The organism is Sorangium sp. So ce1036, from assembly GCF_051369805.1.
GTDB lineage: Bacteria > Myxococcota_A > Polyangia > Polyangiales > Polyangiaceae > Sorangium > Sorangium cellulosum_F.
This window is the reverse complement of the sequence record NZ_JBBMOX010000001.1, coordinates 5,677,403-5,792,745: the sequence shown is the minus strand read 5'-3', so window position 1 is coordinate 5,792,745 and position 115,343 is coordinate 5,677,403. Positions and strand designations below refer to the sequence as shown.

68 protein-coding genes and 2 pseudogenes (2 of these 70 running past the window's edge) are annotated in these 115,343 nt (G+C 72.7%); 30 read left to right on the top strand and 40 right to left on the bottom strand.

Annotated features, from left to right (window positions below; translation table 11 throughout):
- Positions 1-7,608, top strand: partial view of an amino acid adenylation domain-containing protein gene (locus WMF31_RS21825; protein ID WP_436603802.1) — the 3' portion only. Its footprint begins 2,715 nt before the window's first position; the window shows 7,608 of its 10,323 coding nt (coding positions 2,716-10,323); its start codon lies beyond the left edge, outside the window; it ends in the stop codon at positions 7,606-7,608.
- A 33-nt stretch (positions 7,609-7,641) separates the two neighbouring features.
- Here the strand turns inward: WMF31_RS21825 and WMF31_RS21820 are convergent, their stop codons facing one another.
- The 5 genes from WMF31_RS21820 to WMF31_RS21800 all read right to left on the bottom strand — a co-directional run bounded on the left by WMF31_RS21820 (position 7,642) and on the right by WMF31_RS21800 (position 19,236).
- Complete coding sequence (locus WMF31_RS21820) at positions 7,642-12,705, bottom strand: protein kinase domain-containing protein (protein WP_436603801.1); 5,064 nt, start codon at positions 12,703-12,705, stop codon at positions 7,642-7,644.
- A 156-nt stretch (positions 12,706-12,861) separates the two neighbouring features.
- Positions 12,862-13,965 (bottom strand): hypothetical protein, encoded by a 1,104-nt coding sequence (locus WMF31_RS21815; protein WP_436603800.1) that lies wholly within the window; start codon positions 13,963-13,965, stop codon positions 12,862-12,864.
- Entirely contained in the window at positions 13,965-16,727 is a 2,763-nt protein-coding gene (locus tag WMF31_RS21810) for a TonB-dependent receptor domain-containing protein (protein ID WP_436603799.1), read from the bottom strand. Before WMF31_RS21810 ends, WMF31_RS21815 begins: the two co-directional genes overlap by 1 nt.
- Before the next feature lie 64 nt (positions 16,728-16,791).
- Positions 16,792-17,481, bottom strand: coding sequence for a potassium channel family protein (locus tag WMF31_RS21805; protein ID WP_436603798.1), 690 nt, complete (start codon positions 17,479-17,481; stop codon positions 16,792-16,794).
- A gap of 192 nt (positions 17,482-17,673) precedes the next feature.
- Positions 17,674-19,236: a CotH kinase family protein gene (locus WMF31_RS21800; RefSeq protein WP_436603797.1), complete on the bottom strand. Its 1,563-nt coding sequence runs from the start codon at positions 19,234-19,236 to the stop codon at positions 17,674-17,676.
- Positions 19,237-19,592: 356 nt separating this feature from the next.
- Between WMF31_RS21800 and WMF31_RS21795 the strand changes: the two genes are divergently transcribed.
- Complete coding sequence (locus WMF31_RS21795) at positions 19,593-20,015, top strand: nuclear transport factor 2 family protein (protein ID WP_436603796.1); 423 nt, start codon at positions 19,593-19,595, stop codon at positions 20,013-20,015.
- 223 nt (positions 20,016-20,238) lie between these two features.
- Here the strand turns inward: WMF31_RS21795 and WMF31_RS21790 are convergent, their stop codons facing one another.
- The 9 genes from WMF31_RS21790 to WMF31_RS21750 form a co-directional block, all read right to left on the bottom strand.
- Positions 20,239-24,429 carry an AAA family ATPase gene (locus WMF31_RS21790; protein ID WP_436603795.1) on the bottom strand — a complete coding sequence of 1,397 codons (4,191 nt, stop codon included), beginning with the start codon at positions 24,427-24,429 and terminating at the stop codon, positions 20,239-20,241.
- A gap of 111 nt (positions 24,430-24,540) precedes the next feature.
- A complete protein-coding gene (locus WMF31_RS21785) occupies positions 24,541-24,939 on the bottom strand; it encodes a YybH family protein (protein WP_436603794.1) in 399 nt (132 codons plus the stop codon).
- 133 nt (positions 24,940-25,072) lie between these two features.
- On the bottom strand, positions 25,073-30,508 hold the full coding sequence (locus WMF31_RS21780; RefSeq protein WP_436603793.1) for an SDR family NAD(P)-dependent oxidoreductase: 5,436 nt from the start codon (positions 30,506-30,508) through the stop codon (positions 25,073-25,075).
- Complete coding sequence (locus WMF31_RS21775; RefSeq protein WP_436603792.1) at positions 30,495-34,187, bottom strand: amino acid adenylation domain-containing protein; 3,693 nt, start codon at positions 34,185-34,187, stop codon at positions 30,495-30,497. Before WMF31_RS21775 ends, WMF31_RS21780 begins: the two co-directional genes overlap by 14 nt.
- 1,221 nt (positions 34,188-35,408) lie before the next feature.
- Complete coding sequence (locus tag WMF31_RS21770; RefSeq protein ID WP_436603791.1) at positions 35,409-36,125, bottom strand: enoyl-CoA hydratase/isomerase family protein; 717 nt, start codon at positions 36,123-36,125, stop codon at positions 35,409-35,411.
- A gap of 394 nt (positions 36,126-36,519) precedes the next feature.
- Positions 36,520-38,586 carry a TrkH family potassium uptake protein gene (locus WMF31_RS21765; RefSeq protein ID WP_436603790.1) on the bottom strand — a complete coding sequence of 689 codons (2,067 nt, stop codon included), beginning with the start codon at positions 38,584-38,586 and terminating at the stop codon, positions 36,520-36,522.
- Between the two features lie 79 nt (positions 38,587-38,665).
- Positions 38,666-40,648, bottom strand: coding sequence for a TrkH family potassium uptake protein (locus WMF31_RS21760; RefSeq protein ID WP_436603789.1), 1,983 nt, complete (start codon positions 40,646-40,648; stop codon positions 38,666-38,668).
- A 129-nt stretch (positions 40,649-40,777) separates the two neighbouring features.
- Positions 40,778-41,800 (bottom strand): calcium/sodium antiporter, encoded by a 1,023-nt coding sequence (locus tag WMF31_RS21755; protein ID WP_436603788.1) that lies wholly within the window; start codon positions 41,798-41,800, stop codon positions 40,778-40,780.
- A gap of 63 nt (positions 41,801-41,863) precedes the next feature.
- Positions 41,864-43,327 (bottom strand): ATP-binding protein, encoded by a 1,464-nt coding sequence (locus tag WMF31_RS21750; RefSeq protein WP_436603787.1) that lies wholly within the window; start codon positions 43,325-43,327, stop codon positions 41,864-41,866.
- Between the two features lie 128 nt (positions 43,328-43,455).
- Between WMF31_RS21750 and WMF31_RS21745 the strand changes: the two genes are divergently transcribed.
- Genes WMF31_RS21745 through WMF31_RS21730 form a run of 4 tightly spaced genes read left to right on the top strand, consistent with a single transcriptional unit; the run spans position 43,456 to position 47,714 of the window.
- Complete coding sequence (locus WMF31_RS21745) at positions 43,456-44,859, top strand: NfeD family protein (RefSeq protein WP_436603786.1); 1,404 nt, start codon at positions 43,456-43,458, stop codon at positions 44,857-44,859.
- 6 nt (positions 44,860-44,865) lie between these two features.
- Positions 44,866-45,858 (top strand): flotillin-like protein FloA, encoded by a 993-nt coding sequence (gene floA, locus WMF31_RS21740; protein WP_129347661.1) that lies wholly within the window; start codon positions 44,866-44,868, stop codon positions 45,856-45,858.
- Positions 45,855-46,190 carry a hypothetical protein gene (locus WMF31_RS21735; RefSeq protein ID WP_436603785.1) on the top strand — a complete coding sequence of 112 codons (336 nt, stop codon included), beginning with the start codon at positions 45,855-45,857 and terminating at the stop codon, positions 46,188-46,190. The genes floA and WMF31_RS21735 overlap by 4 nt, the downstream gene beginning before the upstream one ends.
- A 36-nt stretch (positions 46,191-46,226) precedes the next feature.
- Positions 46,227-47,714, top strand: coding sequence for an amino acid permease (locus WMF31_RS21730; RefSeq protein WP_436603784.1), 1,488 nt, complete (start codon positions 46,227-46,229; stop codon positions 47,712-47,714).
- 238 nt (positions 47,715-47,952) lie between these two features.
- Here the strand turns inward: WMF31_RS21730 and WMF31_RS21725 are convergent, their stop codons facing one another.
- On the bottom strand, positions 47,953-48,840 hold the full coding sequence (locus WMF31_RS21725) for an HPF/RaiA family ribosome-associated protein (RefSeq protein ID WP_165373210.1): 888 nt from the start codon (positions 48,838-48,840) through the stop codon (positions 47,953-47,955).
- Positions 48,841-49,271: 431 nt separating this feature from the next.
- Here WMF31_RS21725 and WMF31_RS21720 point away from each other — a divergent pair, with 431 nt between their 5' ends.
- From WMF31_RS21720 to WMF31_RS21705, 4 genes are all read left to right on the top strand, one after another.
- Positions 49,272-51,137, top strand: coding sequence for a glycoside hydrolase family 15 protein (locus WMF31_RS21720; protein ID WP_436603783.1), 1,866 nt, complete (start codon positions 49,272-49,274; stop codon positions 51,135-51,137).
- Positions 51,138-51,347: 210 nt separating this feature from the next.
- Positions 51,348-54,512 carry a response regulator gene (locus WMF31_RS21715; protein ID WP_436603782.1) on the top strand — a complete coding sequence of 1,055 codons (3,165 nt, stop codon included), beginning with the start codon at positions 51,348-51,350 and terminating at the stop codon, positions 54,510-54,512.
- The gene (locus WMF31_RS21710) at positions 54,509-55,360 is read left to right on the top strand and encodes a CheR family methyltransferase (RefSeq protein WP_436603781.1); all 852 of its coding nucleotides are present in this window, start codon (positions 54,509-54,511) and stop codon (positions 55,358-55,360) included. The genes WMF31_RS21715 and WMF31_RS21710 overlap by 4 nt, the downstream gene beginning before the upstream one ends.
- 136 nt (positions 55,361-55,496) lie before the next feature.
- On the top strand, positions 55,497-56,597 hold the full coding sequence (locus WMF31_RS21705; protein ID WP_436603780.1) for a hybrid sensor histidine kinase/response regulator: 1,101 nt from the start codon (positions 55,497-55,499) through the stop codon (positions 56,595-56,597).
- 129 nt (positions 56,598-56,726) lie between these two features.
- Here WMF31_RS21705 and WMF31_RS21700 read toward each other — a convergent pair whose 3' ends face one another.
- The 7 genes from WMF31_RS21700 to WMF31_RS21670 form a co-directional block, all read right to left on the bottom strand.
- On the bottom strand, positions 56,727-57,650 hold the full coding sequence (locus tag WMF31_RS21700; RefSeq protein WP_436603779.1) for a hypothetical protein: 924 nt from the start codon (positions 57,648-57,650) through the stop codon (positions 56,727-56,729).
- 785 nt (positions 57,651-58,435) lie between these two features.
- A complete protein-coding gene (locus tag WMF31_RS21695; protein WP_436606583.1) occupies positions 58,436-59,017 on the bottom strand; it encodes an HNH endonuclease in 582 nt (193 codons plus the stop codon).
- 1,245 nt (positions 59,018-60,262) lie between these two features.
- Complete coding sequence (locus WMF31_RS21690; RefSeq protein WP_436603778.1) at positions 60,263-63,088, bottom strand: UPF0182 family protein; 2,826 nt, start codon at positions 63,086-63,088, stop codon at positions 60,263-60,265.
- 210 nt (positions 63,089-63,298) lie between these two features.
- Complete coding sequence (locus WMF31_RS21685) at positions 63,299-63,844, bottom strand: hypothetical protein (RefSeq protein ID WP_436603777.1); 546 nt, start codon at positions 63,842-63,844, stop codon at positions 63,299-63,301.
- A 259-nt stretch (positions 63,845-64,103) separates the two neighbouring features.
- The gene (locus tag WMF31_RS21680) at positions 64,104-65,474 is read right to left on the bottom strand and encodes a sigma-54-dependent transcriptional regulator (RefSeq protein WP_436603776.1); all 1,371 of its coding nucleotides are present in this window, start codon (positions 65,472-65,474) and stop codon (positions 64,104-64,106) included.
- Positions 65,471-66,979 carry a sensor histidine kinase gene (locus WMF31_RS21675; RefSeq protein ID WP_436603775.1) on the bottom strand — a complete coding sequence of 503 codons (1,509 nt, stop codon included), beginning with the start codon at positions 66,977-66,979 and terminating at the stop codon, positions 65,471-65,473. The genes WMF31_RS21680 and WMF31_RS21675 overlap by 4 nt, the downstream gene beginning before the upstream one ends.
- 37 nt (positions 66,980-67,016) lie before the next feature.
- Positions 67,017-67,331 carry a hypothetical protein gene (locus WMF31_RS21670; protein ID WP_436603774.1) on the bottom strand — a complete coding sequence of 105 codons (315 nt, stop codon included), beginning with the start codon at positions 67,329-67,331 and terminating at the stop codon, positions 67,017-67,019.
- Between the two features lie 174 nt (positions 67,332-67,505).
- On the opposite strand from WMF31_RS21670, the gene gspC reads away from it, so the two are divergent.
- Positions 67,506-68,459 (top strand): type II secretion system protein GspC, encoded by a 954-nt coding sequence (gspC, locus tag WMF31_RS21665; RefSeq protein WP_436603773.1) that lies wholly within the window; start codon positions 67,506-67,508, stop codon positions 68,457-68,459.
- Between the two features lie 201 nt (positions 68,460-68,660).
- On the opposite strand, the gene WMF31_RS21660 is transcribed toward gspC, so the two are convergent.
- On the bottom strand, positions 68,661-68,906 hold the full coding sequence (locus WMF31_RS21660) for a ComEA family DNA-binding protein (protein ID WP_436603772.1): 246 nt from the start codon (positions 68,904-68,906) through the stop codon (positions 68,661-68,663).
- A gap of 381 nt (positions 68,907-69,287) precedes the next feature.
- On the opposite strand from WMF31_RS21660, the gene WMF31_RS21655 reads away from it, so the two are divergent.
- Complete coding sequence (locus WMF31_RS21655; protein WP_436603771.1) at positions 69,288-70,697, top strand: amidase; 1,410 nt, start codon at positions 69,288-69,290, stop codon at positions 70,695-70,697.
- A gap of 22 nt (positions 70,698-70,719) precedes the next feature.
- Here WMF31_RS21655 and WMF31_RS21650 read toward each other — a convergent pair whose 3' ends face one another.
- From WMF31_RS21650 to WMF31_RS21640, 3 genes and pseudogenes are all read right to left on the bottom strand, one after another.
- Complete coding sequence (locus WMF31_RS21650) at positions 70,720-71,442, bottom strand: aminotransferase class III-fold pyridoxal phosphate-dependent enzyme (RefSeq protein ID WP_436606582.1); 723 nt, start codon at positions 71,440-71,442, stop codon at positions 70,720-70,722.
- A 107-nt stretch (positions 71,443-71,549) separates the two neighbouring features.
- Positions 71,550-71,834: pseudogene (locus tag WMF31_RS21645) on the bottom strand (aminotransferase class III-fold pyridoxal phosphate-dependent enzyme); the annotation flags it as partial.
- A gap of 134 nt (positions 71,835-71,968) precedes the next feature.
- A complete protein-coding gene (locus WMF31_RS21640; RefSeq protein WP_436606581.1) occupies positions 71,969-72,508 on the bottom strand; it encodes a GNAT family N-acetyltransferase in 540 nt (179 codons plus the stop codon).
- A 156-nt stretch (positions 72,509-72,664) separates the two neighbouring features.
- Here WMF31_RS21640 and WMF31_RS21635 point away from each other — a divergent pair, with 156 nt between their 5' ends.
- On the top strand, positions 72,665-73,333 hold the full coding sequence (locus WMF31_RS21635; RefSeq protein WP_436603770.1) for a phosphoribosyltransferase: 669 nt from the start codon (positions 72,665-72,667) through the stop codon (positions 73,331-73,333).
- 213 nt (positions 73,334-73,546) lie between these two features.
- Here WMF31_RS21635 and WMF31_RS21630 read toward each other — a convergent pair whose 3' ends face one another.
- Positions 73,547-74,305 carry a BON domain-containing protein gene (locus WMF31_RS21630; protein ID WP_436603769.1) on the bottom strand — a complete coding sequence of 253 codons (759 nt, stop codon included), beginning with the start codon at positions 74,303-74,305 and terminating at the stop codon, positions 73,547-73,549.
- Between the two features lie 565 nt (positions 74,306-74,870).
- Between WMF31_RS21630 and WMF31_RS21625 the strand changes: the two genes are divergently transcribed.
- The 5 genes from WMF31_RS21625 to WMF31_RS21605 all read left to right on the top strand — a co-directional run bounded on the left by WMF31_RS21625 (position 74,871) and on the right by WMF31_RS21605 (position 80,825).
- A complete protein-coding gene (locus WMF31_RS21625; protein WP_436603768.1) occupies positions 74,871-76,217 on the top strand; it encodes an erythromycin esterase family protein in 1,347 nt (448 codons plus the stop codon).
- Between the two features lie 268 nt (positions 76,218-76,485).
- Positions 76,486-77,568 (top strand): fatty acid desaturase family protein, encoded by a 1,083-nt coding sequence (locus WMF31_RS21620; protein WP_436603767.1) that lies wholly within the window; start codon positions 76,486-76,488, stop codon positions 77,566-77,568.
- Between the two features lie 123 nt (positions 77,569-77,691).
- Positions 77,692-78,261, top strand: a complete 570-nt coding sequence (locus WMF31_RS21615) for a hypothetical protein (RefSeq protein WP_436603766.1) — start codon at positions 77,692-77,694, stop codon at positions 78,259-78,261.
- A gap of 194 nt (positions 78,262-78,455) precedes the next feature.
- On the top strand, positions 78,456-79,475 hold the full coding sequence (locus WMF31_RS21610) for a DUF2804 family protein (RefSeq protein WP_436603765.1): 1,020 nt from the start codon (positions 78,456-78,458) through the stop codon (positions 79,473-79,475).
- A 180-nt stretch (positions 79,476-79,655) separates the two neighbouring features.
- The gene (locus tag WMF31_RS21605) at positions 79,656-80,825 is read left to right on the top strand and encodes a CBS domain-containing protein (RefSeq protein WP_436603764.1); all 1,170 of its coding nucleotides are present in this window, start codon (positions 79,656-79,658) and stop codon (positions 80,823-80,825) included.
- Between the two features lie 627 nt (positions 80,826-81,452).
- Here WMF31_RS21605 and WMF31_RS21600 read toward each other — a convergent pair.
- Genes WMF31_RS21600 through WMF31_RS21590 form a run of 3 tightly spaced genes read right to left on the bottom strand, consistent with a single transcriptional unit; the run spans position 81,453 to position 84,992 of the window.
- Complete coding sequence (locus tag WMF31_RS21600) at positions 81,453-82,742, bottom strand: argininosuccinate synthase (protein WP_436603763.1); 1,290 nt, start codon at positions 82,740-82,742, stop codon at positions 81,453-81,455.
- On the bottom strand, positions 82,739-83,710 hold the full coding sequence (locus WMF31_RS21595; protein ID WP_436603762.1) for a methionyl-tRNA formyltransferase: 972 nt from the start codon (positions 83,708-83,710) through the stop codon (positions 82,739-82,741). The genes WMF31_RS21600 and WMF31_RS21595 overlap by 4 nt, the downstream gene beginning before the upstream one ends.
- Positions 83,711-83,723: 13 nt before the next feature.
- Positions 83,724-84,992, bottom strand: a complete 1,269-nt coding sequence (locus WMF31_RS21590) for a diaminopimelate decarboxylase family protein (RefSeq protein ID WP_436603761.1) — start codon at positions 84,990-84,992, stop codon at positions 83,724-83,726.
- A 491-nt stretch (positions 84,993-85,483) separates the two neighbouring features.
- On the opposite strand from WMF31_RS21590, the gene WMF31_RS21585 reads away from it, so the two are divergent.
- The 3 genes from WMF31_RS21585 (at position 85,484) to WMF31_RS21575 (ending at position 89,239) form a co-directional block, all read left to right on the top strand.
- Positions 85,484-85,888 (top strand): hypothetical protein, encoded by a 405-nt coding sequence (locus WMF31_RS21585; protein ID WP_436603760.1) that lies wholly within the window; start codon positions 85,484-85,486, stop codon positions 85,886-85,888.
- A 400-nt stretch (positions 85,889-86,288) separates the two neighbouring features.
- On the top strand, positions 86,289-88,733 hold the full coding sequence (locus tag WMF31_RS21580; RefSeq protein ID WP_436603759.1) for a molybdopterin oxidoreductase family protein: 2,445 nt from the start codon (positions 86,289-86,291) through the stop codon (positions 88,731-88,733).
- Positions 88,734-88,750: 17 nt separating this feature from the next.
- Positions 88,751-89,239: a hypothetical protein gene (locus tag WMF31_RS21575; protein WP_436603758.1), complete on the top strand. Its 489-nt coding sequence runs from the start codon at positions 88,751-88,753 to the stop codon at positions 89,237-89,239.
- A 34-nt stretch (positions 89,240-89,273) separates the two neighbouring features.
- Here WMF31_RS21575 and WMF31_RS21570 read toward each other — a convergent pair whose 3' ends face one another.
- Together WMF31_RS21570 and WMF31_RS21565 are read right to left on the bottom strand one after the other, a co-directional pair.
- Complete coding sequence (locus WMF31_RS21570) at positions 89,274-89,879, bottom strand: hypothetical protein (protein ID WP_436603757.1); 606 nt, start codon at positions 89,877-89,879, stop codon at positions 89,274-89,276.
- 270 nt (positions 89,880-90,149) lie between these two features.
- A complete protein-coding gene (locus WMF31_RS21565) occupies positions 90,150-90,566 on the bottom strand; it encodes a DUF6184 family natural product biosynthesis lipoprotein (protein WP_436603756.1) in 417 nt (138 codons plus the stop codon).
- A gap of 423 nt (positions 90,567-90,989) precedes the next feature.
- On the opposite strand from WMF31_RS21565, the gene WMF31_RS21560 reads away from it, so the two are divergent.
- The 5 genes and pseudogenes from WMF31_RS21560 to WMF31_RS21540 all read left to right on the top strand — a co-directional run bounded on the left by WMF31_RS21560 (position 90,990) and on the right by WMF31_RS21540 (position 98,512).
- Entirely contained in the window at positions 90,990-92,120 is a 1,131-nt protein-coding gene (locus tag WMF31_RS21560; RefSeq protein WP_436603755.1) for an AI-2E family transporter, read from the top strand.
- A gap of 33 nt (positions 92,121-92,153) precedes the next feature.
- A pseudogene (locus tag WMF31_RS21555) lies at positions 92,154-92,700 on the top strand (mechanosensitive ion channel family protein); the annotation flags it as partial.
- A gap of 336 nt (positions 92,701-93,036) precedes the next feature.
- On the top strand, positions 93,037-95,223 hold the full coding sequence (locus WMF31_RS21550; RefSeq protein WP_436603754.1) for a bifunctional alpha,alpha-trehalose-phosphate synthase (UDP-forming)/trehalose-phosphatase: 2,187 nt from the start codon (positions 93,037-93,039) through the stop codon (positions 95,221-95,223).
- A 145-nt stretch (positions 95,224-95,368) separates the two neighbouring features.
- On the top strand, positions 95,369-97,306 hold the full coding sequence (locus WMF31_RS21545; RefSeq protein WP_436603753.1) for a DUF389 domain-containing protein: 1,938 nt from the start codon (positions 95,369-95,371) through the stop codon (positions 97,304-97,306).
- Positions 97,307-97,501: 195 nt separating this feature from the next.
- Positions 97,502-98,512, top strand: a complete 1,011-nt coding sequence (locus WMF31_RS21540; protein ID WP_436603752.1) for a phosphotransferase family protein — start codon at positions 97,502-97,504, stop codon at positions 98,510-98,512.
- Here WMF31_RS21540 and WMF31_RS21535 read toward each other — a convergent pair.
- Positions 98,481-99,128, bottom strand: coding sequence for a histidine phosphatase family protein (locus WMF31_RS21535; RefSeq protein WP_436603751.1), 648 nt, complete (start codon positions 99,126-99,128; stop codon positions 98,481-98,483). The two genes, WMF31_RS21540 and WMF31_RS21535, sit on opposite strands and share 32 nt — an antisense overlap.
- A gap of 277 nt (positions 99,129-99,405) precedes the next feature.
- On the opposite strand from WMF31_RS21535, the gene WMF31_RS21530 reads away from it, so the two are divergent.
- Entirely contained in the window at positions 99,406-99,807 is a 402-nt protein-coding gene (locus tag WMF31_RS21530; protein WP_436603750.1) for a hypothetical protein, read from the top strand.
- A 1,268-nt stretch (positions 99,808-101,075) separates the two neighbouring features.
- Here the strand turns inward: WMF31_RS21530 and WMF31_RS21525 are convergent.
- On the bottom strand, positions 101,076-101,801 hold the full coding sequence (locus tag WMF31_RS21525) for a DUF4339 domain-containing protein (protein WP_436603749.1): 726 nt from the start codon (positions 101,799-101,801) through the stop codon (positions 101,076-101,078).
- A 176-nt stretch (positions 101,802-101,977) separates the two neighbouring features.
- Here WMF31_RS21525 and WMF31_RS21520 point away from each other — a divergent pair, with 176 nt between their 5' ends.
- Positions 101,978-102,778: an OmpA/MotB family protein gene (locus WMF31_RS21520; RefSeq protein ID WP_436603748.1), complete on the top strand. Its 801-nt coding sequence runs from the start codon at positions 101,978-101,980 to the stop codon at positions 102,776-102,778.
- A gap of 86 nt (positions 102,779-102,864) precedes the next feature.
- Here WMF31_RS21520 and norR read toward each other — a convergent pair whose 3' ends face one another.
- The gene (gene norR, locus WMF31_RS21515) at positions 102,865-104,424 is read right to left on the bottom strand and encodes a nitric oxide reductase transcriptional regulator NorR (protein ID WP_436603747.1); all 1,560 of its coding nucleotides are present in this window, start codon (positions 104,422-104,424) and stop codon (positions 102,865-102,867) included.
- Between the two features lie 312 nt (positions 104,425-104,736).
- Between norR and WMF31_RS21510 the strand changes: the two genes are divergently transcribed.
- Positions 104,737-107,055 carry a nitric-oxide reductase large subunit gene (locus WMF31_RS21510; protein WP_436603746.1) on the top strand — a complete coding sequence of 773 codons (2,319 nt, stop codon included), beginning with the start codon at positions 104,737-104,739 and terminating at the stop codon, positions 107,053-107,055.
- A 196-nt stretch (positions 107,056-107,251) separates the two neighbouring features.
- On the opposite strand, the gene WMF31_RS21505 is transcribed toward WMF31_RS21510, so the two are convergent.
- The 5 genes from WMF31_RS21505 to WMF31_RS21485 form a co-directional block, all read right to left on the bottom strand.
- On the bottom strand, positions 107,252-107,485 hold the full coding sequence (locus WMF31_RS21505; RefSeq protein WP_436603745.1) for a hypothetical protein: 234 nt from the start codon (positions 107,483-107,485) through the stop codon (positions 107,252-107,254).
- Between the two features lie 205 nt (positions 107,486-107,690).
- A complete protein-coding gene (locus tag WMF31_RS21500) occupies positions 107,691-111,569 on the bottom strand; it encodes a protein kinase domain-containing protein (RefSeq protein WP_436603744.1) in 3,879 nt (1,292 codons plus the stop codon).
- Between the two features lie 447 nt (positions 111,570-112,016).
- Positions 112,017-113,486: an aminotransferase class V-fold PLP-dependent enzyme gene (locus tag WMF31_RS21495; RefSeq protein ID WP_436603743.1), complete on the bottom strand. Its 1,470-nt coding sequence runs from the start codon at positions 113,484-113,486 to the stop codon at positions 112,017-112,019.
- A gap of 4 nt (positions 113,487-113,490) precedes the next feature.
- On the bottom strand, positions 113,491-113,733 hold the full coding sequence (locus WMF31_RS21490) for a sulfurtransferase TusA family protein (protein ID WP_129347695.1): 243 nt from the start codon (positions 113,731-113,733) through the stop codon (positions 113,491-113,493).
- 8 nt (positions 113,734-113,741) lie between these two features.
- The gene (locus WMF31_RS21485; protein WP_436603742.1) at positions 113,742-115,043 is read right to left on the bottom strand and encodes a phenylacetate--CoA ligase family protein; all 1,302 of its coding nucleotides are present in this window, start codon (positions 115,041-115,043) and stop codon (positions 113,742-113,744) included.
- Positions 115,044-115,318: 275 nt separating this feature from the next.
- Here WMF31_RS21485 and WMF31_RS21480 point away from each other — a divergent pair, with 275 nt between their 5' ends.
- Positions 115,319-115,343 carry the beginning of an acyl-CoA dehydrogenase family protein gene (locus WMF31_RS21480; RefSeq protein ID WP_436603741.1) on the top strand. The gene runs 1,148 nt beyond the window's last position, so the window shows 25 of its 1,173 coding nt (coding positions 1-25); it begins with the start codon at positions 115,319-115,321; its stop codon lies beyond the right edge, outside the window.

Genomic DNA, 115,343 nt, shown 5'->3' with positions numbered 1-115,343 from the left:
GACGCGCCGGGCGACAGGCGGCTCGTGGCGTACGTCGTCCCCCGGCCGGTCCAGGGCGCTCAGGCCAGGGACGAGCGGGCGCTCGTCCCCGCGCTGCGCGCCCTCGCGCAGGGCCGCCTGCCGGCGCACATGGTCCCCTCCGCCTTCGTGCTGCTCGACGCGCTCCCCACCTCGCCGAACGGCAAGGTCGACCGCGGCGCGCTCCCCCTGCCCGGCGGCGCCCGGGACCAGCTCGGGCGCGCGTTCGTGGCGCCGCGCTCCGAGCTGGAAGAGGCGCTCGCCGGCCTCTGGCGCGAGATCCTGCGCGTCGAGCGCGTGGGCGTCCACGACAGCTTCTTCGAGCTGGGCGGCAGCTCGCTGCACGCCGTCCAGCTATGCTCCCGCCTCCGCGGCGCCCTCGGGATCGACATCGGGTTCCAGGAGCTCTTCGATCACCCGACCGTCGCCGCGCTCGCCGCGCTCGGGAGAGAGGGCGGCGGCGCGGCGCCCCGGAAGGAGCGCGCCATTCCGCGGGGCGCCCGGACGGGGCCGGCCCCCCTGTCGTTCGCGCAGGAGCGCCTGTGGTTCCTCCATCGGCTCGCGCCCGAGAGCAGGGCCTACAACTGCCTCTGTCCCTTCCGCCTGACCGGAGAGATCCACGTTCAGGCCCTCGACAGGAGCCTCCGGGAGCTCGTCCGCCGCCACGAGATCCTGCGCACGGTCTACATGGAGATCGAGGGCAGGCCCGCCCAGATCGTCGCCGAGGACGCCGCCTTCCGGCTCGAGGTCGCGGACCTTCAGCACCTCGCCGAGGACGAGCGCGAGGTCGCGGCGCGCCAGCTCCTCGACGCGGAAGCCCGGCGGCTCTTCGACCTGACGCGCGGACCCGTGTTCCGGGCCGGGCTGCTCCGGCTCGGGCCGCGGGATCACCTCTTCTTTCTGCACATCCATCACATCGCCGTCGACGGCTGGTCCCTCGAGGTGGCCTATCGTGAGCTCGCGGCGCTCTACGAGGCGTTCTGCCAGGGCGCTCCCTCGCCGCTCCCGGACGCGCCGCTCCAGTACGCCGATTTCGCGGCGTGGCAGCGCGAGCAGCTCACGGAAGAGGCCCTGTCGGAGCTGCTCGCCGGCTGGAAGCAGCGGCTCCTCGACGCGCCGCCGCTGCTCGAGCTGCCGGGCGATCACGCCCGGCCGAAGATCCAGAGCTTCCGCGGCGCGACGATCCCGTTCCAGCTCGACCCGGAGCTCGCAAGGGCCCTCCGGGACCTCGGCGCGCGAAACGACATGACCGTGAACATGGTCCTCCTGGCCGCGTTCGCCGCGCTGCTCCACCGCGTCACCGGGCGCGAGGACCTCATGATCGGCCTGCCGAGCGCGGGCCGGGATCACCCCGAGATCGAGCAGGCGATCGGCTTCTTCGTCAACGTGATCCCCATCCGGATCGACGCCTCCGGCGCGCCGTCGTTCGAGGAGCTGCTCCGCCGCGTGCGCGCGGTGTGCGTCGACGCCTACGCGCACGACCGGCTCCCGTTCGAGCGGCTCGTGAAGGAGCTCCAGCCGGAGCGCGACCCCAGCTACAGCCCCGTCGTGCAGGTCGTGTTCGCGCCGCAGCCGCCCGCGGAGCGCGAGCTCCACCTCCCCGGGGTCGAGGCGCGCGCCGTCGACATGGACACGAGGAAGACGATCTTCGACGTGTCGCTCTACGCCTGGGAGAGCGCCGGCGGCGTGGCCGGGATGCTCGAGTACAGCACCGACCTGTTCGAGCGGCCGACGATGGAGCGGACGCTGGGACACCTCGTCACGCTCCTCTCCGCCGCGACCTCGGATCCCGCGCGCGCCGTCGCGTCGCTGCCGGTGCTCGCGGAGGCCGAGCGGCGGCAGCTCCTCGTCACGTGGAACGCCACGGGCGCCGAGGTCCCCGGGGACCGCTCCGTCGTCGACCTGTTCGAGGAGCACGCCGCGCGCGCGCCGCACGCCCCCGCGGTCGTGTCGGGCCGCGGCGCCCTGACGTACGGGGAGCTCGATCGCCGGGCCAACCAGCTCGCCCACCGCCTCATCGAGCTCGGCGTCGGCGCGGGCGCCCTGGTCGCGATCCGCGCGGAGCGCTCGCCGGAGCTCGTGATCGGGGCCCTCGGGGTCCTCAAGGCCGGGGCGGCGTACCTCCCCGTGGGCGCCGGGTGCTCCAGCGACCGGCTCGCGTTCCTCCTCGAGGACTCCGGCGCGCCCGTGCTCCTCACGCAGGCGCACCTCCAGGCGCATCGGCAAGCGCGTCTTCAAGCGCAGGATTCCGATCGCGCGCCGGGGTTCGCCGGCGCCGTGATCCGCCTCGACGCCGACGGGCCGGCGCTGGCCGGACGGGACGGGTCGCGCCCCCGGCGGCGCGCGCGCCCGGAGGACCTGGCCTACGCCATCTACACCTCCGGCTCGACCGGCCGCCCCAAGGGCGTGCTGGTCGAGCACCGGAGCCTCATGAACCTCGTCGCGTGGCACCTCGGGCGCTTCTCCCTCGGCCCCGCGGATCGCACGACCCTGCTCGCGAGCCCCGGCTTCGACGCGTCGGTGTGGGAGACGTGGCCGACCCTGTGCGCCGGCGCCTGCCTCCACATCCCCGACGAGGCGCTGCGCCGCTCGCCCGAGGAGCTCCAGGCGTGGCTGCTCGCGCAGGGCATCACGGTGTCGTTCGCGCCCACGCCGCTGGCCGAGGAGCTCCTGCGCCTCGACTGGCCCGCGTCCTCCGCGCTCCGCTGCCTGCTCACGGGCGGCGACCGGCTGCGCGTCTTTCCGGGCGCCGCGGTCCCGTTCGACGTCGTGAACAACTACGGTCCGACCGAGGCCACCGTCGTCGCGACGTCGGGCCCGGTGCCGCGGTCGCGGCCGGACGGCGCCCCGCCGGCCGCCGAGCCGTCGATCGGCCGGCCCATCGACAACCTGCGGGTCCACGTCCTCGATCCGGGCGGCGAGCTCGCCCCCGTGGGCGTCCCCGGCGAGCTGTACATCGCCGGCGCCGGCGTCGCCCGGGGCTACCTGAACCGCCCCGAGCTGACCCGCGAGCGGTTCCTCCCCGACCCGTTCTCGGACGCGCCGGGCGCGCGTATGTACCGCACCGGCGACCGGGCCCGGTGGCGCCCGGACGGGACCCTCGAGTTCCTCGGGCGCGTCGATGATCAGGTGAAGATCCGCGGCCACCGCATTGAGCCCGGCGAGGTGGAGGCCGCGCTGCGCGCGCACCCCGCCGTGGAGGAGGCCGTCGTGGTGGCGCGGGAGGACACCCCGGGCAACCGGCGGCTGATCGCCTATGTCGTGCCTCGCCCCGACGGCGGCGGGCCCGCGGACGAGGCGCCCGTCGCGCAGGCCGAGCACGTCGCGGCGTGGCAGGCGCTGTACGACGACACCTACGGGAAGGACGACGCCGGCGCGGATCCGGGCTTCAACACCGCGGGCTGGAACAGCAGCTACACCGGAGAGCCCATCGAGGCCGCCGCGATGCGCGCGTGGCGGGACCACACGGTCGAGCGGATCCTCGCGTTCCAGCCGAGCCGCGTCTGGGAGATCGGCTGCGGGACGGGCCTCCTGCTCCTGGAGCTCGCCCCGCAGTGCGCGGGCTACCTGGGCACCGACTTCTCCGAGCGGGCCATCGCGCGGCTCAGGCCGCAGCTCGCCCGCGGGACGCTCGCGCACGTGGCCCTGGGCCGCCGCGAGGCGAACGACTTCCGCGGCGTCGCGCCGGGCAGCTTCGACATGGTCGTCCTCAACTCGATCCTCCAGTACTTCCCCACGGCCGACTACCTGCGCGCGGTGATCGCGGGGGCGGTGCGCTCGGTGGCGCCGGGGGGCGTCGTGTTCCTGGGCGACGTCCGGAGCCTGCCCCTGCTCGAGGCGTTCCACGCCTCGGTGCAGCTCCACAGGGCGCCGGCCGACGCCACCGTGGCGGCGCTCTGCGACCGGGTGCGCAAGGCGGTGGTCAACGATCCGGAGCTCGTCCTCGCGCCCGGGTTCTTCCACGCGCTCGGCGGCCAGATCCCCGGGGTGGCCCACGTGGAGGTCTGGCTCAAGCGCGGGTCGGGCGCCGACGAGATGACCCGGTTCCGCTACGACGTGGTCCTGTACGTGGGCGCGGCGCCGGAGCCGGTCGCCGGCGTCCAGTCGATCGCCTGGACGGGCCCGGACACCCTCGAGGCCGTCGAGCGCGCGCTCCGCGAGGAGGGCGCGCCCGCGCTGGAGGTGCTGGGGATCCCGGACGCGCGCGTGCACGCCTTCGTGATCGCGGCGCGCCGGCTGCGCGAGGCGGCCGGCGCCGAGCCGGCCCGCGCCGCGGCGGCGGCGCCGGACGCGGCGGCCGCGATCGCGCCGGAGGCGCTGTGGAGCCTGGGCGCGCGCCTCGGCGCCTCGGTCCGGATCACGGCGTCCGGGACCGCGGGCCCGGGCTGCATGGATGCGCTGTTCGAGCGCGCCGGCGAGGCGCGGCGACCGCGCGCGTGGCGCGCCGCGCGGCCCGGGGAGGACCGGTCGGCCGGGGCGCTCGCGCACGAGCCGATCCGGCGAGACCGGCCGCGCGTCCTGCCGGCGGGGCTGCGCGACGCCGTGGCGGCGAAGCTCCCCGACTACATGGTTCCGGCCGCCTTCGTGAGGCTCGACGCGCTGCCGCTCACCGCGAACGGGAAGATCGACGTCCGGGCGCTGCCAGCCCCCGAGGCGGCGCGGCGGGAGCGCGAAGAGGCCGCAAAGGCCCCGGCGAAGGCGGCCCCGTCGCCGGCGGCCCCGGACGCGCGCGTCGAGGCGATCCTCGGCGAGATCTGGTGCAAGGTGCTCGGCCTCGATCAGGTCGGCCTCGACGAGCCGTTCTTCGAGCTCGGCGGCCACTCCCTGTTGCTCGCCCGGGTCCGGGCCGGCATCCGGGCGCGGCTCGGCCAGGACGTGCCCATCACGGCGCTCTTCCAGCACCCGACGATCCGCAGCCTCGCCGGCCACCTGAGGGCAGCCCTCGATCCGAGGCCAGGTCCCGAGCCGGGGGCAGACCTCGGTTCGATGCCAGGTCCCGGGCCGACCCCGGTCCCCCCCGCGGCCGCCGCGGGCGACCGCCCGGCCAGCCCGCCGGAGCGCGGCGCGCCGGGCCCCGCGACCGAGGCCCCGGCGCGGCGGGCGATCCCGGACGGCGCCATCGCCGTCATCGGGATGGCCGGCCGCTTCCCGAAGGCGCGCGATATCGACGCGCTCTGGTCGGCGCTCCGGGAGGGCGTCGAGGGCATCTCGCTCTACACGCCCGAGGAGCTGAGGGCGCTGGGCGCGGATCCGGCGCTCTACCGGTCGCCGGGGTTCATCCCGGCGGTCGGCGCGCTCGAGGACGCGCTGGGCTTCGACGCGTCGTTCTTCGGCTACGGCCCGGAGGACGCCGCGCTCATGGACCCGCAGCACCGCGTGTTCCTCGAGTGCGCCTGGGAGGCCATGGAGAGCGCCGGCTACAACCCGTTCGCCGTCCCGGGCCCCGTCGGCGTGTTCGCCGGCGGCGACGCCCCGCTCTACTGGGTCGAGCGCGTCGGGCCGCCGCCCGTGGCCCCGAACCTCCTGCACCACCGGATCTACACGGGGAACACGCCGGACTGCCTGACGTCGCGCGTGGCCTACAAGCTGGGGCTCCGGGGGCCCGCCGTCAGCGTCATGACCGCGTGCTCCACGTCGCTCGTCGCGGTGCACCTCGGGCGCCAGAGCCTCCTCGCGCGGGAGTGCGACATGGTCCTGGCCGGGGGCGTCGGCGTCCTCTCGCCGGACCGGGCCGGCTACCTCCACGAGGACGGCGCCGTGACCTCGCCGGACGGCCACTGCCGGCCGTTCGACGCCGAGGCGAGCGGCATCGTGGCGAGCGACGGCGTCGGGGTCGTGGTCCTCAAGCGGCTGGAGGACGCGCTCGCCGACGGCGACACGATCCACGCCGTGATCCGCGGCTCCGCGGTCACCAACGCGGGCGCGGCCAAGGTCGGCTACACGGCCCCGAGCCTCGAGGGGCAGATCCAGACCATCGTCCGCGCCCACGCCGCCGCCGGCGTGCGCCCGGAGAGCATCGGCTACGTCGAGGCGCACGGCGCGGGCACGCGGCTCGGCGACTCGATCGAGGTGGCCGCGCTGTCCCAGGCGTTCCGGAGGGGCACCGAGGAGGTCGGCTTCTGCGCGCTGGGCTCGGTGAAGGGCAACCTCGGCCACCTCCGCGCCGCGGCCGGGGTGGCCGGCCTCATCAAGGCCGCGCTCGCGCTGGAGCACGAGCTCATCCCCGCCACGCTGCACTTCCGCCGCCCCGGCCCCGAGATCGACCTGGCGAGCAGCCCGTTCTTCGTCAACGCCGCGCCGCGCGCGTGGAAGCGGGGCCCGAGCCCGCGCCGCGCCGCCGTGAGCGCCCTCGGCCTCGGCGGGACGTACGCGCACGCCGTCCTCGAGGAGGCGCCGGAGGCGGCGCCGTCCGGGCCGTCGCGGAGCTGCCAGCTCCTCGTGCTCTCGGCGCGGACCGGCGCCGCGCTCGAGAAGAGCACCGACCGCCTGGCCGAGCACCTCCGGCGGTCGCCGGAGCGCGCGCTCGCCGATGTCGCGTTCACCCTGCAGCAGGGCAGGGTGCCCTTCGCCCACCGGCGCGCGGTGGTGTGCTCGAGCCCCGCGCTGGCGGCGGACCGCCTGGCGCGGCGCGATCCGGCCCACGTCGTCAGCCGGGTCGCCGGCAGGCGGCCGCCGGAGGTCGTCTTCGTGTTCCCCGGCGCGGGCGCGGCGCGCGCGGGCATGGGGCGCGCGCTGTACCAGGAGGAGCGCGTCTACCGCGAGCGCCTCGACCGGTGCGCGGAGCGCTTCCGCCGCGCGCTGGCCGTGGATCTCCGGGCGACGCTCTTCCCCGAGGACCCGGCGCGCCGCCGCGCCGAGGTCGAGGAGGAAATGCGCCGTCCCGCGCTCCGCGCGGCCGCGCTCTTCGCGACCGAGGTCGCGCTGGCGCAGCTCCTGATATCGTGGGGGATCCGCCCCGCGGCCGTGATCGGCCAGGGCGTGGGCGAGCTCGCGGCCGCCTGCGTCACCGGCGCGCTGTCGCTCGACGACGCGATCGCGCTCGTCGCGGCGCGCGGGCAGGTGGACGAGGCGCCGTCCGACGCGGGCGCCCTGCAAGGGCGTCCCGATCGGCTGCTGCTCGAGGTCGGGCCCGGGTCCACCCTGGCCGCGCCGGCGTCGCCGGCGTCGCCGGCCGCGGCCGGCGGCGCGGGGCGGCGGATCGTGAGCGCCCTCCCGGCGCCGTCGGCGCCGGGCGAGGAGCGCACCGACATGGCGTCGCTGCTCGTCGCCGTGGCGGAGCTCTGGTGCGCCGGCGTCGACGTGGACTGGGCGGCGTTCTCGCGCGACGAGCGGAGGCGGCGCGTTCCGCTGCCCACCTATCCGTTCGAGCGTGTCCACCACGCCGTGGAGACGACCTGCGCGGTCGGGCCCGCCACGGTGCGGTCCTTCGCGCCGAAGGTCCGGAATCCGCCGGAGCCCGCGCCCCGGGCGCGCGAGCTGGAGAGCGAGGCCGAGCATGGCCCCGCCTCGCGCGGGCCGGCGTCGCGCGGCCCCGCGTCACGCGGCCCCACGTCGCGCGGCCCCGCCTCGCACGGCCCCGCCTCGCACTGATCGACGGCGCCCCGGCCGCGCCCCGCGCGCCCCTCAGCCCGGCCGCGCCCCGAGGAGCGCGCCGGGGCTCCCCGTCCGCTGGAGCGCGTAGGCGATGCCGCTCTGCAGGTTCCCCCGCGTGACGACCGCGCCGAAGTCGATCTGGAGGCCGGTGAGCGTCTGGGCGACGTCGGGGCGGATGCCCGTGATCACCGCCTGCGCCCCGAGCAGCCGGAGGGCCACGGCCGTGTTGATCAGCGTGCTCGCGACGTCGCTGTCGACCGTCCGCACGCCGGTGATGTCGATGATCACCACGTCGGCGCGGCTCGACTCGACCCCGTGGAGCGCCGTGCTCAGGACCTGCTGCGCCCGCTGCGCGTCCATCATCCCGATGAGCGGCATGACCATGATCCGGTCCGTGATCGGGATGATCGGCGTGGACAGCTCCGCCAGGCGAGCGCTCTGCACGCGGATGATCTCTTCCTGGAGCGCGACGCGGGCCTCTTCGCTCCGCTCCCGCTCGGCGAACTCGACCCGGAGCCGCTCCTCCGCGCCGCGCAGCGCCTCCGTGCGCCGGTGCAGGTGCGCGTAGAGCACCGCGTTCTGCACCGCGGTCGCCGCCTGCGCGAGGAGGAGCTTCGAGAGCTCCAGCCGGGCCGGCGTGAACACGTCGCGCGACGCGCTGTTCTCGAGGTAGAGGATGCCGGTCACGTTCCCCTGGTGCACCATCGGGAGGCACAGGATCGAGCGCGGATCGCGCGCGGCGACGTACGGGTCGGCGGCGAAGCGCGCCTCCCGCTTCCCGTCCGCGAGGACCACCGGCTCCCGCGTCCTCGCGACGTACTGCACGATCGACAGCGGCACCTCGTCGCTGCGCTCGACCGGGATGGACTGGCCCACCCGCGCGACGCGCGGATCCTCCGTGATGGAGGCCTCGATCACGAGCCGCTGCTCGCGCTCCAGGATGAGCACCCCCTTCTTGGCGCCGGCGTTCTGGATCGCGATGTCCACGAGCTTCTGCACCACGCTGTCCAGGATGACCTCGCCCGCGATGGCCTCCGCGGCCCGGAGGACCGCCTCGACGTCGAGCACGCCGGTGCTGAGCCGCGTGGTCGAGGTGGTCTGGATCGAGTCGCGGGGGAGCTCCAGCGCGCGGCCCGGGGGGATCCGCAGGAGCTCGGCCCGCGCCACGAGGTGCGGCGCCTCGGACGTCAGCCGGTCGGCCTTGGCCGTCGCGCCCCAGCGCAGGTAGGCGTGGACCGCGTCCGTCATGTAGGCGCGCGCGCACCGGACGCGACCGCTCGCGAGGTAGAGCCGCGCGGCGAGCTCGCTCGCCATCGCCTCGTCGCGCGTGAAGCCGGACGCCTGGGCGCCGTCGATCGCCCGGTCGTAGAGCGCCATCGCCCCCCGCTCGTCGCCCGTGATGCGGGCGACCTCCGCCGCGACGAGCAGGTGCTTGTGCGCGTAGTTGGCCGGGCACAGCTCGGCCCAGTGGGCGAGCTGCGCCTGGTGCGCGGCGATCGCCGACAGGATCCGCTCCCGGCCTCCGCCCTCGGCCTCCTCGTACGACGCGGCGAGGACCAGGCTGGCGTACAGCGCGCGCTCGGTCGCCCAGAAGTTGTTCGCGGCGCCGGCGGGCAGCTTCTCCACGGCGTCGAGGTGCGAGCGCGCGGCGCCGTGGTCGCCGTACAGGAAGGCCAGCTCGACCTTCTGCAGGTGGTACCAGGCGCTCACGAAGACGAGCTCCGGGGCCGAGACGGCGCCGACGAAGGCGGCCTCGTCGAAGGCGTCGTCGCTCAGGGTGTGCGCCCCCGCGGTGCGCCCCGCGAGGTTCGCGACGACCTGCCTCGCGCACGTGAGCACGTGCGTCGTCAGCCGGTCGTTGGTCCTCCGCATGAGCGCGAGGCCCTGCTCGATCTCCTCGGCCACCGCGCCGAGATCGTCGCCGAGGCCCAGGCTCGCCGAGATCATGTGGATGCAGCAGTACGACGCGTACGCCAGATCCCCGGCCTCCAGGCCGGCCTGCCGGGCGCGGGTCAGGAGCTTGATCGTGTCCCGGAGCGGCTCGAAGAAGTGGAGGATGGCCGCGAAGCTCGTGAGGAGCTGGCACGTGATGCGCGCGTCGGGGATCCGCTCGTTCAGCGCGATGCCGACCCTGGCGAACGCGTAGGCCTCCCGGTACCGCTCCTGCGTGGTCCCGTGCGTGAAGACGCCGTCGATCCGGAACATCGCGTACATCACGCAGGCGTACGCGGACGCGCTCGAGGTGCCGCGCGCCCTGGCGAGGTTGAGCTGCTTGATCAGCGCGAGCGCGCCCAGGGCGGGGATGCGCAGCGACGTGGCGGGCAGCGTCAGGTCCGCGAGGAGCTGGAGGACGAGCTGCCCCTCGGGATCGGTGACGACGGGCAGCGCGAGGAGCTCCGTGACCTCGTGGTCCGACAGGTACGCGCGGAGCTCGCCGAGCTCGCGCTCGAGCTGTGCGCCCCGCGCCTCCGCCGCCTCCGGGATGTCGACCCCGAGCAGCGCCAGGGCCCGCAGGCCGCACTGCACGACCTCGGCGAGCTGGCCGAGCGTCAGGTGGAACGACATGCGCGCGCCGTGGATCTGCGCGCGCTCCAGGCGGGTCCTCGCGTGCTCCAGGGCGACGTCGAACAGCCGATCGCCCGCGCGGAACTGCCCGGTGAGGCACCGGCACTCGGCGAGCCCCGTGCAGAGCGCGAGGGAGAGCTCGTAGTCCTCGTCCCAGCTCCCCGGGCCGAGCGCGGCCATCCCGGCCTCGAAGTAGCCCGCGGCCGTCTCGTACGCCGCGCCCGCCCTGGCCCGCTTGCCCGCCTCGCGGTTCAGGCGCGCGAGCGCGCGGCGCTCTTCCTCGTCGGTGATGAGCGGCGCGCCCAGGTTCAAGTGGGTCGCGACCTCGAACACCTCGCCCTCCGGCCCTCCGGGCCCGCGCCCCGCGAGCAGGAGCCGCCCGATCCGGAGGTGCACCGCCTGCTTGCGGGCGTCGTCGAGGAGCAGGTACGCCGCCTGCCGGACCCGATCGTGCAGGAACCTGTAGGACACGTCGAACGCGGGCGCGGGGCCGCTCGGCCGGCCGTTCGCCTCGTCGTCCACGGCCACGTCGAAGAACCTGGACTCGGCGTCGACGGCGACGACGAGGCCCTCGCGGAGCGCCTCGGAGAGCTCCCGGGCCGCGTCGTGGCACGGCGCGCCGTGCAGCTCCGCGAGCGTCTTCAGGTCGAACCGGTGGCCGATGCACGCGGCGAGCGAGAGGATGCGCTGCGCGCCCTCGCCGAGCTCCCGCAGCTTGCCGGCCATGAAGTCGACGACGTTGTCGGTGACGTTCATCTCCTGGATGCGCGGCAGATCCCAGGTCCACGCGCCCGCTGCCCGATCGAGCGCGATGAGCTTCTCGCCGTGCAGCGCCTTCAGGAACTGGCCCACGAAGAACGGGTTCCCGTGGGTCTTCCTCATCACGTGGCGCGCGAGCGGCTCCGCGCGCCCGGGATCGCAGGAGAGCGTGTCGGCGACGAGCCGGGTCACGACGGGCAGATCGAGCGGCTCGAGCCGGATCTCGCGCGCGGCCACGCCCGCCTTGCGCAGCTCCGCGAGCGTGAGCGACAGGAGGTGGCCCCCGTCGACCTCGCTGTCGCGGTAGGCGCCGACGAAGAGCAGGTGCCCGACCCCCGACCCGGCGAGGAGCTGCTCCAGGAGCTTGAGCGAGGCCGGATCCGCCCACTGGAGGTCGTCGAGGAAGAGGACCAGGGGGCGCTCCCGGGTGGGGATGGCGGCGAGGAACCGCTGGAACGTGAGGTAGAACCGGCGCTGCGCCTCGGTCGGCCCGAGCGGCGCCACGCCGGGCTGGGGGCCGAGGATGAGCTCGAGCTCGGGGATGAGGTCGGCGACGAGCCGGCCGTTCAGCCCGAGCGCGGCCCCGAGCCGCTCCTTCCATGCGGCGAGCGCCTCCGTGGGCTCGGCCAGGAACGCCCGGATGAGCTCTCGAAACACGTGCGCCACCGCCCTGTAGGGGGTGGTCCGGTCGATCCGGTCGAACCGGCCCGCGACGAGGTACCCCTTGCCCTGCGCGATCGCCCGGTGGAGCTCGCCGACGAGGAGCGTCTTGCCGATGCCGGCGTGGCCCGACACCAGCACGACCTCGCTCGCGCCCTGGCACGCGCGCCTCCACGCGCCGTCGAGGATCGCGAGCTCCGCCTCGCGGCCGTGGAGCTTCTGCGGGACCCGGAGCACGTCCACGTGATCGCGGCGCCCGAGCGGAAACGGCTCGATCGTCGACGTCGCCTGGAGGCGGTCGAGGCACTCGGCCAGATCGGCCTCGAGGCCGTAAGCGCCCTGGTACCGATCGTCAGGGCTCTTGGCCAGGAGCTTCATCACGATCTCCGAGACGACGCCCGGGATCTCCGGGGAGAGCTGCCGCGGCGGCACGGGGACCCTGGCGACGTGGCAGTGCACGAGCTCCATGAGATCCTGCGTCTGGAACGGGAGCCTGCCGGTCAACATCTCATACAGGGTGACCCCCAGCGAGTAGAGGTCGGTGCGCGCGTCGATGACGCGGTTCACCCGCCCGGTCTGCTCGGGCGACATGTACGCCAGCGTGCCCTCGAACCCGGCCGGGCTCCTCGACCGCTGCTCCTCCTGGGCGAGGCGCGTGGCGCTGCCAAAATCCATGATCTTGGCGTCCCAGGTGGACGTGTCGACGATGACGTTTTGCGGCTTGATATCCATGTGGATCACGCCGCGCTGGTGAATGGAATCGAGCGTGCTCGCGAGGGAATGCGCGACCCGGAGCGCCGCCTGGAGGTCCAGGGCGCTCGAGCCGATGAGCTCATGCAGCGGGCAGCCGCCGGCGTCCTCCATGACGAGCGCGAGGTTCGCCCCGATCTTCTCGAGGGCGAGCACCCGCACGACGCCGGGCAGCGAGAGCTCCCTGGCGATCGCGTGCTCGTACCTGAGCTTCGCGATCTCGGCGGGATCCGGGCGATCGCCCTTGAGCCGCTTCACCGCGACGGGCGCCCCGTCCTCGTTCCGGTACCCCCGGTACACGGTCGACGTGGCGGACTCGTGGATGAGGCGCGTGAGGGTGTAACCGGGCGTGCTCGACATGAGACGCTATTAGAACGGTTCTCTCCATCACATCAAGCGGCACCACGCGCGCCGCATTACATCCGGTGACCCGGCGCGTCGCGTCGCAGGTGATACGTTGTGGATGAACGTGAACCCGATGGGCCGATGTCGTGAGGACGGTCTGATGTCCGACGCTCACTCCACGCGGACTTGCCGCCGCGTCACGCTCGCGCCCCCTCGCGTGTCGTGCACGACGGCCCACAGCGACACGACCCCCGGCTCCGAGGGTGGAGTCCACGTGACCTCGCGCTCTTCCTGGAAGCCCGTGACCGTGTCGCTCACCAGGCGCCGCGATCGGGAGAGCTCACCCCCGTCCGTGTAATAGTCGACCCATATCGCCTCGCGCACCGCCGGCCCGCCGAGCCCCGCCGACTCGTCATCGCGCTCGGCGGAGTCGTCCATCAGCGCCTCGATCTCGAACGTGGTGCACTCGTCGCCCGGCTCCGGCCGGCTGCAGCCCTGGGGCGCGTCTTCCTTCAGGGCACCGCACCGGGGGACGGTCGGGAGCGCGTCCTCGCCCTCCGCGATCGCGACGTCGTCGAGCGCGAGGCCGCGCACCACGGGATTGCCGTTTCTCCGGCCGTTCTTGAACGCATAGACCTGCGTGTAGCCCACGACGAAGTCGTCCGCGCCGAGCACCTCGCCGTCCTCCCCGACGCACTCCAGCGGAAACCCGGCCTCCTCCGGCGCCGAGGCCGGGCGCGTCGCGCCGGCGCAGGCGGCGAAGAGCACATAGGCCGTCGAGAACACCGTCCCGGTCTCGGCGGTCTCCGCCGAAGCGAGGATGTCCGTGGGCACCTTCAGCGTGAACGAGAGCGCGTCGGGCACGCCGTTCTTCTCGGCGCTCTGCTCCGCCGTCACGACCTCCCGGTGAAAGAGCCCCTCGCCGTCGTTCGTCCCCGCGACGACCTTCAGGTAGGTGTCCAGCCACTGCGGGAGGCACCCGAGGTGCTCGTCCACGCCGACCGGCGGGTTCACGCAGCCGCCCAGCCACGTGATCTCGACCGGCCGCGGCCCGCGCCCGGCCTCGTCGCCGGGCGCGTCGGCGTAGGTCATCCGGAGCGTCACGTCCTCGCCCGGGAGCGCGTACGGGAGGTCCGCCGTCACGGAGAGGACGCGGAGCCCGGCCACCTCGGAGGCCGGCGACAGGCCGCCGCCGGCGCAGCACGGCGCGCCCAGGGCCATCATCGAAAGCGCAAAGAGCAGCGCGCGCCGCAGGGGCGATGCCGTCCGTGTCATCAGAAGTCTCCTCGCAGCCCGATCGTGGGCAAGAACGGCAGCCCCGTCACGTACTCCCGCTTCGCGTAGTTGAAGCTGTAGCTGATGCCCTCCGCGGCCATGTGGTTGTAGACGTTCTGCACGTCGACGTAGAACGCGAGCTGCCATGTCTTGAAGCGCCACGTCTTGTCGGCCCGGAGGTCGAGCTGGTGGAAGAGCGGCATCCGCTCGCTGTAGTCGCCCCCGGCGGGGATCGGCACGTACCTCGCCGACGACGCGTGATAGAGCGCGTTCAGCCGGTTCGGATTGCACCCCTCGTTGTCCGGGTTGCAGACATAGGGCGTCACCAGGTTGCCCGAGACCAGGCGGAAGCGCGCGCCCAGCTCCCAGCCCCGGCCGAGCCGCAGGCTCCCGAGCACGGTCAGGACGTGGGTCTGATCGTACGGCGTGAGGTGCTCCTCCTCGCCGGGCCTGTCCGTGCGCACGGAGCGCGAGAGGGTGTAGGCCGCCCAGCCGAAGAAGCGCTCGTCGGGCTTGTACTTGAGGAGCACCTCGCCGCCCACGGCGTACCCCGTGCCCTGGTTCGCATACCCGTCCTCCTCCGGCGCGTAGGTGACCAGCCGATCGAGCTGCTTGTAGAACCCGTCCACCGTCACGTCGATCTGCGGCGTGATCTCCTGCTCGACGCCGAGCCCGTAATGGACGGCGCGGTTCGACTTGAGCCCCGCGGTGCCGAACGGCTCGATGCTCTCCTGGAACTGGGGCGCCTGGTGGTAGAGGCCCACGCCCCCCTTGGCCGTCGTCCGCGGGAAGCCGCTCCGGATGTCGTAGCGCCCGTTGATGCGCGGGCTCACGTCGAGCGTGCGCGTGTCGATCGCGTAGTCGAGCCGCACCCCGGGGACGATCCGCGCGCGCGGTGTGGGGACGACCTCGAATTCGGCGTAGGCGGCGGGCCGTGAGTAGGCGCCGTCGAACGACCGGTCCTGGAACGGGGACAGCGAGAACGGCTGGTTCGACGGGTGGCCGGCGGGCTGCCGCGCGGGCGCGCGGACGTTGACCGTGGCGATGCCGCCCGAGAGATCGGCCCCGACGTTCATCGTCAGGTACCGCGCGAACCGGTGCGAGAGCTCCATCCGGAGATCGAGGGACGTCGAGTCGATGGTGAAGGCGAGGGGGCTTATCTGGAACTCGGCCACGTCCCGGCCGAGGGCCATCGACCACAGGAGCCGATCCCGGCTCCCGAGGCGGTTCTCGTAGCTGAGCTGGAAGCGCTGAAAGGCCGTGTGCAGCCCGATGTCGCCCGTGAGCGCCGGCTCCTCGCCGGGGGGCTCGTCGAGGAGGATCTCGAACGCGTCGTCCGAGCCGTAGAAGCTCGCGCGCACGCGCTCGGTCGGGGAGGGGCGGCCCTCGAGGACGAACTGGTAATCGTAGTAGACCGGCGCCTGCGTCACGCTGGAGCCCGCCTCCTTGAGCACGGGCCCGAGCCACGCGTCGACCCAGCTCCGCCGGCCCGCCGCGATGAACGTCCAGTCCTCGAGGTACGGGACCGGCCCCTCGAGGAGCAGGCGGCCGTCGATGAGATCGAGCTGGGCGACGCCGTGGTATTTCCCGTCCTGCTTCGGCGAGCGGAGCCCGACGTCGACGATGCCGCCCATGGCGCGGCCGTACTCGGCGCCGAAGTTGCCCGGGTAGAAGTCGATCTTCTCGAGCATCTCGGTCGGCACGACCGAGGAGAGGCCGCCGAAGTGGTAGATGAGCGGCACCGGCGTGCGATCGATGAACGTGAGCGTGTCCTCTGGCGCCGACCCGCGCACGATGAGCAGGCCGAAGCCGCTGCGCGCCACGCCGGGCAGGTTCTGCAGCGAGCGCAGCGCGTCGCCGCCGGTCCCGGGGATGCGGTCGATCTCGCGGCGCTCGAGCTTCCTCCGCGTCACCTCGCGCGGCGGGCGCTCCCCCTCCACGGTCACCTCGATCCCCACCGCCTCGCCGTCCGCGGGCGCGGCGAGCGCGATGCGGTAGCGCACCTCGATCGCCTCGCCCTCCGCGATCTCCTCGTCGGCCGCGAACGGCGCGAACCCCGGGGCGGCGATCTCGACCCGGTACCGGCCGGGCGGGAGGTCCTTGAAGTGAAACTTGCCGTTCAGATCGGTCTTCGCGTCGTCGTGGCCGCCGTCGGGGCGGACGAGGCGGACCGGGATGTCCGCGAGCGGCTCGCCGGTGCCCGTCGCCAGGACGGTCCCGACCAGGGTCTCGACCTCCGCCGGCGGCGCCGGCGCGGCGGCGTCCGCGGGCCTCGGCGTCAGGGTGAAGTTGTAGCGGTAAAGAATGCGCGACGGCGCCGGGGTGCCGTCGGCGCGGCGCGCCGGCTCGAAGACGAGGCCCGGCGCGGCGGCGAGCGCGGCCTCGTCGAACCCGTGCCCGCCCGGCGTCTCGACCTCGGCCTTGGTGACGCGCCCGGTCCGGTCGATGTCGAGCTTGAGGATGACGCTCCCCTCGATCCCTGCGCGCTGGGCCGCGGCCGGGTACAGCGGCGGGGCGTACGTGCGGAGCTCGGGCGGGCGCACGCGCGCCGGCGCCGGCGCGGCCTCCGGCTGCTGGGGGACCACGACCGCGCCGGCGCCGCCGCGCGGGACGGAGGCGCCGGAGTCCGGCCCCTCGGCCGGCGGCTCCGGCGGCGGAGCGCCCGTGGGCTGCGCGTGCGCCGCGGTGCCGGCCATCGCGACCGCGAGCAGCAGCGCTTCCGAGGTGATGACGCGCATCGCAGAGGACGCTGTGGAAGCCATGCGCTCGACCCTTCGCACAAGAAGGACGAAATCGAAAGATGCATCCCGGGGACGGGACCGTGCTTCAGCCCCCGACCTCGGCCACGAACCGGCTCACGTCGTCGCCGTCGCCGACGAGCAGCAGCGTGTCGCCGTCCCGGATCACGTAGTCCGGTGTGGGCGCCTCGAGCCGCGGCTTCCCGACGGGCAGCTTGCTCGTGGCCTCGTGCCGCCGGACGCCGAGCACGTTGATCCGGTAGCGCTGGCGGATCTTCGAGCCGGCGAGCGTCTGGCCGACGAGCGGCCCGTGCGCGCTCCAGGGGACCACGCGGTAGTGGCTCGCGAGGTCCAGGAGGTCCTGCGCGAGCGGCATGGTGATGTCGGCGCCGACGCGGTGGCCCATCTCGGACTCGATCTGGATCACGCGGGTCGCGCCCACGGCGCGCAGGATGTCGGCCTGCCGATCGGTGGCGGCGCGCGCGATGATCTCGCGCACCCCCATCCGCATCAGCGAGGCGACGCAGAGCACGGACGGCTCGAAGTGCTCGCCGAAGGTCACGATCGCGGTCTCCACGTCCTGCGCGCCGATCCCCTCGAGCACCTTGGGGACCGTGGCGTCGCCGACGAACGCGGCCGAGGTCTTGTCCTTCACGGCGTCGACGGCCTCGGCGTTGTGGTCGACCGCGATCACCTCCGCCCGGTTCTTCCAGAGGGTCTCGACGATGGATGTGCCGAACCGACCGAGTCCGATGACGAGTACGCTCTTCGACTTCATGGCCTCCGCTCGCGCGCCGCTCCGCGTCGGCGCGGGGCCGTGAACCTCTCACGGATGCGCGCCCAGCGCCACAGATCGGCGCGCGGAGGGCGTCGAGCGCCCGGGGGACCTCGTCCACGCCGCCGGGCACCCGGCCGGGGGGCGGCGATCGTGGGCGGCGCGGCGCGCGCGGGGGAGGGGAGAGATCGGCGCTCAGTAGAGCGCGTCCTGGTGCTCCCACCGCGCCGAGATCCACCCCTTCAGGTACGCGATCTCCTCCGCGTACGTCGTGAAGTCCGTGCGTGAGCTCCAGCCCTCGTAGCTCCGGTACGCCTCGCCCCACCGCGCCTCGTCCCGGCGCGCGCTCGCGTCGATGCGCTCGACATAGCCGTCCACGAGCGCCAGGACGGCGGCCTCGTCGAGCGCGCCGCGCAGGACCTGCCCGTAGCGGGCGCGCAGCGGATCGCCGATCGCGGGCTCCTCCAGGAATCGCTGGAAGAGGAGGTTCGTGTCCGCGTAGTCGACGCGCGTCCAGGCCGGCTCGCGCATCGTCTGCCACGACTGGCCGAAGCTCGCGTTGAAGTCCCACGGCGCAAAGCGGAAGACGTTGCCCGGCGCCGGGTCGTGGTAATGATAGCTGTTCTTCCCGGCGGAGTCGTTGGCCATGATGAACGTGACGAAGATCCACCAGTCCTCGTAGTCGCGCTGGTCGATCCTCGCCCCGATCCCGGCGCGGAACGTCTCCGCGTCGGAGGTGGCCACGAAATCCACGAGCTCCTCCAGGTCCGCGAACGCCCCCGGCTCGCCCTCGGGCGGCTCCCCCTCTTTCTTCTCGAAGCCGTCGTGCAGCGTCGCCTTGGGCTCGCCGTCGTTCTGGTGCGAGATCAGCGAGAAGTTCGCGTCGTGGCTGACCGCCTTGTAGAGGTTGCCGTCCTGCGGGTACCCGTGGTCCTCCATCAGGTAGCCGTCGACGTGGTCGCCGACGGTGTAGAGCCCCGCGTACTCCCCGTCGAGGTACACCACCGCGCTGAACGTCTTGATCTGGATGTGCTCCGGATCGAGGCGGTTCCAGAGATCGTAGGCGAGGCGCTGCCGGACATAGGAGTTGTCGTCGAACGTGCTGATCAGCACGACCTTGCGACGACCGGTGAAGCCGCCTGCCTCGTGGGGCTCGTTGAACTTGTCGCTCTTGGGGAACTTGAGGGTGAAGCTGTTCTTCGGATAACCGAGCGAGCTCTCGCCGCGGAGCTCCGCCTCGGCGGCGTACGTATGGCCGCGGTAGATCACCGTGGCCGGGGCGTACTCCTTGGCCTCGGGGGTGGGCGAGAGGAAGAGCACCGGCAGGCCGTACTCCTCGGGATACCGGGCCGGATCGACGACGGGCACGTTCAACGGAGCGGCCCAGTCATCGGCGACCCCGATCTTGACGCGCCCGACCTCGGACGTTGGCGCGACGCGGATCTCGATCTCGTAGACCGCGGCCTGATCGAGCCCGGGCGTGAACATCACCTCGCGGCCGGCCGGGTCGTAGGAGGCGCCCTCGGGCAGCGGGCCGACCTCGATGGCGTCGTCGGGGAGCGTGAGGCCGGTCGCGCACGTCACGGGGAACCTCAAGATCTCCCCCTCGAGGAGCCAGTGCGGCCCGCCGCCCGACGGCTCGCAGCGCCGCGCCTCGCTGCCCCCCGGAGAGGTCGAGTCGCCGGAGCAGCCAGCGCCGTGGAGCGCTCCCAGCAGGAGGACCGTCGTCAGCGATCGGGAAAGGTGGCAGTGCCGCATGAGGGGGATCCTAACGCGGCGCCGCGCCGATGCGAGCGTCCTGCGCGGGCGCCGCGGCCCCGCGGCATCGACAAGCGATCTCGGCAGTCCGCCCGGCGCGGCTGGCCGCGCGGGAAGGGAGCCCCCTGCGTCCGGGGCGCTCAGGGGGTGATGCTGCGCTGGCGGACCGTACCTGCCGCAGGTCAGCCGACATCGACGCCTCGAAGCCCGCTGGCGCCGCGGCGCGCCGGCCTCGCGCGCGCCCTCCGGGGTGCTGTATGCTCGGCCGGGAACAGGCTCGGATCGACACGGGAGCAGCGCGGCGCATGGCGTCCTTGGAACAACAGCTCACAAGTCCAGAAGATTCGGTTCGTCAGATGCTCATCGCGTTCACGCGGGCCTTCGAGCGAGGCGACGTCGCCGCGCTGAGCGGTATGTTCGCTCACGACGACGCGCTCATCTTTTATGGCACGCACGACAGGCTGCATTTCACGCGCTGGACCGACGTCGAACGCTCGTTCCGGATGCAGAGCGAGCTCCTGAAGGATCTCGTGTGCGAGATCACCGGCGACATCCAGGTACGGCTCCTGGCCGGCGGCGCGGCGGCCTGCGCCGGGACGGCCGGCTTTGGCATTCACGCCACGATGGGCGGAGTGCGCTTCGAGCTGCCCGCGCTCCGGATGAGTTGCACGGTGGAGCGCGACGGCGCGACGTGGCGGTTCGTTCAACTCCACCTCTCCGCGTCGGACAGGCCGTTCCTCGACCGCGTGGGCCACGTCCTGGGGCGACAAACGGGTTGAAACCGCCTGAAAAGTGCAGAAATTCGAACCGCCAAGGCGCCATGGACGCCAAGGAGAGAATCAATTCTTGGCGTCCTTGGCGCCTTGGCGGTTGATCTCTCGCTTGGTCAACGTGATCGGTGCTCTAGAGGGCGCCTGCGCCCTCAAGAGTGCCTGAACTCTCGAGGGCGCCTGAGCGGGGCCATGGCTGCCGCGCGGGGAGGAGCGGGGCCCTGGGCGCGTGTCACGTGGAGGCGTCGGCCAGCTCGGCCAGGTCCCGCAGCGCCTTCTCGCTCCGGCGCAGCGCCTCCTCGGTCCGCTGGCGCTTCTGCGCCTCCTGCTCCAGCTCGCCGCGGAGCACGGTGTTCTGCAGCGCCAGGGCGGCCAGGAACTCCAGGAGGGAGAGCCGCCGCAGGATGAACGCCCCGTGGACCAGCCGGTTCTCCAGGTACAGCAGGCCGCCCACCTCGCCGGGGTTCTTCATGAGCGGCAGGCAGAGCACGGATTTCGGCCGCTCGCGCTCCAGGTACTCGTCCGTGGCGAAGGCGCTGCTCGCCCCCACGTCGCTGAGCAGCACCCGCTCCCGCGTCCGCTCGACATAGTGGATGATCGAGGTCGGCACGCGGGTCGCGAGCGGCGCGTCGCTCCGCTCGAACACCCGGATGCTCGTCCCGTCGCGGTCCACCACGGCCTCGGCCGCGAGCCGCAGGCCGTCCCCGGTGAGCAGCAGACAGCACCGCTCCGCCCCCTCGTGCTCGATGACCAGCCGCATGAGCGACTCCATCATCTCCCTCGGCGTCATGTCGCTGGAGAGCGACCGCGACACCTTCACGGCCGTCTGCGCGTCGATGGCGTCCGCGGCCATCGTCATGACGCCGCTGCTCGTCACGCGGTGCCGCTCCTGGTCCAGCACGAGCGCGTGCCGCTGCTCGAGCTGCCGCACCTTGGCGCTCGCGCCCCAGCGGGCGTACGCCGCCACCGCCTCCCGCAGGTACAGCCCGGGCAGGCCGGTGTAGCCGCGATCCAGGTAGAAGCGGGCGGCGAGCTCGCTCGCGAGGGCCTCCTGGTGGATGAACCGGCTCTCGCGGAAGGCCATGATCGCCCGATCGTAGAGCGCCGCCGCGTCCTCGGGCCTGCCCTCGACGCGCGCGCGCTCCGCCGCCACGAGCGCGTGCTTGCCGGCGAAGTTGTCGGGGCAGCTCTCGGCCCACGCGCGGAGCTGCGCCTCGTGGCCTTCGAGCGACCGCCGGAGCCCGGCCTGCTCCTCCGCCGCCGCGCCGGCGAAGCGCGCCGCCCGGGCGAGGGCACCATAATAATGAACCTCGGCCGCGAACAGGCTCCCGTCGCTCCCCGAGAGGTTGCGCTCCGACGCCTCCGCGGCCCGGGCCGCCCCCTCGTCGTTGCACGAGAGAACGTGCTGTGCGGTCTTCATGACGTGATAGACGAGCCGCACGCTCGGGAAGCTCTCCTTCTCGAGGCGGGCCTCGAACGCATGCTCGTCGAAGTCGTCCCCGCTCATCGTGTCGAGGTGGCGCGTCTGGCCCCGCAGCGCCTGGACGAAGCGCTGCATGCTCGTGATGGCGTCCGCCGCGAACATGATCTTCGCCTTGTTCGCATAATCGAGCCCGCTCACCGCGATCTTGTACGTCTCCTCGAGCGGGTCGCCCCGCACGAGCAGGTTCAGGGTGAGCTGGATGTTGCTGAAGCTCCCCCACGTCAGGTTCCCGACCTCGTTCGCCGCCTGGATGCTCGCGCGCTGGCACGCGATCCCGGTGTCGATATGGTGAGTCCAGATCGAGCACAGGCAGCCGTAGAGGTTGGCCACCTCGGGCTTGTAGGTGAGCGCGTTCAGCCTGTCGGTCAGATCGTAGCCCACCCGGCCGATCCGGTCGCCGTCCCGGTACGCGCCGAGCCGCATGCAGAGCGCCTTGCCGAGGCTCGTGTATCCGATGCCGGTGCTCTCCGCGTTGCCGTGGAGCAGGCTGAGCCGAACCATCTGGCAGACCAGGAGGTCGTTGAGGTTCGGATCCGTGTAGAACGACGAGGCGTACAGCACCGCCATGACGCCCATCGCCGCGACCCTCGGCGGCGACGTCATCCTCGGCTGACCCAGGATCTCGTCGGCCGCCCGGTCGCGGAGCGCGTCGCGGAGCGCCGTGATCTCCGCGACCACCTCGTCGTCGGGCGGCTGCCGCCGGAGCTTGATGCCGAGCAGCTCGAGGCACTCCAGCCCGACGCCGATGCACGCGTCGTGCTCCGAACGCGCCGTGTGGTTCTGCATCAGCACGCGGTAGGCCGCCGCCTTGTCGAGCTGCGTCCGCGCGCGCCCGAGCAGCATCGAGCACAGCGCGATCGACCGGTCGAACTCCCCGTTCACGCACGCGCACTCGGCGAGCTCCAGGTGGAGCGAGAAGGCGAGCAGGTCGTGCTCGCCCGCCCAGTCGTCCTCCCCGATGAGCGCCGCGCCCGCGGAGAAGTAGGCCACCGCGGAGCCGTAGGCCCCGGAGGACTTCGCCTTCCGGCCGGCGCGCAGGTTCAGCTCCGCCGCCCTGCGCCGCTCGCCCGCGTCGGTGATGAGCGCCGCGCCGATGTTGAGCTGGTGCGTGATCTCGAACAGCCGGTCGTCCAGCGCCTCCTCGGGCGTCTGGACCAGGAGCAGGCGCCCGATGCGGAGGTGCGTCTCGGCGTGCTTGCCCTCGCGGATGAGCAGGTAGGCGGCCTGCTGCACGCGGTCGTGGAGGAACTTGTAGGTGCCGCCCCGGCGCGCCACGAGCCCCTCGCGGATGGCCGGGGTGATGGCGGTGTGCGTCGCCTGCGTCGACTCGCCGTACATGGCCGAGAGGACCTCGGCGTCGAAGCGGGCCCCGAGGCACGCGGCGAGGGAGAGGACCCGCTGCGTCTCGCCGTCGAGCCGCCGCATGCGGGTCAGCACCAGATCCACCACGTTGTCGGTCAGGTCCTGCGCGGCGATCGCCTCGATGTCCCAGCACCAGACGGCGCTCGTGGCGTCGACCCAGACCAGCTTCTGGCGGTAGAGCTCCATCAGGAACTGGCCCACGAAGAACGGGTTGCCGCCCGTCCGCTGGACGAGCAGCCGGGTGAGCGGCGCCGCGTGCACCTCGTCGCAGCGGAACGTGTCCATGACGAGCTCGAGGACGTTCTCCTGGGGCAGCGGCTCCAGGCTGAGCGTCGAGACGCGCGCGCCGGTCGTGTGGAGCTGCCGGAGCACCTCCATGAGCGGGTGCGACGGGCTCACCTCGTTGTCGCGGTACGCCCCGATCACGAGCAGGTGCCGCTTCTCGGGCGACGCGACGATGTCGCGGAGCAGCTTCAGGCTCGCCGGATCCGCCCACTGCAGGTCGTCCACGAACAGCACGAGCGGGTGCCGCTTGCGGGCGACCACGCCGAGGAACGCGTGGAACACGCGGACCAGGCGGCGCCGCGCCTCGTTCGGCGCGAGCTCGGGGACCGCGGGCTGCTCGCCGAGGATCAGCGAGAGCTGCGGGACGACGTCGATGATGAGCTGCCCCTCCTGGCCGAGCGCCTCCTGCAGCCGGTGCTTCCACACGGCGAGCGACTGCGGGCTCTCGGTCAGGAGCTGCCGGACGAGCTCCCCGAACGCCTGGGCGATGGTGCGGTAGGGGATGTCGCGCTGGAGCTGCTCGAACTTCCCCGCGATGAACGCCCCGTGCTCGCGGACGATCGGCTCCTGCACCTCCTTCACGAGGGAGGTCTTCCCGACGCCCGAGTAGCCGGCGACGAGCACGAGCTCGGCGGTGCCCGTCACGACCATGCGCTCGAACGCCTCGAGCAGGAGCGCGCGCTCGCGCTTCCTGCCGTAGAGCTTCCTCGGGAGCTGCAGCCGGTCCGGGATGTCCGACGTCCCGAGCGGGAACGAGTCGATCATCCCGAGCTCCTCCAGCTCGGTGAGGCACATCTGGAGGTCCGACCAGAGCCCGAGCGCGGTCTGATACCGCTCCTCCGGCGCCTTCGCGAGGAGCTTCATCACGATCTCGGCCACGATCCTCGGGGCGCTCGTCGCCACGTCCGCGAGCGGCGCCGGGGCCCGCGCGATGTGGGCGTGCGCCCACCCGGGCGCGTCCTCCGCCTCGAGCGGCAGCTTGCCGGAGAGCAGCTCGTACAGCGTGACGCCGAGCGAGTAGAGATCGGCCCGCTCGTCGATCGGCCAGTCGACGCGCCCCGTCCGCTCCGGCGCGATGTAGGGGAGCGACGCCGGGTTGATCTTCGTCTCGTCCGAGAAGCCCAGATCGCCGCGCGCCGCAGCCAGCCCGCCCTCGAGCGTGACCTCCCCCGTCTCCGGGTGCGCGGAGACGTTCGCGGGGCGGATGTCCAGGTGAAGGACGCCTGATTTATGTAGCTTGAGCAGCGCCGATGCGATCTGCACCGCGTGCGACAGAAACGGACGGAGATCCATGGGAGCCCTGGTGATCGCCGACAGGACGATCCTGTCTGGACGGTACTAGAAGCAGGATCCCTGTCAATCTTTCCTCCAGCGGCGCGGCGCGCCGCCCCGCTCGGCGTGCCGTCACGACGCGTCGGGGATCCTTGTCGTGTGGTGCACGAGCGCCCTCCATTGCCCGTCCTGAATTTCCCAGATCGCGGTGAAGGCGATGGTGTTATCGAGCTTGACGCCGCCCTTGAGCTCGGTGTGTGCGCGGTAGATCCCGCTCACGATGGCGACATCTTCCTTGACGATGCGCACGTCACAGTGCCTGATCTCCTGCGTGTAGCTCAGCATGCTGTCGATCAGCTCCAGGTACTCGGCCTTCCCGCGGGGCACCCCGTTGTAATCGATATATCTCCATTCATCGCTCAGGTGGCGATCGAGGAAGCCGTAGTCCTTGACGGCCCCCACCGCCTTCGTCCACGCCTTGAGCAGCGAGACGTGCTCCTCCCTTGCCTGCTCCGCGGTGATCTTCGACATCCTCCACCTCCGCTCCCGGCTCGGCCGGGCCCGGGCTGGGCCCGGACCGGGGTCGAGCCCGCGAGATCGCGCGGGGGCGTCGCCGTCGCCCCGTGAGCCCCATCGTAGAGAGCCCGCCGGCGCCCCGTCAACATCAGCCCTCGCGTCCCAGGGCCCCGAGGGCCGCGCGCACGTGATCCGCCATGACCTGCACGTTCGGCGGCAGATTCATGGTGATGTGATTGCCCGGGACCTCGTGAACGGTGAGCTCGCCCTGGATCAGATCGCGCCACCCCTGCGCCGGGTTGTCCACGGTCATGGGGTCGCGCTCGCTCGCCTGGAAGAAGAGCGCGTCGCCCGGGTAGGGGCGGGCGACATAGCGCAGGAGCGCTTGCAGGTTGGCGGTGACGATCTTGCGGAAGGTGGCGAGCTCCTGGAGCGCGAGCTTCGGAAACATCCTGGAGACGCCCTTCTTGCGCCGGAGCACGTGGAGCAGCCGCTCGTCGGGGGAGAGGTGCCGCAGCTCCTCCTCGGGGACAGGCTCGCTCGGATCGCCGCTGATGAGGTAAGCGAGGCGCTCGGGGCTGTCGAGATCCTCCGGGAACACCGCCGTGGGCGCCGGCGTGTCGATCATCATGAGCAGCGCGACGCGCTCGCCCCCGGAGATGAGCTGGTGCGCCATCTCGAACGCGACGACGCCGCCGAACGACGACCCGCCGAGCATGTACGGGCCCTCCGGCTGGATGTGCCGCCGCACCGCCTCGAGGTAGCGCGCGGCCATCTCCTCGACCCGGGTGAGCGGCGGCGCCTTGCCCTCGATGCCCTGCGCCTGCAGCCCGTACACGGGCTGCGCCGGGTCCAGGCAGGTGGCGAGATCGTGGTAGAAGTACACGTGCCCGCCGACCGGGTGCATCAGGAAGAGCGGCCGCCCGGCGCCGGGCTTGATCTGCACGAGCGAGGCGGGCAAGAGGCGCGCGGGGGAGCGCCGCGACAGCGACGTCGAGGAGGGCGAGTCGGACTGCGCGATGAGCTCGGCCAACGTCGCCACCGTCCGGGCGTTCAGCAGGCTGTGGCCGGGCAGGTCCATGTTCACGACGTTGCGCAGCCGGGAGATGAGCTGCACCGCGAGCAGCGAGTCGCCCCCGAGCGCGAAGAAGTCGTCGTGGACGCCGATCCGCTCGATGCCGAACAGCTTCTCCCACGTCTCGGCGATGACGCGCTCGAGCGGATCGCGCGGCGCCACGTAGGTCGTGTCGAGGTCGGGCCGCGGGTGCACCGACCTCGGGATGCCCTCGGACTCGGCCTCCCTCGAGGGCGGCGCGGCCGAGCTGGGCGTCCTGCGGCTCCTCGGCTGCGCGTCGCGCCGCGTGACCACGACGTGGGGCGTGGGGCTCGTCAGGATGCGCAGGAACGCGTCGAGCGCCTCGTCGCGCGACAGGCCGTCCTCGGTGGACGGCGCGCCGCCCTCCTCGGCCTCGCGCTCGCCCTGCGGTGCGTCCGGCCGCTGCCAGGCGTCCCAGTCGATCGCGATCGTGAGCGGGCCGTCGCCGGCGGCCCGCCGCTGCGCGAAGGCGTCGAGGAAGGCGGTCGCGGCGTGCTGGCCCGAGAGGCCCGCCCCGCGGGCGCCCGCCGTCCGCGCGGCGCACAGCGCCACGAAATCGGGCCGGAGCCCCCGGAGCGCCTCGTCGAGGACGAGCGCGCCCGCGAGCTTCGGGGCGAGGAGCGCCTCGCCCTCGGCCCGCGTCAGGCGCGGGAGCGGCACGTCGCGGCCCGCGCCGGCCGCGTGGATCACGCCGTCGACGCGCCCGAAGCGCTCGATCGCCTGCGCCACCGCGCCCCGCATCTCCTCGAGCTGCGTGACGTCCGCCGTCAGGACCAGGACCTCGGCGCCGAGCCGCTCCATCTCGATCACCGCGCGCATCTTGCGGCGCTGCGCGGCGAGCGACGAGGCCTTGAGCAGGTCGTCCCACGCCTCGCGGGGCGGGAGCGGCGTGCGGCCCGTGAGGACGAGCTTCGCGCGCGCGATCTTCGCGAGGTGCTGCGCGAGCGTGGACCCGACGACGCCGAGCCCGCCGGCGATCAGGTACACGCCGCCCTCGCGGAGGCGCGGCGGCAGGCCCTCCGCGCGGTCCATGCGCGCGGGCTCGAAGACCCGGACCCAGCGCTCCCCGTTGCGGTAGGCGACGACCTGCTCGGTCTGGTCCAGCGTGACCTCGGCGAGGAGCTGGTCGATGAGCCGGCCCTCCTGGAGCGTGCGCGGTTCCGGCAGGTCGATGTCGACGCTGATGCACGAGATGTTCGGGTACGCCCTCGGGATCGCCTCGACCGCGCCGAGCAGCGTGGCCTTCTCGGGGCAGAGCACGGCCGCGTCGGTCACCTTCTGCATGTGGCTCGTCACGACGCCGAGCCGCACCTCGTCGCGGAGCCCCGCGTCGCTGATCCCCTGGGCCAGCGCGATGAGGCCGAAGAACCCGAGCCGCTGGGCCGCCTCGAGGCGGCCCGCGTCGAGCGGCGCGCGCGGGGGCTTCGACACGCCCCACAGGAACATGATCCGGGAGGGGGAGACGCCCGCGGCGCGGAGCGCGCCGAACAGGGCCGCGTGATCCGCGCGGCTCGCGGGGTCGACGGTGAACTCGCCGTCGCCCGCCGCGGCGAAGCCGCCCCCCGGCCGCACCGTGATGACCCGGTAGCCGTCCCGGCGGAGCCGCATCTCCATCCGGGCGCCCAGCCCGTAGTCGTCCGCGAAGACGATGCAGCTCCGGGTGCCGGGCGGCCGCGCCGACGACTTCATCGACCCCGACAGCACCGAGCGCCGCCAGGCGAGCAGGTGGAGCAGGCCGGCCGGCTCGGGCGCGCTGCGCTGCGGCCGCCGCGGGGAGCTCGCGGGGCTCGCGGCGGGGAGCGCCGGCGGATCGATCCAGTACCGCTTCCGCTCGAACGGGTAGGTCGGCAGCGGCACGCGCCGCCGGGGCTCGTGGGTGTAGAAGCCCGACCAGTCGATGCGGACGCCGGAGAGCCAGAGCTGGCCCAGGGTCTCCAGCAGGAACCCGATGTCGGACTGGCGGTGGTGCACGTGCCGGATCGACGAGAGCATCACCCGGCGGGCGCCGCGGGCCGGGTGGTGCTTGGCCAGGGTCGAGAGCACCCGGCCCGGGCCGACCTCGAGGAGCGCGCGCGTCGGATCCGCGAGCACCTCGCCGAGGCCCGCCATGAAGCGCACCGGCTCGCGCACGTGCCTCGCCCAGTACTCGGGGCTCTGCGCGTCGGCCGCGGAGAGCCAGGTGCCGGTGACGTTCGACGCGAGCGGGATCTTCGGGGCGCTCGGCCGGGCGCGCGCGACGACCTCGGTGAACGCGGCGAGCATCGGCTCCATCATCCGCGAGTGGAACGCGTGCGACGTCTGCAGGCGCTGGCACTCCAGCGCGCGCTCGTCGAACAGCCGGTCCGAGAGCGCCTCGATCGCGTCCTCGGGCCCGGCCACCACGCAGGCGGACGGCCCGTTGACGGCCGCGAGCGAGAGCGCGCCGCCCCCCTCGTCGAGCAGCGGCAGCACCTCGTCCTCGGGCAGCGGGACGGCGAGCATCGCGCCCGGCGGCATCTCCTGCATCAGCCTCCCGCGCCGGGCGACGATCCGGAGCGCGTCCTCCAGCGCGAAGACGCCCGCGAGGCAGGCCGCGACGTACTCGCCGAGGCTGTGGCCGATCACCGCCGCCGGCCGGACGCCCCACTCCATCCAGAGCGTGGCCAGCGCGTACTCGATCACGAAGAGCGCCGGCTGCGCGAAGCGGGTCTGCCTGAGCAGCTCCGCGGCCGCGTCCTCGCGCCCCGGGGGCGGGTAGAGCACCTCGCGCAGGTCGAGCCCGAGCTCCGCCTGGAGCATGGCCGCGCAGAGGTCGACGCCGGCGCAGAACGTGGGCTCCCGCTCGTACAGCTCCCGCGCCATGCCGACGTACTGCGTGCCCTGGCCGGGGAACATGAATACGACCGGGCGATCGACGGCCTCCTCGACGTGGGCGAGCACCCGCCGCTCCCCGAGCGTCGACAGGAGGCTCACCGCCTCCTCCGCGTCGTCGCAGACGAGCATGCGCCGGTGCGGGAACGTCCTGCGGCCGACCTGCAGCGTGAACGCGACGTCCGGCAGGCTGACGTCGGGGTTCTCCTTGAGGTGCCCGACGAGGCTCGCGGTGATCGCGTCGAGCGCGGTCCGTGTGCGGGCGGAGAGCAGGAGGAGCTGCCACGACCGCCCGCCGGGCGCGGCCGCCGCGTGGGGCGCCTCCTCGAGGATGGCGTGGGCGTTGGTGCCGCCGATGCCGAACGAGCTCACGCCGGCGCGGCGCGGCCCCTCGCCGGGCTCCCAGTCCGCGAGCGTCGCGTTCACGTAGAACGGGCTGCTCGCGAAGTCGATCTCCGGGTTCGGCGTCCTGAAGTGCAGCGTGGCCGGGATCTGCCGGTGGCGGAGCGCCTGGACGACCTTGATCACGCCGGTGATGCCGGCCGCGGCGTCGAGGTGACCGACGTTCGGCTTGACCGAGCCGAGCGCGCACCAGCCCTTGCGCTGGCTGCGGGACCGGGCGCGGAACGCCCGGGTGAGCGCCGCCACCTCGATGGGATCGCCGAGGCGCGTGCCCGTGCCGTGGGCCTCCACGTAGGAGATCGTCTCAGGGTCTGTGTTCGCCATCGCCAGCGCCTGCGCGATGGCCAGCGCCTGCCCCTCCACGCCCGGCGCGGTGAACCCGATCTTGCCCGAGCCGTCGTTGTTGACGGCCGAGCCCCGGATCACCGCCTCGATGTGATCGCCGCTGTCGAGGGCGTCCTCGAGCCTGCGCAGCACGATGACGCCCGCGCCGTTGCCGACGACGGTCCCTTGCGCCTCGGCGTCGAACGTGCGGCAGCGCCCGTCGGGCGAGAGGATCATGCCGTGCCGGTACAGGTAGCCCGAGCGCGTGGGGACGTGGATGGCCACGCCGCCGGCCAGCGCCATGTCGCACTGGTACGTGAGCAGCGCCTGGCAGGCCATGTGGACGGCCACGAGCGAGGTGGAACAGGCGGTCTGGACCGCGACGCTCGGCCCCCGGAGGTTCAGCTTGTAGGACGTCCGCGTGGCCAGGAAGTCCTTGTCGTTGGCGACGTAGACTTGATAGTCCATCGCCTTCCTGAGCTCGTGGTTCGGGTAGAGGTTGTTGAGGAAGTACGTGTCGTGCCCGCTGGCGCCCGCGTACACGCCGATCGTCCCCTTGAACGCCTCGGGGTTGTACCCGGCGTGCTCGAGCGCCTCCCACGCGCACTCCAGGAAGCAGCGGTGCTGCGGATCCAGGATCTCGGCCTCCCGCGGGGTCATCCCGAAGAACGCCGCGTCGAACCACTCCACGTCGTCGAGCACGGCCCGCGCGCGGACGTAGCTCGAGTCCGAGGCCACCTCCGGGGGCACGCCGGCCCCGGCGAGGTCCTCATCCGAGAGCGCGACGATCGACTCGACGCCGTCGCGCAGGTTCTGCCAGAACGCGTCGACGCTCTTCGCGCCCGGGAAGCGCCCGGCCATCCCGATGATCGCGATCTGGTCCTCCGGGACCGGCTGATCAAGCGGATCCATTCTGCCTGCTCTTCGCCACCTGCTTCTTTCGTTTCAGGATCGCCCGCTGCTTCAGCGCCCGCGCGTCGGCCTCGGAGAGCTCGCTCCCGCCCCCGTCCCCGCCGCCGCTCCCGCCCCCGTCCCCGCCGCCGCTCTCGCCGTCGCGGCTGCTGCTCGCGAGGAACGCGGCGAGGTCGATGACCGTCGGGCGCGCGAAGAGGTCGGTGATGGAGAGATCGCTGCCGAACGACTCGCGGACGCGCTCGTGGAGGCGCGTCAGGAGCAGCGAGTGGCCGCCCAGATCGAAGAAGTTGTCGTGCACGCTCACGCGATCGATGCCGAGGACGTCTTGCCATATCGCGATGAGCCGCTCCTCGAGTGGGCTCCGCGGCGCCACCGCCGGCGCGTCCTCGGATCGGAGCACCTTGATCGGCCTGTCCGGCACCCGGCGGACCCGATCGCCGGCCCGGTCCTGCGGCCCTTCCGACCCGGGGCCGGCCGGGGCGGCGCCCCACGCGCCGAGCGCGCAGCGCTCATCGGGCGTGAGGAGCGGCAGCGCGGAGAGGCGGAGATCGGCGTCGCGCGCCGCGCCCTCGAGCAGGCTCTCGTAATGGCCCGCCATCCGCTCGATGGTGTGCGCGTCGAACAGCGCGGTGCTGTACTCGATGCGCCCGATGATGCCGTCCTCGCGCTCGTCGAGCTCCAGCGTCAGATCGAGCTTCGACGCGCCCGTGTCCACGTCGAGCTGGCTCAGGGTCCAGCCCGGATCGAGCGCCGGCACGGGCGGCTCCAGCACGAACGCGACCTGGAACAGCGGGTTCTGGCCGGGGATCCGCTTCGGCTGGAGCGCCTGCACGACGGCGGCGAACGGCACGTCCTGGTGCGAGAGCGCGGCCTGGCTCACCGCCCGCACGCGGCCGAGGAGCTGCCGGAACGTGGGATCCCCGCGCAGGTCGGTGCGCAGCACGAGCGTGTTCAGGAAGAAGCCGAGGAGGTCCTCGGTCTCCGGCGGGTTCCGGCACGACGCGGACGTGCCCACGACGATCTCGTCCTGGCGCGCGTACCGGTGGAGCATCGCCTTGAACGCCGAGAGCAGGACCACGAAGAGCGTGACACCCTCCTCCCGGGCCAGCGCCTTCAGCCGCAGGGTGAGCTCCCGGGGCAGGGCGAGGCGATGGCGGGCCCCGCCGAGGCTCGGGGCGGCCGGGCGCGGCCTGTCCGTCGGTAGCTCCAGGGTGGGCAGGTCGGCGAGCTGCCGTCGCCAGTACTCGAGCTGCGGCTCCGTCGCGCCGCTCTGCTGCTGCTCTCGCTGCCAGACCGCGTAATCGGCGTAGTGGATCGCGCGGTCGGGCAGCGGCGACGGCCTGCCCGCGGCGAACGCCCGGTAGAGCGCGAGCAGCTCGCGCGGGAGCACGTCGAAGAGGGAGATTCCATCCATCAGGATGTGGTGCACCACCATGAACAGCGCGTGATCGGCCCCGTCGAGGCGGACCAGCGTGGCCCGGAAGAGCGGGCCGCGCGCGAGGTCGAAGGGGCGCCGGGCCTCGTCCGTGGCGAGCGCGACGGCGCGCTCCCACCGCGCCTCGGCCGGCAGCCCCGAGAGGTCGACGACCGGCAGATCGAACGGCGCCGGGGGCAGGATCTGCTGCACGGGCTCGCCGCCGACGACGGCGACGACGCTCCGCAGGATCTCGTGGCGGGCGAGGAGCTCCTCGAGCGCGCGCCCGAGGGCCGCGGCGTCGACGGGCCCGGAGAGGCGGAGGGAGAACGGCTCGTTGTAGAACAGCGCGCCCGGGTGGAGCGACGCGTGGAGCCAGATCTGCCGCTGCCCGTGCGAGAGGGGGATGGGCCGGTCGCGCGGCGCGGGCCGGATGGGCGCGGCGGACGCGCGCTGCTTCTGCCGGGGGAGCGACGCCACGGCGTCGGCCAGCGCGGCGACGGTGGGGGCCTCGAACAGGCTCTGGAGGGGGAGCTCGACGCCGAGCGCCTTGCGCAGCCGGGACAGCACCCGCGCGGCGAGCAGCGAGTGCGCCCCGAGGTCGAAGACGTCCTCGTGGACGCCGAGGTGCGCGACGCCGAGCGCCTCGGCCCACGCCGCGGCGATCGCGGCCTCGATCTGGTTGCGCGGCGCGACGAGGTCGCCGTCGCGATCGGGCCGGGCGGCGTCCGGCGGCGGGAGCGCCGCGCGGTCGACCTTGCCGCTGGGGCTCAGCGGCAGCGCGTCGAGCAGCACGAACGCCGACGGGATCATGGCCTCGGGGAGGCTCTTGCGGAGGAAGCTCCGCAGCGCGGGCACGGCGGCCCCGCGGTGGCCGGCCGGGCCGCCGGCGCGCGCGACGACGTAGGCGACGAGGCGGCCGTCGTGGGCCGCGGCCACGGCCGCGCGGACGTCGGGGTGGCGCCCGAGCGCGGCCTCGACCTCGCCGAGCTCGACGCGGTGGCCGCGGATCTTCACCTGGTGGTCGACGCGCCCGAGGAAGGCGAGGTCGCCGCCGGGCAGGCGGCGCACGAGGTCCCCCGTCCGGTAGAGCCGGGCGTTCGGGGAGGCGCTGAACGGATCCCGGACGAACCGGGCCGCGGTGAGCTCGGGCCGGCCCAGGTAGCCCCGGGCCAGGCCGGGGCCGCCGAGGTAGAGCTCGCCGGGCTCGCCGTCCGGGACCGGGCGCATGGCGTCGTCGAGCACGAGGCAGCGCGCGTTCCGGATCGGCTGGCCGATGGAGGGGGCGTCGCCGGGGTCCCGACCCACGTTGAACCCCTCGGCCATCGTGGCGCACACGGTGAACTCGGTGGGCCCGTAGGCGTTGATGAACCGGCGCCCCTCGGCCCAGCGCAGGGCGAGCTCGGCCGGGCAGGACTCCCCGGCGACGACGAGGGTCCGGAGCGCGGGCAGCGCGCGCTCCGCGCCGTCGGGGAAGGCGGCGAGCGAGGAGGGCGGGAAGGTCGCGATCGCCACCTCCTCGGCGCGCATCCGCTCGAGCAGCGCGGACCCGGGTATCCTCTCGGCCGGCGTCGCCATCACCAGGGTGCCTCCCCGGGCGAGGGCCATCGCGATCTCCCAGACCGACGCGTCGAAGCTGAGCGACGCGAACTGGAGCACCCGGGTGCCCGGCCCCACGTCGAACCGCTCGGCCAGCGCCCGGACGAGGTTGGCGAGGCCGCGGTGGGTGAGCAGCGTGCCCTTGGGCCTGCCCGTGGAGCCCGACGTGTAGATGACGTACGCGAGGTCGCAGGGGCCGGCGATCTCCGGGGGATCCTCGTCGCCGAGGCCCGCTGTGCGGTCGCGATCGTCGTCGAGGAGGACCACGCGCGCCGCGTGGCGCGGCAGCGACGGGAGCAGCCGCGCCTGGGTAAGGAGGAGGGGCGCCCCGGCGTCCTCGAGCATGAAGGCGACCCGCTCGCGCGGATAGGCGGGGTCGATCGGCACATAGGCGCCGCCGGCCTTGAGCACCGCGAGCAGGCCGACGAGGGCCTCCAGGGAGCGCTCCGCGCAGAGGGCGACGAGGACGTCAGGGCCGACACCGAGGCTCCGCAGGTGGTGCGCGAGCCGGTTCGCCCTTCGATTGAGCTCCTGGTACGTGAGCCGCTCGGGGCCGAACGACGCGGCGACGGCGCCTGGCGTTCGCCCGGCCTGGAGCGCGAACGTGCGATGGAAAGATGGGCCTGCAGCGCTTGTATCGTGACTTGTGTCGTGGTGGGTCATGTCGTGTGAGGTGACAGGAGTCTCTCCTGGGGCGGAAACCCGCCGTCGTGTGCGCGCCTGAGAGACGGCGCGGGGGTATCGCGCAATGGTTGCGCGATACCCGTCCCGAGAGCTCCGGAGTGACCTCCAGGCCGACCAAGCCGGTGACACCGTCGCACCCCGATGTCTCATGAGCGCGATCGGCACGGGAGCCGTGCTGGAGCGCATGGATCTCCACGCCTCGACGCGTGAGCCCATCGAGGCCGTGGCAGGGTGGCGGTCTGCGATGCGAGGCTATTCGCAGCGCATCTGATTTCACATATTCAAGGAATGAAGGTCAAGCGGGACGTACGGATTTTTGCGTGAAGGGACATGTGGTCGGGGTGCTGTGCAGGCGCTGCTTCATGGGCGATAGGCCCGAGGCGGGCAGTCCGGAGCCTGGCTCGAGAGGTCGCAAGTCGGCCGAAGGCGCGTCGCGCCCCGAGCAAATTTTGTGGATACGCAGGATCGATGTGGAGGGATGTCTCGATCCGGCCGCGGTTAGAGCACGCCGGCGCCGGGGCACCGCTCGTCTCCCACGGTCGCTCGGCGCGGCACGGATGCGCTCGCTGGTGAGGCGCCTGACGAGCGCGCACGGGCCGCGGGACGCGCGAAGGGCGGTGCGAAGGGCGGTTTGCACCGGGCCCGGCGCGCGTGGAGCGCCGGCGGTCACGTCTCGGGGGGGCGTCGAGCGCGTCAAGCAGCGTCGATGAGGGCGACCGCGCGGGCAAGGAGGACAAGAGGAGAGGACCGCAAGGGAACGAGGGAAATGGCATGAAGGGTGGGGCCTTCATCGTGAACCGAAAGCGCGTTGTCCTGAGCCGTCCACGGTCCGTCGTCGCGGGGGCGGCCACCGCGGCGATGGCCTGGTCAGGTGAGCTCAAAGGATGTGTTCTGTTCCTCGTTGCGTCCCTTGCGTCCCTCGCGGTCTTCTCGCTCATGGACGCAAACCGGGTCCGCGGCGCTCATCGATGTCCGGGGAGCGAGACCGAATCGATCCTCGCCAGGACCCTGGCAGTGTTCTTGTTGCTGAAGGCGATCTCCGGGGGCGACGCCAGGCGGCCAGCCACCGGACGAGCTTGAGGATCACGGCCGCGTCCTTGCGGTCTCCTCGCCCGCGCGCAGGTCAAGTCTTCTCGCCCGCGCAGGTCGAGGGTTCGCAGGGCCCAGGAACGCGGGCGCTCTTGCCGCGAGCGGCGCGGCTCAGCCGTACCTGGCGGAGCGGAGCGCGTCAATCAGGGCCTCCCGCTCGGAGGGGGGCGACGCCGCGATCCGCTCCCACGCCTCCCTGCGGTGGCTCGCCTTGACGGAGCGGAACGCCGCGGAGGGGCGGCCGCACGCCTTGGCGAGGAAGCGGCGCGCGTCGTCGAGCGGATCGGCCGCGAGCGCGTCGCCGATGCCCATCTCGAACACCTCCGCGGGGGAATGGAGCTCCGCCCCGAACATGAGCTTCCGGAAGGCGCGGGGGGGCGAGGCGGCGCGGACGATCTCGAAGGCGACGCGCGGAAACGGGATCCCCACGGCGAGCTCGGGGAGCCCGAGCTTGTAGTCGCCGTCGCCGAGCGCGATGTGATCGGCGCACATCGCGAGGAGCATGCCGCCCGCGATCGCGTGGCCGTGCACGGCGGCGGCGAGCGGCTTCGGGAAGCGGAACGCGGCGCCGAAGGCGGCGTCGAAATCGTCGAGGAAGCCCGAGAGCCGCTCGCGATCGATCGACGCGAGCTCGCGGAGATCGAGCCCCGCGGACAGGCACTGTCCGGCGCCGCGGACGAGGACGCCGCTCACGGCATCGTCCCCCGCGAGCCGCTCGAAGACGCCGGCCATCTCGCGGAGCAGGGCCTGATTCATGGCATTGACCTTGGGTCGGTTCAGCGTGACCTCGGCCATGCCGTCGCGGGTGAGCACCTCGATGCACTGCATGGCGGGAGCATCGCGCAGCGCCGATCACGGCGCAAGATTGCGCGCCGGGCGGCGATCCGACGCCCCGTCCGCGCGGAGCCGGCCGTCGCCAGCCGGGGGGCGAGGGGGCCGCTGCTCCCCGTGGTCGCCCGCTCTCCGGGCCTCTCGTTGTAGACAAGCGCCTTCGCCACGTCGAAGGGGCGGTCTGGCCGATGTGGAGGCTCGTGGCGGCGTTCTACCTGGTCGATCTGCAGCCCTCCGCTGGCGGCGCCATGATCGGGTGTTCGCCACGCGGGGTGGGGGACGGGCCGTGTCTGAATCGGAAGGGCGAACCCCCTCGCCGGGGGCCGGGCAGCCCAGGAATACCTCACCGCAGCGTCTCCTGCCCGGCTCCACCCAGCTCCACCCGGCGCGCTCACCCGATCCCGACGCGCTCCTCGGGCAGCCTGTAGCTCCGCGCGCTGGTCTGGTTCGCGAGCGCCAGCGCCAGGGTCAGCGGCCCGATGCGGCCGATGAACATCGCCAGCGTGACGACCAGCTTCCCCGGCGCGCTCAGCGACGGCGTGACGTTGGCCGACATCCCGGCCGTGCCGAGCGCGCCCACCGTCTCCAGCGCGAGGCCCATCGGGTTCTGCGGCTCCAGCATGAGCATCACGAACAGGAACCCCGCGACGAGCACCACCATGAGAAACGCGACCCCCATCGCGCGGCGCACCGTCCCCGCCGGGAGCGCCCGGCCGAGCAGGTGCGGCGCCTCCTCGCCGCGCAGCTCGGCGCGCAGCGTCGCGAACAGCGTCGCGACCGTCGTGACCTTGAGCCCGCCGGCGGTCGAGCCCGGCGCCCCGCCGATGATGCTCAGCATGCAGACGAACATCCACGTCGCCGGCCCCATCAGGGCGAGGTCGACCGTGTTGAACCCCGCGGTCCGCGTCATCACCGAGTGGAAGAAGCTCGCCAGCACCTTGACCGGCCACGACAGCCCCGCCATCGACCGGCCCGCCTCGAGCACCAGGAAGCCGGCGGTCCCGAGCGCGAGCAGCACCGCGGTCACGACCAGGACGACCCGGCTGTGCAGCGACATCCGCGGCGCCCGCTCCCCGCGCAGCCGGAGGCGGGCCTGGCGCAGGAGCTCATCGTGCACCGGGAAGCCGAGGCCGCCGAGGATCACGAGCGACGCGATGACGAGGCAGATCGCGGGCGAGCCGACCATCGGGACGAGCCCCTCCCGGAACAGCGAGAAGCCCGAGTTGCAGAACGCGCTGACCGCGTGGAACACGGCCGCCCAGAGGTGGTCGCCGGCGCCGGAGAGCGGCACGCCCGCGACGGGCCCGGAGGCGATCTCGTGGTGGGGAACGAAGCTGATCAAGAGGACGAGCGCGCCCACCGCCTCGACGCAGAGCGTGTAGACGACGATGGCGGCGACGTTGCGGCGGAGGCGCGCGAACGACTCGGCGTCGATCATCTCGGCCATCACGGCCGCGTCGCGGAGCCGCAGCCTCCTGCCGGCGAGGATGGCGAAGAACGTCGAGAGCACCATGATCCCGAGCCCGCCGATCTGGACCAGCAGGAGCAGGACCGCCTGGCCGAACGGCGTGTACGTCTCGGCGAGGTTGTGCACGGCGAGCCCGGTGACGCACACCGCGCTGGTGGCCATGAACAGGCCGTCGACGAACGAGGCGTCGGTGATGTCCCGGAGCGCCTGGGGCAGGGTGAGCAGGAAGCTGCCGAGCAGCGCGGCGACCCCGAACGACACCATCATGAGCCGCGCCGGGTGATCGGCGGCGGTGGCGAACAGCCGCTCGACCGGCCGGCGCCCGAGCAGGGCGCCGTTGGCCAGGACGAACGCGAGCACGGTGTACGTGCGGTAGAGCACGACACCCCGGGCCCCGGCGTCCGCGCCCGGCGCGCCCTCATCGGCCAGCGGCCCGAGCTCGGCCGCGTGCCTGAGCAGGAGCCACTTCTCGCCGATGCACGCGAGCAGCAAGCAGGTCGTCAGCAGGAAGACGAGGGGGCGGGCTCGCTTGACCTCGGTCCTGGCGCCGGCGCGCAGGGGGCGCCAGAGGAGCACGATCAGGGCCGTGAGCCACACCGGCACGAGCAGCGTCTCCACCGCGGTCAGCGTGGCCGAGATCCGGGGGTGGATCGCGAAGGCCAGGTCGAACGCCAGGAGCACGGCGCTGCCGGCCAGCAAGGGAACGGGCTTCAGCCACGCGAAGCGCAGCCATCCGGGGTACTTCCGGGCCGCCGCGACGACCGAGGCGGGGTCGACGGCCCCGGCGGTGCCGGCGCTCGACGCGGTGCCGGCGCTCGACGCGGTGCCGGCGCTCGACGCGGGGCCGACGCTCGAGCCGGGGCCGGCGGACGCGGGCGCCTGGGATGCGACCAGCGTGGCGAGCGTCAGCGGGGGCTGCTCGGCCGGGTCGCTGTTCGGATCGGCGCGCGGCGCGCTCGGCCGGGAGGACGGTAGCGGCGAGGGATCCACCCGTGCATTCACGCGCCCGCGCCGGGCGGTGTCAACGTCCACCCTGAGCGCCGCCACCCTCAGCGCCGCGCCAGGACGCTCACCCGATCCCGACGCGCTCCTCGGGTAGCCTGTAGCTCCGCGCGCTGGCCTGGTTCGCGAGCGCCAGCGCCAGGGTCAGCGGCCCGATGCGGCCGATGAACATCGCCAGCGTGACGACCAGCTTCCCCGGCGCGCCCAGCGACGGCGTGACGTTGGCCGACAGCCCGACCGTGGCGAACGCGCTGACCGTCTCCAGGGCGAGGCCCATCGGGTCCAGCGGCTCCAGCACGAGCAGCACGAACAGGAACCCCGCGACGAGCGCCACCATGAGGAACGCGACCCCCATCGCGCGGCGCACCGTCCCCGCCGGGAGCGCCCGGCCGAGCAGGTGCGGCGCCTCCTCGCCGCGCAGCTCCGCGCGCAGCGTCGCGAACAGCGCCGCGACCGTCGTGACCTTGAGCCCGCCGGCGGTCGAGCCCGGCGCCCCGCCGATGAGCATCAGGATGCAGGTGAACATCCACGTCGCCGGCCCCATCAGGGCGAAGTCGATCGTGTTGAACCCCGCGGTCCGCGTCATCGCCGACTGGAAGAGGCTCGCCAGCACCTTGACCGGCCACGACAGCCCCGCCATCGACCGGCCCGCCTCGAGCACGAGGAAGCCGGCGGTCCCGAGCGCGAGCAGCACCGCGGTCGTGATCAGGACGACCCGGCTGTGCAGCGACATCCGCGGCGGGCGCTCCCCGCGCAGCCGGAGGCGGGCCTGGCGCAGGAGCTCGTCGTGCACCGGGAAGCCCAGGCCGCCGAGGACCACGAGCGCCGTGACCACGAGGGAGACCGCGGGCGAGCCGACCATCGGGACGAGCCCCTCCCGGAACAGCGAGAAGCCCGCGTTGCAGAACGCGCTGACCGCGTGGAACACGGCCGCCCAGAGGTGATCGCCGGCGCCGGAGAGCGGCACGCCCGCGACGGGCCCGGAGGCGATCTCGTGGTGGGGAACGAAGCTGATCAGCAGGGCGAGCGCGCCCACCGCCTCGATGCCCAGCGTGAACAGGACGATGGCGGCGACGTTGCGGCGGAGGCGCGCGAACGACTCGGCGTCGATCATCTCGGCCATCACGGCCGCGTCGCGGAGCCGCAGCCTCCTGCCGGCGAGGATGGCGAAGAACGTCGAGAGCACCATGATCCCGAGCCCGCCGATCTGGATCAGCAGGAGCAGGACCGCCTGACCGAACGGCGTGTACGTCTCGGCGAGGTTGTGCACGGCGAGCCCGGTGACGCACACCGCGCTGGTGGCCATGAACAGGCCGTCGACGAACGAGGCGTCGGCGATGTTCCGGAGCGACTGGGGCAGGGTGAGCAGGAAGCTGCCGAGCAGCGCGGCGACCCCGAACGACACCATCATGAGCCGCGCCGGGTGATCGGCGGCGGTGGCGAACAGCCGCTCGACCGGCCGGCGCCCGAGCAGGGCGCCGTTGGCCAGGATGAACGCGAGCACGGTGTACGTGCGGTAGAGCACGACACCCCGGGCCCCGGCGTCCGCGCCCTCGGCCAGCGGCCCGAGCTCGGCCGCGTGCCTGAGCAGGAGCCATTTCTCGCCGATGCACGCGAGCAGCAGGCAGGCCGTGAGCAGGAAGACGACGGGGCCGGCTCGCTTGACCTCGGTCCTGGCGCCGGCGCGCAGGGGGCGCCAGAGGAGCACGATCAGGACCGTGAGCCACACCGGCACGAGCAGCGTCTCCACCGCGGTCAGCGCGGCCGAGATCCGGGGGTGGATCGCGAAGGCCAGGTCGAACGCCAGGAGCACGGCGCTGCCGGCCAGCAAGGGGACAGGCTTCAGCCACGCGAAGCGCAGCCATCCGGGGTACTTCCGGGCCGCCGCGACGACCGAGGCGGGGTCGGCGGCCCCGGCGGGGCCGGCGGGCGCGGGCCTCTGGGACGCGACCAGCGCGGCGAGCGTCAGCGGAGGCCGCTCGGCCGGGCTGTTGTCCGGGCCGTCGCGCGGCGCGCTCGGCCGGGAGGGCGGTAGCGGCGGGGGATCCACCGCTGCATTCACGCGCCCGCGCCGGGCGGTGTCAACGTCCGCCTTGCCCGCGCACGAGGCGCGCAGGGCGCGGACCGAGCCTCCCTCGCGAACGACGGTGGTGATCAGGGGCGCGCGGCGCGCCGGCCGTCAGCCGGCGAGGACCAGCGCGGCGAGGAAGGCCGTGTACATCGTGAGCAGCGCGGCGCCCTCGGCCCGGCGGATCGATCGCTCGGTCCGCATCGCGACCGCCGCGAACGCCGTCACCCCGCCGAGGGCGATGAGGTCGACGGCCATGGCGCCGGGGGAGCCTGCGAGCGGCCGCGCCAGCGCGGCGCCGCCGAGGATGAGCAGCACATTGAAGATGTTCGAGCCGACCACGTTGCCGACCGCGATGTCGGCGTGCCCGCGCGCGGCCGCGATCAGGCTGGTCGCGAGCTCCGGGAGCGAGGTGCCCACCGCGACGATGGTCAGCCCCACCACCCGCTCGCTCATGCCCGCGCGGAGCGCCACGCCCACGGCGCCGTCGACGAACACCTTGCCGCCGACCACCAGGAGGCCGAGGCCCACCGCCGCGATCAGCGCGAGGCGCAGCGTGCCGCGCCCGCCAGGCGCGCCGGCCCGCTCGGCGTCGACCTCCATCTCGCGGGCGGCCTCGAACGCGTCGCGCTCGTCCGGGGACGGCTCGGGCGGGCGCGCCCCGGCCGCGGCGGCGCCGGCCGCGCTCGCCCGGGCGCTCCGGATGACCCACACCGTGTACCCGATCGACGCGGCGCACAGGAGCGCCCCCTCCAGGCGGTCGACGCCGCCGTCGAGGAGCAGGAGCGGCACCAGGGCGGCCGTGCCCACGAGGAACGGGACCTCCCGCCAGATCAGGCCGCCGGCCACGCGCGGCGGGGAGATGAGCGCGGTCACCCCGAGGATGAGCCCGAGGTTGGCGATGTTCGAGCCGACGGCGTTGCCGAGCGCGACGGCGCCCCGGCCCTCGAGCACGGCCGCGAGGCTCACGATCAGCTCCGGGGCCGACGTGCCGTACGCGACCACCGTGAGCCCCACGACGAGCGGCCGCAGGCCGAGCGAGAGCGCCAGGCCCGACGCGCCCTTGACCAGCCACTCGGCGCCGAAATAGAGAGAGACCGCACCCAGGACGAGCTGCGCCGCGTGAAGGAGCACGGGCGCACCCTACCGCGTGCGCGCCGCCGCGCAGCGCCAGAAAACGCGGAGGCGCGCCGCCCGTCAGGGCGAGCGCGGCAGCTCGATCCGGAAGACCGAGCCGGCGCCGGGCCGGCTCTCGACGAGGAGCCGGCCCCCGTGCGCCTCGACGATGCGCTTCGCCACGGCGAGCCCGAGGCCCGCGCCCGGGACGGCGCGCGCCGAGGCCTCGAGGCGCCGGAACGGCTCGAAGATGCGCGCCAGATCCGCGGCCTCGATCCCGATCCCCTCATCGCGGACGGCGATCTCGGCGCAGCCCCCGGCGTCGCGGACCGCCACGTCGACCCGACCGCCTTCGGGGGAGTACTTCAGCGCGTTCGACACGAGGTTGTTCAGCACCTGCTCGATCCGGGTCGCGTCGCAGCGGACGAGCACCGGCGCGCCGGGGAGCGAGAGCTCGATCCTGTGCCCCGATGATGCGGGGCCGTAGAGCTCCACCGCCTCCTGGGCGAGCGCGCACAGGTCGTGCTCGTCGATCCGCAGCTCGAGCTTGCGCGCCTCGAGCTGCGCCGCGTCGACGAGATCCCCGACCATGCGCTCCAGGCGATCGACCTGGCGCCCGACGAGCGCCATCGTCCGGCGCAGGCGCGCCTCCGGGAGGGGCCTCTCGGGGTCGAGGAAGCTCACGGACATCCGGAGCGCCGAGAGGGGGTTCCGGAGGTCGTGGGCCACGCCGCCGAGGAACGCGAAGTGCGCCTCGCGCTGCCGCTCCAGCGACTCCGCCGTCTCGTTGAAGGTCCGCGCGATGTCGCCGAGCTCGCGCGGCCCGACGAGCGGCGCGCGCGCGGCGCGGTCGCCGGCGCCGTACCGCCCGATGGCCCGCTGGAGCGCGACGACGGGGCGGTAGATGAGCCGCCGCGCGCAGAGGAGGACCGTGGACGCGCCCGCGATGAAGAACAGGGCCGCCGCGACGCCGGCGGCGCTCGTGCGCCGGCCGAGGCGCTCCACGAGCGCCCGCGACGCGCGGGCCTGATCGAGGTTGATCTCGACCAGGCGGTCGAGGGCCGCGAACGCGTCGTCGAGGGTGGGATCGACCTCGTCGTGCGCCGGCGGGAGCGCGCGCGGCCCGGCGGACCGGCGCCGCGAGAGGTACGCGCCGACGCGCCGCTCCGCCTCCGCGAGGATCTCGCCTTCTTCCGGGCTGTTCACCTGGCGGCGAGCCTCCGCGAGGCCGCGCCGCAGGCCCTGCTCCCACGCGGCGTGGGAGGGGGCGAGCCCCCCGTGATCGGCGTCGATCACCGCGCGGCCGCGCTTCTGCGCGTCGAGCAGGAGATCGACCTCGAGCCTCTCCACGATGCGGACGCTCTCGATCGCGTCGCCGAGGATCCGGGTGGCCTGTTGCATGGTCGTCGAGGCGCTCATGAGCGCGGCGGCGACCACGACGCCCACGCCCGTGAGGAGGAGCGTGGCCGCCCCGAGGAGCGCGCTCAGGCTCCACGGCCGCGCGCCGAGGAGCCTGCCCGGGCGCTCGCCTTCGGATCGTCCCATGATCCTGCGATTGGCTCCCGGCCACGCCGCGCGCAATGGTCCTCGCCCGGGCGTCGCAGGCGTGTCTCCAGGGCCGCCCTTCCGCCGGGGCGATCGCCGCTCTAGGTCTCCCGGGGAGGAATGGACGCGTGTCGCTGACGGGAGGGCGCCTTCGCGCGCGGCTTTCGCGCTGGATTGCGTACGCGCTCGCGCTCGCCTCCGCGCTCCTCGCCCTGGCCTCGTCGGCGCGCGCCGGGGCCGCGCCGACGGTCCACGTCGCCCCGATCCAGGGCGAGATCAACGCCGGGCTGTCGGCCTTCGTGGAGCGGGCCATCGCCGAGGCCGAGGAGGCCGGGGCGAGCGCGCTCATCCTGCCCATCAACACGCTCGGCGGGCGCGTCGACGCGGCCATCGTCCTCCGGGACGCGCTGCTCGCGACCCCGCTCCGCACCGTCGCCCTCGTCGATCCGCGGGCGATCTCGGCGGGCGCGCTCCTCGCGCTCGCCGCGGAGCGCATCCTGATGGCCGAGGGCGCGACCCTCGGCGCGGCGGCGCCCGTGCTCGCCGGGCCGGAGGGCGCGGAGCCCGCCGGGGAGAAGGCGACCTCCTACGTCCGCAAGGAGTTCCGCGCGACCGCCGAGCGCCGCGGGCGCCCGCCGGAGCTCGCCGAGGCGATGGTGGACGAGGACGTCGTGGTCGAGGGGGTCGTGGGCCCGGGGAAGCTGCTCACGCTCACGACCGCCGAGGCGCTGGAGTTCGGCGTCGCCGACGCCCGGGCGGACGATCTCGGCGCCGCGCTCTCGTGGCTCGGCCTCGAGGGGGCGGAGATCCGCCACGCCTCGCCGAGCTGGGCCGAGCGCGCGCTCCGGTTCCTGACGCAGCCCGTGGTGAGCTCGCTCCTCTTGAGCCTCGGGATCATGGGCCTGCTCGTCGAGCTGCGCACGCCGGGGTTCGGCATCCCGGGCCTCGTGGGCGCCGCCTGCCTGGTCCTGTTCTTCTGGGCGCAGTGGCTGCTCGCGCTCGTCGGCTGGGAGGAGATCGCGCTCGCCGCCCTCGGCGCCGTGCTCCTCGCCCTCGAGGTCCTCGTGATCCCCGGGTTCGGCGTCGCCGGCATCGCCGGCGCGGTCGCGCTGATCGCCGGCCTGAGCCTGAGCCTCGTCGGCGCGGGCGTGACCCCCGAGCGCGTCGTGGAGGCGGTCGCCCAGGTCGCGCTCTCCCTCGCGCTGGCGCTGGCCGGCGCCCTCGTCGCGCTGCGCTTCCTGCCGCGGGTCCCGGCCGCGCGGCGCCTGATCCTGGCCACGAGCCTCGGCCCGGACGTCGCCCCTGGCGGGCCGGCTGGCGGGCCGGCCCGGGCGACGGGGCCGCGCGTGGGCGAGCGCGGCCTGGCCACCACGCCGCTCCGGCCGGCCGGGATCGCCCGCCTCGGGGGAGCGCGGGTCGATGTGGTGTCGGAGGCCGAGTACATCGGGCCCGGTGAGGCGGTCGAGGTGATCCGCATCGAGGGCAACCGCGTCGTCGTGCGCCGCGCGGCGCCGGATGGGGAGGGGGGGTGACGTCACATGGGGGTCGATCTGGGCCTGCTCGGGCTCGTCTTCTTGCTGCTCGCGGCGATGTTCGTCGGGCTGTACCTGATCCCGATCCCGCTCTGGATCGCGGCCTGGGCGTCGGGCGCGTACGTCGGGCTGTTCACGCTCATCGGGATGCGCTTCCGGCGCGTGCCGCCGGGCACGGTGGTCACGGCGCACATCAGCGCCGTCAAGGCGGGGCTCGACATCGCCGTCAACGACCTCGAGGCGCACTACCTCGCGGGCGGCGACGTGGTGCGCGTGGTCAACGCCCTGATCTCGGCGGACAAGGCGAACATCCCGATGCCGTTCAAGCGCGCCGCGGCCATCGATCTGGCCGGCCGCGACGTGCTCGAGGCGGTGAAGATGTCCGTGATCCCGAAGGTCATCGAGACGGCCCGCGTCGCGGCGGTCGCGAAGGACGGCATCCAGCTCATCGCCGTCTCCCGCGTGACGGTCAGGACCAACATCGATCGGCTCGTGGGCGGGGCCGGGGAGCAGACGATCATCGCCCGCGTGGGGGAGGGGATGGTGAGCACCATCGGCTCGGCGGCCTCGCATAAGGAGGTGCTCGAGAACCCCGATCACATCTCGAAGAACATCCTCGAGCGGGGGCTCGACGCCGGGACGGCCTACGAGATCCTCTCCATCGACATCGCGGACGTCGACGTCGGCGCGAACATCGGCGCCAAGCTGCAGATCGACCAGGCGAACGCCGACAAGCAGATCGCCCAGGCCAAGGCGGAGGAGCGGCGCGCGATGGCGGTCGCGCTGGAGCAGGAGATGCGGGCGCGGGTCGTCGAGGCCGAGGCCGAGGTGCCGCGCGCCATGGCCGACGCGTTCCGCCGGGGCAACCTCGGGATCATGGACTATCACCGGCTGAAGAACGTCCAGGCGGACACCGACATGCGCGACGCCATCGCGTCGGACATGGGCGGCGCCGACGGGACCACGGCGGGGCCCCGCCCGCGGGGCGGGCCCCCGTGACCGCGGCGGATCTGCTGCTGCTCGCGCTCTTCCTGCTGTTCGCGCTGATCTCGTGGCTCGGCGCGGCGATCGGCCGGGCGCGCGCGCGGCACGAGGCCTTCGCGGAGGCCCCGCGCGGCGGGCGCGAGCCTCGCGGCGCGCCGCCCGTCGCGCGGCCCCCGCCCGCGGCGCCGCCGCTCCCGGCGCGCCCCCCGGCGTCGCCGGCGGACGGCTCCGCGCCGCGCGCCGCGGAGCTCACGCGGGCGCTCCGCGACCGGGGCAGCCTGCGCCGCGCCGTCGTGCTGGCGGCGATCCTGGACCGCCCGTCGGACCGCGACGTGCCCCTGGCTTGACGCGCCGAGGGCCGGGCCGCAGAGCCTGCACACCGCATGGCGAGCCGGCTATTCGTCCGCAAACCGGTGTCGGTCCTGCACAAGGAGCTGGAGGGGGAGCACCGCCTCCAGCGCGCCCTCGGGCCGCTGCAGCTCACGAGCCTCGGGATAGGCGCCATCGTCGGGACAGGCATCTTCGTACTCACCGGTCAGGCCGCGCACGACAAGGCAGGTCCCGCGCTGATGCTGTCCTTCGTGGTCGCGGGGATGGCCTGCGTGTTCGCGGCCCTCTGTTACGCGGAGTTCGCGGCGATGGTGCCGGTCGCGGGCTCGGCCTACACGTACGCATACGCGACGCTCGGCGAGCTGCCGGCCTGGATCATCGGGTGGGATCTCGTCCTCGAGTACGCCGTCGGCGCCGCCGCCGTGGCGCACGGGTGGTCCCATTATTTCCAGGACTTCATCGGGATCTTCGGGGTGGAGCTGCCGAGAGAGCTCAGGAGCGCGCCGTTCGACTACGACCCGGCGCTCGGCGAGCTCGTGTCCACGGGGTCGATCCTCGATCTCCCCGCCATCCTCGTGACGACCGCGATCACGATCATCCTGCTCAAGGGCATCCGCGAGAGCGCGACCCTCAACGCCGTGATGGTCGCGATCAAGCTCGCGGTCGTGCTCCTCGTCATCGCCGTCGGCGCGTTCCACGTCGACCCGGACAACTGGCGGCCGTTCGCGCCGTTCGGGTACGGGGGGCTCGGCTTCTTCGGCCATCCGATCGTCGGCGAGATCGGCAAAGGAGGAGAGCCGCTCGGGATGCTCGCCGGCGCCGCGACCATCTTCTTCTCCTACATCGGGTTCGATTCGGTCGCGACCCACGCCGAGGAGGCGAGGAACCCGCAGCGCGATCTCCCCATCGGCATCGTGGCCTCGCTCGTCATCTGCACCGTCCTCTACATCGCCGTCACGGCGGTCCTGACGGGCATGGTGCCCTACACCGAGCTGAGCATCGACGCCCCGGTCTCCGACGCCTTCGCGCGCGTCGGCCTCCCGTGGGCGCAGCTCATCATCTCCGTCGGGGCGGTCGCCGGGATCACCTCCGTGCTGCTCGTGCTCATGCTCAGCCAGCCGCGCGTGCTGCTCGCCATCTCCCGCGACGGGCTCCTGCCGAAGCGCTTCTTCGGCGCGGTGCACCCGATCTTCAGGACGCCGTGGAAGTCCACCTTCCTCACCGGGTTCGTGGTCGCCACCCTCTCGGCGCTCCTCCCGCTGCGGATCCTGGCGGAGCTCGTCAACATCGGGACGCTCCTCGCGTTCGCGTTCGTCTGCGCCGCGGTCCTGATCATGCGCCGGACGGCGCCGGACGCGCCGCGCCCGTTCCGGGTGCCGCTCTATCCGCTCACGCCGATCCTCGGGATCGTGGTCTGTCTCGCCCTCATGTTCTCGCTGCCCACCGAGAACTGGCTGCGCCTCGCCGCCTGGCTCCTCCTCGGGTTCGCGATCTACTTCGGCTACAGCCGCAAGCACAGCGTGGTGACGGCGGGCAAGTGACAGACAAGCTCCCTCACTGGCTCATCCCTTCGGTGCTCTGGAGTACCGAACGGGTCGAGCACAGATCAATAACCACAGAGGCACCGAGGACACAGAGGAGAGAGAAATAGAGCTCTTTCTCCTCTTCTTCTCTGTGCCCCCTGTGCCTCTGTGGTTTATCTTCTTCTGTTCCCGGGCTTTCTAGGTTGGCGTTGGAGGCCTCTGGTGAATGCGAGAGGCACCGCGGGGGCGTTTGGCGCTAGGCGCGCGCCGCGGCCCTCGCCGCCCGCGTCTTCGGCGCGCTCGACGCGCGGGTCTGCCGCTGTCGCAGGTTGCCGTCCTGCTTCTGCCGGTTTTCGCTCTTGCGCGTCGACTTGCGCGAGGGGCGGTCCTCGGCGGAGTCCTCGAGGGCGGCGGCCGCGCGCGGGGCGCTCAGCTTCGTGTTCCGCGCCGCCGTCGAGCTGCCCCCGGCGCGGCGGTCGGTCGCGTTCCAGCCGGGCTGTGCCGTATCGACCGTCGCGTCGCGCCGCTCCTTCTCGGGCCGCTCGGCCGCGCGCGCGAGGTTCTCGTCGCGCTGGCCGACGCGCCGGCCGATGAGGCTGCCGTCCTCGGGCGGGGGCAACGGCCGGCGCTTGCGCCGTCGGGACCCGGCCTCGAGCGCTTTGTCTCTCTTCGTCCTCGCGCGCTCCCTGCGGGGGGTCGGGGGCGCGGCGCGCCGCCCCCTGGCGGCCCGCGGCGCGGCCGTCCGCGCGCGGCCGAGGGCGCTGCGCACCGCGCGCTCGGCGACGTGGCCTGCGCGATCGATCGCCTCGTGGGCCTCGGCCGCGACCTCCTCGACGACGACGCTCTCGAGCCCATTCAGGACGACCTTGATGCGGCAGGCGGTGTCCACCCCGCCCTTCGGGCCGTTCACGTCGATCAGACGCACGCTGACGCGCTGGATCTGGAGGGCGAACTTGCCCAGCCGGGAGCCGAGGCGCTTGCGCACGTGGTCGCGCACGGAAGGGCCGATGTCGACGCCCGTCGTGCGCACGGCGAGCGGCGTCCTGTCGATCGGGGTCCGGCCGCTCACGCGCTTGACCGGGCGGGCCACCTCGCCCGGGAACGCCGCGCGCGGCGAGGGCTTCTGCTGCGGGCTCGTCCTCATCCTCATTCTCCTCCTCCGTGGCTCCACGCGGAGCACGGGTCCATTCGGCGGTTTGCCGTGTCGCACGACGATCCATCGTTGCGCGACGCGAGGCGCATCCCCGCGCCGCTCTCGATATCCATCTACGAGGCGTGTGCACATCCGCCACCCCGGACACGGCGGGATCTGCACACGCGAGGCGGATCCGGGCGCAGGGCGCTCGAGCCTCCGCTCGCAAGAGCCTCGCTCCCGGCGGGCCCCTGGTCCTCGCTCGACTTCGCACGACTTAGCACGGCTCGTGCCACCTTGTTGTCTGGCGAGGCGATCACCGCTCGAGCGCGGGAGATCCGTGGCTCGTCTGCACTTCAGCCCCTCCGGCGAGCCCCCGATGCGCTCCACCTCCCGGGCGTCCGGTCCGTTGACATCCCCGCGGCAGCCCTCAAGGAGGCCTCATGGCCCTCGCACCGCTCCGCGCCGAGCGTGGGTACCTGCCGCTCGAGGATCACGGCCTGATCGGCGACGGCACCACGGCCGCGCTCGTCGGACGCGACGGGGCGGTGGTCTGGCTGTGCGCCCCGCGCTTCGACGCGCCGCCCGTCTTCTGCAGGCTCCTCGACGCGGCGCGCGGGGGTGCCTTCACCGTCGCCCCCGACGTCATCGTCGCCTCCGGCCAGCGCTATATCGACGACACCGGCATCCTCGTCACGGAGATGCAGAGCCCGACAGGCCTGCTCCGGGTCACCGACGCGCTGACGTTGCGCTCCGGCGCGGATCTCACGGAGGACGCGCCCGCGGGGCGCGCCGAGCTGCTGCGCCTGGCCGAGGTCGTCGAGGGGAGCGTCGACGTGCGGATCGAGATCGCGCCGTACCGCGGCGCCGCGGCGACCGAGGCGCGGGGCGGCCTGCGCCTCCATTGCCCGGCCCGGCCCGAGCTGGAGCTCTGGCTCACCTCCTCGGTCGATCTGGCCGGGATGCAGCGGACCGTGACGCTCCGCGCCGGCGAGCGGCTGCACGTCGCGCTCCGCTTCCGTTGCGCGCACCGGCACCGCAGGGTCCCCCCGGAGGCGCTGCTCGCGGCCACCGCCGAGGCGTGGCGCCGCTGGGCCTCGCGCATCCGGTACGAGGGGCCCGAGAGGGCGCTCGTGCGCCGCTCGGCGATCACGCTCAAGATGCTCGATTCCTTCGAGTCCGGCGCCGTGCTCGCCGCGCCGACCTCGTCGCTGCCGGAGGTCATCGGCGGGACGCGGAACTGGGACTATCGATACGCCTGGATCCGCGACGCCGCGTTCGCGGTGCACGCGTTCCGCCGCATCGGCCTCGCGGCGGAGGCGTGGGGCTTCCTCGGCTGGGCGCTCGACGCCATCGAGCGCGACGGCCGCCCGAAGGTGCTTTACGATCTCGACGGCGACGTGCCGCCCCCCGAGCGGATCTGCGCGGAGCTCGAGGGGTATCGCGGCTCCCGGCCGGTGCGGTGGGGGAACGCCGCCGTCGATCAGGTGCAGCACGACGTCTTCGGCGAGATCGTCGATTGCGCCTACCAGTGGGCCTCGCACGGCGGGGAGATCCGCCCGTCCCTGTGGGCCCGGCTCACGCCGCTCCTCGACGGCGCGGCCCGCGAGTGGAGACGGCCCGACCACGGCGTCTGGGAGGTCCGCAGCGTGGGGCGCCCGTTCACGTACTCCGCGGCGCTGTGTCAGGTCGCGCTGGATCGGGCGTGGCGGCTCGCCGAGCGGCACGGCTTGCCCGGAGACGTCGCCGGGCTCCGGCAGGAGGCGGAGGAGATCCGCCGGGCGATCCTCGAGGAGGCGTGGGATCCGCGCGCCGGCGCGCTCACCGCGGCGCTCGGCGGCGGCCCGCTCGACGCGAGCGTGCTGGCGCTCCCGCTGCGCCGGGTGGTGCCCGCCGACCACCCGCGCATGATCGCCACGACGGAGGCGATCGCGCGCGGCCTCCGGGCGGGCGACGGGCTCCTGTACCGGTACCTGCCCGGCGACTACGACGACGGCGTCGCGACCTCGGACGAGGGCGCCTTCCTCCTCTGCAGCTTCTGGCTCGTCGACAACCTCACGGGGCAGGGGCGGATCGACGAGGCGCTCGCGCTCTACGGGCAGCTCTGCGCGCGCGCGAGCCCGCTCGGGCTCCTGCCGGAGCAGATCGATCCCGCGACCGGCGCCTTCGTCGGGAATTTCCCCCAGGCGTTCAGCCACGTCGGGCTCATCGCCAGCGGCGTGGCCCTGTCGCGCGCGCTCGGCCGGCGCGCGGAGCGCGGGGGAGGCGAGCAGCGGGCCGCGGGCGAGGGCGCGGCCGGCGCGCGGTGAGCGCCCGGTACCCGCGCGCGGCGCCGGCGTGCACACGCGCGGAGCGGAATGTGCACACCCGGCACTGGACGGGGGCGCACCCTCGCCGCAGATGCGCCCCACCGCAGCGATCTTCGCTGCTTCGGGCCAGTCCGGAAGGAGGGACCCCTGGAATCACGGAGGATTCCGCCGATCCAGCATCATCATGACAGCGAGGAGCTGACCCGGTTCGTGGACGGGCCGGCGTGGCCCGTGGCCACCGTGATCGCGGCGCTCCTCGGGCTCGTGTTCGTCGCCGACCTCGTGACGCCGCTCGGGATCGCGTCGTGGGTGCTCTACCTCGTGCCGTTCGGCCTCTGCCTTTACGCCGGGAGGCCGGGCGCCCCGCTGGCCACCGCCGGGGCGGCCAGCGCCCTGCTCGCGGCCGGCATGCTCGTGTCGATGCCGGGGCACGTCGGGCACGCGGTGGCGCAGGTGAACCGCGTGCTCGGGTTCGTGGCCGTCTGGAGCACCGCGTTCTTCGTGCGCCGGTCGATCCTCGCGCAGCTCGCCCTCCGGCGGGAGGACTGGCTCCAGCAGGGGCGGGCCCTCCTGTCCGAGCGCGTGCAAGGAGACCTCACGGTCAGCGAGATCGGCGAGCGGGCGCTGGGCTTTCTGGCCGAGTACCTCGACGCCCGGGCGGGCGCCCTCTACGCGGAGCAGGCCGGCGGCTCGCTCCGGCGGGTCGCCGCGTGGGCGCTCGGCCCGGACGAGCTGGATCGCCAGCACGTCCTCCGCCGCGGCGAGGGGCTGCTCGGCCAGGCGGCGCGCGACCGGCGGGCGCTCGTGCTCCGGGATCTGCCGGAGCACCACATGAACGTGGTCTCCGCGCTCGGCGCGAGCAGGCCGCGCCACGCCGTGATCGCCCCGAGCACCGCGGACGGCGAGGTGGTCGCCGCGACCGAGCTCGGCTTCCTGCGCCCGGTGCACGGCGTGGATCTCGAGCTGCTCGAGCGGGTGGCCGAGCCGCTCGGCGTCGCGCTCCGCTCGGCGACGTACCGCGCGACGCTCGAGCGGCTCCTCGCGCAGACCCAGGAGCAGACGGAGGAGCTCAAGGTCCAGCAGGAGAAGCTGCGGGCCAGCAACGAGGAGCTCGAGCAGCAGGCCGCGGCGATGCGCGAGGCCCAGGCCCGCCTCGAGAGCCAGCAGGCGGAGCTCGAGCAGACGAACGTGCAGCTCGAGGAGCACGCGCTCGCCCTCGGCAAGCAGCGGGAGGAGCTCCTCGCGGCGCAGCGGGCGATGCTGGAGAGCGTCGAGGCGCTCGGCCGCGCCAACCAGTACAAGAGCGAGTTCCTCGCCAACATGTCGCACGAGCTCAGGACGCCGCTCAACAGCGCCCTCATCCTCGCGCGGCTCCTCGCGGACAACAAGGAAGGCAACCTCTCGCCCGAGCAGGTGCGCTTCGCCGCGACCATCCACGCGGCCGGGAGCGACCTCCTGGAGCTCATCAACGACATCCTCGATCTCTCCAAGATCGAGGCCGGCAGGGTGGATGTCCGGCCGGAGCCCGCCGCCCTCCTCGGGATCACCGGCGCGCTCGAGCAGGCCTTCTCGCCGGTCGCCCGCGACAGGGAGCTCTCGTTCCGCGTCGAGGTGGCGCCCGGCGCGCCCGGGGCGCTGTACACCGACGTGCAGCGGCTCCAGCAGATCCTGAAGAACCTCCTCGCGAACGCCTTCAAGTTCACCGAGCGGGGCGGGGTGGTGCTGGAGGTCGCGCCGGAGCGCGGCGGGCGCGTCGCGTTCGCGGTGCGGGACACCGGCATCGGCATCCCCGAGGACCAGCACGAGGTCATCTTCGAGGGGTTCCGGCAGGCCGACGGGACCACGAACCGGAAGTACGGCGGGACCGGGCTCGGGCTCACGATCTCGCGGGAGCTCGCGCGCCTCCTGGGCGGCGACATCGACCTCGAGAGCGCCCCGGGCGTGGGGAGCTGCTTCCGGGTGGTGATCCCGGCGGCTTACGAGGTCGCCCAGGCCTCGCCGCCGGACCGCGACGCGCCGCCGCAGAAGGGGCCCTCGCAAGGGGGCGCGTCGCAGAGCGAGCCATGGCAGGAGGAGCCGTGGCGAGAGGGGTCGTTCCAGAAGGCGCCGCCGCCCGGCAGCGCCGCGCCCGGGCGGCCCCGCGCGGCCCTGGAGGCCGCGCGGGGCGAGATCGAGGACGACCGGTCGAACAGGACGCGGGACGGCCGCCTCATCCTGGTCGTCGAGGACGACCCGGCGTTCGCGCGCATCCTGTACGACGTGGCGCACGAGCTCGATTTCGATTGCGTCATCACGCCTTCGGCGGAAGAGGGCCTCTCGCTCGCGCGCTCGCTCACGCCGAGCGCCGTTCTCCTCGACATCGGCTTGCCGGACGGCTCGGGGCTCGCGCTGCTCGAGCAGCTCAAGCGCGGCGCCGCGACCCGCCACATCCCCGTCCACGTGATCTCCGTCAGCGACTGCACGCAAACGGCGCTGGAGCTCGGGGCCGTCGGCTACGCGCTGAAGCCGGTCAAGCGGGAGGAGCTCGTCCGCGCCATCCGCAACCTCGAGGACCGGCTCACCCGGAAGGAGCGGCGCGTCCTGGTCGTGGAGGACGACGCGGGCGCGCGGGAGGGGATCTGCGCGCTCCTCCAGGGCGAGGGCGTCGAGATCCTCGCCGTGGGCACCGCGGCGGCCGCGCTCGACCAGCTCGCCGCCGCCACGTTCGACTGCATGATCCTCGATCTCAAGCTCCCGGACGCCTCGGGCTACGATCTCCTCGAGAGGATGGCCGGCGGGGAGCTGTGCTCGTTCCCCCCGGTCATCGTCTACACCGGGCGGGTGCTCGACCCGGACGAGGAGCGGCGGCTCCACCGCTATTCCCGATCGATCATCATCAAGGGCGCGAAATCGCCGGAGCGCCTGCTCGACGAGGTGACGCTCTTCCTCCATCAGGTGGAGTCGAGCCTCCCGCCCGAGCGGCAGCGGATGCTGAGGGAGGCGCGCCACCGCGAGTCGGTGTTCGAGGGGCGCCGCATCCTGCTCGTGGAGGACGACGTGCGGAGCATCTTCGCGCTCTCCAGCGTGTTCGAGCCGCGCGGCGCCCGGCTGGAGGTGGCCAGGAACGGGCGCGAGGCGCTCGAGGCGATGGACCGGCTCGAGGAGGTCGATCTCGTGCTGATGGATGTCATGATGCCCGAGATGGACGGGCTCACGGCGACCCGCGAGCTCCGCAAGCGGCCCGAGCTGGCGCGGCTGCCGATCATCGCGCTCACGGCCAAGGCGATGCCCAAGGATCAGCAGCAATGCCTCCAGGCGGGGGCGAACGACTGCATGGCCAAGCCCATCGACGTCGAGAAGCTCCTGTCCCTCTGCCGGGTGTGGATCCGCAAATGATGCCGGACGTCGCGGTCAGCACGGACAGCGTGGAAGACGCCGATTTCGACCTGGAGCTCCGCCTCCTCCTGGAGGCGATCCACGCGAAATATTGCTACGACTTCAGGGGTTATTCGTTCGCGTCGATGCGCCGGCGCATGAGGCAGGCGCTGACGGCGCTCGGGTGCGACACGCTGTCTCAGGTCCAGGATCGGGTGCTGCGCGATCGGCGGGTGTTCTCCGAGGTGCTCCAGCTCCTGACCGTGCCCTTCAGCGAGATGTTCCGGGATCCTCCGTACTTCCTGTCGATCCGGGAGCAGGTGGCCCCGCACCTCAGGACCTACCCCTCGATCAAGGTCTGGATCGCGGGGTGCAGCACCGGCGAGGAGGTCTACTCGATGGCGATCCTCCTCGCCGAGGAGGGGCTGCTCGATCGGTCGTTGATCTACGCCACCGACGTCAACCCGGAGGCGCTCGTCTCCGCCGAGCGCGGCGTGTACGCCTTCGAGCAGGTGCGGTCGTTCAGCGCGAATTACCAGCGGTCCGGCGGGCGGCGGTCCCTGTCCGACTACTACGCCGCCGCGTACGGCGGGGTGGCGTTCGATCGCTCGCTGCGCTCGCGCGTGGTCTTCGCGGATCACAGCCTCGCGACGGACAGCGTCTTCGCCGAGGTTCACCTGGTCTCGTGCCGGAACGTGCTCATCTATTTCAACCGCGCGCTGCAGTCCCGCGCGGTCGGGCTGTTCCGTGACTCCCTGGTCCACATGGGCTTCCTCGGGCTCGGGATGAGGGAGACGCTCCGCTTCAGCGAGCACGCCGGCGCGTTCCTGGATTTCATGCCCGAGCACCGGGTTTACCGGAGGCGCTGACCTTGGCCGCCCGCGCCGGACGCGCCCGGGGCCCGTCGGCGACCGGAGCAGGTAAGGAGGGGAGCTGGGGGAGTCCGAGCGCCACGCGCCCGCGCGCGCGACGGGAGGAGACCCTCAAGAAAAGGAGTCTTTGCTGGTGATCAAGGTGATCGCGGTCGATGATGTGGCCGAGAACCTCGTCGCGCTGGAGGCGCTGCTCAGGCGCCCCGGGCTTCAGATCCTGACGGCGAGGTCCGGCACGGACGCGCTCGAGCTCCTGCTCGTGCACGAGGTCGCGCTGGCGCTCATCGACGTCCAGATGCCGGGCATGTGCGGGTTCGAGCTGGCCGAGCTCATGCGCGGCGCGCCGCGCACGAGCGCGGTGCCGATCATCTTCGTCACGGCGGCGCCCCACGATCGGACCCGGCTCTTTCGCGGGTACGAGGCCGGCGCGGTCGACTTCCTCCACAAGCCGATCGAGCCGCACGTGCTCCGGAGCAAGGTGGACGTCTTCGTCGATCTGCACCGGCACAAGCAGCGGCTCGACGAGCAGGTCGGGCTGCTCCAGCAGGCGCTCCAGCTCAACGAGACGCTCGCGGCCGTGCTCGGGCACGATCTCCGGAGCCCTCTGTCGGCGATCACCACGGCCGCGTCGATGATCCTGCGCGGCCCTCCGGAGCCCGCGGCGCAGCGGGCGGCCGAGCGGATCCTGCGCTGCAGCGCGCGCATGGCGCGCCTCATCGAGCACCTGCTCTGCTACTCGCGGACGCGCCTCGGCCAGGAGCTCCCGATCGAGCCGCGGCCGGTGGATCTGATGTCGCTGTGCGCGGCGGTCCTCGACGAGCAGGAGCCCGGCGCCGCGGGGAGGTTCCACCTGCGAGGCGAGGGCGATCCGGGCGGGCACTGGGATCCCGATCGCCTGGCGCAGGTCCTGTCGAACCTGATCGGCAATGCGCTGCGACACGGCGCCTCCGGCACCCCCATCGAGGTGCGGGTCGACGGCAGCCGCCGCGAGGAGGTCCGGCTCCGGGTGCGCAACCAGGGCGCGATCCCGCCGGAGATCCTGCCGAGCATCTTCGAGCCGTTCCGGACGACGGCGGGCGGCCGCGCCGCCACCGACGGGCTCGGCCTCGGGCTCTACATCGTGCAGCGGCTCGTGGAGGCGCACGGGGGCAAGGTCGTGGCGGCGTCGTCGCCGGCGGAGGGGACGTCGTTCGAGGTGACGCTGCCCCGGAGGGCGCCCGCGGCCGGCGCCTAGTACGTTGTCAGCTAGTACGTTGTCAGCGAAGTTCATCCCGGGATCGTTGCTCCGGCCCCTCCGCGACGACCCCGGGACGAGCTTCGGTGACGCCCGTGTGATGCCTTGTTGGGCCGCGTCCGCCACCCGTCAGGAGAGCACTTCAGGAGCAGTCTTCGCCCCGAGGACGTTCTCGATCCAGCGGTCGAGGGTCGCGACGTCCGAGCATGCCTGGATGCGCGCGCGCTCGTCCTCGGCGAGCACGATCCCTGCGCGCGCGAGCAGCCGCAGGAGGGTTTCCTTCTTGCCCTTGAGCTCGCCCGCGCGCATGCCCTCGAGCTTTCCCTCGCGCATGCCCTCGAGCTTGCCGCGGTCGATGAGCTTCTGTACGAACGGGGGAAGCTTCGCCTCGCCTTCGATCTGCCGTTCCATGACCAACGCCTCCAGCGCCTGCTGCATGGGTTTACGCAACCCGTCCCAGATGAGCTGAAAATAGACCATCGCGTGTTCCTGGTCGAGCCGGCCCAGGGCCGCGAGCGCCGCCTGGAGCACGGTGAGCCCGTTCGGCCCGTTGCCGTGCGCCACCGCCGACAGCACGGCGAGCTCGGCCTCCATTTCCGCTTCCGCGTCGGCCAGGTCGGTGAGCTCGGGGACGACGGCCGGACCGAGCACCAGCGGCTTGATGGTGCCGAGGCCCAGGCCGAGGTCGATGCTCTCCGCCGCCCAGGCGGCCACGCCGGCGTCCGGCGCGACCACGAGGACGACCGCGCCGCAGCGCCTCCTGGCGCGCACGCCCGTGACGTACGTCGGCCACGAGAACTTCTTGTCCGGGTCCACGTTGCGCTGGACCTCGAGGACGATCGCCAGCACGAGCGCGCCCTTCGCGTCGCGCAGCTCGAGCACGAGGTCCGCGCGGAGCTCCGCCGGGACGAGCTGGTCGAGCGACGACTCGGCCACCGCGACCGAGGCGTGCGGCGGCACCTCGACGTGGAAGAGCGTCGCGAGGACATGGGGCGCGAGCTCCGGGCGCTCACGGAACATCTCGACGAGGGCGTTGTGCTCGAGCGTCGGCATGATGTCGGCCTCGCGCATGCCTCATGCCGATGCGAAACGACGGGAGAACGCGAGGAGAGAGGCTGCTCAGGGGGTGGCGGCGCCATGGCGGCAGCGCGGTGCCGTGCCGCCGGGCCGAACGACCCCATCGTTCTCCTCCGGCTCGTGCGCCATGCCGAGGTCGACTCGGCCCTGCCCCCGCGCGTCGTGGGGGTCAGGGCATCCAAGCGGGGGTGCCCCAAGCCCGGGGAGACCGGCTCCGGTGGCCGGGGGTCTGGCCGTGGGCGCAGACGCTTCGCGAGCGCGGGCAGCGCTGTCCTCGCCCGTGCCGCTGCCCCGCTCCTGTCGCTGCTCGCGGACCTGCTCTCGCAGCCACGGCACCGTGAAATCGCGTCTCGGCTCGCGGCCCCGGTCGCCGCGCGTGGTGCGCTCCCGCTCGATGTGGCCGAGCGCTTCGCTGCCCTTCCGGACGCGCTTGTGCTCGGCGGCGACCTTCCCCGGGTGATGAGCGCCCGGAAGGCGCCGGCGCCGATCGCCTCGGGCTGGATGCCCTCGACATCGCCATCGACGCCTGCTTCCGCTTGGTCCAGGCGCTGGAGCAGCGCGGCTGCCAGAGCGGTCCGCGCGTCGCCTGGCAGGCGTGGCGCAGTCGCCAGCGCGTCTTCCCAAGCATGCCTGGAGCATGGCACACGACATGGCGCTACGGCGAGCCGTGCGCCGACGCGCCGGCCGCCGTCTGAACCGGGGCGAACCAGCCAACCGGGGCTGGGGCTGGCAGGGCGAGCAGCGAGGTTCGTTGGGCCGCATCAGGGAACACGAATGAGCCGAGACACCTGCCGGTAGAGGTGTTCCCGGCGCTCCGAACGATCCTCGGCATGATGAAGCCGACGGTGGCAGTTCGGGCAAAGAGCTACCGCGTTTTCCACTGTGTCGGCGCCGCCATCGGCGAGCGGGAGTACGTGATGAAGCTCAAGATATGGCTCGCCGTCATCCCCGACGAATGGAGCCTCTTGCTGGCACAGCTCGCATCGCCCGCGGGCCTCCTTCAATACCCACGCCTTCACGATCGGGCTTCGCACGTAAAGCGTGCGGGCTCCTAGCGTGGACCTCGCAGGGACCTGTTCTCCCTTCGGGCGCTCGAGGGAGCACAGGTTCCGGAGACGCCCTGCTCGCAGATCGAGCTCATTGGGATCGGTCGTCGGTTCCTCAAGCTCCGCCGGAATCACAGATTCCCGTAGGACGGTGGACTGCTCGCGGCCACCCGGTCCAGGGCTGCCGGCCGAGCTTGCCGCATCTCGCGCAAAGGCCAGGACGGCCTCGAAGCTTGCCTCAGGTACGCGGGAGACGGTCACCGGGGATTGTCGCTTTGTCCCAAATACCGCACACATGACATCTCCGAGCGGCTTGAAGTCGATCCCGAACGTCTCTCGCAAGAAGCAGACCTCGGCGCTGGCTTGCGGGTTTCCTCTTGGGTAGGGGGTGATCGGAGCGGCGAACCGCTCGCCTCCTCCAAGGACGACGTGGTCTGGATGAACGGACTGGACCATCGCCGTACCGAGAAGACCCCACCTGGGTTCGGAGCGCGGGCTCATGTTGTGACCAGTCCAGAGAAGCACGTGGTCCCCCGGTCGCATCTCGCCATACAGCGTCTTCGGCCTGCTGTTCCCGATAGGCCACGAAAAGGTGCTGCTGCCATCGTCGAGGATATGCTGCACGTCCTTCAGCGCGACGTGTCCGGCCGACCCGTTGTTGACTCCAAACCACCAATGCCGCGAGGATCCGTCTCCTTGCGCCTGCGGAGGAGGCGATGGCCTCGGGCGTGCCTCGTCTCGTGTCGCGTTCTCCATGCGGGGCGGCCTCGAAGGGTAGGCTGGCTCCGGCAAGGAGCGATGGAGAAGCGTCCCAAGGCAGATGCCGACGGCTGGCTGGTGTTTGTTCCGGCTCTCCGGCCGGAGTGCGTGCCGCGCCACCCGATCGAGTAGAGCGAAATGCAGGGGTCTGATGCGCGGCCACACGGACGCGGATTCGGCGGTTGGAGTATAGAAAACATTCGTCGTGGGCGGGCGCTTGTAATGTGCCCACTCGCCCAGATCCGGGCTCACGCCAGGGGCATGAAGTAGGCTCGCTGCCGACTCCGACGAGTCGATGGCGGCCTGATCCAAAGCAAGCCAGATTCGACCGCCTCCGATGGTAAGGACGATCAGCCCGCCTCCACGCAATCGCAGGTGAGCGTCCTCGCAGTAGGCTCCCCAGTGTGCAGGGCCTTGCTGATGCAAGCGCTCCGCCGAGTCTGCGAAGATGGACAGGCATGCGGTCCGTCTCGCCTCGTCGGGCAGAATTCGAGCAATGTGCCTTTCCACCTGCTCGGGGGTCGCGAAATCACTGTGTCCGGCCGCTGGCATTGTCCGCTCCTGTTTGGATGAATCCTACGCCAGGTCCATCGGCCCGGCCGCCGCAACTCGCGCTCACCCCGCGCCCACGCTCACCCCGCGCCCAAACGAGGCCACCACCCTCGGCGGCATCCTCCCGTCGAGGAGCGCCAGGGAGGGGCGGGGGCACGCGGCCTCTCACCGCGGGGGAGATGAAGCTCGTCCAGGCTCAACAGCTCGCGCTCGTGCTGGCGAGTTGGCCCGCTATCTCTCGCCGGGGAGGGCGACCGGCCCCGCGAGCTCCTCGAGCGTCCGGCTCAACAGCTCGAGCTCCACGGCGGCCTCCTGGAAGCGCCGCTCGCCGAGGAGGCGCAGGTAGCTCCCGAACGACTCGTTCGCCCGCTCCGCCAGGCCGCTCACCGCGTCCTCCGCCTCGGGCACGCCCGGCAGGCCCGCCGTGGCCGGCGCCGGGGGCGGCCCGCCCTCGACGAGCCCGCGCAGCGCCGCGTCGAGCGAGCTCGCGTAGCTCATCCGGTCGCCGTGCATCACCACCACCACGCGGAGCTCCGGGTACGCCGCCGTGTCCGCCTGGAGGAAGATGGGCTCGACGTAAAGGAGCGTGTCCTCGATGGGGATCACCAGCGCGTTGCCCCGGATGACCCTCTGCCCGCGCTGGCTCCACAGGGAGAGCTGCGCCGACAGCACCGGATCCTGATCGATCTTGGTGTCCATCTGCTGCGTGCCGAGCACCCGCGTGTCCTTGGGGAACCGGTACGCGAGCAGGCGCCCGTAGTTTTCGCCGTCGGACAGGCCCGCGAGCCAGCCGATGAGCACCTGCCGGTTCTTGGGCGTGAACGGCAGGATCAGGGTGAACTCGGGCCGCCCCTCGCCCGGCGGCCTCCACATCACGTGATAGGGCTCCAGCGGCTGGACCTGCTCGTAGTACTTCTCGGTCGCGCGGACCCAGAGGTCCTCCTGGTTGTAGAACACCTCGGGATCCGTCATGTGGTACTTCGCGTAGACGAGCCCCTGCGCGAGGAGGAAGTCCTCCGGATACCGCACGTGCGCGCGGAGCTCGGCCGGCATCTCCTCCCTGGGCAAGAGGAGGCCGGGGAAGATCCGGCTGTAGACCTGGACGATCGGATCCTCCGGCTCGAAGACGTAGAGTCGCACCGAGCCGTCGAAGGCGTCGACCACCGCCTTGACCGCGTTGCGCACGTAGTTCGCGCGGCGGAGGTGGTACGTGAGCCCCGCCCGCCCTCCGGGCTCGTCCGCCATGTCGACCCCGGTGTCCTCGGCGCTGAAGAAGCTCTCGCTGTAAGGGTAGTAGCTGGACGTGGTGTACGCGTCGAGGATCCAGTACAGCCGACCGCCGGCGACGACGACGTACGGATCGCGATCGAGCGCGAGGAACGGGGCGACGGCCCCCACGCGCTCGCGGATCTCGCGGCGGAACATGATGCGGCTCTCGTCCGTGGGGATGCCGGAGACGAGGAGCTTCGTGCCCCCGAGCTTCCACCCGAAGAGGAGCTTGCGGAAGAAGCCGTCGATCTGGATCCCGCCGGTGCCCGCGTAACGCGTGTAGACGTTCTCCGCGCCGCTCGGGTGGTCGAACTCGGGCTCTCTGGAGTTGACCACGACGTAGCCGTGGGTGGTCTCTCCATAATAGATCTCCGGCCGCTCGATCTCGAGCTCGGGGAAGGCGGAGACGGGCGGGATGTCCTTGATGAGGAGGTTCGGCTGCCCGTCGTTCGTGAAGTCGTGCGCCGAGGCCATGGCGACGCCGTAGCCGTGCGTGTACTTGAAATGCCGGTTGACGAACGTCTGGTGCTCGCTCGGCAGGTTCTCCGCGCTGAGCTCGCGCGGGGCGAGCATGACCTGCCGGTAGCGGCCGCCGGCGGTGTAGCGGTCGATGTCGACGCCGGGCATGTCGTAATACAGGCGGATCGCCTGGAACTGGTGCAGCACGGCGTCGAGCGCGCGCGGATCCCAGAGGCGCACCTCGGCGACCAGATCCTGGTTGTTCGCCAGCGTCTCGGCGGTGAGCCGGTCGGAGACGGGGAACTCGGTGGCCTCCACGTCGTGGAGGCGGAAGCCGGCGCGGGTGAACGCGATGCTGTGCGCGAGGTAGGGGCGCTCGAGCGCGAGCTCGTTGGGGACCACCTTGAGCCACTGGACGAGCGCCGGGAGCACGAGCAGGCCGAGGATCCACGGCCCGGCGACGAGGAGCGCCGGCAGCGCGGCGAGCCCCAGGACGGCGCGCCGGTGCGACCGCTGCTCGGCGCCGGTCCGGCGGACGAGGGCGCGCTGCACCGGCGGCAGGAAGAGCGCGAGGCCCACCAGCGCGGCGACGGCGGCGACGATCCGGGTCGCGGGCAGGCGCACGTGGACGTCGGTCCAGCCCGGGCCCACGACGACGCCCCAGGGCGAGTACAGGAGGTGGTAGGCCGCGAGCCAGCGCCCCCAGGCGACGACGAGCGCGAGCGCGCCGAGGGAGAGGAAGAGCGCGCGGAACCGCGCGGCGCCGGCCGGCACGGGCTCGCCGGCGGCCTGCCGCGCGGTCGTGTACTCGGCGTCGCGGACCGCGCCGCCGAGCGCGATCAGCGCGAGGCACCAGAGCAGGAAGTAGAGCGCGTCGTGGAACGGCAGCGAGAACAGGTAAAACGAGGTGCTGCGGCCGAGGATGGGGTCGCGCGCGTCCGTGGGCACGCGCTCGAGGAAGCGCAGGATCAGCTCCCAGCCGGCGAACCCCCAGACGGCGCCCAGCGCGGCCCCGAGCACGGGCGGGAGGCGCCGCGCCCCGCGTGATCGCGCGGGGAGGGTGAGCAAAAAGACGACGAGCCCGCCGAGCGCCGCGGCCGCGAGCGCCGAGAGCAGGCGGGCCAGCACCTCCTTCCAGAAGCGCGCGGTGTAGCCGAGCTCGGCGAACCAGAGGTACTCGCCCCAGAAGCTCAGGAACCCGAGGAGCGCGACCGTGCCGGCGAGGAACAACGCTCCCGCCGCGACGAGCGAGCGCCGCCGCGCCATCAATCCCCGTGCGAGCAGGGCTGCTCCGGCGGCGATCAACACGAGGATGAAGAGAACGTACATTCGATGCCTCTCCGGCCACGGGCCCCGCGGGGCGCGATGGGGTGTGGTGCCCCCGGGGCGCAAGGAGCAGGCCCGATCCAGCGCTGCGGAGATGTGTCGGCGGCGCACGGGCGGGCGAGCCAGGTCGCGGCCGAGCCACCTGCGGAATGCCGGTCGCGTCCGCCTCAACCGCTCTGTCGCGTCCGCCTCAACCGCTCTGTCGCGTCCGCCTCAACCGCTCTTGAGCGCGAGCGTCTGGAGAGCCTCGACGAGCCGTTGATGCGTCTCCCTTTGCTGCGCGATCAACGACTCGAGGAGCTGCGCTACCGACGTTGGGGCGGCGGGGCCCAGGCCACCGCCTTGCGACAACGCCACGAGGAGGCAGGCGACCGTCGCGCCGGCGTCGGGGACGATGACGACGTTCACATTCCTGGCGTCACCGCGGTTGTGCCCCGACGAGTTCCTCTGGGAGGCCGAGGACCGACTGGCTGAATCTCCAGCGTCGGCGTCGGCGTCGGCGTCCGCGTCGGTAGCGGCATCCGCGGCGGCGTCGGTCGCCGCAGCGGCAGACGTGGCCACGGCCGGATTCCTGGATGCGGCCGAGTTCGAGGCCGAGGCGGCGTTCCCCGCCACCTCGGCTTCCGCCTCTGCTTCTGTCTCGGCCTCTGCGCCGCCGCCCTGATCTGGCGAGGGCTGCTCGGTCGCCGCGCCGCCCTCTGCGGCTCGATTCCTCACGTTGTCCGCCGCGTCCGTGGCGGACGGGTCGTCTCCAGGCATGGCCAACCCTCCTTTCAACTCCTGATCGGTTCGTTCAAGCTCGCCCTGGATCACCCCGTCGCGCGAGGAAGAGCGGCTTTCCCCCGGGGCGTCCATGGCGCCAGCGTGCGGCCTGGTCAATGACCGGCGGCGTCCGTGGGGCCCGGGGCCAGGAGGAGCGGAGGACGCCTGTCAGGTGTCCGCGCGGGCGTGAGCGGGAGCGCAGGCGTCGACGTGAACGTGGTCGCTGTCGCCCGCGGAGCGCGATCGCCGCCGCGGGTTACCCGTCCTCGCCCTCGTTCCCCCCGCCGAACCACCGCTGCAGCGTCCGCCGATCCACCCCCAGGAGCGCCGCCGCCCGCTGCTTCTTCCCCCCCATCCTCCGCAGCACGATCTGCGCGTACTCGCGCTGGAGCTCCTCCAAGCTTATCATCCGCTCCGCCGCGATCTCCAGGAAATCCGGCGCCCCCCGCCGGGCGCGCACCCCCTCGGGGAGATCGTCCGGCGAGATCCGCTCCCCGTCGCAGAGCGCCGCCGCCCGCTCGATCGCGTTCTCCAGCTCGCGGACGTTGCCCGGCCAGTCGTACGCGAGCAGCCGCTTGATCGCCGCCCCCGAGAACCCCGCGATCGGCTTGCCCGCATGCGCGGCCGCCCGCGCCAGGAAATGCTCCGCCAGCGGCACGATGTCGTCCGGCCGGTGCTTCAGCGGCGGGATCGCGATCTCGATCACCGCGAGCCGGTAGAAGAGGTCCTCGCGGAACACGCGCTCCGCCACCGCCGCGCGCAGATCGCGGTTCGTCGCCGCGATGACCCGCACGTCCACCCGCTCCGCCGCCACCGCGCCCACCGGGCGGACCTCCCGCTCCTGCAGCGCGCGCAACAGCTTCGCCTGGAGCGGCAGCGCCAGCTCGCTCACCTCGTCGAGGAACAGCGTGCCCCCGTCGGCCTCCTGGAACATCCCGGGCCGGTCGCTGCGCGCGTCCGTGTACGCGCCCTTGCGCACCCCGAAGAGCTCCGCCTCGATGAGCGACTCCGGCAGCGCCGCGCAGTTCACCGCGACGAACTTCCGCGCCCGGCGCCGGCTCTCGCCGTGCAGCGCGCGCGCCACGATCTCCTTGCCGCTCCCGCTCGGGCCGCTCACGAGCACCGTCGCAGGGCTCGAGGCCACGCGCTTCACGAGCGCGATCACCTCCTCGATCGCCCGGCTGCGCCCCACCATCCCCGCGATCGAGAACCGCTGCGCCACCTCCGAGCGGAGCGCCGTCAGCTCGACCGTCATCGCGCGCTGCCCGAGCGCGCGCTCCATCCGGAGCGCCATGTCCGCGGGCTGGAACGGCTTCGGGAGGTAGTCGAACGCCCCCGCGCGCATGGCGCGGACCGCCGTGTCGATCGAGCCGAACGCCGTCATCGCGATGATCGCCGTCCGCGGGTCGAAGCGCGCGATCCGCTCGATGAGCTCGATCCCGTCCATCTCCGGCATGCGCACGTCCGTCACGACCAGGTCGAACTCCCCCTCCTCGAGGAGCGGCAGCGCGAGCAGCGGTGCGGTCAGCGTCACCGCCTCGTGGCCCAGGTCGCGCGCGATGTCCGCCACGAGCTTCGCCATCTCGAGCTCGTCGTCGACCACGAGCACCTTCGCGCGCGCGCTCACGCCCGGACCTCCGCGCGCCCGGTCAGCGGCGCGGCCGCGGCGCGCGGCAGCGTGACCCGGAAGCAGGCGCCGCCCCGGCCCGTGCGGACGAGCTCCACCGCGCCGCCCGCCTCGCGGACGATCCCCTCGACGATCGCCAGGCCGAGCCCGGTGCCGCCGCGATCGCCGCGCGACGTGAAGAACGCGTCGAAGATGTGCTCGGCGAGGTCGGGGGGGACGCCGGGCCCCCGGTCCTCGACCTCGAACGCCGCCCTGCGGGCGTCGCGCTGCTCGATCCGCACCGTGATCTCTCCCCCGCGCGGCTGCGCCTGCGCGGCGTTCAGGCAGAGGTTGAACATCACCTGGAACAGGTGGTCCGCGTCGAGCACCACGTGCACCGGCGCCTCGTCGTGCTCGATCCTCGTCGTGATCCCGCGCTGCCGGCACTCCGGCCCGAGGAACGAGAGCACCTCGCGCGCGACCTGCGCGACGTCGCTCCCGCGGCCGAGGATCCTCGGCGGGCGGGCGACCGAGAGCAGCCGCGCCACCACGCGGGAGATGCGCTCGGACTGCGTGGCGATCGTCTCCAGCTCGCCGCGGACCGGCTCGGGCCACCCGGGCTGGTCCGCGAGGCGGCGGGCGCGCGCCAGGATGACGCCGAGCGGGGAGCCGATCTCGTGCCCGATCGAGGCGACCACCTGCCCGACGGCCGACAGCGCGTGCGCCTGCTGCAGCTTGCGCTCGACCGCCGCCCGGGCCGCCTGCTCCTGCTCCAGGTGTGCGCGCGCCTCGGCGAGCGAGGCCGTCATCGCGTTGAACGCGCGCGCGAGCCGCCGGAGCTCCTCCGCGCCCGCCTCCGGCACCTTCACGCCGAGATCGCCGCGCGCCACGCGCTCGACGCCCGCGACGATCGCGCCCGCCGGGCGGCCGACCGTCGCCCGGCTCGCGAACGCGGCGATCAGGGCGGTGACGGCGAGCAGCGCCGCCCCGGCGAGCGCCAGCCCGCGGTTCGAGCTGCTCGCGAAGGCGTCCAGGTACCGCAGCTCCCGGACGACGACCGCGACGACCGACAGCCCGCGCTGCGAGAACGTCACCGTGCGCACGAGCGCCGGCGCCCCGCCGAGCGTCCGCTCCTCCTCGATCTCCGTGCCCGTCGAGAGCGCCCGCCGCGCGAGCGCCGCGAGCTCGGCCGACGCGCCCACGATCGGATCCGTCACGAGGATCGGGCCGCCGTGCTCGTCGAACGCCGCGATGCCGAGGATGCGATCGGCCTGGGCGAGCCGCTCGATGCGCATCTTGAGCAGCTCCACCTGGCCCCGCTCGACCGCCCCGCCGATCGCCGCCTCGACCAGGCTCGCGTGATGGCGCAGCTCGGCCGACGCCTGCCGGCGGAGGAACTGGTGCCGCGTCGTGTGGATCGCCGCCCCGTAGAGCGTCACGGCCAGGACGATCGGCACGAGGAGCATCAGCCAGAGCTGGAGCGTCAGCCCCATCGTGCCGTGTCCGGTCGGGCGTCGCGCGTTCATGCGATCCATTGTCCCAGGTGCGACACCATGCCGCACTTCATCCGGCCTCGCAGGTGCCCTCGCGACAGATCTGGCCGGAGCCGCAGTCGCGCGTGTCCTGGCAGCCGCCGCTCACGCATCGTCCGTCGACGCACTGGCTGCCGTCGCCGCACATCGCGCTCGAGAGGCACGCGACGCAGCGGGAGCTGAGGCAGTAGCGGAGATCGTCGTCGACGCGTCGGCACTCGCCGTCGTTGCTGCACGGCACGCTGCGCGGCTCCGGAGCGCAGCCCGCGGGCGATGCGCCGGTCAGGACCAGGGCCGCGAGGGTCGCGAGGGAGGTGAAGGAAAGGGGTGGCGGGACAGGCTCCATCCTTTTCATGCGCGGACAGGCAGCAACTCTCAAGCCACCGCTGGGCACGGATGCTGCTCCAGCCCAGACAGGCCGCTCACGCGTGGGCCCGACGGGCACCGGCGCTCGATCCACGGCCGCTGACGGCCCGGGGCGCGAGCGCGCTCAGGTCGGCGTGCCCGCTGGAGAACGAAGGTGATCCCGGAACTCCTCATCAAGCGAATTTTCCCGGCGCTCCTCGGGGGGATGATCCTGACGGCCGCGTACCAGCAGGCGTCGGGGATATCGCACCTCGTCGAGGCCGAGCTGCTCGCGGATCAGCCGCCGCCCAGGCGGCGGCCGCTGCCGCCGCCGCCCGTCCGGGCCCCCGACCCGCACGCGACGAGCGCGGCGGCCATCCTCGCGCGGAACCCGTTCGACTCCGTGACCGGGCCGCTCACGCCGAAGCCCGTGGAGAGCGCGGACGAGCCGGAGGACGCCGCGCGCTTCGGAGATCCGCTCCTGGATCCGATCTGCGAGGGCGCGCGCGTCGTGCTCATCGCCGCGTCGGAGGATCCCTCCTGGTCGTTCGCGACGATCGCGGAGGGGCGGGGAGAGCCGCTGCTCCGCCGGGTGGGCGATCCGGTCGCGAGCCGCTCGGTGCTCGCGATCGGCTGGGACCGGGTGTGGCTCATGGAGCCCGGGGCCCGGTGTCAGCTCCGCATCGGCGACAACCGCCCGGCGCCTCGCGCGTCGAGGCCGGCGGCGCCCCGCCGCGCGGCGCGGCCGCCCAAGCCCAAGCGCGGCGCGCTCCCGCCGGAGATCGCGTCGAAGATCCGGAAGGTGAGCGATCGCGAGTTCATCGTCGACCGGACCGCGGTCGACATGGTCCTGGAGAAGCAGGGCGAGCTCATGCGCTCTGCGCGGATCGTGCCCGTGAGGGAGGGAGATCGGGTGATCGGCGTCCGCCTCGCGCGGGTCGCGTCGGGCTCGCTGCTGACGGCGATCGGCCTGAAGCGGGGCGACACGATCCGATCCATCAACGGCTTCGATCTGACCGACCCGCAGAGCGCGCTCCAGGCCTACGCGCGCCTGCGCTCCGCGAACAACCTCGCGGTCGCCATCCGGCGGGGCGGGCGGGACATGACGATCGATCTCCGGATCCAGTGAGCGCGCCCTCGCCCACGTCCTCCGCCGGCCCCGGCTCCAGCTGGGCCTCGGGCGGCGGACAGAGGTCCGCGGGCGGCGCGACCACCGGCGAGGTGTACGAGCAGGCGCCGAGGCCGAGGCCCGCGCAGAGCATCGCGGCGAGGGATCGAGATCCCGTGGGATGCTCCTTTTCTCCTGCGCCCCTCCGTCGGCCCTGCAGGGCTAGGCGACCTTGCGCCCGCCCGACACGGTCAGCGCGCTCCGCAGATCGTCCGTCAGCGTTGGGCCGAATCCCTCGACGTTCATGAGGTCGTCGACGCTGTCGAACCCGCCGCGCTGCTCGCGATACTCGACGATCTTTCGCGCGCGCTGCGCTCCGATGTCGCTGACCTCGGCCAGCTCGGCCTCGGACGCGGTATTCAGGTCAACCTGATGGGTGACGTGCTCTCGGGCTCCCTTCTCCGGCATGATGCTACCTCCTTCCGGGGGCCCCTCTTGGGAGAGCGCATCGGCAGCGCAAGGGGTCGATGAGCCCGCGGGCCACCACCGGTAGCCCGCCGGCCCGGCAGGACGGCGGTGGGCCTCGTGTGGGGCGCCGCGCCTGCGTGCGCGCGGTCGCCTCGCGTGCGCGCGGGCGCGGTCCGGCACGACGGCGGTCCGGCACGACGGTGAGCGCCGTGGATCCGGCGGGCCCACCGGGGCCCATGCCCCGAACCGGCCGCCGCCATGCGCCGCGCTCGTCCCGGGGATTGCGACCGGCCCGGGTGACACCATGGTTGGAGCTGTCGCCGCATCGCTCTTCAGCCATGCGGCTTTCGCCGTGTACCCGCTGCTGAGCTGGTGGCCCCGATGCGCGACGTCCTCTCCTTCGATGGGGTGAGCCTGCTCGCCGCCTACCGCAATCGCTCCCTCTCGCCTCGCGAGGTGGTCGAGTGGGTGTCGGGTCGGATCGGACAGCTCGATCCGTCCGTCAACGCCTTTGCGCTGGTCGACGCCGAAGGCGCGCTCGCGGCGGCGAGGGCATCGGAGGAGCGCTGGATGAAAGGGACGCCGATGGGGCTCGCCGACGGGCTCCCGGTGACGATCAAGGATGCCATCGCTTGGGCGGGTCACCCGAACCGATCCGGATCGAGAGCGTCGGATCCTGCCCCGGTGAAGGAGAGCGGGCCCTCCGTCGAACGGCTCCTCGCGGCCGGCGCGATCCCGCTGGGCAAGACCACCCTGCCGGAGTTCGGCTGGAAGGGCGTCAGCGACAGCCCGCTCTACGGCCAGACCCGCAATCCGTGGGACACGCGCCTCACCTCCGGCGGCTCCTCGGCGGGGGCCGGCGTGGCGGCGGCGCTCAACCTCGGTGTGATGCACCTGGCCATGGACTCCGCGGGGTCTATCCGCATTCCGGGCGCCTTCTGTGGTGTCTTCGGCCTGAAACCGAGCCACGGGCGCATCCCGTCCGTGCCGCCGACTCCCTTCGCCCTGGTCCTGGACGTCGGACCCATGGCGCGCACCGTCCGGGACGCGGCGCTGCTCTTGACCGTCACCGCCGGCGCCGACCCGCGCGACATCTGGGCCAATCAGATGCCGGCTCAGGACTACCGCGTGGGTCTCGAGGACGGGGTGAGAGGCCTCCGCCTCGCGTGGAGCCCGAGGCTCGGCTATGTGAAGGCGCTGGACCGGGACGTCGAGGAGCTTTCGGCGCGGGCCGCGCGCGTATTCGAGGAGCTGGGGGCCACGGTGGAGGAAGCCGATCCCGGCTTCGAGGATCCGATCGAGATCATTCGCACCCTGTGGCGCACGGGCTCGTGGTCCGAGCTGCGCGCCGTTCCAGAGGAGAGGTGGTCCGAGATGGATCCCGGCTTCGTGGAGACCGCTGCGGCGGGACGCGACATCAGCGCGGCCGACTTCTTCGCGAGCGTGAACCGGCGCACGGCCGTGTTCGCGACCATGGCGCAGTTCCACGCGCGCTACGATCTCCTGCTCACGCCGTCCGTCGCCACCGTCCCTTTCGAGGTCGGGCGCGACACCCCGGCGGATGGTCGTTTCGGTGACGACTGGATGAGCTGGGCGCCTTACAGCTATCCCTTCGATCTGACGCTCCAGCCGGCCGCGACCGTCCCTTGCGGCGTGACGGCCTCGGGGCTGCCCGTGGGGCTGCAGATCGTGGGGCCGCTCCTACGCGATGATCTCGTGCTCCGGGCCGCGCGCGCCTTCGAGGGCATCCGGCCCTGGCCGGCGGTAACGGAGCCGCGCGTGCGGGGTTGAGCGCGCGCGGGGCGGCCGCGCGCTACGGCAGGGACGCGTGGGCGCGCGCGATTGCCATCGCCTCGTCGGCGGCGTCGAGCGTCGCGTCGATGTCCGCCGTGGTGTGGGCGCGCGTGATGTACCAGAGATGGCGAGGGTGGAGGAGCACGCCTCGTCCGAACATCTCGCCATAGAACGTCGTGCGCAACCGATCGGCCACCGCGTCGTCCGGGTGCGTGAACGCGAGGAACGGCATGGGGGGAATCGGCTCGGCGTACGCCCGCGCGGGCAGCCGGTGGCGCGCGGCGAGGGCGTTCAGCCCGTCGATGAGGCGCTCGCCCAGGTGCCAGACATGGTCCTGCGCGCGCTCGCGATCGATGATCTCCAGGGTCATCAGCGCAGCGGCCATCGCCGCGGTCTCCCCGTGATAGGTGGCGGACAGCGGCAGGCCCTCGCCCGCCTGCATCACCTCCCGTTTCCCGATCACCGCGGAGATGGGCCAGCCGTTCCCGAGCGCCTTGCTCAGCGTCGAAAGGTCCGGCTCGATGCCGAGATACTGCTGGACCGAGCCCGCCCGGGTGCGAAACCCCGTCTTGACCTCGTCCAGGATAAAGAGCGCTCCGTGCCGGTGCGCGGCGTCGAGCATCGACGCGACCGCATCGCGCGTGAGCGGTAGTACCATCTCTGGGGCGAGGATGACGGCTGCGATCTCGCCGGCGCGCCGGGTGAGCAACGCAGACAGGCCCTCGGGCGTGACGTCACGCAAGGTGAGCACCTGCTCCGCGAGCCCCGTGGGACCGAATCCTCCTCGGGGACACACCAGTCGTGCCAGCCGTGGTAGCCGCAGCGAACCACCTTGCGCCGTCCGGTGAAGCGCCTGGCGATGCGCAGCGCCGCGGTGGTCGCCTCGGAGCCGGTCCTGGCGAAGATCGCCATGTCGGCGGCGGGGAAGCGGTGCAGGAGCGCCTCGACGAAGCGCAGGTGCAGCGGGTGGTTCATCGACAGGAGGTTGCCCCGAGCGGCCTGATCCATCGCCGCCCGATCGACGGCTTCCTCGGCGTACCCGAGCAGGAAGGCTCCATAAGCCATGATGAAATCGATGTACTCGTGGCCGTCGACGTCCCAGACCCGGCAGCCCTGGCCGCGCTCGAAGTACATGGGGGAGCGCTCGGGATCGAGCAGCGGCGCCCCGGAGCGGTGGACCCCGCCCGGGATCAGGCGGCGCGCGGCGAGGTAGAGGGATCGAGAGCGTTCGTACGGACCGCACCGTGACACGTGTACCTCCTTGAGCCTCACGTCTTCTTCTCGTAGCGAACGACGTGCATGGGACCGCCCATGAACTCGATGGTCTCGGCGAGCGAGCCGCCGAGCTTCTCGGCCACGCGGATCGACGCCGCGTTCCCGGGTCGGACGAGGCTGATGAGGCGTGAGAGGCCGAGCTCGGTCCATGCGAAGCGCAGCACGGCGCGAGCGGCCTCGGTCGCAAGCCCTCGTCCGGCCCGGGAGGGCTTGATCATCCAGTTCAGCTCGGCGTCCGGCCAGCCGTCGGGGTGCAGGAGCCCGGCGCGGCCGATGAGCTCTCCAGTCCCCATCTCCTCCACGGCCCACACCCCGTATCCGCGGAGGTCCCAGTGCCCGATGAGCATCGCCAGGTGCAGCCACGCGGAAGGCCGATCAAGGGGCCTTCCATCGCCGATGTACTTCATCATTTCCAGGTCCGCGTGCATGGCCGCGAACGCTTCGAAGTGACGCCCCTCCGGCGCGACGAGCCGCAGGCGCTCGGTAGGGAGGGTGGGGGTTCGGCCTTTCCGGCTCGGCTCGCCATGAGACATCCTGCCGCCGCCGAGGTTGCAACCGGAGTACCAGGGCCGCGCGGTGCTGCGCAAGCACGGTACGTGATCCGCCCTCGGAGGCTGACGCTTTCGATCCCTCTCCCCTAGGTTCTGGGCAGACAGCCGGGCGACCTTCGTAGCCTGGCAGGAGGACTCATGCTCTTTCGCGACCGTTCGGACGCGGGCCAGCGTCTTTCCACGCGGCTCGAAGGCTACGCGCATCGATCGGACGTCCTGGTGCTGGGGCTGCCCCGTGGAGGCGTCCCCGTGGCATTCGAGGTGGCCCGTCGGTTGAGCGTACCGCTCGACGTCTTCATCGTGCGCAAGCTCGGCGTTCCCGGGCACGAGGAGCTCGCGATGGGGGCCATCGCCTCGGGCGGGGTGTGCGTGCTCAACGAGGAGGTCGTCGACACGCTCGGGTTCTCGGAGAGGGAGATCGCCGGCATCGAGGAGCTGGAGCGCGAGGAGCTTGGGCGCCGCGAGCGCGCGTATCGCGGCGACCGGCCTCCTCTCGACGTCCGCGGCCGGGTGGTCATCCTCGTGGACGACGGCTTGGCGACCGGCGCGAGCATGCGGGCGGCCGTGGCCGCGCTGCGGCGGCTGGTGCCCGCTCGTGTCATCGTAGCGGTCCCCGTCGCGGCTCCGTCGACGTGCGAGGCCTTTCAGGGAGAGGCGGACGAGGTCGTATGTGCTGTCACGCCGGAGCCTTTCATGGCCGTCGGGCTCTGGTATCAGGACTTCTCGCAGACCTCGGACGAGGAGGTTCGGGCGCTGCTGGACCGCGCCGCGAGGCCAGCGTCCGGGGACGCGCAACACGCCGCTTGACGGATCGCGGAGCGGGGGCGGGGGAGCGCGCCGCCAGGTGCCTGCTCGGCATGGAGAGCGTCGAGGACCCGATTCACATCGTGGGGGCCGGCCCGACGCTGGTGAGGGTACGCGCGCCGACGCTGCTGATCGTCAGAGGGCGCGACGGCGTGGTGATCGGGCTGAACCGCCGAGCCGTCGCTGAGCTCGCCCGTGTGCACCCGTGGTTCTGGGCTACGCAGTGCGGGTCTCTCGTGTTGGTGCGGTCGGAGGAACGACCTGGATCTGGCTCACGACGTCGTCGACGCCGAGCGTGCACCACGCGTCGCGCTCGGCGGCTGCCTTCTGCTCCTCACTCGTCGCCGTGCCGTACAGCGTCGCGACCGAGCTCTGGGTCCTGACGCCGATCGCGACGGCGTCCACGAGCGGGTCCCGCTCGTGCGCGGCGCGGATCGCCTCGGTGATCTGGTCGTCGTTGTCCTCCTCCGGGGGAGCGATCTCGAGCGCATTGGCCACGTCGCGGCTGCCCGGGATCCACCACGCGAGCGCTCCGGCGAGGCGCTTGTGGACGAGGCTCGGCACCGAGCCGTCGAGCGTGACCACGCCGTCATCGACCGATACATCGATCGTGCCGCGGACCGTCCCGATCGGGGTGCGCACGCTCTCCAAGGTGCCGCGATCGCGGACGCGCACGGCGCACTCCTGGAACGCGCACTCCGCGATCAGCGCATCCCTCAGGTGATCCCGGATCGCGCCGTCGCCCATGCGCACGGCGGGCTTGACGTGGAGCTGGTCGGCCACCCGGCGGACCTCGGCCACCGCCGCGGCTTCCTTGAGAGCCCGCCTCTTCGCTGCGATATCCGGGACCTCGCCCTGCAAGGTGAGCACGCCGCCTTCTTCCTTGAGGCCGATCGGGAGGCGATCGGGATCGCAGCGCAGCGCTCTGCCGAGGGCGGCGCGGACCAGCGCGCGCACCATCTTGCCGTCGTCCATGCTCCTCCTCTGTAGAACATCGACCGCGCCACCGGAACCGGCCGAAGATCGTGAGGTGCGCGCGCTCGTCGCGCTTGAAATCAGACAGCCGCCCCGGTGCGTTCACCCCGCTTACGCTCCGGACGACATCACCCCGTGCGATCGGCATGTCACCGCCACGAGCCGTGATGCCTTGGTCCAGTTCCTCGACCGGCGAGCCTTCGAACCGGTCCTCCGCGCTTCGTCGGCGACGATGCGAGCGACGCCGACAGGAGGCTGCTGGAAGTCCCCGAAGGGCGGCACCACCCGCGCTCGCCGCGCCAGCGCCCTCCAGCCTGCGCTCGCGCTCAGCGCCGAGGCCGGCGCGCCGGCGAGGGTTTTCGTGCCGAGCCCGGCGCGCCCTCGACGCCTCGCCCCGTTGACATCAGACGATTGGATACCGCAGGCACAACCTCGGGGCGTGCCGTGCTCTGTGGCGAGCTGATGAAGAGTGAGCCCGTTGATGCTGCCCGACACGACCGTGCAGGCGGCGGCGCCTGATGCGTCTACTGACCGACCACCGACCTTTGAGACAGGGAGCCTCATCATGGTTCGATCGCGACGCTTTCCCGAAGCTGCCACGAGCGCGACGCCGGACCTCTTGGCCTCGATCCGCTCGCTGGCCCTCCCCCTGCGCTCGGCGGCCGATCTCGACCCGCTGATGGCGCGCATCGGCCATGCCCGCTGCGTGCTCCTGGGCGAGGCGACGCACGGGACGCACGAATTCTACACCTGGCGGACCGAGCTGAGCAGGCGGCTGATCCTCGAGAAAGGATTCTCGTTCATCGCCGTCGAGGGCGACTGGCCGGACTGCTACCGCGTCAACCGCTACGTGAAGGGCTACGCGGGCGCGGGGAGCGCTGCGCGAGAGGTGTTGCGCGCCTTCGCCCGCTGGCCGACCTGGATGTGGGCCAACGAGGAGGTCGCCGACCTGGCCGAGTGGCTGATGAGGTACAACCGGGACCGGCGCGAGGAGCAGAAGGTCGGCTTCTACGGGCTCGACGTCTACAGCCTCTGGGATTCGCTCTATCAGGTGATGGACTACCTCCGGCGCATCGCCCCCGAGGCCCTCCCGGCGGCGCGGCGCGCGTTGCGCTGCTTCGAGCCGTACGCCGAAGATGCCCAGGAATACGCCCGCGCGACGTTGCTCGTGCCGGAGTCGTGCCAGGAGGAGGCCGTCAAGCTGCTGGGCGAGGTGCGCCAGGCGGCTCCCGAGTACCGCTCCGACGGCCTCGATGCGCACTTCGTGGCCGAGCAGAACGCGCTCGTGGTCAAGAACGCCGAGACGTACTACCGGACGATGGTGTTGAGCAACGCGGCGTCATGGAATGTCCGTGATCGGCACATGGCGGAGACGCTCGATCGGCTGCTCGAGCACCACGGGCCGCACGCGAAGGCGATCGTCTGGGAGCACAATACCCACATCGGAGACGCGCGCTTCACTGACATGCGGGATGCCGGGGAGGTGAACCTCGGCCAGCTCGCGCGCGAGCGCCACGGCGAGCCGCACGTCGTGCTCGTCGGCTTCGGTACCCACCGCGGCACGGTGATCGCTGGCCGGGAGTGGGATGCACCGATGGAAGAGATGTGCGTGGCGGTCGCCCGTCCTTCGAGCTGGGAGGACGTGTTGCATGACGCGGGCGCTGACGACAAGCTGCTCGTCTTCGATCCGGGGCCGCCGCCGGAGGGATTGCTGGACTGGCGTGGCCACCGAGCGATCGGCGTCGTCTACCGCCCCGAGTACGAGTGGTACGGCAACTACGTGCCGACCGTGCTGCCACGCCGCTACGATGCCTTCATGTTCGTGGACGAGTCGCACGCCGTTCGACCCCTGCACGTGCGGCGGCGCGAGGAGGAGGAGGAAGTCCCGGCGACCTTCCCCACCGGCGCGTGACCGCGCGGGCTCGCCTTTTCGATCCACCGGGTGATCTCGCCGTTTCGATTTGCGAGGAGAGCCTGGTCCGGACCCCACCGATCGCGGCCCACCGGATCTGTCCGATCGTGGGCGTGTCTTTCGGGGTCCGGTCGTCCAGGTCGATTATCGATCTATCGTCGGTCTATGCCGCGTGATGGGCGCAAGGACGGGGTGCGAGCCGGCGGCGAGCCGCTACACTAGGCGGGTGAGCGGACCGAAGAGCCCCCCGCCGAGCGAAGTAGACAGAATGGCGAGCGTCGAGGGGGCCTCGATCGCGGGCATCCGCGGGCTCATCCCGGAGGAGTGCTTCGCGATCGAGCCCGCGCGCTCCTGGGGCGGCCTCGCAACGGCGGTCATGCGCCTCGCGATCGGGCTCGCGCTCCTGACGTGGATCGAGCCCAGCTGGGGGGTGGACCTTGTCCTGCAGCTCCCCGCGCTCGCCGCGGCGTGGCTCTTCGTCGGCTGGAGCATCACGGGCCTGTTCGTGATCGGACATGACTGCGGCCACATGGCGTTCTCCGAGCGGAGGTGGGTCAACGAGGCCGTCGGGCACGTATGCCTCGCGCTGGCGTTCACGGGGTTTCACAACTGGCGCATCTGGCACAACCATCACCACGCCAAGACCCAGCTGCGCGGCCAGGACCCGGACTGGCCCGAGCGGATGATGACCCGCGCCGAGTACGAGCGGAGCCCGCTCGCCGATCGGATGCGCGTGCGCCTCGGGTTCGGGACGCCCCTCGGCCTCCTCGCCGGCTTCTGGGTGGGCGTGTTCCGCCGCACGTTCATGGGCACGCTGGCGCCGCAGATCCCCCTCACCCGCGGCGCGCGGCGCGATCTCTTCCTCTCCTCCACGTTCACGATCATCGTCTGCGGCTCGCTCTCGTGGTGGCTCGTCCACGTGGGGGGCGCGTGGGCGCTCGTGAAGTATTACTGGATGCCGGCCTTCATCGCGGCCGTCCACGGGGCGATGCTCACCTATCTGCACCACACCAGCGCCGATTCCCTCGTCTTCGACCGCGACGGCTGGACGCCTTTCCGCGGGCAGGTCGTCTCGACGTTCAATGTCCGGTTTCCCCGCTGGCTCGAAGCGATGTGGTTCGACATCAACATCCACTTGCCTCACCACCTCGCGCCCCGCATCCCCTGGTATCACCTGCTGGAAACGGCGGAGGCGATCCGCGCCGCGCGCGCCGACTGGTATCAGGAGCGGAGATTCAGCCTCTCGTACCTTCGCGACGCCTGGGCCCGGCCGTTGCTCTCGCGCGCGGCGGGCGGCGCGTACTACGAGATGGCCGGGTTCGACGCCGACGAGAGGCGCTCTTCGGGGTAGCAGGGGCATCGGTGAGGAGATCGGGTCCAGGTGGCCCGCCGCCCGTTCGACGCGTCCCGGCGCCGAGGCGCAGCTCGGCGCCGTGGCCGGCGACATGGCATGGATGAAGCATGAGGGCGCAGCATGCCGGTGAAATCGGGCTCGAAGCTCAGCGTGGCGGAGATCGGAGAGCGTTTCAGAGAGCTCACGCTGCTCATGTACACCACCAGCGTCCCGCTCGATGAGCTGAGGGAGCGAGTGTACCCGTACCTCGCGCCGGACGTCGAGTTCATCGACCCCTGGATCCGCGCGCGCGGCGCCGGCAAGTTCAGGGTCGGGCTCCTCGGATTCCACTGCGCCTTCCGCTTCGACTTCGACATCTTCCAGCTCAACGTCAGCATGAACGAGCGGGGCGACGGGGGCCGCGTGCTCGTGGACGGCGTGATGAATCTCAGGCAGCTCCGGGTCTACACCTATCCGCTGCGAACGCTCCTCGTGTATGACTTCGTGATGACCAAGGGGGGTGAGGGCTTCGAGATCACCCGCCAGGAGGAGATGTGGAGCTTTGGAGACATGATCCAGAACGCGCCCCTCATTGGGACATGGTACGAGGGCTTCCGGTTCGTGTCCGGGTACTTCTTTGCGGGCTTTTTCTGGTTGTCTTGCGTCGTGGCCACGCGGATCCCGTGGTCCAAGCAATTCCAGCGCTCCTGACCCATCCGCCCGATCGACGGCGCTCGCATGGCCTGCGAGGTCATGCGCGAGGTTGGACGGCAGCGTCAGCCCGCGCCCCTGAGCGCTCTCGCCCCGCGGGAGTCGAACGGCCCGCCGGCTCGGCCTGCCTGCCAGCCTGCCCAAGGAGGAGCCGTTCTGTCCCGCTCGGGATCAACGCCTGATAGGATGCGCGGATGCGCTCCCTCTTGCCGCCGCCGCGTACGGTCCTCGATCCTGCGACCGGGGCGCCCCGGTTCGGTTCGTACTGCGGAGAGCTACCTCGCGTGGAGCTCGCGCCGCTCCGCGCGGGGAAGGTCCTCTCCTTTGCCCACAGGAAGCGCTGGATCTTCACCGCGATCGCCTCGGGCGATCTCTTCCTGGCCGGCGCGATCGTCCACCTCGGCTACGTCGCGAGCGCCTTCTTTTTCGCCTACGATGGCGGCGCGGGCCGCTTGCTCGTGGACCGCTCTCACCTGACCCTGCCGCTGCTTGCCGCGATCAACGATCGCCCCGGGCCCGGCTGCGCCGGCCGCTTCACCGAGCCCCTCGCGCGCACGTCTTTGCGGGTCGAGCGCCCCGAGGACGCGGCCGCGTACGCCGTCTCGATCCGCGCGCCCGGCGTCGCGCTTCGCGCCCGCCTCGATGCCGCCGCGGCGCCCCCGCCGATCGGTGCGATCGCAGCGCTCGCCGGGCCGCCGGAGGGGCTCGTGCAGATCACCCAGAAGCGCGCGCTCCTGGCCGTCGCCGGGGAGGTGTCGTTCGGCGGCTCCACCCGCGCGCTCGACGGCGGCCTGGCCGGCATCGACACCAGCTACGGCCATGTCCCCCGGCGCACCGCGTGGCGATGGGCCTTCGCGCTCGGGCGCGCGAAGAGCGGCGAGCGCGTCGCGCTGAACCTCGTGGAGGGCTTCGTTGGCGAGGCCGAGTGCGCGCTCTGGATCGACGGCGAGCTGTTCCCGCTTCGCGAGGGACGCTTCGCGTTCGACGCCGCACGTCCACGCTCGCCCTGGCGCGTCCGCACCGCGGACGAGCGCGTCGACCTGCGCTTCGAGCCGGGCGCGCTGCACACCGAGCATCGGGATCTGGGCGTCGTCGCCTCTCATTACGTCCAGCCGGTGGGGAGCTTCGCCGGGACGATCCACGTCGAGGGGCGAGCGCCGATCGAGCTCGAGCGAGTGCTCGGCGTCGTGGAGGATCAGCGGGTGCGCTGGTAACCCCGACTCTCCCCTCGCGGTCCCTCTCCGCGCGGTCCCCTCTCATCGTGCAGCTCCTCGCCCTCCGCGGCTGCTCCGCTGTGCGGAGCGGAAGCGAACGTGCGTGACCATCGCGGGACGGCACCGCGCTTGCTAGCTGTTCGGAGGTGCCTCCTAGTACCCCACGAAAGGAGGAGTCGAATGGTCACCAGAGCGAATACGACGACCGCGGCCGTTCGGTCGATCGATGAGGTATCCGAGCAGATCTTCCGGAGCGTCGAGCAGAGCGGCGCGCTGCCGCCGAACCTGAGGGCGCCCGAGGCCGTCGGGGCGACGCTGTGCACCCTGTCGCGCCGGCTGAGCGGCGGAGAGGCGCGCGACCTCGCCGCGGCCCTGCCGCCGACGATCCAGGCGATCGTGCAGCCATGTGCCACGCACCGCGACGAGCAGCCCGAGGTCTTCAGCCGGCGAGAGTTCCTGGAGACGCTCGCGGAGCACCTGCAGATCGATACCGACCAGGCGCGGGCGGTCTCCCAGGCGATCTTCGCGGCCGTGGAGCGCGAGATCCCGATGAAGGAGGTCACGGACATCGAGAGCCAGCTGCCGGCCGATCTGAAGGAGCTCTGGGGGCGCCACCGCGTCGTGGGCACATCTCACGCGCAGCAGCCGGCGGGCATGCCGATGGAAGAGCCTCCCGCGCGGGCGTCCGTCGACACGCCCGCGCCGGGCGCGCTCGGCGGCGACACGGGCGTGGATCGCACGGCGGCGGCCTCGCCCGGCGAGGTCCCTGCCAAGGGAGAAACGGCGCCGCACGCTGCGGGGCTCGCGCCGAAGGCGGCCCCGCAGCGCGGGGAAGCGGGCGAGGAGGGCGCGGGCGCTCCGGGGATAGCGGGCGCCTCGCGGACGGGAACCGATCGTGAATACGAGAAGGAGGGAAGGACAATGAACTGCTCCGAGCTCATGAAGACCGACGTGGCGTGCTGCAAGGCGAGCGAGCCCGTCGAGCAAGTCGCCGAGCTGATGCAGGCGCGGAACATCGGCTTCGTTCCGGTCTGCAACGATGACGGCTCCGTCATCGGGACCCTCACCGATCGAGACCTGGCGATCCGCGTGCTCGCGGAGCACCGCAGCGCCTCGTCGACGCGGGCAGAGGACGTGATGACCCGGGAGGTCGTCTGCTGCCGGCCGGACGAGGATCTGAGCGTGGCCGAGCGCCTCATGAGCGAGCACAAGAAGTCGCGGATCGTCTGTGTCGACAACCAGAAGCACCCCCTCGGCGTCATCAGCCTGTCGGACATGGCCGACAGGGACGGCGGGGCGAGGTCGTCCCAGCTCCTGAGCTCGATCTCGCAGCGAGAGGCTCGGCCGTAGCGGGTGCGCTGCCGCCCGAGGACGGCGCGGTGAGCTGCTGGGGAAGGAACTGGTACGGCGAGGCCACGTAAGCATGATCGTCGACATAGATCCTCGTCGGTGTTCACCTGCAGTTTCGACAGGTCCGCGCGGACCGCACCGCCGCCATGAGCCGCGAGCCACGGGCAGCACCGCGCGGGTCACCGCCGCCGCGACGAAGGGCCATTGCAGAGATCGTTCCAGGCGTTCGGCGATGGGCTCGCGCCGCAGAGGAGCCGTCGGCGCTCCTCCCGCGTCGCTCCTGCCCGGCGCGCGGACGTGGCCGACTCAGCCGCCCAGAGGCGAGAAAGCAAGGGAACCATTGTCCAGCAGGTGGAGGAGACGCTCCCGCCGCGCCTCGGCGGCCGGTTCACGCGCATGTCACGCCACGGCCGTGACATGTCACGATCGACGTCACGCTGCGCCACGATCGATGTCACGCCGCGGCCGTGACAGCCGGCGCGAGCGGCTGGAGCAGCTCCGAGCGAGCGGCGAGCCGCGCGCGGCGCTCGCTCGACCCGCTGCTCACGTCAGGCTCGACCCCGAGCGCGCCTGCGCCGGCTCGATGGACCGGATCTACGCCGAGTCCCGCGTGCGCTCGCGCGACCTCTATCGACGAGGGGCGCGCTGGCCTGACTCGCCCTTTGAGGCCAGGCCGCGGGCGTCCGCGGTGTGATCGGGGCCGACGCGGGCGGGCGAGTCATCGCCCGCGGGCCCGAAGGTCATGGCGCGGACCCGGAGCGGCATGGACCAGACGTACGAGAAGCCCAGGGCCGCGGGGTGGTCGTACCGGTCCCGAGGGTCATGGCTAGACAACGAATAGCTGAACAGCGCCGACGGCGATCGACGGTCCACCACCGACACGTTTCCCTTGTACAGGCGCAGCGTGACGACGCCGTCGACCTGCCGCTGGGTGTCCGCCATGAACGCGTCGAGGCTCCGCCTGAGCGGGGAGAACCACAGGCCGTTGTAGACGAGCTCGGCATACTTGACCTCGAGCTGGCGCTTGCAATGGAGCGTGTCGCGGTCGAGGACGAGCGACTCGAGCTCGCAGTGGGCGCGATGGAGCAGCGTCCCGGCGGGACACTCGTAGATCGCGCGCGTCTTGATCCCGAGCAGGCTGTTCTCGACGATATCGACGCGACCGATCCCGTGCCGGCCTCCCAGCTCGCCGAGGCGCTCGACCAGCGGCACGGGCTCGACCCGCTCCCCGTCCACGGACACCGGAAGGCCGCGCTCGAAGCCGATGGTGACCTCCTCGGCGCGATCCGGGGCGAGCTCGGGATCCGTGGTGATCTGGAACGCGTCGGGAGGCGGGCGAGCGCCGGGATCCTCGAGGATCCCGCACTCCGTGCTCGTACCCCACAGGCTGCCATCCATGCTGTACGGCCTGTCGCGTGTGACCGGGATCTCGATCCCGCGCGCGTTGGCATAGGCGATCTCGTCGTCGCGTGACTTCAACTCCCACTCTGCAAGGGGGGCGATGACCTTGAGCCCGGGGGCGAACGCGATGACGGTCGTGTAGAAGCGCACCTGGTCGTTGCCCTTCCCGGACGCGCCGTGCGCGACGGCCTGCGCGCCCTCCTCGAGCGCGATCTCGGCGAGCCGACGCGCGATCAGGGGGCGCCCCAGCGGGGCCGCCATCAGGTAGCGCCCCTCGTAGGCGGCGTTGGCCCGAAGCGCGGGAAATACGTGGTCGCGAATGTACGTATCGCGAAGATCCTCGATCCGCACCGCCGCCGCCCCGCTCGCCAGCGCCCGCCGGCGCACCTCCGCCATGTCACCCGGCTGCCCGATGTCCGCACAGTACGCGACGACCTCGGCGTCGTAACGCTCAGTCAGCCATCGCAGCGCGACGGACGTGTCGAGACCCCCCGAATACGCCAGAATGATCTTCATCGCTCTCCCGCGTCGTAGTTGATGTTGTCCGCGTCACCGAGGTATTCGCCGAGTCGCCGGAACCAGCGATGAGCCGGCGTCGGCTCGCCGTCGGCGGGCTGCACCTCCTCGAGCACCAGGCCCTGGTTGATCTGCCCGGGCTGCTGCGCGCACACGACCACCACGCCCGCGGGCTCGCGGGAGTGCAGGCGCCCCGGCGTCCCGCAGTACGCCCGGCTCGGGTACGACACGCGCTTGAGGTACAGCCGTCGGCCGGCGTGGGTGGTCCACGCATTCGGATACGGATCGGATTGAGCGCGGATGAGGTCGAAGATCTGCTTCGGTGTCCGGCTCCAGTCGACGCGGCTCTCCCGCGCCGTTCGCTTGTGGAAGAAGCTGCTGAGGATCGGATCCTGCGGAACCGGCGAGAAATCGGGATCGGCCCTCCGCGCCACGGACTCGAGGGTCACCTCCGGCAGCAGGTCGAAGACGCGCTGCGCGACCATCGTCGCCGTGTCGAGCGGGGCCACGGGGATCCGCCGCTGTACCACGATGTCCCCGAGGTCGAAGAGGTCGGTCATGACATGCGCGGTCAATCCGACCTCGCTCTCGCCGTTGGCGATCGCCCAGTTGATCGGGGCGAACCCCGCGTACCGCGGCAGCAGCCCGTCGTGGATATTGATCCCGCCCAGCCGCGCGAGCCTCAGGACGCGCTCCGGCACCAGTGTGCGCCAGTCCGAGCAGAGGATCAAGTCCGCCCGCGCCTCCCGGATCGCGCGCTCGATCGCGGGCTCATCCGCGCGACGCCCCTCGATCACGGGGATTCGATGCGCCTTGGCCAGCGCCGTGACCGAATCGGCCCAGATCTTCTCGTAGGGATGGTCGCTCGCCGGGTGGGTGACGACGAGCGGGAGGGTGTGCCCAGAGGTCGCCAGCGCTCGGAGCGCGACCACTCCCCAGGTCTGATATCCCATAAGGACGATCCGCATGAGAGTCCTCTCCTCAGTTCCGCCGCTCGAGGGCCACCTGCTCCGCGATCAGCCGGCGCGGGTCGTCGCGGGGTCGCGTGAGCCGTAGGGCGCCCTGGTCCAGCACCACCTCCGCCGCGCTCGCGCGCAGCCCGAAATGGGTCAAGGCGTGGGTGAAGCCATAGGTGCCGGTCCGATGGATTGCGACGATGTCCCCGGGGGCCAGCGGCGGGAGCAGGACATCGTCGGCGAACACGTCGTACGGGAGCGGCAGGGCCCCGGCGAGGACCGTCGGGCGCGCGGGGCCGGGATGCGGAGCGAGCGCCTCGACGAGGCGGTTCGCACGCGTCAACCGAGGGCGATACAGGTGGTGTATGCCGCCGTCGACGATCGCCACCGGGCGACCTCCGCTCGCCTTGACGTCCGTCACCGTCATGACATACGCGCCGCACTCCGCCACCAGGTAACGGCCCGGCTCGATGATGTAACGCCCGTCCGCTCTGGCCGGGAGGATCGCCGTGACCCCGCGGCCGAATGCGTCGAGGTCGAGCGGAGATTCGGAGCGGTCATAGGGTACGTTCAGTCCACCGCCGAAATCCAGCGACGAGTGCAATACCCCCGCGTCGGCGAGGGCCGACGACAGCCGGATGAGCCGCTCCTGGTGCGCCAGCAGCGACGACACATCGCGCGCCCCGCTCACGGCGCACGCGTGGAGGCCGACGAATCGCAGCCCCCTCAGCCCTGCGATCTCCTGCGCGGCGGGGATGAAGGCGGCCTCCTCGACGCCGAACTTGGCGCCGCGAATGAGCTCGATCCCCGCCGTGGCGGCCTCGGCCGGCTCGATGCGGAGCAGGACTGGCTGCACGCGCGCCTCTGCCGCCGCGATCGCTGCCAGGCGCCGCGCCTCACCGACCGACTCCAGCGCCACGAGCCCCACCTCCGCACGCACCGCGGCCTTCAGGTCCTCAACGGTCTTGCCGGGCCCCGTGAGGATGATCTTGTCGGCCGGGAAGCCCGCGACGACCGCCAGCTCCAGCTCGGCCGCCGAGCACACCTCCGCCCCGCTTCCGAGCCCGGCGAGCGCCCGAACGACGCTCAGATTGGCGTTTGCCTTGAAGGCGTAATGGATGGCTACTTCGGGCGGAAGGACGTGCCGCAGCCCCAGATACCGCTGCTTGACGGTCTCCAGGTCGTACACGTACAGCGGCGTCCCCCAGCGCGCTGCGGCCTCGACGAGCACGGCGGCCGATAGCGTCGATGATGAGCATTCTCCGGCAGACGGCGCGGTCGAGTTCACGCTCATAAAGGGATCCAGGGGAGGCATGGTCGATTGAATCGACGATCTTCGCAAGAATGAATTCGATTGAATCGACCGGGCAAGATTGCTCTCCCGCTGGATGGCCGCGGAGGGAATGCGGCCCCTTCGCCGGCTCGGTCTTCATGCGGCTGTTCGTGCAGCGCCGTTCCGTCGACCTCGATCCGATCGCTCACCTGGCCGCCTTCGTCGCCGCGGGCCTCCGGAGGGTCGCCGGCCCTGCCCACACGCCCCGTACCAGGAGGTCATCGCCGCCCATCGCGGGGACTAAGAACGCCGAACAAGGCCGGGACCTCGTCGACCGCGTGTACGCCATGGTAGGAAAGTGCGGCGCGATTTTTCGACTCGTCGCGGGTCGACGCCCTCGAGGGCGGTGCTGGCAACGGAGCGCGCGTCTCCTGCCAGTGGGCGCGAGCCGAGCGTGACCCGCCTAGCGGCTGGGGAGAGACACCTGGGCCCGGTTGCGATATGAACGGATCATGGAGATCCAAGACCTGTCCGACTTCCTGCGCGCCGATCCTCGCTTCACCACCCGTCGCAAGTGGCTGATCCTGAGCGAGCTCGTCTACACCCCCACGGGGGAGAAGGTGGAGGAAGGCTTCCGTTATTTCACCTGCCCCGCCGAAGCCCTCACCGCCGCCCTGGCGAGGCGGGACTTCGCCGCCATCGCGAAGCTCCCCTTCGCCCTGGACGACGAGGGCGAGCCGGACACGTCCGCCGTGCGTCTGGATCTCGCCTACACCGCGTCAGGTGCCCTCGCCGCGTTCCAGCCCGTGGAGTTTCGCGAATACGTGCCCACGCCGCTGGCGGCGTCCGTGGTCCTCGAGGGGGCCGAGGCGCAGGCGCTCCGCGATTCGCTGCGGGAGATCGACCAGTCCACCTAGTACTACACAGCCGCACGTCGCGGGAGCTCCGCGGATTTCGATGAGCGGGGCGGACGGCCGCGACGCTGGGCTCGCCCGCGCCTTGGTGGAGCCCAGCTCGTTCGGTGCTCACCGGCATGCGGCTGCATCGGTAGAGCGCGATCCGGGCAACCCCATGGTGGCTGACAAGATGTTCGCGCGCAGGATGGAGGAAGTGGGCTACATGCGCACATCGATAGAATCGCCTCCCAGGCGACGAGCACGACAGACAGGGCTGGTGGGGCGAGGTCGTTCCCGCTCTTGAGCTCGCTCTCGCGGCGAGATGCTCGCCCGCGACGTGCGCCGTGCGGCGCGCCCCGCCGCGAGATCCAGCATCCTCCGTATTCCCGCCGGGCGCGGGCTTCGCTAGTCGCTATGGCCCATGGTGGATCGCATCGCGGATCCATGGGGCGCTCGCACGCCCCACGGACGGGATACGCGCTGGCCGACACGCGTGGATCAGGTCCTCGACCCCGGCGTCGCCGAGGCGGACGTGGAGCGCTGGGTGCATTCCGCCTGCGTGCTCTGCACGAACGGCTGCGCGCTGGACATCGCGGTCCGGGGCGGGCGCATGGTGGGTGTCCGCGGCCGGGGCGCGGACCACCCGAACCACGGTCGCCTCGGGCCCAAGGGCCTGTTCGGGTGGCAGGCGAACCGCGCGCGCGACCGGCTCACGCGGCCGCTCATCCGCCATGGCGGGCAGCTCGTCGAGACGGACTGGGACACCGCCATGGGCGCGATCGTCGCGCGCTCGAGGGAGCTCCGGGCAATGCACGGCGCCGGGGCCTTTGGCTTCTACAACTCCGGCCAGCTCCTGCTCGAGGAGTACTACACGCTGGCGGTGTTCACCCACGGGGGGCTGGGGACGCCTCACGTCGACGGCAACACCCGCCTCTGCACCGCGACGGCGGCCCAGTCGATGCGCGAGAGCTTCGCCTGCGACGGGCAGCCCGGCTCGATGTCCGACGTCGACCACTGCGACGCGCTGTTCCTCGTCGGCTACAACGTCGCCGAGACGCAGACCGTCTTCTGGATGCGCATGCTCGATCGCCTGGAGGGGCCGGACCCGCCGCGGCTCGTGGTCGTCGACCCGCGCCCGACGGTGCCCGCGCGGCGGGCCGACGTCCACCTGCCGATCCGGGGCGGCACCAACGTCGCGCTGCTCAACGCGCTCCTCCACGAGATCCTGCGGAACGGCTGGGTCGACCGGGCGTTCATCGACGCGCACACGATCGGCTTCGATGCGCTCGCCGAGATCGTGGCCCGCTATCCACCCGAGCGGGCGGCGCTGATCTGCGGCGTGCCGGCCGATCGGATCCGCGAGGCGGCGCGCCTCCTCGGCGCCGCGGAGCGCCTCTTCTCCGTGTGTCTCCAGGGCGTCTATCAGTCGAACCAGGCGACCGCGGCCGCCGTCCAGGTGAACAACATCCACCTCGTCCGGGGCATGATCGGGCGGCCCGGCGCGGGCATCCTCCAGTCGAACGGACAGCCGACCGCGCAGAACACCCGGGAGACCGGCTGCGACGGCGAGATGCCCGGCTTCCGCAACCACAGGAACCCGCGGCACATGGAGGAGCTCGCGCGGATCTGGAACGTGGATCCCCTCGTGATCCCGAGCTGGGGGGCGCCCACGCACGCGATGAAGATCGTCCGCTACGCCGAGGAGGGCTCGATCAAGCTGCTCTGGATCGTCTGCACCAACCCCGCGGTCTCGTTCCCCGAGCTGCGCCGCGTCCGCTCCGTCCTCGATCGGGAGGACCTCTTCGTCGTGGTCCAGGACGCGTTCTTCACCGAGACGGCGCGCCACGCCGACGTCGTGCTGCCCGCGGCGATCTGGGGAGAGAAGACAGGCACCTTCACCAACACGGACCGGACGGTGCACCTCTCCGAGAAGGCCGTCGAGCCGCCGGGAGAGGCGCGGTCGGATCTCGACATCTTCCTCGATTACGCGCGGCGGATGGACTTCCGCGACAGGGATGGCGCGCCGCTCATCAAGTGGCGCACCCCCGAGGAGGCGTTCGAGGCGTGGAAGGTTTGCTCGAAGGGGCGCCCCTGCGATTACACCGGGATCACCTACGACAGGCTCCGGCGCGGCGGGATCCAGTGGCCGTGCACGGAGGAGCGCCCGGAGGGGACGCCGCGGCTCTATGCCGATCACCGCTTCTTCAGCGATCCGGAGTACGCGCAGGACTTCGGCCACGACCTCGACACCGGCGGCGAGCACTCCGAGGTGGAGTACCGGGCGCGGAACCCGGCCGGCCGCGCCTTCCTCCGCGCGTCCGAGTACGTGCCCCCGATCGAGGAGCCGGACGAGGCGTATCCCTTCCTGCTCACCACCGGGCGGACGGTCTACCACTTCCACACGCGGACGAAGACGGCGCGCGCGCCGGAGCTCCAGCAAGCGGCGCCCGACGCCTGGGTCGAGATCGCCGCGGCCGACGCGGGCCGGCTCGCCATCGAGGAGGGCGACTGGGTCCGGGTCGAATCGCCGCGCGGGCACGTCGTGGTGCGCGCGCGGATCACCGAGATCCGCGAGGGCGCCGTCTTCATCCCGTTCCATTATGGCTATTGGGACGAGGACCCCGCGAAGGGCCGGGGGCCGCGCGCCGCGAACGAGCTGACGATCACCGCCTGGGATCCGGTGAGCAAGCAGCCTTATTTCAAGACGGCCAAGGTCAGGCTCGCCCGGGTGGCCGCGGGCGGCGGGCAGCCCGCGCCCGCCCCGACGACGGCGGCCGCGGCGCCCGCGCGGGGCGGCGCGGCGCAAGGGGCGGCCGGCGGGTCGGCTGCCGAGGCCGGCGAGCCCGCGCCGGACGCGGGGCGGTAGGGGTAGGGGGGATCGACGTGCGCCTGGGGACAGCGCTGAGGAGAATGCAGGACGCCGAGGCCGATCTCGGCGAGGCGTTCCGCGCCACGGCCGACCGCCACGCGGACCGGCTGGACGTCGCCCACCTTTGCCGGCGCTTCGCCGCGCAGTGCGAGCGCCGCGCCGAGGCGCTGCGGCCGTTCGGCGACCGGCACGGCACGCGCCCGGGCGGCGCGCTGGAGCGCCGGATCCGCCGGGAGGTGCGCGACGGCGCGCGCCGCCTCCTCGCCAGGGTGCGCTCGCGGGCGGGCGCGCCCGGCGTCGATCTGCTCGCGGACCTCAGGTGGCTCTACCCGATGGCGCACGACTGCGAGATCGGCTGGGTACTCCTCGGCGAGGCGGCGCACGCGGCCCGCGACGGCGAGCTCAAGGCGTTCGCGGAGTCGGCGGGGCCGGAGAAGCTGGTCCAGATCCGGTGGATCAGGACGTCGCTGCGCGAAGCCGCGGTGCAGGTCCTCGTCTTCTGAGCCCTCGCTCCGCTGACCAGACGCCCTCCCTCGCTCAACGCCGCATCGTGGAGGCCAGGCGGCCCGAGGCCGACGTGCCGCTCAGGACCAGGCTCGACCCGAGCGCGAGCAGGCCGACGAGCGTGAGCACCGTGGGATCGATGCCGACGAGCGCGAGGATGCCGAGCACGACGGCGCCGGCGCCGACGAGCGTCTGGAGGCCGGAGGCGGCGAGCGACGCCTGACGGGCGACATCGCCGAGGCGCTCGTGCGCGCCGGGCGCCTCGAGCGAGCCGATGTCGGCGGTCAGGCCGCTGCCGAGCAGGAGCGCGCCGCCGAAGACGATCACCGCGACCGGGAGGAGCACCGCCGGGGCGATGCCGACGAGCGCGAGGATGCCGAGCACCACGCCCGCCGCCCCGCCGACGAGCTCCGCGCCGGTGCCGCCGCTGAGCTCGGCGCGCGTGTCCCATCCGACGGCCGCGGCCGAGAGCGCGCGAAAGCGCGCGGCCACGGCGCCGCCGTGCGCGATCAGCGCGACGCCGAAGACGATCGTGGCGATCGGGACGAGGTAGCCCTGCAAGGTGCCCGTCAGCGCGAGGATCGAGAGGACGACCGTCGCCGCGCCGCACGCCACCTCGGCGAGCGAGCCGCCGAGCAAGACCCTGGGGGTTCTCTCCCGCTCTGATCTCGGACGGACGCTCGAGGCCGTCGGGACCCCGGCCTCCTCTCGCCGTGCGAACCGTTCACGATCCTCGGGCCCTGTCGTTGCCATGTTTCCCCCTTTCATGTCGAGACCGCGTCCGGGCTCGACGCACGCCCACCGCTGCACGCGGTGCGCCACGAGCGTCGTAGGCGGAGTCGCCCGTGGAGGCCTGTCGCCGAGCCACGCGGCCTCTGCCCGCCGCGCATCGAGCAGACGTCCGGTCCGCTACCGGGTCGCTCGGCAGAGATCGCTCGAGCGGCACGCGACGATCCTGCCGAGGGTGTCGAACGGATTACCGCAGTCGTCGTTGCGGATCTCCTGCAGACACTCGTTCAGCTCCTTGGGATCGATGCCGCCCGGGCACTCGGCGAAGTTGAGCTCATCGCGCCACTCGGCCCGGACCCTGCTGTCGCACGCTTCCTTGCTCGCGTACGCGCGGTCGGCGCCGATGTTGTTGCACCGGGCCTCGCGGTCGCACCGCGCCTGGACGATGCTGTCGACCGCGCTGATGGTCGCCACCCTCGGCTCCATCTCGGCCTCGGTGTCGCGCGCCGAGGGGTGCGTCGTCCCGAGCGCCCGCTCTTCTCGATCGCACGCGAAGGCGAGCAGGGGAGCCCCCGCCGCGAGGATAAGCGCCGTCATCGATCTTGTCTTGCTCGTTCGCATCGCTCTCTTCCTCTCTCCCGGAGGCCCGATCGCGCGGATCGGGCGCTGCCGAGCGCGCCGCACGCCGGCGTTCCCGTCGACGTCGCTTCGACGTCCTTGCGAGCGGTGTGCCTTTGCCCTCATCGAGGCGGGGTGTCCTGCGTGACAGGCGACGCGGCTCGATCGACCGGGGAGAAACGGCGGGCACAGCCGCTCGCGCGCGGCGGCGCCGGGCCCGGCCGGGCGCCGTCACCGTGGTGCGCAGTCGCGGGCGGGCTCCGAGCTCACGCGCGCCCGCCGCAGGTGGGCCGGCACGGGCGCGCCCTCGACGGCTTGACGAGCGGCGCGGCCCACCGAATGTACCGCGCGGGCAAGCCCCGGCGCCCGCGGGACCGAGGTGGGAGAGAGAGAGGACCGGCTTTGGACGCCGAGGAGCAAGGGCTGGAGAGGGCGCGCGCGTCATCCAGGGCCATCGTCGCGATCGCGACCGTCCTGGTGGTCGGATTGCTCTTCTGGGTGCTCGGGGCCGTGTTCGACGTCGTCGCCCTGCTCTTCGCAGGGGTCCTCCTGGCCGTCTTTCTCTGTGGCATCGCGGGCTGGCTGAGCCGCCGCACCCGTCTCCGGAGGGGCTGGGCGCTGGGCGCCACCGTGGTCGCGCTCGCGGCCGTCGTCGCGGTGAGCGTCTGGCTCATCGCGCCCTCGCTCGCGGCGCAGGTGGACGAGCTCGCCCAGCGCTTGCCCCAGGCGGCGCGCCGCATCACCGAGCACGTCGAGCGGTACGCCTGGGGCCGCAAGCTCGTCGCGCGTCTCGCCGAGGTTCAGGGCCTCCCGCACGCGCGGGAGGCGCTCCTCGGCGCCACGCGCCTGCTCTCGACCACGCTCGGCGCCGTCACGGGCGCGCTCATCGTCCTCTTCGTGGGCCTGTTCCTCGCGGCCGAGCCGGCGGCCTACCGCAAGGGCCTGCTCCGGCTCACCCCCGTCGCGAGGCGGGCCCGGGCGGCGGCGGTGCTCGACGACCTGGGCCACATCCTCCGCCGATGGCTGCTCGGGCGGTTGCTCTCCATGGCCGTCGTGGGCGTCATGACCTGGATCGGCCTCGCGCTCCTGGGCATCCGCCTGGCGCTGTCGCTCGCCGTGCTGGCGGCCACGCTGGCGTTCGTGCCGTACATCGGGCCGGTGCTCGCGCTCTTGCCCGCCGCCCTGCTCGGCCTGCTGCAGGGCCCGGCCATGGCGGGCTACGTGGTCGCGCTCTACCTCGGCGTCCAGCTCGTCGAGAGCTACCTGATCACGCCGCTCATCCAGCGGAGCACCGTGGCGCTGCCGCCGGGGCTGATCCTCGCGACGCAGGTGCTCATGGGCGCGCTGACCGGCGGCCTCGGCGTGGTCCTCGCCACGCCGATGCTGGCCGCGCTCGTCGTGCTCACCAAACGGGTCTACGTGGAGGGCGTGCTGGGCGACACCTCCGCGCGCCAAGGGGAGGACGCGCCGTTACCCGGGATCCCTGAGCGGCCGTCGAAGGGCGCCATGAACGAGGGCCGCAGCGCGTCATGAACGAGAACGCCGCGCCGCCCGGCGGGAACGTCTCTGCGTGGCCCCAGGCCGTCGAGAAGGTGCATCGCCTTGATCGCGTCGCTGCCCAGCCTCGCGCTCGCGCTCGCGGTCTTCGCGGCCTTCTACGCCGCCGGCAAGCTGCTCAGGACCACGATCCGGCGCTTCACCATGCAGCAGCGGCGGAGCCGCAACCTCGGGCTGGTGCTCGGGCGGCTCAGCCAGGGGGCGATGTTCATCCTGGGCGTCCTTGTCGGCGGCGTCATCGTCTTCCCCAATTTCACCCCGGCCGCGCTCCTCCAGTTCCTCGGCATCGGGTCGGTCGCGATCGGCTTTGCGTTCCGCGACGTGCTGCAGAACTACCTCGCGGGCATCCTCCTCCTCCTGACCGAGCCGTTCCGCATCGGCGACCAGGTGCGCTTCGGCGCCTACGAGGGCACGGTCGAGGAGATCCAGACCCGCGCGATCTTCCCCGACGATGCAGGTGCTCTTCCACGACCAGACCGAGGAGACCGACGGTGGTGATCGCGCCCGCCAGCGCGAGGGGTGGCCCGCCGGCAAGGGACCGGTGCCGCGACCCCGCGGCGCCGCCCGCGGGGACGGGGCGCGCGATGCGCCCCCACCGGGCCCGCGCGCGGGCCGACACGGGCGGGGCGTGACGACGCGCGAGATCGCCCGGCGCGCCGGATCAGCTTGCACGGCGCCGCGCAATATGGTTTGGGTTCAAAGTAAACGTGCGTCAGTGCCGCGTCGCGGCAAGCCCGGGGTGAGCGCTGCGCACAGGGTCCACGGCAGCTCGCGGCCGCCGCCCCACGGCGCGTGGCACTTCTCCTGGCTCAGCGCGCGGAGCGCTCACGAAGGAGGCCTGGTCCGCGTCCGGCGAGCGTCCGGCGAGCCATAACACACCTGGGGGAGTCCCATGCCACGACTGCTCATCGTCTCCAACCGCCTACCGGTCAGCGTGCGCGTCGAGCGCGGCGCCCTCGCGCTGACGCGCTCCTCGGGCGGGCTCGCCGCCGCGATGCGAGGCCCCCACGAGCGCTTCGACGCGCTCTGGGTCGGCTGGCCTGGCAATGTAGCGAACTTCACCCCGGAGCAGCGAGAGGAGGTCGAGTCCGCGCTCGCCCGGATGCGCGCGGTGCCCGTGCACGTCGGCGCCGCCGAGCAGCACCGATTCTACGACGGCTTCTCGAACGGCGTCCTCTGGCCCCTGTTCCACTACCTGCTCGACAAGGTGAACGTGGACGCGCAGCTCGACTGGGAGGCCTACCGGAGCGTCAACGAGCGCTTCGCCGAGGTCGTCGCCGCGCGGTACACGCCCGGCGACGCGATCTGGGTGCACGATTACCAGCTCATGCTCCTCCCGGCGCTGCTCCGGGCGCGCTTCCCGGCGGCGCGGATCGGCTTCTTCCTCCACGTCCCGTTCCCGTCGTCCGAGGTCTTCCGCATCCTGCCGTGGCGGGAGCACATCCTCCGCGGCCTGCTCGGCGCCGATGTCGTCGGCTTCCACACGGCCGCTTACCGCCGGAACTTCGCGTCCTCGGTCGCGCGCGTGCTCGAGCTCGATCTCGATCCGGAGGAGGAGACGATCGAGCACGAGGGGCGCAGGATCGCGCTCGGCGTCCACCCCATCAGCATCGACACCGCCGAGATCGCGCGGCTCGCGAGCCTCCCCAGCGTCCAGGAGGAGGCCGCGCGGATCCGCGCGGACGCGCGCGGCCGCAAGATCGTGCTCGGGATCGACCGCCTCGACTACACGAAGGGCATCCCGCGCCGCCTGCTCGCGATCGAGCGGCTGCTCGAGCGCGAACCCGAGATGCGCGAGAAGGTCCGCTTCATCCAGCTCGCGGTGCCCTCGCGGGAGAAGGCGAGCGCGTACGCCGAGTGCCAGCGGCTCGTGCACGAGATGGTCGGCCGCACCAACGGCCGGTACGGCACCCCGCACGTGATGCCGATCCACTACATTCACCGCTCGCTCCCGATGGAGCAGGTGGTCGCCCTGTACGCGGCCGCCGACGCCATGCTGGTGACCCCGCTGCGCGACGGGATGAACCTCGTCGCGAAGGAGTACGTCGCCGCGCGGACCGGCGACGACGGCGTGCTCATCCTGAGCGAGTTCGCGGGCGCCGCCGCCGAGCTGTCGGAGGCGATCTCGGTCAACCCGTACGACATCGACGCGGTCGCGTCGGCGGTCAAGCACGCCGTCACCATGCCCGCGAGCGAGCAGAAGGTCCGGATGGCGGCGCTGCGCCGCCGCGTGGCCGCGCACGACGTCCACGTCTGGGCGCAGTCGTTCCTGGACGACCTCGACCGCGCCGCGGCGCGGAAGCCCGCGGAGGCCTCGGAGCCGCGGCGCCCGGACGTGCCCGCGAGCGTCCTCGAGCGCGTCCAGCACGCGCCGCGCCGCGTGTGGATCCTCGACTACGACGGCACGCTGGTGCCGTTCGCGTCGATGCCCGAGCTCGCGGCGCCGGACGACGAGCTCCTCTCGCTGCTCGGCGTGCTGTCCGAGCGCGACCGCGTCCACGTGGTGAGCGGCCGCCTGCGCGCCGATCTGGAGCGCTGGTTCGGCGCGCTGCCGCTCGATCTCCACGCGGAGCACGGCTTCTGGTCGCGGAGCCGGGGGAGCCGCGAGTGGATCCCGCTCGAGCCGGGGGCGGCCGCGTGGAAGGGCGAGATCCGGGCCGTCCTCGAGGACATCACGCGGCGCACGCCCGGCAGCTTCGTCGAGGAGAAGGCGGTGAGCCTCGCGTGGCACTACCGCCGGGCCGACGCGGAGCTCGCGGGCGAGCACGCGCGCGAGCTCCGGGCGCGGGTCGCGGAGCGCCTTCCGATGGACGCCCTGGAGATCCTCGGCGGCGCGAAGGTCCTGGAGATCCGGCCCCGGGGCGTCCACAAGGGGCGGGTCGTGCCGGGCATCCTCGCCGACGCGCCGGCCAGCGCGGCGGTCATCGCGATCGGCGACGATCGCACCGACGAGGACATCTTCGCGGCGCTCCCGCCGTCGGCGCACACGATCCACGTGGGGACCCAGACCAGCCGCGCGGCCTACCGGCTGCCCGACCCGCGCGCCGTGCGGCGCCTCCTGCGCTCGATCCACGCCTGACCGGCGGATCCGGCGCCGCCGCCGGGGCGCGGGCGGGGGCGGCGGCGGGCGCCCCCCTCGGGCCGTGACGAGCGTCGGCCGGCGGGCGCCCCCCTCGGGCCGTGACGAGCGATCCGCCGGCGGGCCACGTGGTAAGACCCCGGCCATGAACGACGAGCAGATCGACCGGCCGCTCGCCGCCGAGGTGGGGCGGCGGCACCTCCCGGCGATCCTTCAGGATCGCGTCGCGGCCGCGTTCGGCATCGAGCCCGAGCACCGCGAGGCGATCGTGCGGGGGATGCTGGAGCGGAGCGCCCGCGGGGCGGCGGGCTACTGGCTCCAGCTCCTCCTCGCCATGGGCATCGCCTCGCTCGGGCTCGTGCTCGGCAGCGGGGCGGTGGTCATCGGCGCGATGCTGATCTCGCCGCTCATGGGGCCCATCGTCGAGCTCGGGATGGGCCTCGCGATCGGCTCGCCCTTCCTGGCGCTGCGCTCCTTCACGCGCGTCGCCTTCAGCATCGTCGCCGTGGTCATGGGCGCCGCGCTCCTGACCCTGACGCTGCCGTTCCACGAGGTGACCGCCGAGATCGCGGCGCGCACCTCGCCGACGGCGCTCGACCTGCTCATCGCGATCTTCTGCGCGATCGCCGCGGCCTACACCACCGTCCGGCCCGGCTCGGACACGACCTCGACGGCCGCCGGGACCGCCATCGGCATCGCGCTGGTGCCGCCGCTCTGCGTGGTGGGCTACGGGATCGGGACGCGGGTGGGGAGCATCGCGGGCGGCGCCGCGCTGCTCTTCACGGCGAACCTCTGCGCGATCCTGCTGTTCGCCATCCTGTGCTTCCTGCTGCTCGGCTACGGCACCGTCAGCACCGCGGAGCTGGAGCACGCGGAGCTCGCCAAGCAGAAGCCGGGGCTCATCCGCCGCGTTGCGCGCGCCCTCGAGTTCGTCTTCGGGCTCCGCCACGGCTGGCTGGTCCGCGTGCTGATGCCGCTCGCGCTGCTCGGCGCCGTGTACTTTCCGCTCCGGGAGGCGCTCACGCGGGTCACCTGGGAGGTGCGGGTCCGCACGGCGATCCAGGGGATGCTGGACGCGCTCCCGCAGAGCACGGTGCGCTCGAGTCTGACCGTCGATCACGGCAACGTCGCCGTTCGCCTGGTGACGCTCGGGCGCGCCGACGAGGCGGACCGGATCGAGCACGATCTGCGCGACAAGATCGCCGCGGTCGCGGGCATCGCGCCGCAGGTCGACGTGATCGCCGTCCCCGACGCGAGCGCGCTCCAGGCGGTGGCGGCGTCGGTGAAGCCGACCGCGGCGCCGATCGACATGGTGCGCCGGGAGCCGGAGATCTCGCTCGTGGGGCAGGAGATCGCCGCGTCGCTCGCGGCCGCGTGGCCGGAGCCGGCGGGGCCGCTCATCGCGTGGCGGCTCCGGTTCCCGGACAACGAGCCGGTCGTCCTGGAGGCCGTGCACCTCGGCCCCGAGCTCGGCGCGGCGGCGGTCGACCTGCTCGGGCGTCAGCTGTCGCGGGATCTCAGCGCCGAGATCGCGGTACGCGATCGCGCCATCTCCCCCGAGCCGATCGTCGCCGAGGCGGCCTCGGGGCGCGCCTGGCTGGAGAGGGCGCGGCCCGCGCTCGCCTGGGTGGAGGACGTGGAGGCGCTCCACGCCTGCATCGAGGTGCCCTCGACCGCGGAGCGCTCGGCCCGGGAGCGCTCGACCGCGGAGCGCTCGGCCCTGACGCCCTCGACCGCGGAGCGCTCGACCCCGGAAGAGGAGCCGGACGAGGAGATCGTTGCGGTCGTGGCGGCGCTCCGGTCCCTGCCGGCCTTCCACACGGAGCGGGCGCAGGTCCGCGAGGGCGCGGCGTGGCGGCTCCTGCTCTCGACCTCGCCTTGCGCGCCGGCGCCCGCGCCCGCGCCCGCGCAGGCCGGCGACCGAGCGCTCGCGGACGTGGGCGCTGCGCCGGGCGCGGGCACAGGCCTGAAAGCGGGCGCCGCGCCGGGCGCGGGCGCCGCGCCGGGCGCGGGCCTGAACGCGGGCGCTGCGCCGGGCGCGGGCCTGAACGCGGGCGCTGCGCCGGGCGCGGGCGCTCCCTGAGGACAGGAGGCGCGGACGACCACGCGGCCGCGGCTACTGCTCCGTCGACATCTCGGCCTCCTCCAGCGTCGTCGCCGCGCCGGCGACCGGCGCCTCGGAGCGGAGCTGCCGTCTGCCGGAAGCGCCACGAATTCGGGTGCCGTGTGGATCGTGAGCTGGCCGCGGCCCACCCTGCGCCGTGGGAGGTGATGCCTGATGCTGGATGCCATCGATCGCGCCGCCGTGACCGCCTTTCTCGTCGCGCGGCACGGCGCTCCGGCCAGCGACTCGGCCGTCGATCTACGGCCGCTCGCGGGCGGGCTCTCCTCGTCGGTCGCGCTGGTCACGGCGCGGGTCGGCGACGGCGTCGCGCGGCGGCGCCGCTCGTTCGTGGTCAAGCTCGTGCACGGCGTCACCGCGCGCGAGGCGGCCGTGTACCGGCGGCTCTCGACGTCCGTGGCGCGCCGCTTCTCGCCCGAGCTGCTCGGCGCCCAGCGGCTCGGGTGCCGGCGCTGGCTGCTCTACCTCGAGCGGATCGTGCCGGCGCACCGCTGGCCCTGGACCGACAGCGCGCACACCGCCCGGGTGCTCGAACGGCTGGCGCGGTTCCACGAGGAGGCGTCGCCGGGCGCCCGCCTGCCGGCGTGGGATTACGAGGCGGAGCTCCTGACCTCGGCCGGGCGCACGCTGGAGACGGCCGAGCGCTTGCCCTGCGGCGAGGTCGCCGCGCTCGCCCGGGCGCTGCCGGCCCTGCGGCGGGTCGTGGAGGCGCTGCCCGAGATGCGCCGGCAGCTCCTCGACTTCCAGCCGCTCGGCCGCGCCGTGATCCACGGGGACGTGCACCCGGGCAACGTCGTGGTCCGCCGCCGCGACGGCGCCTTGGAGCCGGTGCTGCTCGACTGGGCGCGCGCGCGGATCGGCTCGCCCCTGGAGGACGTGAGCTCGTGGCTCAAGGCCCTCGGCACCTGGGAGCCAGAGGCGATGCGCCGCCACGACACGCTGCTCTCCGGCTACCTCGCGGCGCGCGGCCTCGCTCCCGTGCTGACCCGGTCGCTGCGCGACGCCGCCTGGCTCGCGGCGGCGTCCAACGCGCTGGCGGGGGCGCTCGCGTACCACCTCTGGAGCGCGACCCGGTCGGGCGCCCCGCCCGAGGCACGCGCGGCGGCGGCCCGCAGCGCGGCGGACTGGCTGCGCGTCATCCGCCGGGCGGACGCGTGCTTTCGCTGAGGTGGTCGCGATCGTCGAAGCGCAGCAGGGCGCCGCGGTCGCCTTGCCAGGAGACGCTGGTCAGGCTCGCGTTGCCCGGCCGGAACGGCTCCCAGCGCGCGGGTGGAACGCCGTGCATCTCGCCGAGGATCTGGCCGATGACGCCCGCGTGCGTGACCACGAGCACGCGCTGTCCCGGGCGCGCGGCGGCGATGGAGCGCACCGCCGCGAGGCAGCGGGCGCGGAGCTCGCGGTAGCTCTCCCCGCCGGGCCAGCGGAAGTCGTCGTCGTCCTGGCGCAGGTTCGCCTCCCAGAGCGCGGCGTGGCGGGCCTTGACCTCGCCGATGGGCGCGCCGTCGACCTCGCCGCAGCCGATCTCGCGCAGGCCGTCGTGCAGGCGCACGGGGCCCCAGGGGCCCGCCGCGATCCGGGCCGTGTCGACCGCGCGGCTCAGGGGGCTCGCGATCACGGCGTCGAGCGGGGGGCCGTCGGCAAGGCGACGGCCGAGCGCCTCGGCCTGCTGCCTGCCCAGCGCGTCGAGCGGCGTGTCGGTCCACCCGCTCATCGGCCTCGCGGCGTTGTCGCCGTTGCCGGAGGTGTGACCGTGTCGCGCGAGGAGGAGGAGGCAAGGCTGCATGGTTGTCCGGGCGAGCATGGGAGGGCAGTCGGGGGCCAGCCTAATACCTCGTGGCACGAGGACGAATCCACCGTGCCGAAACGTCGCGTTCCATCGCGTGCCGTGGAACCTCGGGGATGTGACGACGGAGCGCAGCCAGGGGAGAGCATGGATCCGAGCGAGAGCGCGCGGAGCCGCGAAATCCGGTCGAGGCCGCCTCCTCACGGCCCATCACGGCCGCCGCCGCGCCAGGGGCTCCGTTGTGCCGCGGGACACCGCGGTGTGGCACTTCGACACCATGAACGATCGTCTGCAGACATGGTACTCGGGCAGGGGAGAGTGGACCCGCAGCGTGTACGCAGCTTCGGTCAACTCGGGCGCGACGCCGGTGGTGCGCACGACGCGCAAGACCCCGCTGGGTGGCTGCGTGAACGAGGAGGCGCCGATGGAACGTGTGCCCGCGTGGTCCGTGACCGCTGAGCTCTGCGCCGAGCTCGAGGCGCAGGTGAAGATGGTGGACGGTCAGATCCAGGGGTGTATCACCGCCAGCTCCGCGGAGCCGCTCGCGGTGTTCAAGTGGACCTACTCCGGGTGGGACAGCCAGTTGAATTACAACGTCCTCGAGTACAGCGCGGGCAACGTGATCGGCGAATCGGGGTGGATGCCGCCTACCATGCCGAACGGATGTCCGCAGTGGTGATCCGGGCGTGATCTGCTTGCGTCCGGTGGCCCGCAAGTGATCCGCGGCCGCTCTCCTCCGTCGACTTCCGCAGTGGCGGCACCGAGGGGGACGCCCTGGGGCGCCGCGTCGAGGACCGCCGCTCGCCGCAAGGCGTGATGCCGTGAGGGGAGGGGCCTCCCGCGGACTCACCGCCTCGGACGATCCCTCCCACAAACCGCTTGGCAGGATCCGCACCAGGTGCTAGCGTTCCTGTCGACGCGTAGCCCGCGTCCCCTATGCGCATCTGATCCTGAAGCCAACCGCTCTGTCACGCGGCCGTCGGGTCTGATCGCCTGGCGCCTCCAGGAGGCGCGGCGTCCCCGCGTTGTCGCGCGTGAGCAGCCATGACGGCGCCCGCGGGTCTCCCGCGCGAGCTTGCGCCGTGGCCTGGTGGTCTCATGAAGACGGAGCGGGGCTCACAAGCGAACGGCCCGAGGCCCTGAAGGTCGTTGACCTGCTGGCTGCTGCCTCTCGCTCGCTCGCCGCTCGCTCGAAGCACCGGGCCGCGAGGTCCGTGGCGCGACGGGCTCGACTCGCCCTCTTCACCTGGCCGCGAGGCGCGGATGCGCCCTGGCGGCTGCGAAACGCGTCCGTGTTTCGGCGGGAGAGGGCGAGTCGGGCCGTCCTGTCCGGACCGCGCGCGAAGGTGCTTTGCAGCGCGCCGGTGGAGCGCCCGAAGGGCGGTGATCAGCGCCAGCGCCCCTCGACGCATCGGTCCGTCTTCAACCCGAGATCTCGTGATGAACGGAGGGTGTATGCGAACTGGTTCTTCGAAGGTATCGTTCAACCTGGATGTTGTTCTTGCTGCAGCGGGAGGTTCCATGGAAGAGCCGTCTCGACAACGTGCCTGTCTCCCGGTCGAGGCCCTCGAGCCGGGCGCGGCCAAGAGTCCAGGGCGGCGCCCGCCGCCCCAGGGGCCGGCGCCTGCGCCGAAGCCCGCGCGCCGGGATCCCAGCCCGCCGCGCAGGCCGCCCAACGTGGACCGCTCCCGGCCAACAACGATGATCATCCCGCAGCGGCGCCGCATGGGATAGCGCTGCCGCGGGGGACTGCCCTCTGTTGACGGGAGCATCGTCAGGGCGCCACGGCGCCAGGGGAAGAGACAGGCCCCGACCCGGCCTCGTTCTCTCATCCCCCGGCGCCCTCGGCGCTCTGGCGGTTCACCCCTGCGCGGCAGCGCCCCGCTGCAAGGCTGCAGCGCGGTCCGGGCGCCACGCGCCGCCGCGCGGCGACCGCGCACAGCGAGCTTACGGCGCGTTTGCGGGCGCGACGCCGAGCCTCTCCAGCGAGCGCGGCGTCCCGAACCCGGGCCCGCCGAGCGCGGACTCGAGCCTCAGATACGCGCTCTCCTGCCCCGCGGCGCGCGCCGCGCCGAGGAGCACGTCGTTGCGATAGAGCGTCACCAGGAGCCCTGTCACGACCGACAGCGCGAGCACCCAGCGCTGCGCTCGCCCCATGCCGCGCGCGGGCGGCGCCTCCTCGGCCATCTCGTGCAGCGGCACGGCCGAGAGCGGCTGCGCCGCCGCCGGCGCGGGCCACGCCGACGCCGTGACCGCGGGCGGCGCGAGCGTCGCGGCCTGCTGCTGCGGTGCGTCGCTCATCGCCGCGAGCAGCACGGCGGGCGGCACGGTCGTCACGACCGGCGTCGGCGGCTCGCTGTCCATGTGCCGCGGCGCGGGCGCGGCCGCCGGGGCAAACGGGTGTCTCTGGACCTGCGTCGGCTGGTCCGCCTCGTGCGAGTCCTCGTCGTCGATCCCGGCCACGATGCCGAGCGGCTGCCACTGGGCCATCCCGGGCCGCCAGACCTTGGTGGACTCGTTGATGATGTCGAGGCGGAACAGGTCGTCGAGCTTCTCCAGCGTGATCACCTTGACGTCGTCGGGTGCGATGGCGACATGCCAGAGGCTCTCACCCGGCTCGGGCGTCGGAGCGGGAGGCGCTGCGCGCCTGGCCGGAAGGGGCGGCGGTCTCATAGGGAAGTCCTCCCTGGGAAGCTCGATGATGCCATGGCGCGGGCGCACCTGGGCACACCAACGTGATGCGCAGCGTGTTTTCGAGGTGGTGCGGATCTTTCCATGGATCCGTCGGTGATCCGTGGTGCTGGCGAGTTCCTCGATGGACCGGTATCCTCGCCGCGATGGAGCGCGAGATGCTGGCACTCATGGGCGGGGATGACGAGGCGGCCGCGGCCCGCCAGCGCGCTCGCTCCTCGGGCGCCTCGGGCTGGGTCCGGGTGCTGCTTGCGCTCCTGCTCGTCGCGAGCGCGACGTTCGTCGGGGCGTATTACGTGCCGCTCCGTCGCGCCCACGTGCTCTTGACGGAGGAGCATCAACGGTCGAGCCAGAAGGGCAGGGAGCTCGAGCAGACGCTGACCGAGATGCGCGCGGAGCTCCAGGCGAAGACGGCCGTGGTCGAGAAGATCGAGGCGGAGCGGCGGCAGGCCGAGGCCGCGCAGAAGTCCGGGCGCGAGCGGGTCGAGGAGATCGAGCTCGTGCTCTCCACGACGCTCGAGCGGCACATCAAGAAGGGCGTCGTCGCGGTGTCCGTCGAGCGGGGGCGTGCCCTCGTCGCGCTCGCGGAGAGCGCGGTGTTCGCACCGCAGACGCTCGACGTGAGCCCCCAGGGGCGACAGCTCCTGTGCCAGGCCGCGAGCGCGCTGGCGACGAGCGGCGAGGCGCCGATCCGGGTGGGCGCGGTCAGCGATCCGGCGCACGCCGCGCCGCCCGCCTTGCAGCAGGCCCATCCGACGCCGTGGGCGCTCTCCGCGGCCCGGGCGGCGAGCGTGGCGCAGTTCCTCGAGGAGAAGTGCGCGATCGCGGGCGCTCGGCTCTCCGCGGTCGGGCACGCCGCGCACGACCCCGCCGCCGCCGCGCTCGCGGGGAGCAAGCTGCCGCCGGGGCGCGTCGAGCTCGCCATGGCGCTGCCGGGGGCGTCGCCCGCGAAGGACTGACCGCCGCGCGCAAGGGGGGCTCACCGTCGCGAGCGGAAGCGGAGGGGCCGCCGCGGGCGGGGAGCTCGCCGTCGCGAGCGGGGGGCTCACCGCAGCCCGAGCCGCCGCGCGAGGTGGTGCAGGTTGCTGCGGTGCATGCCGAGCGATCGCGCGGCCGCGGCCCAGTTGCCGTCGGCCTGCGCCACCGCCTTGCGGATGAGGTCGCGCTGGAACGCGTCGACCTGCTCGTGGAGCGGCGCCCCTGTCGCGAGGGGCGCCGGGGCCTCGTCGCGCTGCGCGGGCGCCGCCGGCGCGAGGCCCGCCCCGAGGGCGAGGCCCGCCCCGAGGTGGGCCGGCGTCAGCACCACGGGCTCGCCCCGTGGCACGCCCCGCGACGCCTGCAGCACCATGCGGAACAGCGTGTTCTCCAGCTCCCGCACGTTGCCCGGCCAGGGGCTGCTCATCAGGATCTCGCGCGCCGCCGGGGTGAGCCGCACCGGGCCGACGCCGAGCCGCGCGCGCGCCTCGTCGCAGAAATGGCCGGCGAGCAGCGGGATGTCGCTCCTCCGCTCGCGCAGCGGCGGCACCGAGAGGCGGTAGACGTTGAGCCGGTGGAACAGGTCGGCCCGGAAGCGCCCCGCGGCCACCTCCTTCTCGATATCGCGGTTCGTGGCCGCGACGACGCGCACGTCCACGCGCAGCGCGCGGTCCGCGCCCACGCGCTGCACCTCGCCCTCCTGCAGCGCGCGCAGCAGCTTCGGCTGGATCGAGGGCGGCAGCTCGCCGATCTCGTCGAGGAAGAGGGTGCCCTTGTCCGCGACCTCGAGCTTGCCTGGACGGTGGCGCTCCGCCCCGGTGAACGCGCCGCGCACGTGGCCGAACAGCTCGCTCTCGGCCATCGCCTCGGGCAGCGCCGCGCAGTTCACGCGGAGCAGCGGCTCGCCGCGCCGCCGCGACGCCGCGTGGACGGCGCGCGCCACGAGCTCCTTGCCCGAGCCGGTCTCGCCGGTGACCAGCACCGTCAGATCGGACGGACCCACGAGCGCGATCTCGTCGCGCAGCTTCTGCATCGCCGGGCTCGTGCCGATCAGGGTGTCGCCGCGCTCCCGCTCGGCGGCCCGGCGGAGGTCGTCGGCGACCAGGCCGAGCCGCTCGGCGCTCTGCTCCAGCGCGTCGATGAGCTGGCTCGTGCGCATCGCCGCGCCCGCCAGCGCCCCGACCCAGGACAGCGCGCGCGCGTCGACGCCATCGAACGCGCGCGCGTCGAGGGCGTCGGCGGTGAGCACCCCGATCAGCGTGCCCTCCACCCGCAGCGGGAAGCCGAGGCAGGCGTGGACGTGCGCCAGCGCGGTGGCGTCCGACGCGAGCAGCCCGTCGAACGGATCCGGAAGATCGGTGTCTGGCGGGAAGCGCACCGGCGCCTCGGCGTGGCAGAGCAGGTCGAGCCGGGGGTGCTCCCGCGGCCGGTAGGTGCGCCCGAGCGCCTCGGGCGTGAGCCCGAGCGCCGCGAGCGGCACGAGCACGCCGTCCTGGTACTGCAGCAGGCAGGCCGCGTCGCACGGCATCACGCGCCGCACCGCCTCGAGCAGCCGCCGGTACCGATCCTCGGCGCCCAGCGACGCCGTGAGATCGAGCGCGACCGACAGCAGCGCGACCAGGTTGGGCATGTTGTTCAATTTACAACATCGTTGTTGATGTGACAACGAACGCGTTGTCGAAACGGCAACGTGGAGAGGTGAGGGAGCTCGGGAGGCTCGCCTGCAGGGTTTGCGTTCCGGCGAGCCGTTTTCGTGGCGCGCCTGCGCTTCAGCCCTCCGGTGAGCCCCCGAGCTCCCTTCAGCACGCGACGTCGACCGCTGGAGCCGCCCGCGGCGGGCGCTGTCGGGAACGGCGCGCCGCTTGCTGGAGCGCTCGGCATCAGGTCCGGAGGCCCGGCGCCGCGGAGGCGCGCGCGGCCTCACGCGAACAACGAGGTCGACATGCACAGTCTTCGACGACTCTGGCTGGCGCTCGCCGCCGTCATCACCGCTGGCTTCTTGATACTCGGCTTCATGGGCCGGGAGGTCTACCGTCAGGCGCCGCCGATCCCCGAGCGGGTGGTGACGCCGGCCGGCGAGGTGCTGCTCACGAAGGACGATATCCTCGACGGGCAGCTGGTCTACCAGAGCATCGGCGGGCAGCAGGTCGGGAGCGTCTGGGGGCACGGCGCCTACCAGGCGCCGGACTGGTCGGCCGACTGGCTCCACCGCGAGGCCGAGGCGCTGCTCGCCCTCTGGAGCCAGCGCGAGCACGGCGCGTCGTTCGCGGCGCTGCCGGAAGAGGCGCAGGCCGCGCTCACGGCGCGCCTCAAGCGGGCGATGCGCGGCAACGGCTACGACCCGGCGACCGGGACGCTCACGATCTCCGAGGATCGCGCGCGGGCCGTCGCGGAGACGGCGGCGCACTACCGCGGGCTGTTCGGCGATGAGCCGGGCCTCACGGCGCTCCGCGAGAGCTACGCGCTGCACACGGGCGCGGTCCCGGACGAGGGCCGGCGCGACAAGCTCACCGCGTTCTTCTTCTGGACCTCGTGGGCGTGCGCCGCGGAGCGCCCCGGCACCGGCGCGAGCTACACGAACAACTGGCCCCACGAGCCGCTGATCGGCAACGTCCCCACGACCGCGAACGTGATCTGGTCGGTCGTGAGCGTCGTGCTGCTGCTCGCCGGGATCGGCGCGCTCGTCTGGTACCACGCGTTCCGCCGCGGCGAGGAGCCCGACCCCGCGGCGCCGGCGCGCGACCCGCTCTCGGGCTGGACGCTGACGCCATCCATGCGCGCCGTGGGCAAGTACTGCGTCGTCGTGGTCGCGCTGCTCGTGCTCCAGGTCGGGCTGGGCGCGCTGACCGCGCACTACACGGTGGAGGGGCACGAGTTCTTCGGGGTGCCGCTCGCCGACTACCTGCCCTACGCGGTGACGCGCACCTGGCACGTCCAGCTCGGCGTCTTCTGGATCGCGACGGCGTTCCTCGCGGCCGGGCTGTTCCTGGCGCCGGCCGTGGGCGGGCGCGAGCCGCGCGGGCAGCGCCTCGGCGTGAACGTCCTGTTCGGGGCGCTCGTGCTCGTGGTCTTCGGCTCCCTCGCCGGAGAGTGGCTGTCGGTCAAGCAGCGCTTCGCGCTCGAGACGTCGTTCTGGTTCGGCCACCAGGGCTACGAGTACGTCGATCTCGGCCGCGCCTACCAGATCGCGCTCTTCGGCGGCCTCGTGCTCTGGCTCGTGCTGATGCTGCGCGCGCTCTGGCCCGCGCTCGCCCGGCGCGACCTCGGCCGGCACATCGTGCTGCTCTTCACCGGCTCGACCGTGGCGATCGGCCTGTTCTACGGCGTGGGGCTGTTCTACGGCGCGAAGACCCACCTGTCGGTCATGGAGTACTGGCGCTGGTGGGTGGTGCACCTCTGGGTCGAGGGGTTCATGGAGGTCTTCGCCACGGCGGCCATCGCGTTCCTGTTCACGCGGTTCGGGCTCGTGCGCGCCGACAGCGCGGCCAGGGCGGCCTTGCTCTCGACATCCATCTTCCTCGTCTCGGGCATCCCCGGCACGTTCCACCACCTCTACTTCAGCGGCACGCCCGTCTCGGCGATGGCGGTCGGCGCGAGCTTCAGCGCCCTCGAGGTGGTCCCGCTCGTGCTCGTCGGCGTGGAGGCCTACGGGACGTGGAAGATGCAGCACCGGACCGGGTGGATGCAGGCGTATGCGTGGCCCATCAAGTTCTTCGTCGCGGTCGCCTTCTGGAACTTCGTGGGCGCGGGCCTGTTCGGCTTCCTCATCAACCCGCCGCTCGCCCTCTATTACATGCAGGGCCTGAACACCACGCCGGTGCACGCGCACGCCGCGCTGTTCGGGGTCTACGGGTTGCTGTCGCTCGGGCTGGTGCTCGTGATGCTGCGCCGCCTGCGCCCCGACGCGGTGTGGAACGAGGCGCGGCTCCGGTTCGCGTTCTGGGGGATGAACGGCGGGCTCGGGCTGATGATCGTGCTGAGCCTGTTGCCCATCGGGCTCGCGCAGGCGTGGGCGAGCGTCGAGCACGGGCTCTGGTACGCGCGGAGCGCGGACTTCCTGCAGCAGCCGGTCCTGGAGGGGCTGCGCTGGATGCGGATGGTCGGGGACACCCTGTTCATCGCCGGCGTCGCGGCCTTCGTGGCGTTCGTCGCGGGGATCTTCACCCGGCGTCCCGCGGTCGCCGTCGCGGCGCCGCCCGCCGGCGGCGGCGAGCCGGAGGCGGTGCCCGCCGCCCTGGCGAGCCGCGCGCAGGTTGGCTGAGCCGCTCAGCGATGCTCCGCTGGAAGGCGGGTATCAGGTCAAGACCAGATGGTCCTCCCCGCCTTCCCACCTCTCTCCTCTTCTTCATGAATGATCGCGTCGGCACGGGTGCACGGGCGGTCGCGACGGACCACGAATACGCGGTCCTGCTCGACGGGATCCTCGGCGGCGTGGACAGGCACGCAGCCGCCACCGCTCATCGCGCCGGCGCGGGGGCCTTCCGTGACGCGCGGAGCCGCAGCAGGCTGAGCAGCTCGGCGAGATCGACGAGCCCTTCGGCTTCGACCGCCTCATCCGCCGACAGCGGTTCCCCGCGATCCTGCCTGTCCAGGAGCGCTTGCAGCCGGCGCTCGACCCCCTCCGGGAGGCGGAGCTCGGCAAGAGCGGAGGGGAGCTCCACATCGATGTGGACCGTTGCCGGTGTCGCCATGGTCGAGCTCCTCGGTGAAAGATGTCGACGCGGAGCGCCTTCATGGGGCGGAATGTACGGCGCCTCGGGACGCGGGGCGAGCGCCCGCCGGGAGAGGCGTTGCAGCTTCACCTCGGCTAGCCTGCGTTCAGCCTGCGTTCCGGCGGACGGTCCGGGGCGATCCCCGCGCACCCCTCCTCGACGGCAGGCCCTGCATGGCCCCCCCCTACGCCCATGCGCTCGCCAGCCGGCGGGCGCGCACGATCTCGGGCACGCACGTCGTGTACCGCGCGCGCCAGGCGGCGTCGGGAATGGCCTCTGCCCGCGCTGCGATCCCGCGCATCGCCTCTCCGAGCGCCGCCCGCGCCTCGTCGACCCTGCCGCCGGTCCAGTGCGCCTCCGCCAGGGCCACCCGCGCATCGATCTCGACGTAGCCGCCGCCGCCCAGGCAGGCGAGCCCGGGCTCGATGCGGCTGGCCACGCGGGCCGCCTCCTCGGGGTCCCCCAGGCGAATCAGCCCGCGGACGAGCAACGCCGTCACCCAGAGCCGCCGCAGCGGGATGCGATCGCACAGCGCGTCCGCCTCGCGCGCGTGCCGTACGGCACCATCGTACGCGCCACGCTGGAGGAGCACCTCTGCGCAGATCCCGTGGGCCCAGCCTCGATAACCCACGCTCACCCCCGAAGCGTCGAGCAGCGATCGGGCTATCTCGTCGGCTTCTCCCCATTTCGATGGATCCGAACCATGCGAGAGCAGCGCCGCCAGGTGCAATGCGGATTGACGTTGCGCAAACGGGATCGCGATGCGCTGCGCCAGCGCCACGGCTCGCCGCAGCGTGGCCTCGCCCGCCGCCGGATCGCCGAGCTCGGCCTCGGCCTGACCGAGCCTGTTCAGGGCCGTGATCTGATCCCGGAGGTCCTCGATCGCCTGGAACGCCTCCACCGCCTGTCGCGTGAGCTGGAGCTGCCTCCAGGGATCCCGCTCGAAGGCGCGCACGTAATCGCTGCGCCCGATGGCGAGCGCCCCTCTGAGGTCGAGATCCAGGGTGGGCATTGCGGCAGCCAGCGCGTCCGCGCGGTCGAGCAAGGCCCTGCAGAGCGCGCGGCGCCCGTAGGTCTGGAGCAGCGATGCGGCGAGCGGCGCCCAGAGCATGTACTCCCGGCCCGCCTCCGCGTCCGGCTGGAACCGGACGAATCGGTCGACCGTCTCCACGAAATCGTCCTCTGCGCCGACGACGAGCGAGGCCCACGCACGATGAAAGAGCGCGATGCACGCCCACTGGCTCCCTCGCCCCATGAGCGGCAGCGCCGCGGCGCTCGCCGTCTGCCCCGCGTCGAACTCCGATCGCCAGCAATGCGCCATGCCCTGCAACGCCAGAAGGTTACCGAGGATCTCCCCCTGCACGCCGCAGTCGATGCCTCGCTGCGCATGGGCGAGGGCGCCCCCGAAGTCGTCGCGATCGCACGACTGACGACCCGCGCGCAGGTAATGGAACGCGGCCTGATCGGGCGCGCGCCCGCGCTGGAGGTGCTCGGCCAGCACCACGGGATCCGGCTCTCCCGCCCGCTCCAGCCATTCCCCTGCCAGCCGGTGGCCGAGCTCCCGATCCCCTTCGGTCAGCATGGCATACGCGCCCTCGCGCAGGAGCGCGTGCCGGAACGCCAGCTCGTCCTCCGCCGGAAAGCGGCTCTCACGGCGGCGCACCAGGATCTCCAGCGCCACCAGCGCCTCGAGCCCAGCCGTGACCTGGCCCCGGCACGCCTCGCCGCCGACGAGCGCCGCCACCCCTCCAGCCCAGCAGACCTCGCCGAAGACGCTCGCCGCGCGCAGGAGCCGCCGGGCCTCGTCGTCCAGCGCCCCGAGGCGCGACTCCACCATGGCGACCACCGTCCCCGGCACGTCCGGGCCTCTGCCCTCCGCGGTCCAGCGGATCAGCTCTTCCAGGTAAAACGCGTTCCCCTCCGACAGGCGCACGATCCGCGCGATCGCCTCCGCGTCCGCGCGCGCGCTCAGCACGTGCCGCGCGAGCCGCTCGCCCGCGCGTCGGCTCAGCGCGTTGAGCCGCAGCGCGTGCAGCCGCCGCCCCTCCCAGAGCCTCGGGAACAGCTCGCGCACCTCGGGCCGCGCCAGGGCGAGCACGAACAGCGGCCGATCCGCGAGGTCGCGCAGCGCCGCGTCGAGGAGCGACACCGTGGGCCGATCGCCCCAGTGCAGATCCTCCAGCACGACGACCAGCGGACCGCCGGCGACGATCGCGGCGAGGTAATCGAGGAAGGCGGCGCGCACCTGGTCCGCCATGCGCTGCGCGTCACGGCGCGCGGCCCGGAGCGGCAGGCTGTCCTCGTCCGGGAAGGCAGCGCCCACGATCTCGCCGAGGAACTCCTCGACGCGCCGCCGGTGGCCCGGCGACACCCGCGCCGCGATCTCTGCCGAGAGCTTCCGGCGCCGCGCCTCGATCGGCTCGCCCTCCTGAATTCGGCACGCGCTCCGCAGCGCCTGGCCCAGCATGCCGAGGGGCGAGCCGGCCCGCAGCGCGTCGCCGCGCACGACCCACACCGACACCCCCTCGTCCTGCTCCCGGATCTCCCGCAGAAACTCCTGCGCCAGGCGCGATTTGCCCACGCCGGGCGGCGCCACCACCAGCGCCGCCTGCGCCGTGCCCTCCTCGATGCTCTCGGTCAAGAGCGCCCGCAGCATGCCGAGCTCGCGCTCTCGCCCGACGCACGGCGTGGCCCTGCCGAGGAGCAGGCGCGTCCCCTCGGCCAGCGGGCGCTCGCCGTGCAGCGTGAAGACCCCCTCGCACTCCCGCACATCGAAGCGCGCGTCGAGCAAGCCCGAGGCGACCTCGTCGAGGACCACCGCGCCCTCCGGGGCAGCGTGGCGCGCCGTGGTGCTCGACAGCCGCGCCGCCCGGTCGATCGCTGGCCCCATCGACCGCGCCGACCGCTCCCCCCGCCCCATGGCCAGCGTCACGCGCCGGCCAGCGGCGCACCGGCGCAGCGCGAGCGCGCACCGGGCAGCCTGCGCGCACAGATCCGTCGCCGTCTCGGTGCCCGAGAGCATCACCACGACCGACCCGTCGACCAGGCGCTCGCTCCTGCCGCCGTGCGCCTCGGCCTCGCGCAGGAAGGCCTCGTCGCCCGGCGCCTGGACCAGGGTCGTATCCCCGCCGAACGACCTCACCTCGGCCCCCGCCGCGGCGCTCACCACGATCACCGCCACGGCGCGCTGCTCGCTGCTCGTGAGCGAGGGCGGAGGGATCGAGCTCACGGGGGGCGACGGCGGCGCATCCCCGAGCGCGCGCAGCGCCGCCGCCGCCGCCTGCCCGCCCGAGGGCCGCTCCTCCCGGCGCTTCGACAGCATCCTCCGCAGCAGATCGTCGAGCGCCGCGGGCACCCCGGTCCGCAGGTTGCGCAGGCGCGGGGTCTCGTCGAACAGCACCTTGGTCAGGATCGCCGCCACGTGCTCGCCGCCGAACGCGGGCCTGCCCGCCAGGCACTCGAAGAGAACGCACCCGAGGGAGAACACGTCCGCGCGAGCGTCGATGCTCGCCTCGCCCCGCGCCTGCTCGGGCGCCATGTAGGCTGGCGTCCCGATCAGCACGCCCGAGCGTGTCATCCGCGTCGCGTGCCCGAGCCGCGCGATACCGAAATCGAGCACCTTCACGCTGTCGATGCGCCCGCCTGGCAAGAACAGATTGCTCGGCTTCAGGTCGCGGTGAACGACCCCGCGCTCGTGCGCGAGGCCGAGGATGTCCGCCACCGCGGTCGCCAGCGCCACGCTCTCGTCGACCTCGAGCGGACCCCGCGCGAGCCGCGCCGCGAGATCCTCGCCCTCGAGCCACTCCATGACCAGGTAGGGTGTGCCCTCGGCGCTCGCCCCGTGCGCCACGTACCGGACCACGTGGGGATGCGACATGCCCGCGAGGATCTGCGCCTCTCGCGCGAATCTCGCCGCATCCTCCGCGCTGCGCAGCGGCGAGAGCTTCACCGCCACCGCCTCGCTCGTCTCCTGGTCGTGCGCCTTCCACACCTCGCCCATGCCGCCCGCGCCCGCGCGGTGCTCAAGGCGGTAGCGTCCGGCCAGGATCGCTCCTTGCTCCACGATGGCAATTATCTGCCGGTACGGCCAGGTATGTAAAGGGGCTCGCCCTGGCGTACCGCGCGCGGCGGCATCTCCCAGCCATGGCTGGACGCGGGATGTCGAGGGCGTGGCGGGGATTCGAGCCCATGTCGTCCCGTTCGTCTGACAGGTTGCGAGAGCCGGTGTCGCTCGTGTGCCCCCGACGCGCGGGCATCTCTCTGTTCCGGACGAATGTCCCGGCGAGGCCGTGTGATCTCGATGCGAGGTACCGGCGAGCTTGGCCGGATCGCTCGCGACGATTCTTGACGTCCTCGATACGTTTCCACCGCGCGCGCCCGCCGCTTCCGAAAAACGCCTTCGGCTTCATCCATATCGCGCCCACCATCATCCAGGCGGCCACGACGGCGATTCATGGCACCGCAGATGCAACACACGCAATCACTGCGGTCCTCGCCCGCTCCTCGCCGCTCACTTCTCCCGGAGCCGCCACCCCAGGTACTCGGGCGCGGAGAACTGGGCGCGCCGCTGGGGGAGCGGAGCGCCGCGCTCGTCGGACGTCGCCTCGAGGCGGCGCCTGTACGAGCCCTCGTCCGCGCCGATGTCGACGAGCGCGTCCACCAGCGCGTCCACGTCGGCCGGCGTCGAGTACAGCCCGAAGCTCGCGCGCACCATCCCGCGGCGCCGCATGACCTGCGCCTCGAGGTCCTCGTCCCCGTCCGCGTCGAGCGCCCACAGCTCGGGCAGGAGCAGGTGCCGCACGTACGGGTGCGCGCAGAAGCAGCCGTTTCGAACGGCGATGTTGTGCGCGTCGTTCAGCGCCTGCGCCGTGACGGCGTGCTCGACGCCGGAGAGGTTGAACGCCACGACGCCGCTCCGGGGCGCCGTCCGCGTCCCGTAGATCCGGAGCCCCGGCACCGTCGCCAGCCGGTCGAGCGCGTACTCGACCAGCGCGTCCTCGGCCTCGGCGATGGAGTCCATGCCGATCTCCGCCAGCACTTCGAGCGCCGACGCGAGCAGCACGGCGCCGACCACGTTGGGCGTGCCGGCCTCCTCCCGGTCGGGCAGGTGGGGCGTGAGCTCGTAGCCCTCGGTCGAGACGTGCTCGACGATGCCGCCGCCGACGAGCCCAGGCGGCACGCCGTCGAGGAGCTCGCGCTTGATCACGAGGACGCCGGGCGACCCCGGGGCGTACGCCTTGTGGCCCGAGAACACGAACGCGTCGATGTCGTCGTCCGCGAGCGAGACGGCCCGGTGCGCGGCGATCTGCGCGCCGTCGACGACCACGCGCGCGCCGTGCGCGTGGGCGAGGCGGGCGATCGGCGCGAGCGGGTTGAGGAGCCCGGTCACGTTGCTCGCCGCGGTCACGGCGACGTAACGCACCCGGCCCGCGTTCTCGCGGAGCATCGCCTCGAGCGCGTCGAGGTCGACCGGGCCGGGGCCGTCGTCGCAAGCCGTGAGCGGGACGTGCAGCACCGACGCGTGCCGCCGGTGCGGCAGGTCGTTGGCGTGGTGCTCCATGAGCGACACCAGGGCCATCGGCCGATCGGGCTGCGCCGCCGCGAGCACCTCCGCGACGCGGTTGAGCGCCGCCGTCGCGCCGCTGCCGGTGAAGACGGCCGCGTAGTCGCGCGGCGGCGCGCCGAGGAACCGGAGCACGCGGTCGTGCGCCCAGGCATAGGCTTCCCCGGCGATCGCGGCGGAGAAGTGCGTCGTGCTGTGGGTGTTCGCGCAGTGCCGGAGGAACGCGCGGGCGCAGTCGAGCGTGACCTGCATGACGAGGGTGGTCGCCGCCGAGTCCAGGTAGCGCCGCCGCTTCCGCAGCCCGTCGGCCAGCGCGTACTCGGTGTCGAGCCCGACGAAGTCCTTGCGGATGCGGTCGAGCAGCGCGCGGCGGTCGGTCGTCCCGGCGCGCGGCGTGGTGCGGGTCTGTGCGCTCATGAGGCTACCCCTTCTGGATCGCGAACCGGAGCTGCTCGCCCCGATCTTCACTGCAGAGGAGCTCGTGCCCGGCGGACTCGGCGAAGACCCGGAAGTCCCGGAGCGTCGTGCGGTCCGTGGCCAGCACCTCGAGCACTTGCCCCGAGCCGAGCTGCGCGAGCGCGCGCTTGGCCTTGAGGACCGGGATCGGGCACGCGGCGCCCCGCACGTCGAGCTGTACGTCACAGCGGAGGGTCAGGCTCTCCATGGGGGTCCTCACGAGGCGACGACGACGCGCGCAGCCTTGAGATCGCCCGGGCCCGACGGCTCGGGCAGGCGAGGGGAACAGCTCACGCGGAAGTGGCGGGCCACGTCGATCTCGCGCGGGACCACCGCGCCCGCGATGGCGTCGAGCACGGCGCGCGCGGCGCCGGCCGCGCCCGGGGGCTGCTCGAGGACGAGATCGAACGGGCCGCCCGAGCGCCGCGCCGCGGTGAGCTGCCACCGGCAGGCCGCGCCGCCGAGCGCCTCCTCGATGGCCTGGTTGAGGGCCATCTCGTAGATGGGCGCGCCGTCGATGAAGACGGTGCTCTTGCTCCGGCCGAGCACGCTGAGCGTCGGTCGGCCGCCCTCCCGCGCGCGGACCCGGACGATGTCGCCGATCCGGTAGCGCACGATCGGCAGCGCCTCGCGGCGGAGATCCGACAGCAGGATCTCGCCGACGACGTCCCCCGGCGGCAGGTCGGCGACGCGCACCGGCGCGGGCGAGTGGCTCGGATCGAGGCGCTCGCGCCGGAGCTCCTCCTCCGGCAAGAGCTCGATGAGGAGCTCCTCGAGCATCGGATCGAGCTCCCCCTGCTCGCCGGGGAGCTCGGTCGCGACGACGTCGGCCTCGACGGTGCCGTAGAGCGCCAGCACGCGGTCGACGCCCCAGAGATCGCGCACCTCGCGGCGCAGCGAGCGCGGCAGCGTATCGCCGAACAGGATCGCGCGGCGGAGCCGCGGGAACACGCGCCTGGGGTCGCCCTGCTCCTCCGCGATGGCGCGCCCGATCGCGAGCGCGACGAGCGGCGTCGCGAAGAGGGTGGTGACCTCCTCGGCCCGGCCGCCCTCGAGCGCCAGCTCGTAGTCCACGTGCGAGCCGTTGAGGACCGTCGCGCCGAGCCGCCGGCTCCCGTTGGCGATGGCCCAGGCGGAGATGCTCGGCGGCGGCGAGCCGAGGCTCAGCACGACGTCGCGCGAGCTCAGGCCCAGCTTGCGGAACGCGGTCGCCTCGTGATCGGCCTGCTTCTCCAGGTCGCGCTCCGAGTACGGGATGCGCTTGCTCCGGCCGGTGCTGCCGCTCGTCTGGAAGAAGCACGCCGGACAGACCTCGAGCTGCGTCACGTCGCACGCGAACGCGGCGCGCTCGGTGAACTCGGAGAGCGCCGCCGGCGTGAGGAAGCGAGCGTCCTCGAAGCGCTCGACGGTGCCGTAGAGCGGGTGGTCGCGCAGCGGGAGCGCCGAGGAGGTCATCGCGGCGTACGCGCGCCGCAGCGGGGAGGGGTCGAATCGGGTCGGTTGATCGGCGAGGGTCATGGCACGGCTGCCCTCGCAAGGGCGGTGCCACCTGCCAGCCCGGGGCCTCCGCGGGCGCGCCGCGCCGGATCGCGAGCGCGGCGCGCTCGCCCTGCGCAACCGCTCGCCGAGGTGGTTGCGCGATCGAGCAACCGGTTGCTCGCCCGTGCGCCGCTCGCCGCGTGTCCGCGCGATCGAGCAACCGGTTGCTCTGCCGCTGCGCCGCCCCGTGCGCGGCGCCCGCTGCTCCCGCCGCCTCGCCGGGGTGGAACGCCGCATGCACTTCCCCGGGCATCATGACGCTCAAGCTCAACCGCCTGA

What these genes read in the sequence shown, in the direction of transcription:
- WMF31_RS21820 (WP_436603801.1), bottom strand. Translation starts at nt 12,705, where the DNA reads ATGTCGAGCACGCCCGGTTACACCCTCACGCGCCTCATCCACGAGTCC.
- WMF31_RS21815 (WP_436603800.1), bottom strand. Translation starts at nt 13,965, where the DNA reads ATGACACGGACGGCATCGCCCCTGCGGCGCGCGCTGCTCTTTGCGCTT.
- WMF31_RS21810 (WP_436603799.1), bottom strand. Translation starts at nt 16,727, where the DNA reads ATGGCTTCCACAGCGTCCTCTGCGATGCGCGTCATCACCTCGGAAGCG.
- WMF31_RS21805 (WP_436603798.1), bottom strand. Translation starts at nt 17,481, where the DNA reads ATGAAGTCGAAGAGCGTACTCGTCATCGGACTCGGTCGGTTCGGCACA.
- WMF31_RS21800 (WP_436603797.1), bottom strand. Translation starts at nt 19,236, where the DNA reads ATGCGGCACTGCCACCTTTCCCGATCGCTGACGACGGTCCTCCTGCTG.
- WMF31_RS21795 (WP_436603796.1), top strand. Translation starts at nt 19,593, where the DNA reads ATGCTCATCGCGTTCACGCGGGCCTTCGAGCGAGGCGACGTCGCCGCG.
- WMF31_RS21790 (WP_436603795.1), bottom strand. Translation starts at nt 24,429, where the DNA reads ATGGATCTCCGTCCGTTTCTGTCGCACGCGGTGCAGATCGCATCGGCG.
- WMF31_RS21785 (WP_436603794.1), bottom strand. Translation starts at nt 24,939, where the DNA reads ATGTCGAAGATCACCGCGGAGCAGGCAAGGGAGGAGCACGTCTCGCTG.
- WMF31_RS21780 (WP_436603793.1), bottom strand. Translation starts at nt 30,508, where the DNA reads ATGGATCCGCTTGATCAGCCGGTCCCGGAGGACCAGATCGCGATCATC.
- WMF31_RS21775 (WP_436603792.1), bottom strand. Translation starts at nt 34,187, where the DNA reads ATGACCCACCACGACACAAGTCACGATACAAGCGCTGCAGGCCCATCT.
- WMF31_RS21770 (WP_436603791.1), bottom strand. Translation starts at nt 36,125, where the DNA reads ATGCAGTGCATCGAGGTGCTCACCCGCGACGGCATGGCCGAGGTCACG.
- WMF31_RS21750 (WP_436603787.1), bottom strand. Translation starts at nt 43,327, where the DNA reads ATGGGACGATCCGAAGGCGAGCGCCCGGGCAGGCTCCTCGGCGCGCGG.
- floA (WP_129347661.1), top strand. Translation starts at nt 44,866, where the DNA reads ATGGGGGTCGATCTGGGCCTGCTCGGGCTCGTCTTCTTGCTGCTCGCG.
- WMF31_RS21730 (WP_436603784.1), top strand. Translation starts at nt 46,227, where the DNA reads ATGGCGAGCCGGCTATTCGTCCGCAAACCGGTGTCGGTCCTGCACAAG.
- WMF31_RS21725 (WP_165373210.1), bottom strand. Translation starts at nt 48,840, where the DNA reads ATGAGGACGAGCCCGCAGCAGAAGCCCTCGCCGCGCGCGGCGTTCCCG.
- WMF31_RS21720 (WP_436603783.1), top strand. Translation starts at nt 49,272, where the DNA reads ATGGCCCTCGCACCGCTCCGCGCCGAGCGTGGGTACCTGCCGCTCGAG.
- WMF31_RS21710 (WP_436603781.1), top strand. Translation starts at nt 54,509, where the DNA reads ATGATGCCGGACGTCGCGGTCAGCACGGACAGCGTGGAAGACGCCGAT.
- WMF31_RS21700 (WP_436603779.1), bottom strand. Translation starts at nt 57,650, where the DNA reads ATGCCGACGCTCGAGCACAACGCCCTCGTCGAGATGTTCCGTGAGCGC.
- WMF31_RS21695 (WP_436606583.1), bottom strand. Translation starts at nt 59,017, where the DNA reads ATGTGTGCGGTATTTGGGACAAAGCGACAATCCCCGGTGACCGTCTCC.
- WMF31_RS21690 (WP_436603778.1), bottom strand. Translation starts at nt 63,088, where the DNA reads ATGTACGTTCTCTTCATCCTCGTGTTGATCGCCGCCGGAGCAGCCCTG.
- WMF31_RS21685 (WP_436603777.1), bottom strand. Translation starts at nt 63,844, where the DNA reads ATGCCTGGAGACGACCCGTCCGCCACGGACGCGGCGGACAACGTGAGG.
- WMF31_RS21675 (WP_436603775.1), bottom strand. Translation starts at nt 66,979, where the DNA reads ATGAACGCGCGACGCCCGACCGGACACGGCACGATGGGGCTGACGCTC.
- WMF31_RS21670 (WP_436603774.1), bottom strand. Translation starts at nt 67,331, where the DNA reads ATGGAGCCTGTCCCGCCACCCCTTTCCTTCACCTCCCTCGCGACCCTC.
- WMF31_RS21660 (WP_436603772.1), bottom strand. Translation starts at nt 68,906, where the DNA reads ATGCCGGAGAAGGGAGCCCGAGAGCACGTCACCCATCAGGTTGACCTG.
- WMF31_RS21655 (WP_436603771.1), top strand. Translation starts at nt 69,288, where the DNA reads ATGCGCGACGTCCTCTCCTTCGATGGGGTGAGCCTGCTCGCCGCCTAC.
- WMF31_RS21640 (WP_436606581.1), bottom strand. Translation starts at nt 72,508, where the DNA reads ATGTCTCATGGCGAGCCGAGCCGGAAAGGCCGAACCCCCACCCTCCCT.
- WMF31_RS21635 (WP_436603770.1), top strand. Translation starts at nt 72,665, where the DNA reads ATGCTCTTTCGCGACCGTTCGGACGCGGGCCAGCGTCTTTCCACGCGG.
- WMF31_RS21630 (WP_436603769.1), bottom strand. Translation starts at nt 74,305, where the DNA reads ATGGACGACGGCAAGATGGTGCGCGCGCTGGTCCGCGCCGCCCTCGGC.
- WMF31_RS21625 (WP_436603768.1), top strand. Translation starts at nt 74,871, where the DNA reads ATGGTTCGATCGCGACGCTTTCCCGAAGCTGCCACGAGCGCGACGCCG.
- WMF31_RS21620 (WP_436603767.1), top strand. Translation starts at nt 76,486, where the DNA reads ATGGCGAGCGTCGAGGGGGCCTCGATCGCGGGCATCCGCGGGCTCATC.
- WMF31_RS21615 (WP_436603766.1), top strand. Translation starts at nt 77,692, where the DNA reads ATGCCGGTGAAATCGGGCTCGAAGCTCAGCGTGGCGGAGATCGGAGAG.
- WMF31_RS21610 (WP_436603765.1), top strand. Translation starts at nt 78,456, where the DNA reads ATGCGCTCCCTCTTGCCGCCGCCGCGTACGGTCCTCGATCCTGCGACC.
- WMF31_RS21605 (WP_436603764.1), top strand. Translation starts at nt 79,656, where the DNA reads ATGGTCACCAGAGCGAATACGACGACCGCGGCCGTTCGGTCGATCGAT.
- WMF31_RS21600 (WP_436603763.1), bottom strand. Translation starts at nt 82,742, where the DNA reads ATGAAGATCATTCTGGCGTATTCGGGGGGTCTCGACACGTCCGTCGCG.
- WMF31_RS21595 (WP_436603762.1), bottom strand. Translation starts at nt 83,710, where the DNA reads ATGCGGATCGTCCTTATGGGATATCAGACCTGGGGAGTGGTCGCGCTC.
- WMF31_RS21590 (WP_436603761.1), bottom strand. Translation starts at nt 84,992, where the DNA reads ATGAGCGTGAACTCGACCGCGCCGTCTGCCGGAGAATGCTCATCATCG.
- WMF31_RS21585 (WP_436603760.1), top strand. Translation starts at nt 85,484, where the DNA reads ATGGAGATCCAAGACCTGTCCGACTTCCTGCGCGCCGATCCTCGCTTC.
- WMF31_RS21580 (WP_436603759.1), top strand. Translation starts at nt 86,289, where the DNA reads ATGGTGGATCGCATCGCGGATCCATGGGGCGCTCGCACGCCCCACGGA.
- WMF31_RS21565 (WP_436603756.1), bottom strand. Translation starts at nt 90,566, where the DNA reads ATGACGGCGCTTATCCTCGCGGCGGGGGCTCCCCTGCTCGCCTTCGCG.
- WMF31_RS21550 (WP_436603754.1), top strand. Translation starts at nt 93,037, where the DNA reads ATGCCACGACTGCTCATCGTCTCCAACCGCCTACCGGTCAGCGTGCGC.
- WMF31_RS21545 (WP_436603753.1), top strand. Translation starts at nt 95,369, where the DNA reads ATGAACGACGAGCAGATCGACCGGCCGCTCGCCGCCGAGGTGGGGCGG.
- WMF31_RS21540 (WP_436603752.1), top strand. Translation starts at nt 97,502, where the DNA reads ATGCTGGATGCCATCGATCGCGCCGCCGTGACCGCCTTTCTCGTCGCG.
- WMF31_RS21535 (WP_436603751.1), bottom strand. Translation starts at nt 99,128, where the DNA reads ATGCAGCCTTGCCTCCTCCTCCTCGCGCGACACGGTCACACCTCCGGC.
- WMF31_RS21530 (WP_436603750.1), top strand. Translation starts at nt 99,406, where the DNA reads ATGAACGATCGTCTGCAGACATGGTACTCGGGCAGGGGAGAGTGGACC.
- WMF31_RS21525 (WP_436603749.1), bottom strand. Translation starts at nt 101,801, where the DNA reads ATGAGACCGCCGCCCCTTCCGGCCAGGCGCGCAGCGCCTCCCGCTCCG.
- WMF31_RS21520 (WP_436603748.1), top strand. Translation starts at nt 101,978, where the DNA reads ATGCTGGCACTCATGGGCGGGGATGACGAGGCGGCCGCGGCCCGCCAG.
- norR (WP_436603747.1), bottom strand. Translation starts at nt 104,424, where the DNA reads ATGCCCAACCTGGTCGCGCTGCTGTCGGTCGCGCTCGATCTCACGGCG.
- WMF31_RS21510 (WP_436603746.1), top strand. Translation starts at nt 104,737, where the DNA reads ATGCACAGTCTTCGACGACTCTGGCTGGCGCTCGCCGCCGTCATCACC.
- WMF31_RS21505 (WP_436603745.1), bottom strand. Translation starts at nt 107,485, where the DNA reads ATGGCGACACCGGCAACGGTCCACATCGATGTGGAGCTCCCCTCCGCT.
- WMF31_RS21495 (WP_436603743.1), bottom strand. Translation starts at nt 113,486, where the DNA reads ATGAGCGCACAGACCCGCACCACGCCGCGCGCCGGGACGACCGACCGC.
- WMF31_RS21490 (WP_129347695.1), bottom strand. Translation starts at nt 113,733, where the DNA reads ATGGAGAGCCTGACCCTCCGCTGTGACGTACAGCTCGACGTGCGGGGC.
- WMF31_RS21485 (WP_436603742.1), bottom strand. Translation starts at nt 115,043, where the DNA reads ATGACCCTCGCCGATCAACCGACCCGATTCGACCCCTCCCCGCTGCGG.